Annotated in this window: 111 protein-coding genes (2 of these 111 cut by a window edge); 61 read left to right on the top strand and 50 right to left on the bottom strand. The window is 55.8% G+C overall.

Going from position 1 to position 113569, the window contains the following annotated elements; all coding sequences use genetic code 11:
* Positions 1 to 491 carry the start of an aldo/keto reductase gene (locus MY069_RS07060; RefSeq protein WP_482796688.1) on the bottom strand. 559 nt of this gene lie to the left of the window's left edge, so only the first 491 of its 1050 coding nucleotides appear in the window; it begins with the start codon at positions 489 to 491; its stop codon lies off the left edge, out of view.
* 153 nt (positions 492 to 644) lie between these two features.
* Between MY069_RS07060 and MY069_RS07055 the strand changes: the two genes are divergently transcribed.
* The 3 genes from MY069_RS07055 to MY069_RS07045 all read left to right on the top strand — a co-directional run bounded on the left by MY069_RS07055 (position 645) and on the right by MY069_RS07045 (position 2451).
* Positions 645 to 1409, top strand: a complete 765-nt coding sequence (locus MY069_RS07055; RefSeq protein ID WP_482796366.1) for a Bax inhibitor-1/YccA family protein — start codon at positions 645 to 647, stop codon at positions 1407 to 1409.
* 124 nt (positions 1410 to 1533) lie between these two features.
* Positions 1534 to 1968, top strand: coding sequence for an MmcB family DNA repair protein (locus tag MY069_RS07050; protein WP_482796687.1), 435 nt, complete (start codon positions 1534 to 1536; stop codon positions 1966 to 1968).
* Positions 1969 to 2013: 45 nt separating this feature from the next.
* A complete protein-coding gene (locus MY069_RS07045; RefSeq protein ID WP_482796365.1) occupies positions 2014 to 2451 on the top strand; it encodes a hypothetical protein in 438 nt (145 codons plus the stop codon).
* Here MY069_RS07045 and msrB read toward each other — a convergent pair.
* Positions 2448 to 2975 carry a peptide-methionine (R)-S-oxide reductase MsrB gene (gene msrB / locus MY069_RS07040; RefSeq protein WP_482796364.1) on the bottom strand — a complete coding sequence of 176 codons (528 nt, stop codon included), beginning with the start codon at positions 2973 to 2975 and terminating at the stop codon, positions 2448 to 2450. The two genes, MY069_RS07045 and msrB, sit on opposite strands and share 4 nt — an antisense overlap.
* 160 nt (positions 2976 to 3135) lie before the next feature.
* Here msrB and MY069_RS07035 point away from each other — a divergent pair, with 160 nt between their 5' ends.
* The 3 genes from MY069_RS07035 to MY069_RS07025 are packed head-to-tail and all read left to right on the top strand — an operon-like array spanning position 3136 to position 4846.
* Entirely contained in the window at positions 3136 to 3396 is a 261-nt protein-coding gene (locus MY069_RS07035) for a DUF2312 domain-containing protein (protein WP_482796363.1), read from the top strand.
* A gap of 28 nt (positions 3397 to 3424) precedes the next feature.
* Positions 3425 to 3934 carry a hypothetical protein gene (locus tag MY069_RS07030; protein ID WP_482796362.1) on the top strand — a complete coding sequence of 170 codons (510 nt, stop codon included), beginning with the start codon at positions 3425 to 3427 and terminating at the stop codon, positions 3932 to 3934.
* A 54-nt stretch (positions 3935 to 3988) separates the two neighbouring features.
* Positions 3989 to 4846: an SDR family oxidoreductase gene (locus MY069_RS07025; protein WP_482796361.1), complete on the top strand. Its 858-nt coding sequence runs from the start codon at positions 3989 to 3991 to the stop codon at positions 4844 to 4846.
* Here the strand turns inward: MY069_RS07025 and MY069_RS07020 are convergent.
* The 6 genes from MY069_RS07020 to MY069_RS06995 all read right to left on the bottom strand — a co-directional run bounded on the left by MY069_RS07020 (position 4843) and on the right by MY069_RS06995 (position 9740).
* Entirely contained in the window at positions 4843 to 5307 is a 465-nt protein-coding gene (locus tag MY069_RS07020) for a 23S rRNA (pseudouridine(1915)-N(3))-methyltransferase RlmH (protein WP_482796360.1), read from the bottom strand. The two genes, MY069_RS07025 and MY069_RS07020, sit on opposite strands and share 4 nt — an antisense overlap.
* A gap of 17 nt (positions 5308 to 5324) precedes the next feature.
* Positions 5325 to 5642 (bottom strand): ribosome silencing factor, encoded by a 318-nt coding sequence (gene rsfS, locus MY069_RS07015; protein WP_482796686.1) that lies wholly within the window; start codon positions 5640 to 5642, stop codon positions 5325 to 5327.
* A 178-nt stretch (positions 5643 to 5820) separates the two neighbouring features.
* Entirely contained in the window at positions 5821 to 6306 is a 486-nt protein-coding gene (locus tag MY069_RS07010; protein ID WP_482796359.1) for an asparaginase domain-containing protein, read from the bottom strand.
* A 3-nt stretch (positions 6307 to 6309) separates the two neighbouring features.
* Complete coding sequence (nadD, locus tag MY069_RS07005) at positions 6310 to 6912, bottom strand: nicotinate (nicotinamide) nucleotide adenylyltransferase (RefSeq protein WP_482796358.1); 603 nt, start codon at positions 6910 to 6912, stop codon at positions 6310 to 6312.
* A gap of 27 nt (positions 6913 to 6939) precedes the next feature.
* The gene (locus MY069_RS07000) at positions 6940 to 8226 is read right to left on the bottom strand and encodes a glutamate-5-semialdehyde dehydrogenase (RefSeq protein WP_482796357.1); all 1287 of its coding nucleotides are present in this window, start codon (positions 8224 to 8226) and stop codon (positions 6940 to 6942) included.
* Positions 8227 to 8285: 59 nt separating this feature from the next.
* Positions 8286 to 9740: a TrkH family potassium uptake protein gene (locus tag MY069_RS06995; RefSeq protein WP_482796356.1), complete on the bottom strand. Its 1455-nt coding sequence runs from the start codon at positions 9738 to 9740 to the stop codon at positions 8286 to 8288.
* Positions 9741 to 10105: 365 nt separating this feature from the next.
* Here MY069_RS06995 and MY069_RS06990 point away from each other — a divergent pair, with 365 nt between their 5' ends.
* The 9 genes from MY069_RS06990 to MY069_RS06950 all read left to right on the top strand — a co-directional run bounded on the left by MY069_RS06990 (position 10106) and on the right by MY069_RS06950 (position 20298).
* Positions 10106 to 10597 (top strand): division/cell wall cluster transcriptional repressor MraZ, encoded by a 492-nt coding sequence (locus MY069_RS06990; protein ID WP_482796355.1) that lies wholly within the window; start codon positions 10106 to 10108, stop codon positions 10595 to 10597.
* Positions 10597 to 11589 carry a 16S rRNA (cytosine(1402)-N(4))-methyltransferase RsmH gene (gene rsmH / locus MY069_RS06985; protein ID WP_482796354.1) on the top strand — a complete coding sequence of 331 codons (993 nt, stop codon included), beginning with the start codon at positions 10597 to 10599 and terminating at the stop codon, positions 11587 to 11589. The genes MY069_RS06990 and rsmH overlap by 1 nt, the downstream gene beginning before the upstream one ends.
* On the top strand, positions 11586 to 11927 hold the full coding sequence (ftsL, locus tag MY069_RS06980) for a cell division protein FtsL (RefSeq protein WP_482796353.1): 342 nt from the start codon (positions 11586 to 11588) through the stop codon (positions 11925 to 11927). The genes rsmH and ftsL overlap by 4 nt, the downstream gene beginning before the upstream one ends.
* A complete protein-coding gene (locus MY069_RS06975; RefSeq protein WP_482796352.1) occupies positions 11917 to 13575 on the top strand; it encodes a peptidoglycan D,D-transpeptidase FtsI family protein in 1659 nt (552 codons plus the stop codon). The genes ftsL and MY069_RS06975 overlap by 11 nt, the downstream gene beginning before the upstream one ends.
* Positions 13572 to 15014, top strand: coding sequence for a UDP-N-acetylmuramoyl-L-alanyl-D-glutamate--2,6-diaminopimelate ligase (locus MY069_RS06970; protein ID WP_482796351.1), 1443 nt, complete (start codon positions 13572 to 13574; stop codon positions 15012 to 15014). The genes MY069_RS06975 and MY069_RS06970 overlap by 4 nt, the downstream gene beginning before the upstream one ends.
* Positions 15015 to 15433: 419 nt before the next feature.
* On the top strand, positions 15434 to 16627 hold the full coding sequence (mraY, locus tag MY069_RS06965) for a phospho-N-acetylmuramoyl-pentapeptide-transferase (RefSeq protein WP_482796350.1): 1194 nt from the start codon (positions 15434 to 15436) through the stop codon (positions 16625 to 16627).
* A 10-nt stretch (positions 16628 to 16637) separates the two neighbouring features.
* Positions 16638 to 18059 (top strand): UDP-N-acetylmuramoyl-L-alanine--D-glutamate ligase, encoded by a 1422-nt coding sequence (murD, locus tag MY069_RS06960; RefSeq protein WP_482796349.1) that lies wholly within the window; start codon positions 16638 to 16640, stop codon positions 18057 to 18059.
* 9 nt (positions 18060 to 18068) lie between these two features.
* The gene (locus tag MY069_RS06955; RefSeq protein ID WP_482796348.1) at positions 18069 to 19193 is read left to right on the top strand and encodes an FtsW/RodA/SpoVE family cell cycle protein; all 1125 of its coding nucleotides are present in this window, start codon (positions 18069 to 18071) and stop codon (positions 19191 to 19193) included.
* A gap of 10 nt (positions 19194 to 19203) precedes the next feature.
* Positions 19204 to 20298 carry a UDP-N-acetylglucosamine--N-acetylmuramyl-(pentapeptide) pyrophosphoryl-undecaprenol N-acetylglucosamine transferase gene (locus MY069_RS06950; RefSeq protein ID WP_482796347.1) on the top strand — a complete coding sequence of 365 codons (1095 nt, stop codon included), beginning with the start codon at positions 19204 to 19206 and terminating at the stop codon, positions 20296 to 20298.
* A 112-nt stretch (positions 20299 to 20410) separates the two neighbouring features.
* On the opposite strand, the gene MY069_RS06945 is transcribed toward MY069_RS06950, so the two are convergent.
* Positions 20411 to 20893 (bottom strand): DUF3291 domain-containing protein, encoded by a 483-nt coding sequence (locus MY069_RS06945; RefSeq protein ID WP_482796346.1) that lies wholly within the window; start codon positions 20891 to 20893, stop codon positions 20411 to 20413.
* Between the two features lie 145 nt (positions 20894 to 21038).
* On the opposite strand from MY069_RS06945, the gene murC reads away from it, so the two are divergent.
* The 3 genes from murC to murB all read left to right on the top strand — a co-directional run bounded on the left by murC (position 21039) and on the right by murB (position 24111).
* On the top strand, positions 21039 to 22448 hold the full coding sequence (gene murC, locus MY069_RS06940; protein ID WP_482796345.1) for a UDP-N-acetylmuramate--L-alanine ligase: 1410 nt from the start codon (positions 21039 to 21041) through the stop codon (positions 22446 to 22448).
* Positions 22449 to 22552: 104 nt separating this feature from the next.
* Positions 22553 to 23122, top strand: a complete 570-nt coding sequence (locus MY069_RS06935) for a hypothetical protein (RefSeq protein WP_482796344.1) — start codon at positions 22553 to 22555, stop codon at positions 23120 to 23122.
* A gap of 56 nt (positions 23123 to 23178) precedes the next feature.
* Positions 23179 to 24111: a UDP-N-acetylmuramate dehydrogenase gene (gene murB / locus MY069_RS06930; RefSeq protein ID WP_482796343.1), complete on the top strand. Its 933-nt coding sequence runs from the start codon at positions 23179 to 23181 to the stop codon at positions 24109 to 24111.
* Here the strand turns inward: murB and MY069_RS06925 are convergent.
* Positions 24108 to 26180, bottom strand: a complete 2073-nt coding sequence (locus MY069_RS06925; RefSeq protein WP_482796342.1) for a TonB-dependent receptor plug domain-containing protein — start codon at positions 26178 to 26180, stop codon at positions 24108 to 24110. The two genes, murB and MY069_RS06925, sit on opposite strands and share 4 nt — an antisense overlap.
* Before the next feature lie 414 nt (positions 26181 to 26594).
* Between MY069_RS06925 and MY069_RS06920 the strand changes: the two genes are divergently transcribed.
* From MY069_RS06920 to lpxC, 4 genes are all read left to right on the top strand, one after another.
* Positions 26595 to 27416, top strand: a complete 822-nt coding sequence (locus MY069_RS06920; protein ID WP_482796341.1) for a cell division protein FtsQ/DivIB — start codon at positions 26595 to 26597, stop codon at positions 27414 to 27416.
* Positions 27416 to 28711 (top strand): cell division protein FtsA, encoded by a 1296-nt coding sequence (ftsA, locus tag MY069_RS06915; protein WP_482796340.1) that lies wholly within the window; start codon positions 27416 to 27418, stop codon positions 28709 to 28711. The genes MY069_RS06920 and ftsA overlap by 1 nt, the downstream gene beginning before the upstream one ends.
* A gap of 98 nt (positions 28712 to 28809) precedes the next feature.
* On the top strand, positions 28810 to 30165 hold the full coding sequence (ftsZ, locus tag MY069_RS06910) for a cell division protein FtsZ (protein WP_482796339.1): 1356 nt from the start codon (positions 28810 to 28812) through the stop codon (positions 30163 to 30165).
* Positions 30166 to 30305: 140 nt separating this feature from the next.
* Positions 30306 to 31223 carry a UDP-3-O-acyl-N-acetylglucosamine deacetylase gene (gene lpxC, locus MY069_RS06905; protein ID WP_482796338.1) on the top strand — a complete coding sequence of 306 codons (918 nt, stop codon included), beginning with the start codon at positions 30306 to 30308 and terminating at the stop codon, positions 31221 to 31223.
* Here lpxC and MY069_RS06900 read toward each other — a convergent pair.
* The 3 genes from MY069_RS06900 to carB form a co-directional block, all read right to left on the bottom strand.
* Entirely contained in the window at positions 31220 to 32302 is a 1083-nt protein-coding gene (locus MY069_RS06900; RefSeq protein ID WP_482796337.1) for a mitochondrial fission ELM1 family protein, read from the bottom strand. The two genes, lpxC and MY069_RS06900, sit on opposite strands and share 4 nt — an antisense overlap.
* A 45-nt stretch (positions 32303 to 32347) precedes the next feature.
* The gene (gene greA / locus MY069_RS06895) at positions 32348 to 32821 is read right to left on the bottom strand and encodes a transcription elongation factor GreA (protein WP_482796336.1); all 474 of its coding nucleotides are present in this window, start codon (positions 32819 to 32821) and stop codon (positions 32348 to 32350) included.
* 105 nt (positions 32822 to 32926) lie between these two features.
* The gene (gene carB, locus MY069_RS06890) at positions 32927 to 36190 is read right to left on the bottom strand and encodes a carbamoyl-phosphate synthase large subunit (protein WP_482796335.1); all 3264 of its coding nucleotides are present in this window, start codon (positions 36188 to 36190) and stop codon (positions 32927 to 32929) included.
* A 274-nt stretch (positions 36191 to 36464) separates the two neighbouring features.
* Between carB and MY069_RS06885 the strand changes: the two genes are divergently transcribed.
* Entirely contained in the window at positions 36465 to 39038 is a 2574-nt protein-coding gene (locus tag MY069_RS06885; protein ID WP_482796334.1) for a TonB-dependent receptor plug domain-containing protein, read from the top strand.
* Between the two features lie 77 nt (positions 39039 to 39115).
* On the opposite strand, the gene MY069_RS06880 is transcribed toward MY069_RS06885, so the two are convergent.
* From MY069_RS06880 to MY069_RS06870, 3 genes are all read right to left on the bottom strand, one after another.
* Complete coding sequence (locus tag MY069_RS06880) at positions 39116 to 40324, bottom strand: acyl-CoA dehydrogenase family protein (protein WP_482796333.1); 1209 nt, start codon at positions 40322 to 40324, stop codon at positions 39116 to 39118.
* 57 nt (positions 40325 to 40381) lie between these two features.
* Positions 40382 to 42007 carry a LuxR C-terminal-related transcriptional regulator gene (locus MY069_RS06875; protein ID WP_482796332.1) on the bottom strand — a complete coding sequence of 542 codons (1626 nt, stop codon included), beginning with the start codon at positions 42005 to 42007 and terminating at the stop codon, positions 40382 to 40384.
* Positions 42008 to 42268: 261 nt separating this feature from the next.
* Positions 42269 to 43450, bottom strand: coding sequence for a vWA domain-containing protein (locus MY069_RS06870; RefSeq protein WP_482796331.1), 1182 nt, complete (start codon positions 43448 to 43450; stop codon positions 42269 to 42271).
* 158 nt (positions 43451 to 43608) lie between these two features.
* Here MY069_RS06870 and MY069_RS06865 point away from each other — a divergent pair, with 158 nt between their 5' ends.
* Complete coding sequence (locus tag MY069_RS06865; RefSeq protein ID WP_482796330.1) at positions 43609 to 44673, top strand: NAD(P)H-dependent flavin oxidoreductase; 1065 nt, start codon at positions 43609 to 43611, stop codon at positions 44671 to 44673.
* A 1-nt stretch (position 44674) separates the two neighbouring features.
* On the opposite strand, the gene pspF is transcribed toward MY069_RS06865, so the two are convergent.
* Positions 44675 to 45754 carry a phage shock protein operon transcriptional activator gene (pspF, locus tag MY069_RS06860; protein ID WP_482796329.1) on the bottom strand — a complete coding sequence of 360 codons (1080 nt, stop codon included), beginning with the start codon at positions 45752 to 45754 and terminating at the stop codon, positions 44675 to 44677.
* Positions 45755 to 45957: 203 nt separating this feature from the next.
* On the opposite strand from pspF, the gene MY069_RS06855 reads away from it, so the two are divergent.
* The 10 genes from MY069_RS06855 (at position 45958) to MY069_RS06810 (ending at position 52893) form a co-directional block, all read left to right on the top strand.
* Positions 45958 to 46110, top strand: a complete 153-nt coding sequence (locus tag MY069_RS06855; protein WP_482796328.1) for a hypothetical protein — start codon at positions 45958 to 45960, stop codon at positions 46108 to 46110.
* Between the two features lie 79 nt (positions 46111 to 46189).
* The gene (gene pspA / locus MY069_RS06850) at positions 46190 to 46888 is read left to right on the top strand and encodes a phage shock protein PspA (RefSeq protein WP_482796327.1); all 699 of its coding nucleotides are present in this window, start codon (positions 46190 to 46192) and stop codon (positions 46886 to 46888) included.
* A 116-nt stretch (positions 46889 to 47004) separates the two neighbouring features.
* Positions 47005 to 47265, top strand: a complete 261-nt coding sequence (gene pspB, locus MY069_RS06845; RefSeq protein ID WP_482796326.1) for an envelope stress response membrane protein PspB — start codon at positions 47005 to 47007, stop codon at positions 47263 to 47265.
* 72 nt (positions 47266 to 47337) lie between these two features.
* Positions 47338 to 47733 (top strand): envelope stress response membrane protein PspC, encoded by a 396-nt coding sequence (pspC, locus tag MY069_RS06840; protein WP_482796325.1) that lies wholly within the window; start codon positions 47338 to 47340, stop codon positions 47731 to 47733.
* Between the two features lie 60 nt (positions 47734 to 47793).
* A complete protein-coding gene (locus MY069_RS06835) occupies positions 47794 to 47976 on the top strand; it encodes a DUF2158 domain-containing protein (RefSeq protein WP_482796324.1) in 183 nt (60 codons plus the stop codon).
* A 254-nt stretch (positions 47977 to 48230) separates the two neighbouring features.
* A complete protein-coding gene (locus MY069_RS06830; RefSeq protein WP_482796323.1) occupies positions 48231 to 50024 on the top strand; it encodes a tetratricopeptide repeat protein in 1794 nt (597 codons plus the stop codon).
* Positions 50025 to 50160: 136 nt separating this feature from the next.
* Entirely contained in the window at positions 50161 to 51411 is a 1251-nt protein-coding gene (gene coaBC / locus MY069_RS06825; protein ID WP_482796322.1) for a bifunctional phosphopantothenoylcysteine decarboxylase/phosphopantothenate--cysteine ligase CoaBC, read from the top strand.
* A 265-nt stretch (positions 51412 to 51676) separates the two neighbouring features.
* Entirely contained in the window at positions 51677 to 52087 is a 411-nt protein-coding gene (locus tag MY069_RS06820; protein WP_482796321.1) for a hypothetical protein, read from the top strand.
* A 46-nt stretch (positions 52088 to 52133) separates the two neighbouring features.
* Complete coding sequence (gene dut / locus MY069_RS06815; protein WP_482796320.1) at positions 52134 to 52589, top strand: dUTP diphosphatase; 456 nt, start codon at positions 52134 to 52136, stop codon at positions 52587 to 52589.
* 64 nt (positions 52590 to 52653) lie between these two features.
* A complete protein-coding gene (locus MY069_RS06810; protein WP_482796319.1) occupies positions 52654 to 52893 on the top strand; it encodes a hypothetical protein in 240 nt (79 codons plus the stop codon).
* Here MY069_RS06810 and MY069_RS06805 read toward each other — a convergent pair.
* Together MY069_RS06805 and MY069_RS06800 are read right to left on the bottom strand one after the other, a co-directional pair.
* Positions 52890 to 53135 (bottom strand): hypothetical protein, encoded by a 246-nt coding sequence (locus MY069_RS06805; RefSeq protein WP_482796318.1) that lies wholly within the window; start codon positions 53133 to 53135, stop codon positions 52890 to 52892. The two genes, MY069_RS06810 and MY069_RS06805, sit on opposite strands and share 4 nt — an antisense overlap.
* Positions 53136 to 53181: 46 nt before the next feature.
* Positions 53182 to 54081, bottom strand: coding sequence for a LysR family transcriptional regulator (locus MY069_RS06800; protein WP_482796317.1), 900 nt, complete (start codon positions 54079 to 54081; stop codon positions 53182 to 53184).
* Between the two features lie 127 nt (positions 54082 to 54208).
* On the opposite strand from MY069_RS06800, the gene MY069_RS06795 reads away from it, so the two are divergent.
* Together MY069_RS06795 and MY069_RS06790 are read left to right on the top strand one after the other, a co-directional pair.
* Positions 54209 to 54838 carry a class I SAM-dependent methyltransferase gene (locus MY069_RS06795; RefSeq protein WP_482796316.1) on the top strand — a complete coding sequence of 210 codons (630 nt, stop codon included), beginning with the start codon at positions 54209 to 54211 and terminating at the stop codon, positions 54836 to 54838.
* Between the two features lie 58 nt (positions 54839 to 54896).
* Entirely contained in the window at positions 54897 to 55241 is a 345-nt protein-coding gene (locus tag MY069_RS06790) for a hypothetical protein (RefSeq protein WP_482796315.1), read from the top strand.
* Here MY069_RS06790 and MY069_RS06785 read toward each other — a convergent pair.
* A complete protein-coding gene (locus MY069_RS06785) occupies positions 55238 to 56596 on the bottom strand; it encodes an ATP-dependent DNA helicase (protein WP_482796314.1) in 1359 nt (452 codons plus the stop codon). The genes MY069_RS06790 and MY069_RS06785 overlap by 4 nt on opposite strands.
* 30 nt (positions 56597 to 56626) lie before the next feature.
* Entirely contained in the window at positions 56627 to 57439 is an 813-nt protein-coding gene (locus tag MY069_RS06780) for a hypothetical protein (protein ID WP_482796313.1), read from the bottom strand.
* A 101-nt stretch (positions 57440 to 57540) separates the two neighbouring features.
* Between MY069_RS06780 and MY069_RS06775 the strand changes: the two genes are divergently transcribed.
* Positions 57541 to 58200, top strand: a complete 660-nt coding sequence (locus MY069_RS06775) for an O-methyltransferase (protein ID WP_482796312.1) — start codon at positions 57541 to 57543, stop codon at positions 58198 to 58200.
* 9 nt (positions 58201 to 58209) lie between these two features.
* Here MY069_RS06775 and MY069_RS06770 read toward each other — a convergent pair whose 3' ends face one another.
* Both MY069_RS06770 and MY069_RS06765 read right to left on the bottom strand, forming a co-directional pair.
* Positions 58210 to 59022 carry a hypothetical protein gene (locus tag MY069_RS06770; RefSeq protein ID WP_482796311.1) on the bottom strand — a complete coding sequence of 271 codons (813 nt, stop codon included), beginning with the start codon at positions 59020 to 59022 and terminating at the stop codon, positions 58210 to 58212.
* Entirely contained in the window at positions 59022 to 60203 is a 1182-nt protein-coding gene (locus MY069_RS06765; protein WP_482796310.1) for a hypothetical protein, read from the bottom strand. Before MY069_RS06765 ends, MY069_RS06770 begins: the two co-directional genes overlap by 1 nt.
* A 162-nt stretch (positions 60204 to 60365) precedes the next feature.
* On the opposite strand from MY069_RS06765, the gene MY069_RS06760 reads away from it, so the two are divergent.
* Complete coding sequence (locus tag MY069_RS06760) at positions 60366 to 61106, top strand: HesA/MoeB/ThiF family protein (RefSeq protein WP_482796309.1); 741 nt, start codon at positions 60366 to 60368, stop codon at positions 61104 to 61106.
* 68 nt (positions 61107 to 61174) lie between these two features.
* Entirely contained in the window at positions 61175 to 62191 is a 1017-nt protein-coding gene (locus tag MY069_RS06755; RefSeq protein ID WP_482796308.1) for an alpha/beta fold hydrolase, read from the top strand.
* A gap of 8 nt (positions 62192 to 62199) precedes the next feature.
* Here the strand turns inward: MY069_RS06755 and MY069_RS06750 are convergent, their stop codons facing one another.
* From MY069_RS06750 to rpmH, 12 genes are all read right to left on the bottom strand, one after another.
* Positions 62200 to 63141, bottom strand: a complete 942-nt coding sequence (locus MY069_RS06750) for an MBL fold metallo-hydrolase (RefSeq protein WP_482796307.1) — start codon at positions 63139 to 63141, stop codon at positions 62200 to 62202.
* A 67-nt stretch (positions 63142 to 63208) separates the two neighbouring features.
* The gene (locus MY069_RS06745; RefSeq protein ID WP_482796306.1) at positions 63209 to 63682 is read right to left on the bottom strand and encodes a PTS sugar transporter subunit IIA; all 474 of its coding nucleotides are present in this window, start codon (positions 63680 to 63682) and stop codon (positions 63209 to 63211) included.
* 19 nt (positions 63683 to 63701) lie between these two features.
* Positions 63702 to 64277, bottom strand: coding sequence for a ribosome hibernation-promoting factor, HPF/YfiA family (hpf, locus tag MY069_RS06740; protein ID WP_482796305.1), 576 nt, complete (start codon positions 64275 to 64277; stop codon positions 63702 to 63704).
* 132 nt (positions 64278 to 64409) lie between these two features.
* A complete protein-coding gene (gene dapD / locus MY069_RS06735; protein WP_482796304.1) occupies positions 64410 to 65240 on the bottom strand; it encodes a 2,3,4,5-tetrahydropyridine-2,6-dicarboxylate N-succinyltransferase in 831 nt (276 codons plus the stop codon).
* Between the two features lie 24 nt (positions 65241 to 65264).
* Positions 65265 to 65978 carry a pyrimidine 5'-nucleotidase gene (locus tag MY069_RS06730; protein ID WP_482796303.1) on the bottom strand — a complete coding sequence of 238 codons (714 nt, stop codon included), beginning with the start codon at positions 65976 to 65978 and terminating at the stop codon, positions 65265 to 65267.
* The gene (locus MY069_RS06725) at positions 65968 to 67014 is read right to left on the bottom strand and encodes a DUF1036 domain-containing protein (protein ID WP_482796302.1); all 1047 of its coding nucleotides are present in this window, start codon (positions 67012 to 67014) and stop codon (positions 65968 to 65970) included. The genes MY069_RS06730 and MY069_RS06725 overlap by 11 nt, the downstream gene beginning before the upstream one ends.
* Positions 66989 to 67888, bottom strand: coding sequence for an acetylglutamate kinase (gene argB / locus MY069_RS06720; RefSeq protein ID WP_482796301.1), 900 nt, complete (start codon positions 67886 to 67888; stop codon positions 66989 to 66991). The genes MY069_RS06725 and argB overlap by 26 nt, the downstream gene beginning before the upstream one ends.
* A gap of 43 nt (positions 67889 to 67931) precedes the next feature.
* Positions 67932 to 68393 carry a GNAT family N-acetyltransferase gene (locus MY069_RS06715; protein WP_482796300.1) on the bottom strand — a complete coding sequence of 154 codons (462 nt, stop codon included), beginning with the start codon at positions 68391 to 68393 and terminating at the stop codon, positions 67932 to 67934.
* Positions 68394 to 69038, bottom strand: coding sequence for a ribosome biogenesis GTP-binding protein YihA/YsxC (gene yihA / locus MY069_RS06710; protein ID WP_482796299.1), 645 nt, complete (start codon positions 69036 to 69038; stop codon positions 68394 to 68396).
* Positions 69039 to 69170: 132 nt separating this feature from the next.
* Positions 69171 to 71009 carry a membrane protein insertase YidC gene (gene yidC / locus MY069_RS06705; RefSeq protein ID WP_482796298.1) on the bottom strand — a complete coding sequence of 613 codons (1839 nt, stop codon included), beginning with the start codon at positions 71007 to 71009 and terminating at the stop codon, positions 69171 to 69173.
* 32 nt (positions 71010 to 71041) lie between these two features.
* Positions 71042 to 71422, bottom strand: coding sequence for a ribonuclease P protein component (gene rnpA / locus MY069_RS06700; protein WP_482796297.1), 381 nt, complete (start codon positions 71420 to 71422; stop codon positions 71042 to 71044).
* Between the two features lie 25 nt (positions 71423 to 71447).
* Entirely contained in the window at positions 71448 to 71582 is a 135-nt protein-coding gene (rpmH, locus tag MY069_RS06695) for a 50S ribosomal protein L34 (protein WP_070961344.1), read from the bottom strand.
* Between the two features lie 259 nt (positions 71583 to 71841).
* Between rpmH and MY069_RS06690 the strand changes: the two genes are divergently transcribed.
* From MY069_RS06690 to MY069_RS06675, 4 genes are all read left to right on the top strand, one after another.
* Positions 71842 to 72570: a DUF547 domain-containing protein gene (locus MY069_RS06690; protein ID WP_482796296.1), complete on the top strand. Its 729-nt coding sequence runs from the start codon at positions 71842 to 71844 to the stop codon at positions 72568 to 72570.
* Between the two features lie 33 nt (positions 72571 to 72603).
* Positions 72604 to 73341: a TVP38/TMEM64 family protein gene (locus MY069_RS06685; RefSeq protein WP_482796295.1), complete on the top strand. Its 738-nt coding sequence runs from the start codon at positions 72604 to 72606 to the stop codon at positions 73339 to 73341.
* 66 nt (positions 73342 to 73407) lie between these two features.
* The gene (locus MY069_RS06680; RefSeq protein WP_482796294.1) at positions 73408 to 74862 is read left to right on the top strand and encodes a dihydrolipoyl dehydrogenase family protein; all 1455 of its coding nucleotides are present in this window, start codon (positions 73408 to 73410) and stop codon (positions 74860 to 74862) included.
* Positions 74863 to 74885: 23 nt separating this feature from the next.
* Positions 74886 to 76277, top strand: a complete 1392-nt coding sequence (locus tag MY069_RS06675; protein WP_482796293.1) for a sensor histidine kinase — start codon at positions 74886 to 74888, stop codon at positions 76275 to 76277.
* Here MY069_RS06675 and MY069_RS06670 read toward each other — a convergent pair.
* Both MY069_RS06670 and MY069_RS06665 read right to left on the bottom strand, forming a co-directional pair.
* The gene (locus MY069_RS06670; protein WP_482796292.1) at positions 76274 to 77797 is read right to left on the bottom strand and encodes an AarF/UbiB family protein; all 1524 of its coding nucleotides are present in this window, start codon (positions 77795 to 77797) and stop codon (positions 76274 to 76276) included. The genes MY069_RS06675 and MY069_RS06670 overlap by 4 nt on opposite strands.
* Positions 77798 to 77800: 3 nt before the next feature.
* Entirely contained in the window at positions 77801 to 78577 is a 777-nt protein-coding gene (locus tag MY069_RS06665; protein ID WP_482796291.1) for a class I SAM-dependent methyltransferase, read from the bottom strand.
* Positions 78578 to 78777: 200 nt separating this feature from the next.
* On the opposite strand from MY069_RS06665, the gene MY069_RS06660 reads away from it, so the two are divergent.
* The 3 genes from MY069_RS06660 (at position 78778) to MY069_RS06650 (ending at position 81349) form a co-directional block, all read left to right on the top strand.
* On the top strand, positions 78778 to 79656 hold the full coding sequence (locus MY069_RS06660; protein WP_482796290.1) for an RnfABCDGE type electron transport complex subunit D: 879 nt from the start codon (positions 78778 to 78780) through the stop codon (positions 79654 to 79656).
* Positions 79598 to 80995 carry a DUF2330 domain-containing protein gene (locus tag MY069_RS06655; protein WP_482796289.1) on the top strand — a complete coding sequence of 466 codons (1398 nt, stop codon included), beginning with the start codon at positions 79598 to 79600 and terminating at the stop codon, positions 80993 to 80995. The genes MY069_RS06660 and MY069_RS06655 overlap by 59 nt, the downstream gene beginning before the upstream one ends.
* A 105-nt stretch (positions 80996 to 81100) precedes the next feature.
* A complete protein-coding gene (locus tag MY069_RS06650) occupies positions 81101 to 81349 on the top strand; it encodes a Flp family type IVb pilin (protein ID WP_482796288.1) in 249 nt (82 codons plus the stop codon).
* Here the strand turns inward: MY069_RS06650 and mutM are convergent.
* Positions 81346 to 82191 carry a bifunctional DNA-formamidopyrimidine glycosylase/DNA-(apurinic or apyrimidinic site) lyase gene (gene mutM / locus MY069_RS06645; protein ID WP_482796287.1) on the bottom strand — a complete coding sequence of 282 codons (846 nt, stop codon included), beginning with the start codon at positions 82189 to 82191 and terminating at the stop codon, positions 81346 to 81348. The two genes, MY069_RS06650 and mutM, sit on opposite strands and share 4 nt — an antisense overlap.
* A 166-nt stretch (positions 82192 to 82357) precedes the next feature.
* Between mutM and MY069_RS06640 the strand changes: the two genes are divergently transcribed.
* Positions 82358 to 83023 carry a plasmid mobilization protein gene (locus MY069_RS06640; RefSeq protein WP_482796286.1) on the top strand — a complete coding sequence of 222 codons (666 nt, stop codon included), beginning with the start codon at positions 82358 to 82360 and terminating at the stop codon, positions 83021 to 83023.
* Positions 83024 to 83026: 3 nt separating this feature from the next.
* Here the strand turns inward: MY069_RS06640 and MY069_RS06635 are convergent, their stop codons facing one another.
* Entirely contained in the window at positions 83027 to 83422 is a 396-nt protein-coding gene (locus tag MY069_RS06635) for a Dabb family protein (protein WP_482796285.1), read from the bottom strand.
* Between the two features lie 80 nt (positions 83423 to 83502).
* Entirely contained in the window at positions 83503 to 84495 is a 993-nt protein-coding gene (locus tag MY069_RS06630; RefSeq protein WP_482796284.1) for an NADPH:quinone oxidoreductase family protein, read from the bottom strand.
* 88 nt (positions 84496 to 84583) lie between these two features.
* Between MY069_RS06630 and MY069_RS06625 the strand changes: the two genes are divergently transcribed.
* Together MY069_RS06625 and MY069_RS06620 are read left to right on the top strand one after the other, a co-directional pair.
* Complete coding sequence (locus MY069_RS06625; RefSeq protein WP_482796283.1) at positions 84584 to 84934, top strand: hypothetical protein; 351 nt, start codon at positions 84584 to 84586, stop codon at positions 84932 to 84934.
* Positions 84934 to 85416 (top strand): RNA methyltransferase, encoded by a 483-nt coding sequence (locus MY069_RS06620; RefSeq protein WP_482796282.1) that lies wholly within the window; start codon positions 84934 to 84936, stop codon positions 85414 to 85416. Before MY069_RS06625 ends, MY069_RS06620 begins: the two co-directional genes overlap by 1 nt.
* A 14-nt stretch (positions 85417 to 85430) precedes the next feature.
* On the opposite strand, the gene MY069_RS06615 is transcribed toward MY069_RS06620, so the two are convergent.
* From MY069_RS06615 to MY069_RS06605, 3 genes are all read right to left on the bottom strand, one after another.
* Positions 85431 to 86153: a hypothetical protein gene (locus tag MY069_RS06615; protein WP_482796281.1), complete on the bottom strand. Its 723-nt coding sequence runs from the start codon at positions 86151 to 86153 to the stop codon at positions 85431 to 85433.
* A 91-nt stretch (positions 86154 to 86244) separates the two neighbouring features.
* The gene (locus MY069_RS06610) at positions 86245 to 87120 is read right to left on the bottom strand and encodes a hypothetical protein (RefSeq protein ID WP_482796280.1); all 876 of its coding nucleotides are present in this window, start codon (positions 87118 to 87120) and stop codon (positions 86245 to 86247) included.
* Positions 87121 to 87468: 348 nt separating this feature from the next.
* The gene (locus MY069_RS06605) at positions 87469 to 88203 is read right to left on the bottom strand and encodes a LytTR family DNA-binding domain-containing protein (protein WP_482796279.1); all 735 of its coding nucleotides are present in this window, start codon (positions 88201 to 88203) and stop codon (positions 87469 to 87471) included.
* Between the two features lie 164 nt (positions 88204 to 88367).
* Here MY069_RS06605 and MY069_RS06600 point away from each other — a divergent pair, with 164 nt between their 5' ends.
* The 9 genes from MY069_RS06600 to MY069_RS06560 all read left to right on the top strand — a co-directional run bounded on the left by MY069_RS06600 (position 88368) and on the right by MY069_RS06560 (position 101536).
* Complete coding sequence (locus MY069_RS06600) at positions 88368 to 88790, top strand: DUF2141 domain-containing protein (RefSeq protein ID WP_482796278.1); 423 nt, start codon at positions 88368 to 88370, stop codon at positions 88788 to 88790.
* A 33-nt stretch (positions 88791 to 88823) separates the two neighbouring features.
* Positions 88824 to 90302: a carotenoid oxygenase family protein gene (locus MY069_RS06595; RefSeq protein WP_482796277.1), complete on the top strand. Its 1479-nt coding sequence runs from the start codon at positions 88824 to 88826 to the stop codon at positions 90300 to 90302.
* An 11-nt stretch (positions 90303 to 90313) separates the two neighbouring features.
* Entirely contained in the window at positions 90314 to 90868 is a 555-nt protein-coding gene (locus MY069_RS06590) for a DUF2306 domain-containing protein (protein WP_482796276.1), read from the top strand.
* A gap of 77 nt (positions 90869 to 90945) precedes the next feature.
* Complete coding sequence (locus MY069_RS06585; RefSeq protein ID WP_482796275.1) at positions 90946 to 92130, top strand: alkaline phosphatase D family protein; 1185 nt, start codon at positions 90946 to 90948, stop codon at positions 92128 to 92130.
* 173 nt (positions 92131 to 92303) lie between these two features.
* A complete protein-coding gene (sucC, locus tag MY069_RS06580) occupies positions 92304 to 93500 on the top strand; it encodes an ADP-forming succinate--CoA ligase subunit beta (protein ID WP_482796274.1) in 1197 nt (398 codons plus the stop codon).
* Positions 93501 to 93505: 5 nt separating this feature from the next.
* The gene (gene sucD / locus MY069_RS06575; RefSeq protein WP_482796273.1) at positions 93506 to 94408 is read left to right on the top strand and encodes a succinate--CoA ligase subunit alpha; all 903 of its coding nucleotides are present in this window, start codon (positions 93506 to 93508) and stop codon (positions 94406 to 94408) included.
* Positions 94409 to 94495: 87 nt separating this feature from the next.
* On the top strand, positions 94496 to 97501 hold the full coding sequence (locus tag MY069_RS06570; RefSeq protein WP_482796272.1) for a 2-oxoglutarate dehydrogenase E1 component: 3006 nt from the start codon (positions 94496 to 94498) through the stop codon (positions 97499 to 97501).
* A 35-nt stretch (positions 97502 to 97536) separates the two neighbouring features.
* Positions 97537 to 99042, top strand: a complete 1506-nt coding sequence (odhB, locus tag MY069_RS06565) for a 2-oxoglutarate dehydrogenase complex dihydrolipoyllysine-residue succinyltransferase (protein WP_482796271.1) — start codon at positions 97537 to 97539, stop codon at positions 99040 to 99042.
* Positions 99043 to 99289: 247 nt separating this feature from the next.
* Positions 99290 to 101536, top strand: coding sequence for a putative bifunctional diguanylate cyclase/phosphodiesterase (locus MY069_RS06560; protein WP_482796270.1), 2247 nt, complete (start codon positions 99290 to 99292; stop codon positions 101534 to 101536).
* 28 nt (positions 101537 to 101564) lie between these two features.
* Here the strand turns inward: MY069_RS06560 and MY069_RS06555 are convergent, their stop codons facing one another.
* From MY069_RS06555 to MY069_RS06545, 3 genes are all read right to left on the bottom strand, one after another.
* Positions 101565 to 102017, bottom strand: a complete 453-nt coding sequence (locus MY069_RS06555) for a hypothetical protein (RefSeq protein WP_482796269.1) — start codon at positions 102015 to 102017, stop codon at positions 101565 to 101567.
* Positions 102018 to 102155: 138 nt separating this feature from the next.
* The gene (locus tag MY069_RS06550; protein ID WP_482796268.1) at positions 102156 to 103043 is read right to left on the bottom strand and encodes an alpha/beta fold hydrolase; all 888 of its coding nucleotides are present in this window, start codon (positions 103041 to 103043) and stop codon (positions 102156 to 102158) included.
* A 46-nt stretch (positions 103044 to 103089) separates the two neighbouring features.
* Entirely contained in the window at positions 103090 to 104775 is a 1686-nt protein-coding gene (locus MY069_RS06545) for an alpha/beta fold hydrolase (RefSeq protein ID WP_482796267.1), read from the bottom strand.
* A gap of 177 nt (positions 104776 to 104952) precedes the next feature.
* Between MY069_RS06545 and MY069_RS06540 the strand changes: the two genes are divergently transcribed.
* Positions 104953 to 105588 carry a TetR/AcrR family transcriptional regulator gene (locus MY069_RS06540; RefSeq protein WP_482796266.1) on the top strand — a complete coding sequence of 212 codons (636 nt, stop codon included), beginning with the start codon at positions 104953 to 104955 and terminating at the stop codon, positions 105586 to 105588.
* A gap of 3 nt (positions 105589 to 105591) precedes the next feature.
* On the opposite strand, the gene MY069_RS06535 is transcribed toward MY069_RS06540, so the two are convergent.
* Positions 105592 to 106545: a DMT family transporter gene (locus tag MY069_RS06535; protein WP_482796265.1), complete on the bottom strand. Its 954-nt coding sequence runs from the start codon at positions 106543 to 106545 to the stop codon at positions 105592 to 105594.
* Between the two features lie 22 nt (positions 106546 to 106567).
* Positions 106568 to 106981, bottom strand: a complete 414-nt coding sequence (locus tag MY069_RS06530) for a hypothetical protein (RefSeq protein WP_482796264.1) — start codon at positions 106979 to 106981, stop codon at positions 106568 to 106570.
* Between the two features lie 283 nt (positions 106982 to 107264).
* On the opposite strand from MY069_RS06530, the gene MY069_RS06525 reads away from it, so the two are divergent.
* Positions 107265 to 108644, top strand: a complete 1380-nt coding sequence (locus MY069_RS06525) for a cytochrome P450 (RefSeq protein WP_482796263.1) — start codon at positions 107265 to 107267, stop codon at positions 108642 to 108644.
* On the opposite strand, the gene gyrB is transcribed toward MY069_RS06525, so the two are convergent.
* Positions 108641 to 111064, bottom strand: a complete 2424-nt coding sequence (gene gyrB / locus MY069_RS06520) for a DNA topoisomerase (ATP-hydrolyzing) subunit B (protein WP_482796262.1) — start codon at positions 111062 to 111064, stop codon at positions 108641 to 108643. The genes MY069_RS06525 and gyrB overlap by 4 nt on opposite strands.
* 213 nt (positions 111065 to 111277) lie before the next feature.
* Here gyrB and MY069_RS06515 point away from each other — a divergent pair, with 213 nt between their 5' ends.
* On the top strand, positions 111278 to 112219 hold the full coding sequence (locus tag MY069_RS06515; protein ID WP_482796261.1) for an alpha/beta fold hydrolase: 942 nt from the start codon (positions 111278 to 111280) through the stop codon (positions 112217 to 112219).
* Here MY069_RS06515 and dacB read toward each other — a convergent pair.
* Positions 112213 to 113569: the 3' portion of a D-alanyl-D-alanine carboxypeptidase/D-alanyl-D-alanine endopeptidase gene (gene dacB, locus MY069_RS06510; protein WP_482796260.1), read on the bottom strand. 131 nt of this gene lie beyond the right edge of the window; 1357 of the gene's 1488 nt are visible here — the last part of the coding sequence; its start codon lies off the right edge, out of view; its stop codon occupies positions 112213 to 112215. The two genes, MY069_RS06515 and dacB, sit on opposite strands and share 7 nt — an antisense overlap.

Raw genomic sequence — 113569 nt, 5'->3', positions numbered from 1 at the left:
GACAGAATTTCCTCAAACGGCTCGTACGGGTAGCCATAGGCTTTCGCATCCATCTTTTCACCAAACAGGCCGACGGCGCGGTCGGGCCAGTGGAGTTGATAGAGGTCGATATAGTCGGTTTGCAGGCGTTTTAGGCTTTTCCCGACCGCTTCATCGACTTGTTCCTTGGTGTGGCGGGTCCAGCTCACGTCTTCGTCGCGCGTCCAGAGCATTTTGGAGAGACCGGCAATTTTTGTCGCCAAGATCACATCTTGGCGTTTGCCGGTTTTCTGAAACCAGGTGCCGATGATGCGTTCGGTCGAGCCCTGCGTCTCGGCCCGCGGCGGGACCGCGTACATTTCAGCGGTATCCCAAAAGTCGACGCCACGCTCGAGCGCATAGTCCATTTGGGCGTGGCCCTCAGCTTCAGTGTTCTGTTGTCCCCAAGTCATTGTCCCGAGACAGCAAGAGCTGACGGTCAAATCTGTTGTTCCGAGCTGTCGACGCTCAATTCCCATAGGTGTTTCCTCTAAATTTGATCTGCAAAAACGATAGAAGCCGAATCTTACCGTGACCAGCCCGGTTTTTCTTGAAAAGCGATAAAAATGACCACATACTATAGGCAATCCGCGCGCTCGTGCGCGGGCCTTTTAAACGAGGATAATATGAACGACTTTAATACATCCATGGCGCACGGCCGGACGATGGATGCCAGCGTCAACGAGGGTCTTCGCTCGTTTATGTTGGGCGTTTACAACAAACTCGCCCTTGGCATCGCTTTGTCGGGCATCATCGCCTATATCGCCGGCTCTGTCGCGCCGATCAGCGCTGCGGTCTATACCGCGCCGATGGTTTACATTGTGATGTTCGCACCTGTGGCCCTAATCCTGGGCTCAATGGTCATGATGCGCAATCCAAGCCCGACCGGCAGCGCCATCCTATATTGGGGCATCGTTGTCGCGCTTGGCCTTTCAATGGGCGTCTATTTCTTGATGGCGAACTTGAACATGGGTGGGATGACGCATTTCGTCATCACCAAAGCGTTCTTGGCGACATCGGCGACCTTTGCTGGCCTCTCTTTGTTTGGCTACACGACCAAGCGTGATCTCGGCCCAATCGGAACCTTCGCGATTATGGGCCTTTGGGGCGCCTTTATCATCGGCATGCTGTTTGTCATCCTGCCAATGATCTTCCCGAACGTGGCCTTCTTCCAAGTTGGTAGCGCGATGCAGCTGATCATTTCAGGCGCCTTCGCCCTGTTCTCAGCCATCCTGATCGCTTGGAACACACAGTCTTTGAAAGAAACCTATTTCGCCCTTGGTGGTGACCAACGCGGAATGGCCGTCGCAACCAATATCGGTGCGCTGAACTTCTTCATCTACTTTGTGAATATTTTCCAATTCTTCCTGTCGCTTATGTCCAACGACTAAGCGGTCGAAGATCCAAATTTGAAAGCCCTGGCCAGGAGCCAGGGCTTTTTTATTTGACCTCAGAAGCGGTCTGCGTATTCTGGAACATGTTGAGAACATTTGCGGGGAGGGCAAGGTGACAGAAATCGCAGAGGATCCAGGATTAAGCCCAGGCGCTGCAGAGATTGCTCGCGGAGTGTTACGACTGATGAGTGATCACGGCTATGCTGGCGTCACCGAAATGACCTTGGCCAATGGTCGCCGCGCGGATGTCGCAGCGATTGGGCCCGGCGGCGAGATCAGTATTGTTGAGATCAAATCCTCGGTGGCTGACTTTCGGAGCGATCAGAAATGGCCCGAATATCGCCCTTTCTGCGACCGGTTTTATTTCGCGGTCGGTCAAGACTTCCCGCATGACCTCATTCCCGCAGATACCGGTCTCATCATCGCCGATGCGTTTGGGGGTGCGGTGGTCCGAGAGGCTGATTGTGAGAAATTGGTGGCGGCGCGGCGCAAGGCTGTGACGCTTCGATTTGCCCGGTTGGCGGCGACCCGCCTGTGTCACCCTGTCATTGCGTGAGATCGCCTATGGACTCTTTGAGCTCGAAAACCTAGCTGCGCCTGTATGAGTCACGCTTATCCTCTCGGTAAAACAGCCCGCGACGCGCTAAAGAATGCGCAAGCTGCGGCGCGTACACGCTATGAGGCTGAAGACTTAGCCGGTGATGTTGCAATTGCCGCGCTGGAAACAGAATGGCTCACTCCAAGCGTGAAAGATCTGCCAAAGATGCTCGAACAGGCCGAGGCCAATCCTGGGCACGGTTTCGTTCAAAATTATGAGGATGCCGACGGTAACACGGTGCTGGCCGTGACCTATTGGAAGCTTGCGAAAGCGCCGAAAAAACCGAAGCCGAAACCGGTGCCGCCTCAGCAAACCGACACGCCAGAAGAAGATCATACAGACGATCTCTACTTTAAGTCAGGCCGCACAAAAAAGAGCCGACGAAAACCTTTCGTCGACCCCAATCAATTGGATCTGTTTGGCGCTAAGAAGCCGGACTAGGCGGCCTTAAAGGTCAACGCGACGCCATTATTGCAATAGCGCAAACCGGTCGGCGCCGGGCCATCTTTAAATACGTGACCATGATGGCCGCCGCAGCGCGCGCAATGATATTCGGTGCGCGTCGTCCAGAGTTTATTGTCCTCTTTGAAACCGAGTGTGCCGTCTCGATAATCCCAGAAGCTCGGCCAGCCGGTGCCGCTATCATATTTGGTGGCACTGTCAAAAATTGCCAGATCGCAGCCGGCGCAGTGGAACACGCCGTCGCGCTTCTCGTCATTGAGCGGCGAGGTGAAGGCCCGCTCGGTGGCTTCTTTGCGCAGCACGCGGAAGGCGAGTGGATCGAGACGGGCTTTCCAGTCCGCCTCAGTCAAGTCGCGCCACTCGCTGTCGGTAAAGGTTTGGGAGACGGTGTCGGCAAACGCTTTTGTGCTGCTTCCGCCACCAGAACAGGCGGCGAGAAGTCCGGCCGGGGCAGCAAGCAAGAAGCTGCGGCGAGCCATGGGAGGAAAAACGGGTTTTGTCATGGGCTTAAAATAGGCGGCCTAGCTGAAGCGTCCACTCACAGCTGTTTCAAATTCTCGTTAGAATCCGCTGCAAAACAGCGTGATTGGCTCTCGCAATCGGGCAGATTTCCGATTAGGGACCAGGGTTCTGTGATTCACCAAGACCGTAAGAGACTTTTCCATGACTGATGAAATGAGCGACAATCTCTCCGAAACCGCACGTGACAAGCTTCGCCTCACGGTCGAGCGAATTGAGCGTCTGGAAGAGGAAAAGAAGGAAGTCGCCGAACAGATCAAAGAGGTCTATGGCGAAGCCAAGGCGCTCGGCTATGACACCAAAGCCCTGCGCACGGTTGTGAAGCTTCGCAAACAGGATCGCCAAGAACGGCAAGAACAAGAAGCGATCCTGGAAGTCTATCTTGATGCGCTAGGTGAGCTGTAAGCTGTCCATTCTTGCCTGAGCGGGGCGGATGCCCTTAAACACGGGCATGCCGCGCGACGTCGATGAACGTAAAAAACGCAAAGCCCTGCGCAAGATTCGCAAGGCGGCGATGCTGGCTGAGCAGGGCCTAGGGCCGCCACTCTCGGACTGGGAAAAGCAGTTCCTGGAAGAGGTTGAAGAGCGGATCGAAAAATTCGGATCTGCTTTTCATGACCCAGAAAAAGGGGCTGCAGACGAAGCGCTCTCATCGCTGCAGCATGTGAAACTGCGCGAAATTGATAAAAAGGCGCGCGGAAAGGCCAAAGGCGGCTTCAAATCAAAGGGCGGGTTTAAGAAGAGGCCCGCACCGCGCGTGCGTCAGATCGACGAGGATGTGGACACTAAGCCACCTCCGCCGATGCCGCGTAAACCGTCAAAGCCTGAACTGGTGCGGGCCAGCGATCTCGAGCCTGATCCATCTCCACCGCCGAAACGGCCATCAAAGACCAGGCCGCGCCCGCAATTGAGAGTGATCAAAGGCGGTGCAGATGATGATTGATCTATTATGTATATTGTACCGTATAAGAAATATAGCGATTAGGATACAGGCCTTATGAAAACCGTCGTAATTACAGGCGCCTCCACCGGTATCGGTCGCAGCACGGCCGAATATCTAGCCAATCGGGGCTGGCAGGTGTTTGCGGGTGTGCGCAAAGAGAAAGACGGTGCTGCGCTGACCGAGGCCGATGACCGGATCGAACCGATCTTGCTCGACGTTACCAATCCTGAGCAAGTTGATGCCGCTGTCGAAACCGTCCGCGCAGCTCTTAACGGGCAAAAGCTTGCAGGCCTGATCAATAATGCGGGTATCGCGAATATGGGGCCTTTGGCGGTGCAGCCGCTCGACCAGTTTAAAGCCCATTTTGACGTAAACGTGTTCGGGCTATTGCGTGCCAGTCAAGCCTTTGCGCCGCTGCTCGGTATGGATGAGAGCTTGGCTGGTAAACCTGGCCGGATCGTCAATATTACCAGCGTTGGCGGGCGGCTCGCCTCGCCATTCTTGGGGGCTTACACCGCGACCAAGCATGCGGTGGAGAGCATGACCGATAGTTTGCGCCGGGAGCTTGTGATTTTCGGCATCGATGCGATCGCGGTTGGGCCGGGCGCGGTGAAAACCCCGATCTGGGACAAGGCCGAAGATGCGAACAGGTCTAACCCATACGCCAACTCGCCTTGGGCAAAGCCGATCGAACTATTCAGCGAGACGATGCTTGAAGGCGGCCGGACGGGGCTGGCGCCGGAGGTGATCGCAAAGACGATCGAAAGAGCGCTGACCGCTCGCAAACCCAAAGCGCGTTACGCGCCGGTGCCAAACAAGCTGACCAATTTCACGCTACCAATGCTGCTGCCAAAGCGCACAGTAGACGGGGTCTTCTGGAAACGCTTCGGGATGCAAGCGCGCGACGCTTAAGCCTTATGATAGGGCAGGCCTGCGAGCAGGCTCACCGCCCGATATAGCTGCTCTGTGATCATCACTTTGACCAGACGATGCGGCCAGGTTTGTGGGCCCAGCGCGAGTGTGTCTGGGTAAGCCGTGCGAACATCGCGACTATAGCCTTCGGCGCCGCCAATGAGAAAGCAAAGCTCTGCTGTCCCAGAATCGCGCAAATGTTCGATCCGTTTGGCGAACTTTACCGATGTCAGCGCAGGTCCAAATTCATCCAGCCGTAAGACAGGTGCGCTTTTTGGTAGGGCGGCCAAGATCCGCTCTCCTTCCACCTCAAGCCCGCCGCCGCTGGCCAAATCTACGAGCTTTAAGGATCGCAGTCCGATTTGCGGGCCAGCTTTGTTGAACCGGGCGACATAATCATCGACGAGGTCTTTTTCGGGCCCAGCTTTGAGCTTGCCGACGCTGATCAACGTGATGTGCATGCAAGGTTGCGCGAGACTTAAACGTCGTCAGGCCGGTGTCCGCTATCGCCCGCCCAGATCTTTTCGAGATTGTAGAAACTGCGAACCTCAGGCCGGAACAGGTGGACGATGACATCACCGAGATCAATGAGCACCCAGTCTGCATTCGGCAGGCCCTCAAGCTTAGGCGCCTGACCGGTTTTCTCTTTGACCTTCTTAGCAATATGATCGGCAATCGAGCTCACATGACGGGCCGAACGACCCGAAGCAATGATCATAATATCTGCGAGGGAAGATTTTTCCGTTAGATCGATAACGGTGAGGTCTTCGGCTTTGTCATCTTCTAAAGACGAGATGATGGTATCTGAGAACGCGCGGATATCATCAATCGTCGCCGCGCGGGCCGAATTCTTCTCAGTTTTAACTGCGGGCAGGGTGAAGCTCCATAAGGTTGTCTTAGAGGCTAACCTATCACGCGTTGCGAGCAGGGCCTAGAGCGAATTCGCAACAGTCCTCAGCCAAAGGCTGCATCGCTTATTTTGTGACGAATAGACCAGCATCGCGATCTTTACGGACCTGGCCGGCTTCAAACATTTGGCCATTCATCGCGATATAGACGCCAGGCGGCTGCATGCGCGCAGCGGCGACGGCAAAGCCGACATTGAAGATGGCATCGGTCGAGCGCAGACGTGCTGGCTGCATCGCGCCCGTTAAGACCACCGTTTTGTCAGTGATGTCTTGCAAAGCTTCTGCGGTTTTCGCCATTGTGTCGGTGCCGTGTGTGATCAGAATATGTTTCGCGGCGCAATTCATGACGGCATCGCGCACAATGATCCGATCGGCATCGGTCAGCTCCAGGCTGTCTTTTTTCATCAGTGAGGTTAGCGCGTATTCCAGGCTAACATTCGCCTCGCTGAGAATGGCATCGAGCGGCGAGGTGCCGACTTGAAACTCAGACAGGGCGTCAAAATAGACCTTGTCGATCGTGCCGCCCGTGGTGAAGATGTGCAGGTCTGTCATGGTCTATCCGGCGCGCAAGGCAGTTGATGAGATGGGGTTAAGCGGGGCGGTGATATAGACCCAGGCCGGGGCTTTCTGTTGCGGTAGAATGCGCGCCGCATGGTCTGCTAAACGATGCTGTCGGAACCGTTTCGCAAACGGGCTGATGCGTGCCGCAATCTCAAATCCAGGTCGTGCGATCACGGCAATCGGAACGCTCGCCGTGAGTTTTTCCCAGTCTCTCCAATAGTGAAAGCTCATCAAACTATCGCCGCCCATGATCCAAACCAAGTCCGCATGCGCGCAGTGGTTGCGCATCAGACCGACCAAATCAAACGTGTAACGCAGCTCGGCTTGTTGTTCGATATTGCTGACCCGAAAGGCGCGATTCTTCCGCGTGAGCGCCTGCACCGCTTGGAACCGAGCCTCATAATCGCTTGGCGCCTCTTTCAATGGGTTGCCGGGGGTAGGAAACCACCAAACTTGGTCTAGCTGGAGCTGTTTCAGCGCCGTTTCAGCCACGTGAACATGACCGCTATGAGGTGGGTCGAAGCTGCCGCCAAACATGCCGATACGCGCCCGCGTGCTCGAGGGCGGCAGTAAGGCGTCAGATCGCTTGCGCAGCATCAGAGAACCCCTTTGGCGGCGCCCGCCTTAAGGGCGAGTCTGACCGGCGCCCCGGACGACATATTTGAAGATGGTGAGCTGCTCCGCGCCCACTGGTCCGCGCGCATGGATGCGCCCGGTGGCGATCCCGATCTCGGCGCCCATGCCGAACTGGCCGCCATCTGCATACTGGGTCGAGGCGTTATGGATGACGATCCCTGCATCAATGTCGGACAGGAATTTCTCCGCCGTCGCTTGATTATCGGTGATGATGCACTCGGTATGGCTGGTGCCATAGGTTGTGATGTGATCGATCGCGCCATCAATGCCGTCGACGACGCGGACGGAGATGATCGGCGCGAGATATTCGGTGCGCCAGTCTTCTTCGGTCGCGGGCTCAATGTTTGAGACCAATGCTTGCGAAGTCTCGTCGCCTTTCATTGTACAGCCCGCATCAGTGAGCGCGCTCGCAATCAAAGGTAAAAGCGTGTCGGCCACAGCGCGATCGATGAGCAGCGTCTCTGTCGAGCCGCAAATTCCGGTCCGTCGCATTTTCGCATTCACGACGATATCAATCGCCATTTGCGGATCAGCCGCGCCATCAACATAGGTGTGGCAGAGTCCCTCTAAATGCCCGATCACCGGCACGCGGGCTTCGTCTTGGACGCGCGCAACTAGGCCTTTGCCGCCGCGCGGGACAATCACATCGATTGCGCCTTCGAGACCGGTCAGCATATGCCCGACTGCGGCCCGATCTTTGGTTTGGACGAGTTGGACCGCGTCTTCTGGCAGACCTACCGATTTCAATCCGGCGCGCAGGGCATTCGCAATAGCGATCGCAGATTGCAGGCTCTCGCTGCCCGCGCGCAGAATTGCGGCATTGCCAGAGCGAACACAGAGCGCTGCGGCATCTGCGGTCACATTGGGACGGGCTTCATAAATGATCCCGATCACACCAAGCGGCGTGCGAACGCGGGCAATGTCCAGACCAGATGGCACAGTCCAGCGGGCAATTTCGCTGCCGACAGGATCCGGCAGATCCGCAACCGCACGTAGTGCGTCAGCGATGCCTTGGACGCGCTCTGGTGTGAGCGCTAACCGATCCATCATCGCGTCCGAGAGACCTTTTTCGCGGCCACCTTCGAGATCGGTTTGATTGGCTTTCAGAATAACAGACTCAGCCGCAATCAGGGCCTCAGCCATTGCGTTAATCGCGCCTGTCCGTCCCGGGATTCCGGCCTTGGCGAGGTCAGCGGATGCACGGCGCGCGCGGCGCCCCATATCCAGCAAGGTGTCACGAAGGTTATCGGCGGGGAGGTGTACAGTATCGGCCATGGCGCGCTTTTGCCGGATTTATCCGGTTCGAGCAATGAGAGAATCTAAATCGCGCGCACTTATCCGCGCCAAAACCGGCGGGTCATAAGAACGAAAACGGCGGTGAATTCTAACCGGCCCAACAACATCGCGATGGCGCAAATCCATTTGCCGCGATCGGTAAGGCCTTGGAAGGTTCCCGCCGGACCGATTTCAGGCCCAAGGCCGGGTCCGACATTTGACACACTGGTCGCGGCGCCAGAGATCGCCGTCAGTGGGTCTTCGCCGGTCAGGCTGAGCAGGATCGCGGCGGTCATGAAGGTCGCGAGATACAAGAACACAAAGACCATGACCGATTGCAGCGTGTCATTATCAATCACTTTGCCGCCATAGCGGATACGCACAACGCGATGCGGGCTAACCATCTGTTGCGCATGGGCGAGCACGGCGCGGAAGCTGATTTCCAAGCGGAACATTTTGATGCCGCACGCGGCCGAGCCAGCGCAGCCGCCGAGGAAGATTGTGATCAAGAAAATCATCACAATCGGCTCGCCCCAACCATCATAAGGGGCGGTGGCATAGCCGGTCCCGGTCATCACCGAGACGACATTGAACAAGGTCTCGATGAAGCCATTAAACGGGTCGATAATGACATAATCCTGGTCAGCAATCACCCGCAGCGCAAAGACGGTGATGGCGATCGCGGCAATCAAACCCATAAACAGACGGGGCTGGGGATCATTGAGCAGCGGTTTGACCCGGCCATGGATCATTGCCAGTGCGAGCAGACTGAATGGCAGCCCGGCAACGACCATAAAGAAGATGGCAGCCGGGACGGCAGGGGTTTCATAAAATGCCCCGAACGAGGCGTCATAAGTCGAGTATCCGCCCGCTGAAACAGTGGTCATCGCATGGGCGATGGCCTCGAATGAGGTCATCCCGCAGAGCATATAAGTCGCGGCGCAAGCGATCGAAATGAAGAGGTAGATCATGCCAATCTGGGCTGAGACTTCACTGATCCGCGGCACGAATTTTCCGGACACATCCGAGCTTTCGAGCTGGAAGAGCTGCATCCCGCCAACGCGCAGGACCGGCAGAATAGCGATTGCCGTCACAATAATCCCGATCCCGCCAAACCATTGCAGAATGGCACGCCAGAGCAAGATCCCGCGCGGCTGATAGTCGAGGCCAGTCATGACTGTTGAGCCTGTGGTGGTCAGGCCGGAAATACTTTCGAACATCGCGTCGGTGACGCTCATCCCGATGCCCATGAACGGGATAGCCGCCATAGCGGGCAGAACGACCCAAACCAGTACGGTTAGCAAGAAGGCTTCGCGCGCGCCGGCCCGCTCATCGCGATTGCCGGCCATGATCACCAGTCCGCCACCAAACAGGAGGAGGACGGTGGCGCTGGCGGCAAAGACCGGCCACTCGTCGCGGCCATCTGCGACATCGAGCAGCCAGCACGGGATCATCGCCGCGCCGAGCAGCGCGGTCATGATGCCTAAAGCCAGGATGACGACTCGAAGTTGCATATTGAAAAGGGGCTTATGGGGAAAAAGCTGAAAAGGCGTGTACTTTTGGCAACGCGGGTGTCTTTGGTCCATTCAATTTGAGGGCCAATGTGAAATTTTTCCGGGATTATGTGAAATTTTTCTTCACATTCGTGAGATGGTTAACCGTCTGTAAACAAAGTGTTTTGTAAGAGTTAATGGTCAGACCCTTTGGTGCGTTCCGTTATCGTTCTGGTTTGTTCTTTATTGGTTTCGTCAATGCGACCTTGTGGACAGGGAAGAATCAGCAAGCGACCCATTTGAATCCAAGCTGTCCCATGTTATCCCAAGAAAAGACAAGCTAGATCCATGCGGATCCAGCCTGGGGCGAGTGATGGGAGATGCGCGTGTTTGTCTCAACTTTTGAGACATCGCTAGATAGTAAGGGGCGGGTCTCAGTGCCGGCCACCTTTCGGCATGCGCTTATCGGCGGTGCCCGAATTTTCCTGTATCCGGCGTTGGATGGATCGCCATGCCTTGAAGGCGGCGGCGAAGCCTTGATGCAGCAAAACCAAGCCACTTTGCTGCGCATGAGTCCAACTTCGACCGCACGCAAAGTCTTTCTGAACCGCACTGTCTCAAAAGCAGTTGAGTTGAAGCTCGATGATACCGGGCGGATCAAAATCCCAACACGGCATCTCGATATGGCCGGCATTGGCAAGGATCTCGTCTTTGTTGGCGCTATGGACCGTTTTTATGTCTGGGATCCGAAACGCTACGCCGCCTTTGATGCTGAGATGGAAGCGCAGCTTGATGATGTGCAGGGCGATTTTGAAGGCTCCTTCAATGCTGCGTTAGCCGTAGGCGGTATTCGCGGCGTGGTAGGGGAGGACGAATAATGGGTCACGTCCCCGTTCTCCTTCCTGAAGTGGTGGTCGCGCTCGCCCCGCGCGATGGCGAGACCTATGTCGACGGTACGTTTGGCGGCGGCGGTTACGCGCTCCGCGTGCTCGAGGCAGCCGATTGTACGCTTTATGGAATTGATCGCGATTTAAGCGCGATTGAGCGCGCTGAGACTTTAACGGAAGAGCAGCCGCGATTGCTGCCGCTGCTCGGCCGGTTCGGCGACATGGATGCATTGTTGCTGAAAGCCGGTGTTTCTGCAGTCGACGGCGTGATGCTGGATATCGGCGTGTCCTCTTTCCAGATTGATCAGGGTGATCGGGGCTTCTCATTCATGCGCGATGGGCCGCTCGATATGCGAATGGGCCAAACCGGTCCGAGCGCCAAAGATGTCGTCAATCATATGTCGGTCGGTGACTTGACCTCCATCATTCGTCAATTGGGCGAGGAGCGTCAGGCCAAACGGATCGCCACCGCGATCGTCAATCAGCGCACGTCAGGCGGGTTTGCGACAACGCTTGAGCTCGCTGAATGTGTTGAGCAAGCGGTTGGCGGACGGCGCGGTAAGAAAACCCATCCGGCGACCCTGACCTTTCAAGCGATCCGCATGTTTGTGAATGACGAGCTCGGTGAACTTGCACGTGGTCTCGCTGCGGCTGAGCGTCTATTGCGGGCCGGTGGGCGCTTGGTGGTGGTGACTTTCCACTCGCTGGAAGATCGTTTGGTGAAACAATTTATGCGCGTTCGATCCGGTCTGGTTGGCGGCGGATCTCGCTATATGCCCGAGCGCAGCAAAGGTCCGGATCCAACCTTTGAACTGCCTCATCGCAAAGCGATTGAGCCTAGTGAAGCGGAAACCGCCACCAATCCGAGAGCTCGGTCTGCACGCCTGCGCGTGGCGGTCCGCACCGAAGCAGAGATCTGGAAAGACCCGGTTGAGACCGGCATGCGCCTGCCATCGCTCGCTGCCTTGGAGGCTGCCTTATGAGTAAGCGTGCTTTCCTGTTCGGCTTGGCTGTGGTCGGGCTGCTCATCTTTAGCCTCTACCGGGCCAAATATGGCGCGCAGGAAACGGTGGCCGAAATCGAAGTGGTGGAGGCCCAGATCGCTGAAGCTGAAGCCGCGCAATTTGATTTGCAGGCTGAGTTTGCCCATCGCTCTCGCCCAGAATGGATCGAAGAGTTTGCCCGCCGCGAGCTCGGCATGGTGCCCGCGCGGGCGGAACAATTTGTTCGCACCGTAGATTTGGATGGCCGGATCGGGCCGCCGATGGAGCTGCGCGACGCTGACATTCCCGTAGATCGGGAGGCCAGCAATGCGAATTGATCAAGCGCCGGAGATTGAACTGAGTGGCGGTGGTATGCGGACTCGGATCGTATCCATGGCTTTGCTCGCCGTTTTTGCCGCGATCGCCATCAAAGGCCTAACCGTCGCCTTGAACGGGCCGGGCGAGGTCGTCGCCCGCATTGCGAGCACCGAAGCGCCAGCACGCCGGGCAGATATTGTCGACCGTAATGGCGGGCTGCTTGCAACCTCTGTGACCGCCTATTCCGTATTTGCCGATCCGCGCGCCATTGGCGACGCGTCTCTGATCGCGAATGAGCTCGCACAAGTGCTACCTGAGCTTGATGTCGAGCGAATCGAAGCACGCCTTTCCAACAAAGAGCGAGCTTTTGCGTGGATTGATCGCGGCATAACCCCGCGCCAGCGCCAGGCCGTATTTGAGCTTGGTCTTGAAGGAATTGGCTTTCGTGAAGAAACCCGCCGAGCCTATCCGCGCGGCACGCTGGCGGGGCATTTGCTCGGTTATGCCGGGGCAGATGGTCAAGGCTTGGGCGGGATTGAATATGCGATGGATGATCGACTAACGCGTGATCCAGAGCCATTGTTCCTGACCATCGATGCGAATGTGCAGTTCAGCCTTGAGGCCGAATTGTCAGCCGCCGTTGGTGAATATGAAGCCGAGGCGGGGGCTGGCATCGTTATGGCCGCTCAAACCGGCGAAGTGCTAGGCATGGCCAGCTGGCCGCCGCTTGATCCGCACCAGGCAACGACGCTTGATCGCGCGCACCCGGCGCTGCTCGATCGTTCAAGCAATGCGGTTTACGAGCTTGGCTCTGTGTTTAAGCCGCTGACCGTGGCGGGGGCTTTGGATGCCGGAGCCATTCGCCCGAACGACCGCTTTGATGTGCGGGAGCCTTTGCGCATTCGCGGGCGGCAAATTGAAGATGATCACCCGATCGTTGGGCGTCCGACCGCGTATGAGATTATCGCCGACAGTTCAAATATTGGAACCGTCAAAATCGCCTGGCAAATGGGCACGCGGCGGCAGCAAGAATTCTTCTCGTCTTTAGGTCTATTCTCGCGTTCGCCGATCGAGCTTGCAGGAAGCGCCAGTCCGCTCTTGCCCGAAACATTTGATGAGCTTTACAGCGCGACAGCGAGCTATGGGCACGGCATCGCTGTGACGCCGATTGCGTTTACGAGCGCGTTTGCCTCGCTCGCAAATGCTGGTGAGACTGTCACCCCAACCTTGTTGATGGCGCCGACGCGCCAGCGCAATCCGAAACGAGTTATGGCCGCACCGACGGCGGAACTGGTAGTTCGCATGCTGCGCAAAGCCGTAGTTGATGGTACCGGCTCACGCGCCGAAGTTGGCGGCTATCGCGTCGCCGGGAAGACAGGCACGGCCGAGAAGCCAATCGCGGGCGGATATTCCGAAACGGAGAACATTTGCAGCTTTGCCGCTTTATTCCCCGCCGATAGCCCTGAATATGTCGTATTGATCGTGCTGGACTCTCCTAAGGCCGGACAAGATCGCGGCCGGACGGCAGCTTGGAACGCAGCGCCGACCGCAGGACGAGTGATTGAGCGGATTGCGCCGATTTTGGGCGTTGAGCCGCAATTTGATGAGCCCGTAGGATCGAGCCCGCGTGTCCGCTCTGTCGCTGACAGAAGAGGTACGACATTATGATCCTGAAAGAGCTTGTTCCGTTCTATTCCGGGCCTGGTGCAGATGCTGAGGTGACCGGTATCACTGCCGATAGTCGCCGCGTCGAACCAGGCTTTGTCTTCGCCGCGATGCAAGGCGTGGTGACGGATGGCCGGAAATTTATCAAAAGCGCGCTCGAACAGGGTGCGGTTGCTGTGCTTGGCGAGGACTTGCCAGACACCGGCGCGGCAGCGCGCGTTGAAGTTGCCAATGCGCGCCTCGCACTGGCGGAAGCCTCGGCGCGCTTCTATCCCAAACAGCCCGAGCAAATCGTTGCCATCACGGGCACCAATGGCAAAAGCTCGACCGTCGATTTTCTGCGCCAGATCTGGCACGCAGCTGGTTTGAAATCAGCCAGCATGGGAACGCTCGGTGCGATTGGTCCAAGTGGCCATATCGATCTTGGCCATACCACCCCCGACCCGGTTGCCATCCATGCCACACTGCAAACGCTTGCTAAGGATGGTGTCACCCATGCCGCGATGGAAGCATCTTCGCACGGCTTGGCGCAATACCGGCTGGATGCGGTGGACCTGACGGCGGTCGCCTTCACAAATCTCACGCAAGATCATCTCGATTATCACAACACGATGGATGAATATCGCGCGGCGAAACTGCGCCTGTTCAGCGAGCTCGCGCCGAAAGGATGTCCGGCCGTGGTGAATGCTGACAGCGATCAGCGCCTGTTTTTCGAAGCGGCCGCGCAAGAGGCCGGGCTTGATATTGTCTCGGTCGGTTGGCGCGGCGCAGATCTGAAGATTGAAGAGCTGATGCCGAAAGCGACCGGCCAACGCCTATTCCTAGACTGGCGCGGCGAGAAAGCGGCGATTGATCTGCCGCTGATTGGCGAGTTTCAGGCCTTAAACGCGCTCACCGCAGCAGGATTGGCCCTGGCGGGCGGACTTGATTTACAAGCGGTCGCGACCGGCATGTCAAAACTGCAACCTGTCAAAGGGCGGCTCGAATATGTTGGCGAGACGGCCGACGGAGCCGGCGTCTTTGTCGATTACGCGCATACGCCTGCTGGGCTCGATGTCTTGATCCGCGCTGCGCGTCCGCATACGGCTGGACGCCTGGTTGTCGTGTTTGGCTGCGGCGGCGATCGTGATCGCGGCAAGCGCCCCTTAATGGGCGAAGTTGCTGCTAAACATGCCGACCATGTAATTGTCACCGACGATAATCCGCGCAGTGAAGCGCCCTCTGCGATCCGCGCGGACGTCTTGGCGGGTGTGCCCGATGGTGTCGAAATCGGTGATCGCGGCGCGGCCATTCATCATGCGGTGAAAAATCTCCGCAAAGGCGACACGCTACTGATTGCCGGAAAAGGTCATGAGACCGGTCAGATCATCGGCGACAAGATTATTCCGTTCAGCGATCAAGAGAGCGCAACCGAAGCGCTGAAGGAGGCGGCGAATGCATAGTCCCTCCATCTCTATTTTTAACTCGCTTTCGAAACGACCGGGCGAGGGGATTTCTTCCACAGGTTTCGGCGGACGTGCAGCCCGCTCTCGGCCGCTTTCGCGCGCGTTCAGGTGTCAGAAGTTGCGCATGGAACAAGAAGTTCCTTGTCTGACAGTGGGTTGCAGAGCCCGGGCGCGAGATGGGCTTTGCCAGCTTACTCAGAGTCAGCGAAGAGAACGAAAAGAGTCCGTCAAGTTTTTGCGGGACACGCCTTGCGATTCTAACCGAAAAGAAAGGCAATTCTCGGCGTTCGAACCCTTGTTTAATCGGGCGAATACATCCGGAATAAGACTATTCGCAGACCGAAAGCGACAAAGCAGCGCTTGGGCAGACGATGTGGTGATGGATAGCGGCGCAGAAGGTGCTGCAAGGGGTTGTGATGCTGTTTGACCTATTGGCGGCCGAAGAAGGGCCGCTGCGACTGTTAAACTATTTGACGTTCCGGACGGGACTGGCGCTGGTGACCGCATTTTTGGTGACGGTGATCTTTGGCGGCTGGATGATTGATGTCTTGCGCGCGCGCCAAGGCAAAGGCCAACCGATCCGCGATCTGTCGCTTGAAGCGCAAATGGCCAAGCAAGGCACCCCGACCATGGGCGGGATCTTGATTTGGATTGGTTTGATTCTTGGCACGGTCCTCTTCGCCGACCTGACAAATCCCTATATTTGGGTCGTCCTCGCCGTCTCACTGTCTTACGCGTTTCTCGGCTTCCTCGATGACTATGCCAAAGTCACCAAACAAAGCACCGATGGTGTATCTGCACGCTTGAGGCTTGGCACTGAATTCCTAGTGGCTGCGCTTGCGGGCGCGTTCATTATGGGTCTGCACGGCGCCCACACACCGATGGGGCATGCCGATTGGGGCGCGCTCAACCCATTGGCTGAATGGGTCGCGAGCTTCGCGCCTGAAACCTCTGTCGAGCGCAACGAAGCGAGCTTTTCTGGCGGCGTCGCGATCCCGTTTGTGAACGACTATTTCTTCCCGCTGGGCGGCCTGTTTGTCGTCTTCGCCTGTATTGTCATCGTGGGTTTTGCCAATGCCGTGAACTTTACCGATGGACTGGATGGGCTGGCGATTGTGCCAATCATGTTCACGGGCGCCGCTTTTGCGCTGATCGCTTACCTGACCGGTAACTTCGTTTTCGCGGGGTATCTCGGCATTCAATTCACGCCAGGCGCTGGTGAAATGGCCGTGCTGATGGGCGCGATGATGGGCGCCGGAATGGGCTTTCTTTGGTACAATGCCTATCCCGCCAAAGTCTTCATGGGCGATACCGGATCACTCGGCCTTGGCGGCCTGATTGGCGTCGTGGCGGTAGCAATTAAGCACGAGTTCGCGCTGGCCGTGATTGGCGGTCTGTTTGTGCTTGAAGTGCTGTCTGTCGTCATGCAGGTGAGCTGGTTCAAAATCACCCGAAAACTCACCGGCGAAGGTAAGCGCATCTTTTTGATGGCGCCGCTGCACCACCATTTTCAAAAGAAAAACTGGCCCGAGACCCGGGTCGTGGTTCGGTTCTGGATCTTATCGCTTTTATTCGCCCTTGCGGGCCTTGCCACACTGAAGCTGAGGTAGCGCCCACTCTATGATCCCGATCACCGAATATGCAGGGCGCGATGTCGCCGTCTATGGCCTAGGCCGCACCGGATTGTCCGCTGCGAAAGCCTTGGCTGCGGGCGGTGCACGTGTGCATGCCTGGGATGATGGGGACGCAGCACGGCTCAAGGCCGAAGCTGAAGGCGTTAATGTCAGCGACATTAATAAGCGCGATTGGCAGAAATTCGCCGCGCTTGTGCTGTCACCCGGTATTCCGTTCAAGTTCCCGCAGCCGCATCGCCTGGTGCGGATGGCGGAAATGATGAATGTGCCGGTTGTCGGCGACGTCGAACTGTTCGCGCGCGCCGTGCAAGCTTTGCCTGAAAAAGGCCGTCCGAAAGTGGTAGGCATCACCGGCACGAACGGAAAATCAACGACGACGGCTTTGATCGGGCATATCTTGAAAGAGGCGGGCCGCGATGTCCGCGTTGGCGGCAATATTGGCACCGGCGTCCTCGATATGGCGCCGCTAAATGCCAACTCGATTTATGTGCTCGAGCTGTCCTCTTATCAGCTCGACCTGGTCAGCAGCCTGCAATGTGATGTCTCGGTATTCTTGAACATATCGCCAGATCATCTCGATCGCCATGGCGGGATGGACGGTTATGTCGACGCCAAGAAACGCATCTTTGCCAATCAGACCATTCGCAATGTTGCGGTGATCGGCATCGACGATCCTTACGCCCAAGCCGTTGCGATGGGACGCCAACGTCCTGGCAATGCGCGGGTTATCCAAATCAGTTCTGAGTTTGGCTTGGCGCGCGGCGTCAGCGCGGTGGATGGTCATTTCTATGACAGTACAGGCGGTCAAGCGATCCGGGTTGGCAACTTGGCGGAAGCTGAAGCCTTGCCAGGACGTCATAATTATCAAAATGCTGCGGCTGCCTATGCGGCGTGCCAGGCCCTTGGCGTTGCGCCGGGCCGGATCATGGCGGCAATGCGTACCTTCCCAGGTCTGCCGCATCGGATGGAACGGGTCGGCGATGTCGAAGGCGTTCGCTTCGTCAATGATAGTAAAGCCACCAATGCTCAGGCCGCCGAACAGGCGCTTAAAACTTGGCCTAAGGTCCATTGGATCGCTGGCGGCGTGGCGAAAGCCGAAGGGATCACCCCGCTCAAGCCGTGGTTTGACCGTATTGAGCAGGCCTATCTGATCGGCGAGAGCGCGAATGATTTTGCCAAAACGCTCAAAGGCAAAGTGAAAATGGTCAATTGCGGCACCTTGGAAGCGGCGACGCAAGCCGCCTTCGATGCGGCCAAAGCGTCGGGTGACCCAAACCCAATTGTGCTCTTGTCTCCGGCCTGCGCGAGCTTTGATCAATACAAAGATTTTGAGGCCCGAGGGGACGCCTTCCGGACCATTGTTCAGCGCCTGGCCGCTGAGGTCGAGCCGCAAAAAGAAGCGGTTTAGGGGGCGGGTATGGTTGAGGTTGCGCTCCGACCAAGATCAGCCACAGGGCGGTTCTTAGAATGGCAGCGCGGCTTGGACTGGAGCATCCTGACCTCCGCCTTAATCCTGTTATGCATTGGATTGCTTATGTCGCTCGCGGCCGGGCCGCCTGCAGCTGAGCGGCTGGGCTATGCCAACGAGTTTCATTTTGTTCAGCGTCACGCCATGTTTGTGGGTGTTGGCGTGAGTGTCATGGTCGGGGTCAGTATCTTGGACCGCGTCTGGGCAAGACGCCTCGCCGCGCTGGTCTTTTTCGGATCGATTGTCTTGCTCGCCTTTATTCTGGTTGCCGGATATGAGGCAAAAGGCGCCCAGCGCTGGATCCGCATTGGCAGTTTTGGCCTGCAGCCGTCGGAATTTGTGAAACCCGCTCTGATCGTGCTGTCTGGTTGGTTATTGGCGCAGCGGCGGATCTATCCGAATGGGCCATGGGCGGCGATCACGCTGGTCTTTTTCTGCACCACGCTCGGGTTTCTTTTGTTGCAGCCCGATGTCGGCCAATCAGCGCTCCTGACGGCAGCCTTCATCGTAACCTTCTTTGTCTCTGGTCTGCCGTGGCGCTGGGCCGCGATCTTTGCAGGTGGCGGCACCGCGCTTGCGGGGCTTTTATATGCGACGCTGCCGCATGTGCGGTTTCGGATCAATTCTTTCCTCAACCCGACCGATTATGACACTTATCAGATCGACAAAGCCTCAGAGGCGATTGCGCGGGGTGGTTTGTTTGGGGTCGGGCCCGGCGAGGGGCGGATCAAGACCTCGCTTCCTGATGCGCATACCGATTTCATCTATGCGGTGATGGGTGAGGAGTTTGGTTATCTCGCTGCGGTTGGGTTGATCCTAATATTTGGCTACATTGTCTGGAAAGGGCTGCGCACCGCGGCCCGTTTGCATGATCCGTATCCACGCGCTGCGGCGACCGGATTGTTTGCGCTTTTCGGCCTTCAAGCTGCCACGAATATCGCCGTAAATGTCAGCCTAATCCCGCCAAAGGGGATGACGCTGCCTTTCATCTCTTCCGGAGGATCGTCGATGATTGGAACGGCTTTGACCCTAGGCTTGGCGCTGGCGCTCATTCGACGTGGGCAACGACAATAGAGAGCGAGATATGAGCGACAAACCTCTCGTAGTGATCGGGGCGGGCGGAACCGGCGGACATATGTTTCCTGCCGCAGCCTTTGCTGAAGAAATGGCCGCGCGCGGATGGGAAGTTGGCCTGATCAGCGATGATCGTGGTTTGCGCTATGCCGACAAATTCCCAGCCTCCTGGAAACAAGAAGTCAAAGCGGCGAGCCCGAATATGCGCAAACCGTGGACGCTGCCTGGTACCGCCTTGAAATTGCGCGCTGGCGTCAATGGCGCGGTGAAACGGTTCAAACAGAACCAGCGCCCGGCCCTGGTGGCAGGTTTTGGCGGCTACCCAGCTTATCCGGCTTTATCTGCAGGACGGCGCCTGAAAATCCCTTTGCTGATCCATGAACAGAATGCGGTTCTGGGCCGAGTTAATCGCGTGTTTGCGCAGAATGCAGCGGTGGTGGCGTCAGGCTTTGACCGGCTCGACCGCTTGCCGCGCGGGGCCAATCATCAATCAGTTGGCAACCCTGTGCGGGCGCCGATTGCAGCGGTGCGCGATGTACCCTTCCCGAGCATGGATGAGGAGCTGACCGTTTTCATCACTGGCGGCTCGCAAGGCGCCCGGATCTTGGGCCAAGCGATCCCGCTCGCGATTGCTAATCATATTCCAGCGCCATTACGCGCCCGGCTCCATGTCGTCCAGCAAGTGCGTGAAGAGCAATTGGATGAGGTGCGTGCGATCTATGACAAAGTGCAGGTCAAAGCGACGCTGCAATCCTTCTTTTCCGATATGCCAGACCGTTTGGCGGGGGCCCATTTGGTGATCGCGCGGTCAGGCGCAGGGACGGTGAGCGAGATTGCGGCGGTGGGACGCCCCTCGATCCTAATCCCGCTCAAAATCGCCATGGACAATCACCAAGAAGCCAATGCTGAAGGCCTGGTTGAAGCGGGCGCAGCGGACATGCTGCTTGAAGACAATGTCTATCCGAACCTGCTCGGAGAGCTGCTTGCGCTGCGCCTCAGCGATGCCAATGATCTTGCAGTGCGCGCCGCTGCGGCGAAAGCAATTGGCAATGTCAGAGCGGCGCAAGATTTGGCGGGTTTGGCGGAAGGGGTCGCCAAACCCTAAGTGTCACTTATTGTAGCCCTCATCCTGAGCGAAGTCGAAGGACGAGGGTGGGGTGCCACGTATTCATCCTTCGACTTCGCTCAGGATGAGGCCCAGATATTTGAGGCCATTCTCAAGCCGCTCGGCAGGTATGCGTGCGATGCATCTTGGCTTCCTTCAGCCAATCCCAGCCAAAGGCCTCATCGGTATCGCCATGGATTTGGCGGTGCTCGAGTTTGGAGAGGGCTTCTTCGAGCGTTGGTTCATGGCCTTCTGGCACCCACCACATGACGAAATGCATCTGGTCTAAAACTTCGAACCATTCCGCGCGGCGCTCATAAAATTTCTTATGCACCGTGCCCCAGACGAATTTTTCCAAGCTTTGAACGTCTTCCCAGATGCTGAGATTGGGCAGCAATTGCGGGTCACCATCCACCATTGCGTCCGGTACGCCGGGCTGTGGCGCGGCGGAGCTTTCCATCATCCAGACGAAACCCGGCATGCGCTTGCCCAAGCCATTTATGAGGTCGAGATTGTCCATGAAGTCTTTGACGCGCGGATCCTCCTTCGGCGCGACCAGCCGTCCAACATTCAGCTCCGCCAGGTGCATCTTCATGAAAAGCCTCCATCTTTTGGTCATGAACCCATGCACATTGAGGCATTGAGCGCCAGCGAGAAAGTCTCTGATCGATCATGAACTTGCCTCCAGTGCGCGGAACAGGCTAAGCGCCTTTGAGTGCCCATTCGGACAGAGAGATCTCATGAAACCTTCTCCCACGCCTTTCCCCCTCGGCCCCGCTCATTTGGTTGGGATAGGCGGTATTGGCATGTCGGGTATCGCCGAGATCATGATCAATCTCGGCTATCAGGTTCAGGGCTCTGACATGAAAGACAGCGCCAATGTCAAACGCCTGCGCGAGAAAGGCGCGGTCGTGCATGTTGGACACACGGCTGAGAATGTTGCGGGCACCAGCGCAGTAATCATCTCAAGCGCGATCAAAGACGATAATGTCGAAGTGCAAGCGGCCCGCGCGGCAGGCATCCCGGTGGTGCGCCGTGCCGACATGCTGGCAGAAATCATCCGCCTGAAATGGACCGTCGCCGTCGCTGGGACCCATGGCAAGACGACCACCACGACAATGGTCGCGGCTTTGCTTGATGGCGCGGGGATTGATCCAACCGTGATCAATGGCGGGATCATCAATGCCTATGGCTCGAACGCCAAAGCCGGTGATGGCGATTGGATCGTTCTGGAAGCCGATGAATCTGACGGCACGTTTATGAAAATCCGTCCGACGATCGCGATCGTGACGAATATGGATCCTGAACATATGGAGCATTATGGTTCCATGGATGCGCTTCGGGACGCGTTCGATACTTATGTCGGCAATATTCCGTTTTATGGCTTCGGGGTGCTGTGCACCGATCATCCAGAAGTCGCTGCAATGGTCGCGCGGGTCTCAGACCGCCGCATCATCACCTATGGCTATAATCGCCAAGCTGATGTGCGGGCGGTCAATCTGCAACCCTCCACTGAGGGCGTGACCTTTGATGTGATGATCCGGGCGCAATTGAATGCGGCGGAGCGGGTAATTGAGCAGGTCTTCCTGCCAATGGCCGGCGAGCATAATGTCTCGAACGCTTTGGCGGCGATTGCCGTCGCGGTTGAGCTGGGCGCCACCAATGAACAATTGCGCGACAGTCTGAAAGCCTTTGGCGGCGTGAAGCGTCGGTTCACAAAGGTTGGAGAGTGGAACGGGGTTAAAATCATCGATGATTATGCCCACCATCCGGTAGAAATCGAGGCGTGCCTGAAAGCTGCGCGCGCCATACAAGGGCAGGGGCGGGTGATCGCGATTTCGCAGCCGCATCGCTATTCGCGCCTCAAAGATCTGTTTGAAGAGTTCGCGCAATGCTACCGTGAGGCCGATATTGCTGTCATCACGCCAGTCTTTGCGGCCGGTGAAGATCCGATCGACGGGATCGATCATGCGTCTTTGGTCGCGAGTATGAAAGGTCACGGCCATAAAGAAGCGCACACGCTGGCCGATTTAGAAACCTTACCGCAACTGATCAAACAAATGGCCCAACCCGGCGATATGGTTGTGTGTATGGGCGCGGGCAGCATTTCTGCGCAAGCCAATCAGTTAATTGAGGCGCTCGAAGCGTAGCTGCTACGGTAAATGCGGCCCGGCCAATTGGGCCATTTTCCGTGAAATTTTGTCAAAGTCTCAGTGCCAAGTCTTAATCTGCGTAAGACGTGAGGGACGGCGTCGTGTGGACGAAATCACTTTGTATTTTGGCAATCAGCTGTGTCACCGCCGCTTCAGGCGTCGTTGCCGAGCGGGTCGTAGATGATGAGCCAGTTTTGCGATTGCGCTTGGTTGATCAAACGCCAATGCCGGTGCGCGCTGTAAAACTGCGCCCTCGCTTTGAGGTCAATGTCACTGCGAGATCTCAGCCAGTCCCCGTCCCAAAAGTGCAGATGCAACGCGCCGGACGCGTTGGGACCTTTGCTTATGTCAGCACCCCGCACCCAAACCTGGTTGTCGCCGTCGGCTCTACCGAGGACCGATCTGAACTGGGTCGGCAAATCGACCGGGCGATCATCGATATGGGTGGCGTGGGGCCGTTATTTGATCATGACCGGGACCGCGCGCCTTTCATCGGTATTGGCGTGCAGGCGCAAGTCGCCAAGACCGGATGGGCGATGGATGCCAGTGTAGGCGCGAACTTTGTCAATCGCGCCGAGCAGGCTCGGGTTTTCGGGGCATTTGATCTCCAGCAGACGGCCGCGCTTGAAACCGAAGCGCGCGCGAACTTCCGGCTTCGCTATAGGTTCTAAGCGATAATTGGCGGATCACCTCTTTTCGGCAGTGCCGACAAGCGGTAGGCGAGCTTATGAGCTTTGATTTAGACAGCTTGCCCGGGTTTCGCGGCAAAGTGATGAAGCGAGCGGCGCTCGCGCCCTATACTTGGTTTCGCGTTGGTGGGGCAGCTGATGCGCTCATCCTGCCGGCAGACATAGAAGACTTGCAGACCGTGCTAAAGGCGCTCCCGGAACAAGTCCCGGTCACTGTCTTAGGGGTTGGCTCAAATACGATTGTCAGGGACGGCGGGATAGAAGGCGTCGTCATTCGCTTGATGGGTAGATATTGGGGTGATGTCCGTCGCGATGACGAACATACGCTGATCGCAAGGGCGGGCGCACTTGATCTTTCGGTGGCAAAGGCCGCGGCGAAAGAAGGGTTGGGCGGCCTGTCTTTCTTATCCGGTATTCCAGGATCGATTGGCGGCGCGGTCCGGACCAATGCGGGGTGTTATGGCCGCGAACTTAGCGATGTGGTGGTGGCGGTGGAAGGGGTGACGCGTGCAGGCGAGCGGGTTCTCCTGAAGCGAGACGAGATTGGCTTTTCCTATCGCCACACAGACTTTCCATCCGACGTAATCGTGACCGAATTGCATCTTCGTGGCGAACCCGGCGGAGAGCCTGACACGCTCGCCGAAGAGATTGCTGCGCATCAAAAACGCCGCGCGGAAACCCAACCGATCAAAGACAAGACTGGCGGCTCAACCTTCGCCAACCCTGACCCGCCTGGAACGCCGGAGGCGCGCTCCAGCTGGAAGCTGATCGACGCGGCTGGCTGCCGCGGTTTGCGGGTCGGCGGGGCGCAAGTCAGCGAGAAGCATTGCAACTTCCTGATCAATACCGGCGACGCCACCGCTGCTGACATCGAAGCGCTGGGCGAGCTCGTTCGCGCCCGCGTTTTGGCGCAAACGGGCGTCGACCTCCGTTGGGAAATCCGCCGGATAGGGCGCTTACAAAGCGACTAGAAAGAGCCCTGCAATCTCAGCGTTAGGATACCGCCAAAGTTTCGCCTGCGATCCTCGATGCGATTGATGGTGCCGGTTCGATCTGGCGCGTACTCGATGCGCTGAAAATTGTCGTCGCTATCCAGCAAATTGCCATAGAAGACAGTCCCGGTCATACCGAATATGTCTTTGTGTTCGATAAAGCCCCAAGCAAATCCTTGCGGTTGTTCGAAATGGCGGCGGACGTCACGGCGAAAGACGGGGGCATCGGCAAAGGTTTCGTAATTCACACCCCACGCCCAATCTGTCTCGGGAATATCATGCCGGAAGTTCAGCTCGTAATAGTAAATCGTTCGGCCGTTAAAGTCGCGGGTTTCACCAGTAAGGGGATCGTCCAGGAATGTATCTTGAGCGAAAACTTCGTAATCGACCTGCGCGCCTTTCCAGCCCAAATTGTCGAACTTAATCGTGCCGTCGATTTCCAATCCCAAGCGTGAGGCTTCTTCGATATTGCCAGGCCCTTCGCCGATTGGCTGTGGAGGTGTCCCCTGATCAAAAATCGGCACTTGATCGATCAGGTCTTCAATTTCTTCGCCAAAGACCTCGACGGTCAATGCGCCCCAGCTGCCAAAATCCTTTTCCATTTCGAGTGCAAGCCGCCACCTTTGATCAGGCACGATGTTTCTATTGCCAGTGTCATTGTCGCCGACATTCAAATCGACATTGTCGACAAAATCGAAAAAGTTGAGCTGCCCAACTTCTCGCTGGAGCGAGAGATTTATGGTCGTGTCTTCATCTCGAACCCAAGATAAGGATGCCGAGCCCTTTGGCCGGGTGAAATCACGGGTCTGTCCACGTTCGCCGTCAGACATGATTTCAGATTGTTCAGCCCCAAGGGAGACTTGGAGCCTCAAATTCTGAGCCAGCTGACGCCCATGTGTGATGAACACTTCTGTGCGCTTTTCTTCCACCCGAACGCTCGGATTGGAGGCGACTTCGACAACGGTGTCGAATGTGTCTCCGCTAAATCTTTGCTGTTCGTTTTCCAGCGTGTTCAGCGCGCCTTCGACGGAGAATTGCCAGTCAGAATTGTTTGCGCCGGTTAGATTATATTCCCCGCGCAGAATGCTCTCGCTTTCATCGGTGGTGCTATCGAATATTTGGTTCCGCAGCCGAGATCCATCCAAGTTGGAGCCAAAGAATTTGGCTCTGGTCGGACTGTGCTCATTCCGTTGTAATCCGATAAGCTTGAGCCGGCCTGACCCTAGGCCAAACTCGTAGTCGCCGCTGATTTCGCTGTTCCACTCGTTCTCTTTAAACTGAAAAATGCTTTGCCCGAGCAAAGTGCCATCCGGTGAAAACTCACTACTTGTCTCGCGCTGATCGGGTTCCCACAAATTGTACTCAGCATTCAAATTGGCGATATGGCCATTTGCAGGTTTCCAGTTCAGAGAGCCATTTAAGCCGAATGAATCGGCGATGAAGGTGAATTCTTCTTCGCGATAGTTTACGAGTTCGCCAGTTCCACCATTAAAGTTTTCAAAGATGTTTTCACGGCCCGAAGCGGCGCCGCGATTGGGTTCCGTCTCTATACCTAGCGTCCAACCAAGCGTGCCGGATTGCCCATTCACTGAAACATCGAACCAATCTAAAGCCGGGGGCAGGTTCTCGCGGTAGCGTTGGCGATAGGTCCAGGTGCCGCTGATCCCATTCGCAGTGGCGATGACATTAGCGACCTGGCCACTCAGCCCGGGAATATCGAGGCTCGACCCTTCAACGAGTTCAATCCGTTCCACATTGGTCGCTGGAATACGGGATAGGACCTCGCCTGCGCCTGATGATTTTGATGAAATGCGCTGGCCATTGATCAGAACATTTTCTTGAGCCTGGCCGAAGCCGCGTTGGCCATCGCTTTGAGAAATGCTGAAACCAGGGATCTGTCTCACCATATCGAACGCGGTGCGCGGAGCGAATTGTTCAAAATCCGCCATGGTGAAGGTTCTGGCTTCCTCGCTGGTTTGATTGGCCTCTTGCGCGTGCACAGAAAGCGGTAGACTCACAAGAAGCCCAGCGAGAAAAGAATACTTCATTTAGGTTCTCCTGGAGAGAAAAACGATCCCGATAGGAGTGTGTTACATATGTAACTTATTCTCCGCAACCCTGTTTTTTGGAAAATTTCTACATTTGTAGATCGCGGCGTTGGGATCCAAAAATGTAGATCGCCAAGGGGTCTGATTTGTGTGTCGAAAATAGGGCAACCAGCCCTCAATATTAGAGGCAATCGAATAAAAAAATGAATCTTCAGCAACCTGGGGCGTCTTTAAGAGAGTTTTACGACTTTGGTGCAAAATTCATCAGGTTGGATCGTGATGTGATGTGGCCTTCGATCCGCTTGGTGGTGTTCAAATTCCTGCTCGGATGAGCAGAAGCGTTGGTCCTCAAGCGTTTCCAAGACCTGTCGGACGGATCCGCGATTGGAGATGATTGAGAGGAAGTCACGCGACATGCCACGGGCCAAAGGCAAAAAGTCAGCGCCTGAACCGGACATTGCTCTGGAGCGCACCCAGATTTCGTCTGTGATCTTTGGTTTGGTCATGGTCGTTGCCTTGATCGTCGCAGGTGCCGCCATGCTTGGCGGATCGCTCTCGCAAGTTGGTAAACGTTGGGGCAGCGCCATGGACGGCGCGTCTCGCTCCATTGGCCTCTCCGTCGAGACTGTTGAAGTGATTGGGCTCGAGCATGTCCCCGCGATGGCGCGACAAGTGAAAACAGCGGCAATGATCGAGCCGGGTGAGAATATGTTCCGCGCTGATCCGCATCTTATTCGCCGCCGCGTTGAGGACACGCGTTTGGTCACCAAGGTCCGGGTCTATCGCTTATGGCCAGACACGGTGATGATCTATGCCAGCGCTGCAGAGCCGACTGCCTTATGGAATGATGGCGAGCGGTGGACTGTCGTTGACAGTTTAGGGCGCCAAATGCCGAAAGCGCGTCCGAGCGATCATCTCGAGCTTGTGAAATCAATTGGGGCCGGCGGCCCAGAGGCGGTGCCGGCTCTGGAAAAGGCGCTAGCGCTCGCCCCAAGTCTGCGCGCGCACACAGATCATGCCCGCCGCGTAGCTGGCCGACGTTGGGACCTGGTCTTGAAGTCAGGCGCGATTGTAAAATTACCAGTCGATGAGAGCATTGAGCTGAACCTAGCTGGGTTCGCGCAAAAACATGAGGGCTCCGAGCTCGCCGCGCGGCCGCTGAGCATCATCGATCTGAGAATTGCCGGTCATGTCTATCTCACACCGGCAAAACAAAGTGCGGGAGGCGCAGCTTAATGGCGACGAATACGCAAAGACTGAAACCTAGACAGGTCGGAAAAGCCGGGACGGTTGTTGCGGCGCTGGATATTGGTTGTTCAAAGATTGCGTGTTTGATTGGCCGGGTGGATCCCGGCAGCCGAGCTGGATTTGCCTTCATGGGCGGCGGTCGCCAACAAAGCCGCGGTTTCAATGGCGGTTCGATTACCGATATCGAAGCGCTTGAGCGGTCTATTCGGTTGGCAGTCGAAGACGCGGAACGCGAAGCCAATGAGCGTATCGATCGCGTTATTCTCGGCATTACAGGGCCGAAAGTCGACAGCCAGCTGGCCGAAGCCGAAATTGAGCTCGGCCAACGCGAGATAAGCAGCAAAGACGTTCAAAAACTGTGGGCGAAGGCGCTCAATCAAACGGTGCCTAAGGATCGCGAGCTTTTGGGCGCGTATCCGGTTATGTATGGCGTTGATGACCAAGATGACATTCGCGATGCGGTTGGCATGATTGGCGAACGGCTCCGGGTTTTGCTGAATGTCGTCACCGCGCCGAAATCGCTGGTCAAGAATCTGAGAGAATGCGTCCAGCGTGCGCATCTCGGTGTGGAACGGATCGTTCCATCTGCTTTGGCGAGCGGATCTGGTACTCTGATCGAAGATGAAATCGACAATGGCGCGATCTGTATTGATTTTGGCGGCGGTGTGACCTCTGTCTCTGTCTTTATGAACGGCGCGCCGGCTTGGCTGGACCTCGTCAAAGTCGGCGGTTCGCGCGTCACTGGCGATATCGCGCAAGGCATTGGGACAACCTTTGCGGCCGCTGAACGCCTGAAAACACTGCACGGCACGGCTGATACGGCTGGTCCCGGCATGGCTGAACGCATTGAAGCCCCGCGGCTGGGGGATGATGGGCGTCTGAAAGCGGGACGGATGACCCGCGGCGACTTGGCCTCGATCATTGCGCCGCGAATCGAAGAACTGTTCGAAATGGTGCAAGCGCACCTTACAGCCAGTCCTTTGCGACCAATTCTACCGAGACGGACCGTTCTCACCGGCGGTGCAAGCCAATTGGCGGGCGTTCGAGAGCTCGCGACTTCCGTTCTAAAACAGCCAGTTAGAATGGGGCGTCCCATTGATGCTGACATTCTAGGTGAGAATTATGGGAATCCAGCCTTTTCGACAGCAGCAGGTCTGATAAGCTACGAACTTAAGGGATTTGCCGACGCATCACGGGCTGGGCATGCGGCGGCGCTAGCCGGAGGAGAATCCGGGCGTGGAGTGTTTGCCAAAGTCTTAATCTGGATCCGCGAAAATTTTTGAGCGAGATGACAGTCATTTAAGAGTCTTTTAGGCCAAACCAGGCATTCTGCCCCCAGACATCTTTTTGGCGCGTAGATTAAATAGATCGGGAACAGGGCATGACTCAAGAACTCAAACCACGGATTGTCGTCATTGGCGTTGGTGGTGCTGGCGGTAACGCTGTCGACAATATGATCGAAGCAAACCTGCAAGGCGTTGAGTTCTACGTTGCCAATACGGATGCGCAAGCGATGCGCCGGTCGAAGACTGAAAACCGTATTCAACTCGGACCTGAAACAACCGCAGGCCTTGGCGCGGGCGCCCGTCCTGAGGTCGGCGAAGCATCTGCCGAAGAATCGATGACAGAGATTATGGAAGCGCTTGAAGGCGCGCATATGGTCTTTGTTGCAGCTGGCATGGGCGGCGGAACCGGAACAGGCGCGGCCCCAGTCATCGCCAAAGCGGCCCATGATAAAGGCATTCTGACTATCGGCGTTGTGACCAAACCATTCGGGTTTGAAGGAACGCATCGTATGACGACCGCAAATCGCGGTTTGGAGAAGATCCAAGACACCGTCGATACACTAATCGTTGTTCCGAACCAAAACCTGTTCCGAATTGCCAATGAACGGACAACCTTCGCGGAAGCCTTCCGCATGGCCGATGATGTGCTCTATTCCGGCGTTCGTGGGATTACCGATCTGATGATCATGCCTGGCCTAATCAACCTCGATTTTGCTGATGTCCGTACGATCATGAAAGGTATGGGCACTGCGATGATGGGCATGGGCGAGGGCGAAGGCGAAGGCCGTGCGCTCGAAGCGGCTCGTTCTGCGATTGATAATCCGCTGCTAGATGATGTCTCTATGCGCGGCGCGCGCGGCGTTTTGATCAATATTACCGGCGGCTATGACATGACCTTGTTCGAACTGGACGAGGCGGCCAATGAAATTCGCCGCGAAGTCGACGAGGATGCGAACATTATTCTAGGATCGACTTTTGACCCTGAATTAGAAGGCCGGATTCGCGTTTCTGTAGTGGCTGCTGGCGTTGCTGCACAAGAAGCTGCGGTTGCAATTCCATCCACCATGGCACCGAGCGTTGCTCCAACAGCCCCGGCTGTTGATCCTGAGGCGCCTGTCGTCGTGAGCCAGCCGCCTGTTACGCCAACCGCGCCCGAAGTTGATCAGCGCCCAGACTTTAGCGGTCGTGCGCTGCCAGCCGCTCACGTCGAAGGCCAGCATGGTGCTGACACGGTCAGCGCCGATGCAGCGTTCACCAAGCCTGTTTCTGAGAGCCCTGCAGGCTTCTCAAACCTGTTCGGTTGGCGCCGCGAAGACACCGTTGGCGACAATGATACTGAAGAGGATCAGCCAAAGATCGTCTCGAGCCCAGAAGACCATCCAAAGGCCACGCCATTTGATGATGAAGACCTGGAAATTCCAGCGTTTTTGCGGCGCTCAGCCAACACCTGATCCTTAAATCTCTGTCACGTTAAGCCGCCAATTGCCAGGCGGCTTTGCGATTCCGGGAGACTGCAACAAAACGCAATAATGCTTGTGTTGAGATTAGGGCCCGAGCCGTCATCTATGCCGGTGCTACAGGGAGAGTAGGCTTGGGCAAAGTAGAGTATCAAACCACACTGAATACGGTCGTGATTTGCGCAGGGATTGGCGTCCATTCCGGTGCGCGCGCGAAAATGGTGATCAAACCTGCGGATGTGAATACCGGGATCCGGTTCCGTCGCACCGATTTGGCTACGCAGAGCGATATTCTTGCGCGCGGTGACCATGTCACCGAGGTTCAGCTTGGCACAACCCTGACCAATGCGGACGGTGCGAGCGTTGCCACTGTGGAACATTTCCTCGCTGCCTGTGCAGGCATGGGGCTGGACAATGTGCTGGTTGAAATCGATGGCCCGGAAGTTCCGATAATGGACGGGTCTTCGGCTGTGTTTTGTGAGCTGTTTCATTCCGCAGGTCTGAAACAACAAACGGCGCTACACCGCCGCATCCGTATTCTTGATACGGTCGAAGTGCGCGACGGGGTGAAATGGGCGCGGCTAAGCCCGTCTCAGGATCAAGTCCTGACCCTGAAAGCCAAAATCGAGTTTGAAACCAAAGCCATCGGCACGCAACAAATGGCGATGCGGTTGGTGCCTGGTCTGTTTGCGCGCGATATCGCGTTCGCCCGCACATTCGGCTTTGCCCGTGATGTCGAGACCTTAAAAGCCATGGGGCTTGCCCGCGGCGGCTCGCTCGACAATGCGGTGGTGATTGACGGCGATGAGATCATCAATCCCGAAGGCCTGCGCAGCGATGACGAGTTTATCCGACACAAATTGCTCGACGCGGTCGGCGATCTGATGCTCGCCGGAGCGCCAATTGCGGGGATTTATGAAGCTCGCCAACCTGGGCATGCGATGAATAATAAGCTTGTCCGGGCTTTGCTTGAGCATCCGGAATCCTGGTGCTGGGAAACCGATGTTGAAGCGCTAGAAACCGCGTCAGCGGCACACGGTCTTACTGCCTAGAGCCAATCTGGCGCTGCAGTTTTCGTGACATCCACCTGCCGCAATTCTGGCTGGGGGTGGCGTTCCAGCAATTTTTCAATGATTTGATCAGCAACGCGCGCGGCTTCGCGCAAGGGCTCATAGTCCCACAGGGCGAGTGTGCCGTCGAACCGGCGGGCGCATCCGCGCTCAATCAGACTGCTATGGAGTCGGTCGAATTTCGGCGCGCTGCCTTTCAGGGCTGCGATATGTACCGGGAGGCCATGCCAGGCGGCGTCTGACAGCATGTTGGAGCTATCCTCCGTCACGATGGCAGCCTTGGAATAGATCAGCCATGCGAGATAGGGGTTCGGTCCGTCCTGCTCATTCGCCCAGAACCTTGCGCCAACGCGATCCGCGAAACGGCGCATTTCAGCGACAATGCCAACTGGCGTGCGGCGCGAACACGTAATCCGCAAACGCCAACCCTGGCCAGCGATCGCTTCAAAGGATTGCATCAACTCTTCGGCGCGGGCGCGGGTGAATGTGTGCGCTTTGGAATTGCCGCCTAAGATGATGACGGCTGATTTGCCACTCTCGTCCGCCAAATCCGCGAAGGCTTGTCCCGCTTCTTCGATGGCTTCTTCTGAGAAGTGCGTCGGCGACCCGGTTGTGCGAATAACATTTTCGCCTTCCAGAGCATCGTGTTCGGGCACGATTACCAAATCAAACTTTGTTGGATCGGTCTTCGGATCCAGGATTTGCACCGCGAAAGTTTGCCCGCCGCTCCAGCCTCTGACCGCCGCTGTATAGGGCGCGCTTCGGCGACCGGCAGCGAGCCAAAGTGAGGGCCAGGGGGCTTTGAGTGTCTCGCGTTGCGCTTTTGGAAGCGCTAATCGGGGGGCAGGCCAGTTCACGCCTGGGAGCCAGGTCCAAGGCGGGCGCGGCTGTACCATGACCGGTTCAGAGCGGTGACCTTGGCCATAGATATGACCAATCTGCAGCCAGCGCTGCGTTTCTGCGAGCGCCGATATGATCGCGCGCACCTGCGCTGCATTGCCCGCGCGGCCATCGCTGACGGCCCAAATCGACGGTCCTAAAGAAGTGTCGGGCGAACTCATATCTTCGCCCTGCCACTGTTCGCGTTTAAGTTGAAGGACAAACTGCTAGAGGTATTTGACGTCGGCGATCTCATAGACGCGAGCGCCGCCAGGGGCCGCGACCTCGGCTTCATCACCTTCACCTTTGCCAATCAGGGCCCGGGCCATGGGTGAGGTGTTTGAAACCTTCCCTTCGGCGATGTCCGCCTCATCTTCACCAACGATCTGATAGGTCGACTCATCTTCGGTATCGACATCAATAATCGTCACGGTGGCGCCAAAGACGATTTTATCGCCTTTCACCTTGGTCAGATCGATAACGTCGGCACGAGACAGTTTGTCTTCCAGCTCGACGATCCGGCCTTCAATGAAAGACTGCTTCTCTTTCGCGGCGTGATATTCGGCATTCTCTGAAAGGTCGCCATGCTCACGAGCCTCTGCGATGGCCTGGATGATGGCCGGGCGTTCGACAGACTTCAGATTTTTCAATTCTTCATCGAGGGCTGCATAGCCCCCGGCGGTCATAGGTGTGCGTTGCATGAATAGTTACCGTTCTTGGGTTCTGACGCCATCTTGCTCTTGGAACAGGATGGTTCAATCAAAAAGCAGGCCGGTCAAGTAGTCTAAAATGTCCGGTTTCGCAAGTTATGCTTTCTGTAACGCGCGAACACTGAGCGGTTTTTCGCGCATCGCGCGAATCGCTTTCACCGCTGCACGACAGGCGGCCAGGGTGGTGAAATATGGAATCTTCTGCACCATCGCCGTGCGCCGGATCGATTTTGAGTCCTTACGAGATTGCGCGCCTTCGGTTGTGTTCAGCACGAGATCAATCTCACCATTCAAGATCGCATCCTCAATGTTCGGTTTGCCTTCCAGGACTTTCTTGACCAAGCGGGTCTCGATCCCATGGTCGGCGAGGAAGCTCGCTGTGCCGGTGGTGGCGACGATGTCAAAACCCATATCGATCAGGCTAGCGGCGGCTTCGACAATCTCTTTCTTGTCGGCTTCGCGCAGGGAGATGAAGGCGGTGCCGCTGGTGGGCAGGGTTTCGCCCGCGCCAATTTGAGCTTTCAAGAAAGCTGTGCCGAAATCATCATCCCAGCCCATGACTTCGCCGGTCGAGCGCATTTCAGGCCCCAAGATCGGATCAACATTCGCAAATCGGGCGAACGGGAACACCGCTTCTTTGACCGCAATCCGGCTCGCTTCGGCGTGGCGCAGGTCAAACTCGGTGAGCTGTTTGCCGCCCATAATCTTGGCAGCAATGCTGGCAATCGGTGCGCCGACCGCTTTGGCCACGAATGGGACGGTGCGGCTCGCCCGTGGATTGGCTTCAAGCACATAAATCTGGTCATCTTTAACCGCATATTGGATATTGATCAGCCCAGAAACATTCAGCGCTTTCGCCAGCGCAATCGTTTGTTCGCTGAGGCGCCCGACGATTGCGGGAGACAGCGTGTAAGGCGGCAAAGCGCAAGCGCTATCGCCAGAATGGACTCCGGCTTCTTCAATATGTTCCATCACGCCAGCAACATGTACATTCTCGCCATCACAGAGCGCGTCGACATCGACTTCAATCGCGTCGGAGAGGTAGCGGTCAATGAAGAGCGAGCCATCGCCAGCGACGGAAAGGGCATAGCCAGCATATTCGCGCACATCATCATCAGAATGGCAGATCCGCATCGCGGTGCCGGACAGCACGAAAGATGGACGCAACATCACCGGATAGCCGAGCTCTGCGGCCTTCTCGAGCGTCTCTTCGAGACTTCTTGCAGTCGCAGATGGCGGCTGCTGAATACCGAGATTTGAGAGCAGTTTCGACCATTGCTTCCGGTCTTCGGCCAGGTCGATGCTGTCCGGGCTGGTGCCGAGGATTGGCACGCCAGCTTGATTGAGCGGCTGAGCGAGCTTTAGCGGGGTTTGGCCGCCGAACTGGACGATGACGCCCGCAAGCTCGCCCGCGCTTTGCTCTTTATGGATGATCTCAGAGACGTGTTCATGTGTCAGCGGTTCGAAATAAAGGCGATCGGACGTGTCGTAATCGGTCGAGACAGTTTCGGGATTACAATTCACCATGACGCTTTCAATGCCGATCTCGGCCATCGCAAAAGCGGCATGACAGCAGCAATAATCAAACTCGATCCCTTGGCCGATCCGGTTCGGCCCGCCGCCCAAGATAATCGCTTTCTTCCGCGTCGAGGGCAGGGCCTCACAATCGGGGCCATCCGCGCCGAAAGCAGCGTGCTCGTAAGTCGAATAGAGATAGGGTGTCTTCGCCGCGAACTCGGCGGCGCACGTGTCGATCCGTTTATAGACCGGACGCACATTCAAAGCATGGCGCGCGGCGCGGGCGGCGGCTTCTGATTGGCTGGTCAGTTCGCCAAGACGCGCATCTGAGAAGCCCATGCCTTTGAGGTCTGTGAAGTCTCGAACCGTTGTCGGCAAACCATCGCGACGAACATCCTCTTCGCGCGCCACGATTTGGGCGATCTGGCGGAGGAACCAAAGATCGATACTGGTCGAGGCGTGGACGTCTTCGACAGATAGGCCTTCACGAAAGGCTTGCGCGACAATGCGCAGGCGATCTGGGGTTTGTTTGCTAAGCGCTTCGCGCAAAGCGCCTGGGCCAGAGAACTCGATTTCATTGAGGCCCGTGAGTCCGGTCTCAAGCGAACAGAGCGCTTTCTGGAGGCTCTCTTGGAAGTTACGGCCGATCGCCATGGCTTCGCCGACAGATTTCATTGCGGTGGTCAGAAGTGGTTCAGCGCCTTCAAACTTCTCAAACGCAAAGCGCGGGATTTTGGTGACCACATAGTCAATGGTTGGTTCGAAAGCGGCGGGCGTGACGCCGGTAATGTCATTGTCGAGTTCGTCGAGCGTATAGCCAACCGCCAGTTTGGCCGCGACTTTCGCGATCGGGAAACCGGTAGCTTTTGAGGCCAACGCTGATGACCGAGAAACTCGCGGGTTCATCTCAATCACGACCAGGCGCCCATCTTCTGGATTAACGGCGAATTGGACATTTGATCCGCCGGTCTCAACTCCAATCTCACGCAGCACGGCCAGCGAGGCATTCCGCATCACTTGATATTCACGGTCGGTGAGCGTCAGCGCGGGCGCCACAGTGATCGAGTCGCCAGTATGCACGCCCATCGGATCAATATTCTCAATCGCGCAGATGATGATAGCATTGTCGGCTTTGTCGCGGACAACTTCCATCTCATATTCTTTCCAGCCGAGTAGGCTCTCATCGACGAGGATTTGCGCAACTGGCGAGGCGGCAATCCCGGCGCGGCAGATCTCTTCATATTCAGCGCGATTGTAAGCGACGCCGCCGCCGGTGCCGCCAAGGGTGAAGGCTGGGCGAATAATTGCCGGTAGGCCGACATGATCGAGCGCATCGAGTGCGTTTTTCAGGCCAGTGATGCGGTCAAAAGACCCGTCTTCATTTTTCGGCGAAGAGACGATTTCCGCTTTCGGGTTTTCGAGCCCGATCCGGTCCATCGCTTCGCGAAACAGTTTGCGATCTTCAGCCATTTCAATCGCGTCGGCGCGGGCCCCGATCAGTTCCACGCCGTGCTTAGAAAGAACCCCCGCCTGTTCAAGGGCGAGGGCACAATTCAAAGCGGTTTGACCACCCATGGTCGGAAGCAGTGCGTCGGGTTTCTCGATCTCGATGATCTTCTCGACAAAATCCGGCGTGATCGGCTCAATATACGTGGCGTCCGCGAGCCCTGGATCAGTCATGATGGTGGCCGGGTTGGAGTTCACCAAAATGACCCGATAGCCTTCGCCTTTCAGCGCTTTGATCGCCTGCACACCGGAATAATCAAATTCGCATGCCTGGCCGATTATGATCGGACCAGCCCCGATAACAAGAATGGATTGGATATCGGTGCGTTTCGGCATCAGGGCGTCCTTCTTGTCTCGCTGCGTAGGCAAACGGGTGGCGTATAGCGGGGAGTCGGCAGGACGAGCAAGTAGAAAAGCGACTTCTGGTGAAAAATCGCGACAACCCGCGCCTAAAATAAAAATCCGGCGTCAAGCCGGCAGGATCGAGACGTCAATTGTGTCTTCAAAGTCACGATATTTCGCAGAATTCGGAAATTAACGATCCGCAACGACGCTGCCGTAGGGTCAAGTACCTATGTGGTGTGACAGTAGTAAAGGCAAGGAGAATAGAATGAAAAAATCACGCCTACTCGCTGGCAGTGCCCTTTCAGTGGCAATGCTGTCTATCGCCCTCCCAGGTCATGCACAGGATGCAGACGCCGCCGATGATGCAGATGAGCTGCGTCAGAGCCAAATCGTTGTAACGGGAACGCGTTCCGCGGACCGTACAGCATTGGAAACGTCGGTGCCGGTCGACGTGTTCCCCGTCGCAGAGCTTACTGAAACAGGTCGTACGGAGCTGAATCAGATCCTCGCTGCGACAGTGCCGTCATTCAACTTCAATCAGACCTCTATCAATGACGGTACAGACATTATTCGCCCGGCAACTTTACGGGGCCTGGCACCTGACCAGACATTGGTTTTGTTAAACTCTAAGCGCCGTCACTCTTCGTCGCTCGTGAACATTAACGGGTCTGTCGGACGTGGTTCGTCTGCGGTTGACCTCAACTCAATTCCTACGTCTGCGATTGGTAGCGTCCAGGTGCTGCGCGATGGCGCGTCTGCGCAATACGGTTCTGACGCGATTGCGGGCGTGATCAACGTGCTGCTGAAAGAAGAAGCTTCAGGCGGCGGCGCAAATGTTCGTTACGGCGCTTTTGTAACCGATATTAAAGGCCAAGGCCGCGACCGCGTTGACGGCGAGACTTTGCAAGTCAGCGGCTGGAAAGGTTTTGCGATCGGTGAGGACGGATTCCTAACCGTTTCAGGTGAATATAAAGACCGAAATCCATCTAACCGCGCCGGACTCGATCCGCGTCAGCAATATATTACGCCAGGTGGCGTTGCCGATCCGCGCGAGAGAACGATCAATCGCCTCAACCACAATTGGGGGAATGGAGAGGCTGAAGACTTCAGCTTGTTTGCGAATGCTGGATACGGCCTCAATGAAGACTGGGAACTTTACGGTTGGGCCGGTTATCAGGACCGCGAAGCTGAAAGTACAGGTTTCTACCGTCGTTCAAGCGACTCAGCGGCAGGTCCACTCGGAACGCGCGGCACGCCACGGAACCTGACAGAAATCTATCCTGACGGCTTCCTGCCAACGATTGTCGGTGACGTGACGGACATCAGCGGCGGCGCTGGTATTCGTGGCGACCTTGGCGGCTGGGATGCTGATTTCAGCGTTGTCTACGGCTCTAATGAGCTCGACTATTCTGTCGTCAATACGCTGAACGCGTCGCTTGGACCGACAAGTCAAACTGAGTTTGATGCCGGTGCGCTGGAATATGACCAAGTGGTTGTGAATGCCAACATTACCCGTTCATTCGACACATTGCTTCCAGGCGTGACAACCGTGTCTCTCGGCGCGGAATTCCGTGACGAAGGCTTTGAGATTACTCAAGGGGAACCAACCTCATTCGCTCAAGGCGGATATCGTGGTGTTCCAGGCGTGAACTATGAGCCAGTGGTTGGTGTCAATGTGCCGGTCGGCTTTGATATCAATGATCCATCAACTTACCCAGATCCGTTCGATGCGAATTTCGGTATTGGATTTGCGCCAAACAGCCAAGTTTTTGGCGGCTTCACCCCGCAGTCGGAAGTCGATGCAGGTCGTGATAATATTGGTCTCTATGCCGATGTGGAATGGGAGCCGAATGATCAAACTCTGATCTCAGCGGCTGTTCGCTATGAAGACTATTCTGACTTTGGCGACACGATTACCGGTAAAATCACTGGTCGTTATGACTTCAACGATGTTATCGCGATCCGCGGTGCTGCGAGCACCGGGTTCCGCGCGCCATCGCTGCAGCAGCAATTCTTCACAGCGACGTCAACCAACTTCATTGACGGCGTACCATTTGAAATCGGCACCTTCCCAGCTGAATCCAGTGCGGCTGTCGCGCTTGGTGCTCAGCCACTCGATGCGGAAGAATCGACCAGCTTCTCTGCAGGTCTGGTGATTACACCTGACAATAATTTCTTCATCACAATCGACGCGTTCAGCATCGATATTGAAGATCAGATCTTCTTGTCAGAGAACCTTGGCGGCGCCGAGGTCGATGCGGTTCTGGCAAATGCTGGAGTTGAAGGTGTTAGCCGCGTGCGCTTCTTCCAAAACGGAATCGAAACGGAGACACGTGGTGTTGACGTTGTCGCCCGTTACGATTGGGACTTGGGTGAACTCGGTGAAGTCGGTCTTTCTGGTGCGTTCAACTTCTCTGAGGTTGAAGTCACGGAAGTTCCGGTGAACTCTGTTGTCCCAGATCTCACCTTCTTCAGTCGCGACAACCGCCTAACGTTTGAAGAAAGTGCGCCAGAGACGAAGCTGATCTTGTCTGCGGACTATGGTTGGAAAGCCGCTGACTTCAATCTCCGGGCAACGCGCTACGGCGAAGTTGTGGATCCATCTAACAATCCAGACAATGACTTCACGCTTGAAGCGAAATGGATTGTTGATGCGTCCGTAGACTTTGAAATTGCTGAGAAATTCACCGTGGGGCTTGGGATGGACAATGTCTTTGACGTCTATCCAACCGAAACTCCGAGCAATCAGAACTTTAATGGGATCTTCCCATTCTCTACCCGCTCGCCATTCGGTTTTGCAGGTCGCTTCGTTTACGCCCGTGCTGGCGTGAGCTTCTAAGCTGAGCTCGTAAGCCAAACAAATTGCGCCGCTCTCATCTGAGGGCGGCGCTTTTTTGTGTTCTGAATATCTAAAGGCTATAAGCCGAGCACGCGTTTCGCGATGATGTTCTTTTGGATTTCATTCGTGCCGCCATAAATGCTCTGGGCGCGGGCACCGAAATAGGTCGAGACACCGGGTGCGGCATAGCCCGAATGTCCGGCCCAGTCCGGGCTGACACTGTCTTCAAACTGGCGTTGGCCGTGTGCTGCAGCGACATCCAAATAAAGCGTCGTGATTTGTTGCGCCGTCTCGGTGGCTAAGATCTTGATGATTGAGGCCTCTTTGCCGGGGCTCCCGCCATCTTTCACCGCTGAGAGCACACGCATCACGGTCATTTCCAAGCCATCAACCGCCATATCGGCATCTGTCAGCTTTCGCGCGAAGGCCTCATCATCGATGAGCTTTGTATTACCGCCTGTGGGCTCTGCGGTGGCAATGGCGCGAATATGGCTGAGTTGCTTTCGTTTCCCGCCAATGCGCGCATAAGAGGTTCGTTCGAACCCGAGCAGATATTGGCTATAGGTCCAGCCTTTGCCTTCTTCCCCGATTAGATAATCGGCCGGAACCCGAACATCTTCAAACGTCACCATGTTGAGGGCATGCTTGCCATCGATTGTGATGATCGGCGTGAGCGTGACCCCAGGGCGATCCATCTCACAACAAATGAAGCTGATGCCCATTTGTTTCTTTTCTTCTTTCGAGGTGCGCGCCAACAGAAAGATCCAATCGGCGTGCTGGGCTGCGCTGGTCCAGATCTTCGTGCCGTTCAGGACGTACTCATCTCCGTCCTTCTTGGCTGAGAATTGCAAGGATGCGAGATCAGATCCGCTATCGGGTTCGCTATAGCCCTGAGCCCAACCCAGAGATCCGTCGCGTGTGCCGGGCAACCATTTCTCTTTTTGCGCGTCAGAGCCGAATGTATAAATGATTGGACCGACATAGATCACCCCCATCGGGGTGACGGTTGGCACGCCAGCGCGTTCGAGCTCTTCATCGAAAATATATTGTTCTTCCAAGCTCCAACCGGGGCCACCATGTTCTTTCGGCCAAGCACTCGCCAACCAACCTTTGGCGCCAAGCGCCATTTCAGAATTGCGCACTTCTGCCGTGGTTAGGCTGGCGCCTGTCGCGACTTTCGCACGAATGTCTTGGGGATAATCGGTCTCGAAGAACGTGCGTACTTCGGCGCGAAACGGCTCTAGGGCGGGGTTCGATGAAAGATCCATAGGGGCAAGTTTATCCAAGCCCGGCCATCTGAGAAGGGGTGCCCGCGGGGGAGCGGGCGCTTCTCGTTTCAAACCCTATCGCAAAACCTCATTGAATAGCGTTTCCGGAAACTGATAGATCCAATTCCGGCCGGAATGGGCAACGGGGCGAAAATCGAGTCCGAGACGTTCCGCCGCAGCCTCCGCTGCTTCTGGTCCAACACCTTGCTGATCGGCACTGTTCATGACAACCAGAGGCCGAACGCTGGACAAGAGAGTCGCGGCCCGAGGATTGTCGAGAAATGCCGATTCTAGATCGAGTCGTGTTTGGGCAAGGTCGGCGCCATACAGATAGTCTGAGGTGATTTCGAACAGCTTGGTATTGGCCTCAAAATACGCTCGATCACTCGCCTGATTTCGATACATCATGCGGTAAAAGCGGGTCCCGCCAAAAGTCTCGCTGACGGACCTCAACGAGCGCGCACCGAACGCGAATCCGGCTTGCGAGCTAAGCCCCATGCGAAGCAAGCCGCTCAACCAGTTAGGCTGGATCGCGGACAATTTATCGGCGATATCGAGCCCATAGTTGATCAACACAGTTTTGCCGATCCGCGAACTCAGTGTTTGCACCTCGAGTGCCAATGGAGCTGACGTCGATTGGCCCACCAGCGTCATGTCTCGCCAATCGAGCACACGGATAAACTCGCTTAACAGCGTCGCCGACTCCTCGATTGAGCCAGTCACGGTAGTATCGCCAAATCCAGGCCTGAGCGGAAAGATCAGATTGATCCCCGCGCGCCGCGCGGCTGCAATCATGTCTTTGGAGGGTAAATATCCGTATTCTAGCGAATGTAAGATCATCACGGGATGGCCGTTCGCCGGGCCATATCGCCGATACTCTACGGATTGATCTTGGTTGGGTAGTGAAATCAGGCGAGATGCGTTTTCATCTTCGGTGATGAGCACATGCGGCTGTTCTGCACGTAAGCTGAGCGCCTGAGAGAGCTCGACGGTCATAGAAAGGGTTTCAGTCAGGCTGCGGCTGCCAAGCTTGCTGTTTAAACGCGCGACATGTGTCCGAACCGTGTTGAGCTTAATGCCGCGCAGATCTGCAATCTGCTCGAGGCGGTGGCGCCTGAGCAGAAGTTCCAAGATCTCAGTTTCGCTGCTGGTTAAGCCGAAATGGTTCACCAAGTGCGTGCGCACAGCACTCGACAGCCGGAACAAGAAGACCCGGCCCGTATATCCAACCGCGACGCCATCGGTCAGTTTGGGATAGAGCTTAATCTGGCGAGAAATGCCAAACCGGTCCGGGCGTTCCACAAGTAAATCAGAAGAAGTGGCGCCAGCTTTAGATGTCAGCTCGATCGAGGGGTGTAGAATGTCTCCAACTTGCAGTTCAAACTGGGTGGATACGTCTTTCGTAATGTTCGTGACGCAGCCTTTCTCATCGAGCGTAAAGGAGTCAGTTGTCGCGATGGCTTCGCTTTGCAGGCGGGACGACGGCGCTTCGGGTTCATTCAGGGCTGGCGTCAAAATGGACAGCACAGACTCAAACTCAGGCAGCGCTTCGACATTGTCTGATAGCTTTGCCCAATCGCGGCAGGCTTGTGCAAACTTTTCAGGATCTTCACCCGCGCGCGCAAGTGATTGCAGCAAAACCAGGGCAGCCTCAGCCCGAGACTCTTCAATCGATTCAGCGTGTGTTTCGCGATCCGCCACTTTACTCGATGCCGCCCTAGCTCTTCCAAAATACTCAACGATAAGTAGGAAACGGGTTCAAGGGCGCGCATGCGCAGAAATTTGTACTAAAATTTGACTATTCCTCCGGCGGCGGCATCAGCATATGGATGTTTCCGACGATTACGTCATATCGACATCAAGCGTACCCACACAACGCAGGTGTCTTTCGCCCGCCAGCCATTCCCCTTTATGCGCTGGCGGGCATTTTTTTGTTGCAATTTGCAAAAATTCGCGTGTGGCTTAGCGCCCGAGCTCTTTCATGGCGCCGTCGAGCCCTTCCAATGTCATTTCGAACATCCGGTCTGGCCCGATGAGTTCACGGATCAATTGGATCGAGCCTGTATATTCCCAAGCCCCAGACTTAACTGGGTTCAGCCAAGCAAAATTTGGGAACTGTTCGACAAATCTTTGGATCCAAAGACCGCCTGGCTCTTCATTCCAATGCTCAACTGACCCGCCTGCATAGGTGATTTCATATGGGCTCATAGTGGCGTCGCCAACGACGATCACTTTGTATTCGCTGGGATATTTATGCAAAACGTCCCAAGTCGGGATGACATCATTGCGGCGGCGGCGATTGTCCTTCCACAGGCCTTCATACGGGCAATTGTGGAAGTAATAATATTCGAGATTTTTGATTTCTGCGCGCGCGGCGGAAAACAGCTCTTCCATCACCTTCACATGCGGATCCATTGAGCCGCCAACATCCATCAGCAGCAGGACCGACACCGTGTTCCGGCGCTCTGGGCGCATCTCAATATCGAGATAGCCCTGGCGTGCGGTGTTTTTGATTGTTGCGTCTAGATCGAGCTCGTCAGGTGCGCCGTTGCGGGCCCATTTGCGCAAACGCTTGAGCGCGACTTTGATATTGCGGGTGCCCAGCTCGACGCTGTCATCGTAATTTTTGAACTCGCGCTTGTCCCAGACTTTGGTGGCGCGGCGATGGCGCGACTTATCCTGTCCGATCCGAATGCCTTCAGGATTGTAGCCATTCGCGCCAAAGGGCGATGTGCCGCCTGTGCCGATCCATTTGTTTCCGCCCTCATGGCGTTTTTTCTGTTCTTCGAGCCGCTTTTTCAGCGTCTCCATCAGCTTTTCAAATCCGCCCATGGCTTCGATCTCAGCCATCTCTTCAGGCGAGAGGAATTTCTCTGTCATCTTGCGCAGCCATTCTTCGGGCAAGTCCTGCGCTTCCACCGCGTCTCCTAGGCTGTCGAGGCCTTTGAAAACATGGCCAAACACTTTGTCGAACTTGTCGATATTGCGCTCGTCTTTGACCAAGGCCGCGCGGGCCAGATAGTAGAAGTCCTCGACGTCCCGATCGATCACGCCTTTATCCATCGCTTCCATCAGCGCGAGATATTCTTTCAAAGTCACCGGCACCTTGGCGGCGCGAAGCTCGTTGAAGAAATTGAGGAACATAGCGGCACTCCTGACGTTCACGTTAAAGGTAACCCTAGCGCCGCGAATTTCCAAGGGTGCCGTGGCGGGAGGCGCCTGCGTAGATCAAGCGCAATCGTGGATCATAGACAATATGACCGCACAACTTGATAAGGACGGGCGGCAGAAGGGGAACAAAAATGGGGTTCTTGAAAGATATCGGCGTCCAGCGGCCGATTGTGCAAGCGCCTATGGCGGGTATCTCAACCCCAGAGCTTGCAGCTGCTGTGTCGAATGCGAGTGGACTGGGCTCTATCGGGATTGGCGCAGCACAGACGAGCAGCGCGAGAGAGATGATTGAAGCGGTTCGCGCTCTGACCGACCGTCCTTTTAATGTGAACCTCTTTGTGCACGCGACCCCCGTGGTCGACGCCCTGCGCGAGCAGCAGTGGTTGAAGGCTCTAGCGCCCGTGTTTGAGGCCTTTGGTGCCCATCCGCCGGAAGCTCTAAACACGATCTATCGGAGCTTTGCGGACGACGATGAAATGTTCAAACTGCTTTTGGCGCTCCGGCCACCCGTGATCAGTTTTCACTTTGGGTTGCCGTCTCAAGACAAAATTGCGGCGCTGAAAGCGGCGGAATGCACGCTGCTCTCAACCGCGACAAATCTCGATGAGGCGAGGGCGGCCGAGCAGGCGGGAGTCGATGCGATCGTCGCTCAAGGCTATGAAGCGGGCGGGCATCGAGGGATGTTTGATCCTTCCCTGCCGGACCAGAAGCTCGGGACATTTGCGCTTACCCAATTGCTGGTTGCCAAGTGTTCCATCCCCGTGATTGCGGCAGGTGGCATCATGGACGGGAGGGGTATCGCATCCATGATCGCGCTCGGGGCCGAAGCCGCGCAATTGGGCACGGCTTTTGTTGCATGCCCTGAGAGTAAGGCTGATGCGGCTTATCGCGAAGCACTTAGAAGCGATGGAGCCTTTCACACGGTCATGACCACGGCGATTTCCGGTCGACCAGCCCGCTGTCTCGTAAATCGGTTTACGGCTTGGGCGTCCGAAGTCGATGCGTTTCCGCCGCCAGATTATCCGCGCGCCTATGATGCTGGAAAGGCGCTTCATGCGGCCGCCAAGGCGCAAGACGAGTTTGGATTTGGGGCGCAATGGGCGGGGCAGGGCGCGCCGCTCATCCGAGCCATGCCAGCAGCTGAGCTGGTTGAGACTCTGATGCGCGAATTGCAGGACGCCTTTCGGGCCCGATAGGTCACATGCTCCGGATTGGGCCCTGGATCTCGTCGATCGGCTTTCCGGCGCCTTTGCCGTAGCCGTATTTCTTTAGCAGGCCGCGGAATTGATGATAGGAGAGGCCGAGCGTTTTGGCGGCTTTGCCTTGGTGGCCTTCATGGGCGGAGAGGGCTGTGTCGATCAGGCTGGTTTCAAAGAGGCGGATTTGATCCTCGAAGGGGATATCGAGCACCGGCGGCGGGGGCGCGGCGGCGGTTTGTTGTGCCGGGTCTTGCGCCCGCTGCGGCGCCTTGAGGTCTGCCGCCGGGCGCCAAGGCGAGGCGAACGGGTCAAGCGCGCTGGGATCGAACTGGACCGGATCGGTCAAATGTTCAGAAATGGCGCGATAGGTGACTCGCTGCGCGAAATTGCGGAGCTCACGAACATTGCCGGGCCAAGCATGGGCTTCCATTGCGGCAATGGCGGAGGGCGCGAAGCCGGGGAAATCTTCAGCCATTTCGCGGGCCATGCGCCGGGCGAAGAAATCGGCAAGCAACGAGATGTCTGCGGGCCTCGCTCTTAGCGGCGGAAGCGTCACCACATCGAAGGCCAGGCGATCGAGCAAGTCGGCGCGGAAATCGCCGGTCGCTGCCTTGCTGGGAAGGTCAACATTGGTCGCGGCGACGACCCGAACATTGGTGCTCAGGACCTTTTCACCGCCCAGGCGTTGGAACTCGCCATACTCCACCACGCGCAAGAGCTTTTCTTGGACCTGCATCGAGGCGGTGGCGATCTCGTCTAGGAAGAGCGTTCCGCCATCGGCCAATTCAAACCGGCCGAGCCGGCGTTCGGTGGCGCCGGTAAACGCGCCGCGCTCGTGCCCAAACAGCTCACTGTCGAGCAATTGCTCTGAGAGGGCGGCGCAATTCACTTTCACAAACGGGCCTTCCCAGCGCCGAGACAGAAAGTGCATCCGCTCGCCAATCAATTCTTTACCGGTCCCGCGCTCGCCAATGATCAAGCAAGGTCGATCAAGTGGCGCCAATCGAGAGACATGTTCTTGGGCTTCGAGCCAGCTCGGATCTTCACCGATCAGTTGTGGAGTTTGATTGCCAATCATGAGGTCTATATAGCGAAAAGAATTGGTCAAAACAACCAGATTTATGAGTGTAATTCGCTAAATTCAATTAAGTCAGAACTGCGAAAATAAAAATATTTCCAATAAAAACAACGCAATATGAATTTAACTCAAAACTGGCACGGTCCTTGAAATCATTTTGGCATGGCGGCCAGTCGGGTCGCTCGCAAGAAGGAAAGAAAACAATGACTGAGCGCTCTTACGAAAATGGCTATGGCGACCGTTACGACCAGGCCCGCCGTGAGAGTGGCCGCTTTGGCCGCTACCTCTCCACTCGTTCACCAGAGACATGGATGTTCTTTGTCGCTGGTGTCTTTCTCGGCGGCTTCTTCTTCTAAGAGCTGAACACAGCCAAAAGAAACCGCGTTTCCTCCCACTCCCCCCGTTGAACCCCAAAAGATACAAGGAAAAAATATCATGGGAATGTTCTCTCGCCTCGGCGATATCATCAATTCCAACATCAATGCGATGCTGGACAATGCTGAAAACCCAGAAAAGATCGCGCGTCTGATGATCCAAGAAATGGAAGACACGCTGGTCGAAGTTCGCACCGCTGCTGCGCGTGCCATGGCCGACAAAAAAGAAATGGAGCGCGAGATTGCGCACTATTCTGAAATCCGCGCTGATTGGGAAGCCAAAGCTGGCCTCGCCATTGATAAAGGTCGCGAAGATCTCGCCCGCGGCGCGCTGATCGCCAAGAAGAAAGCCGAGCAAGAAATCACACGCCGCCAAGAAGCGATGGATCTTGCTGAAGAAGCTTTTCACAAGCGTCAGGATGATTTGTCTCGTCTGCAAGCCAAACTGGATGAAGCGAAAGCCAAGCACCGCGCGCTGATGATGCGCCGGGACGCCGCCGAGCAGCGTATTCGGGTTCGTGAGCAAACTTATGACACTCGCGTAGATGATGCCCTGGCGCGCTATTCTTCCGTCGAGCGCAAAGTCGATGAGCTCGAGGCTTATGCTGAAACCATTCGCGGTGTTGAGCCATCTTTGGAGCAAGAGTTTGCGGCTCTCGAGCGCAATGACGCGATCGAAGCGGAACTCACGGCTTTGAAAAAAGCCCGCTCGAAAACCACAACAAAAGCAGCAAAGCCTGCTGACAAAAAGGAGGGCTAGTCCATGTTATTACCGTTTGCGATCTTAGCTGGTTTTTTGACCGCGATTACCGCTCCGGGCTTGATTGCCCTCCACCTAGAAGACCGCCGCAAGGCAAAAACTGAGGCAACAAACTGATGGGAGAAGAATTCATCATCGCAATTGTGGCAATCGGATGCGTCTTCATCATCTTCCCAGCCATGGTGTTTCACTACATCACGCTGTGGCGGAAGCAGAAGACCCTGATGCCCGACGATGAGCGAATGCTCGAAGACCTTTGGCGCTCTGCGCGTTCAATCGAAAGACGGATCGATACGATCGAAGAGCTTTTGGACGCCCAAGAAGAAGAGCCACAAGGCCGCCGTCGTCCGCTCTCGCCGCGCCGGTTCGAGGATTAGACCATGACTTATAGAAGACGACATCACCGTCCCCTTAGAGACGATCACTATACAAGCAGAGAAGAAGACCAAATGTTCCGTTCCCCTAACCCAAAACGCTTTTACCGCTCGCGGACAGACCGCGTTTGGCTCGGAGTATGTGGCGGGATTGCTGAACGGTTCGGTTGGGAGCCAACATTGGTTAGGCTGCTGTTTGTCTTGAGTATTTTCGTCATGGCCGGGCCATTTTCGATCTTCGCCTATATCATTGCGGCGATGATCACACCCAAAGAACCGATGGGCCGCCGTAATTTGGCCCCAGAAGAGGAGCAGTTTTGGCGCAATGTGTCAGATCGGCCTCGGGTCACGGCATCTGGGCTGAAATACACATTCATGGACCTTGAAGAGCGTTTGCGAAATATCGAGCGCAGTGTCACCAGCGAAGAGTGGCGTCTAAAAAAAGCGTTCAAGGATCTAGAACAGAATTAAGGAATAGGTTACATCTGTAACCAGGGATCAGGCAAGTTTAGGATAGAGAGGGGAATTCCCATGACACGCAAGGCCATCAGAAGCGGGATCCAAACCGGATTGCTCGTCGCTGCTGCCCTATCACTCGCCGCGTTTGCAAGCGTCAAAGGCGATGTGGTGAAGCTCGAAACGGGCGGAGTTGAAATGACCGTCGCCGCCTCGTTTGAAAAAGGGCTAATGATTAGTTTTGTTGCGCCTGAGTGAGGCGCGACTCAAAAGAATTCTGAACCAGTTCATATTCTCTCTCCCTGAACGCACATCTGAGAGGACTGGATCGGAAAACCCCGCTCGGTTGGGGGGAAGTCTCGCAAAGCTTTGCGGGGCTTCCGGCATTGACGGACATTCGTTCAGCGCGCCTGGTTTAATCGACTGAATATAGACCCGCCCGACGATCTCCCAGACTCATTTCTTAACGACAATCCGAACTTGTGGCATAGTCCTCTGAGGGAGGACGTATCATGACAATTTCAAAGACTTTAATGTTCGGCGCCGCACTGAGTGTATTGGGGGTGGTGTCCTGTGTATCGGCTGATCAAACCAACCCGGATACTGCAGATGCAGAGACGCAGCCCTTCATTGACCCGGTCATACTTTCGCAAAGCATGTGTAGCGGCCGGTCTGAACAATCAGCGGCGGTCGCTGCAGAAACGGCTGCGCGCTTAAACCCTGGCTTTGACTATTCCGACCCATTTGAGCTTCCGCAATCAGTCATCGATCATTTCCAGTATCCTATTTCAAGCGCCAGCCGCGAGGCGATAAAATGGTTCAATACCGGGTTGGCACATATGGCGAATTTCAACCATGACGAAGCGATCGCCGCGTTCCGAAAAGCGCAAGCCAAAGATCCGGGTTGCGCCATGTGCTATTGGGCCGAGGGGCTGTCTTTTGGCAGCAATATCAACATACCCTATGCGCCTGATCGCGGCGCCGCAGGACGGGTCGCTGCCAGCAAAGCGCTTGAGCTAATTGAAGGCGTGACACCTCGCGAGGCGGCGCTAATCAAGGCGCTTGATACACGCTATGGCGTCTCTGAGGCGGCGGAAATTGAGGAACGTCCGGCGGCTTATGCCGATGCGATGGATGAAGTTGCGCGCGCGTTTCCAGATGACAAATTCATCCTATCGCTCGCCGCTGAAGCCAATATGGACACCCAACCTTGGGACTATTGGGAACCAGGCGCGCGCGATCCGAAAGGTCGGACCGCGCGGACGCTCGAGTTGATTGAAGCCGCCCTTGCGATCGATCCCGAATTTGCACCGGCCATTCATCTCTATATTCACATCACTGAATCTTCCGTCGATCCGTTCCGGGCGGAGTCCTATGCCGATGCCTTGCTCAGCCAGGACCTCGGTGTGGGCCACCTCGTGCATATGCCGTCACACATCTATTTGCGGTTGGGTGAATGGAAGAAGTCTCACGCGTCAAATATTGCTGCGATCGAGGCCGACGAAGCCTATATTGCAGCCAGTGAAAACGCCGCTGTCTATGGCAGTGTCTATTATCCGCACAATGTTCATTTCGTGGTCGCTAGCTCGCAGTTCGCGGGCGACGCCGAGACCGCGCTTGAAATGTCGGATAAGATTGAAAGCTTGGTGGTGATTGATCCCGCCGCGCCAGCGCCGTTGGCTGAGCATATTGCTGCCGCGCCGATCTTTACCGATTTGATTTTCTCAACCGATGAAACTGTGTTGGCGATGGAAGAGCCTGAACAGGCGCACCTCTATCTGCGGACCGCTTGGCACTATGCCCGCGGCACAGTTTTCGCGCGGCAAAACAAAATGGCCGAGGCGAAAACTGAACTTGCCAAACTCGAGGCGCTCACTGGAGAACCTGGCTTTAGCGATTATGATACCGCTTATTTCGCGCCACTTTCGGGCATCCAAACCGTCGCTCGCCTGACGCTAGACGGGCGTATTCTTGCGGCGAATGGTGACCTCAAAGGCGCCATTGCCAAGCTTGAAGCAGCCTCGGCAGCGGAAGCTAATCTCCCATATTTTGAACCCACGTGGTGGTATTATCCGACACGGCAAACACTTGGCCTGTTTTTACTTCAGGATGGGCAATATGACCGGGCTGAGCGCGAATTCTTCAAGACGCTGATTAAAGCGCCGAACAATGCCTATGCTTTGTACGGTTTGGCCGAGACGTTCAAGGCCAAGCGCGATGAACGCTCTGAGGCCTTTGCGCGGTCGCTGTTTGACGAGGCTTGGTTGGGCCGTGAGGGCACCGTTCCGAAGCTGAGTGAGCTTTAGAATTGGCGGTTTAGGCGCCGGAATCTGCGCTTCGGCGCCCGAACCATTAACCAAAAACGCAAATCTCACGCATCTGTGTGGTCGTTTTTTCATTTGTTTTGTGTCACATGGCCCAGAAGTGGCATAAAAGTGTGGCATGTCAGATAAGCGTATTCTTCTGATCATTGGTGGCGGGATTGCTGCCTATAAATCGCTCGAGCTCATTCGTGAGCTGGCGCGGCGCGGTATTGCGAGCCGTTGTATCGTCACCAAAGGCGGTCAGGAATTCGTGACGCCGCTTTCCGTTTCTGCCTTATCTGGCGAAAAAGTATTCACCGAACTGTTCGATCTCGATGATGAAGCCGATATGGGACATATCCAATTGTCACGGTCGGCGGACCTCGTTGTGGTTTGTCCAGCGACGGCCGATTTGATGGCGAAAGCCGCGAACGGCCTAGCCAATGATCTGGCCTCGACCACATTGCTTGCGACCGACAAGCCGGTGCTGATGGTGCCAGCAATGAATGTCCGGATGTGGGAGCATGCCGCAACCCAGCGCAATGTTGAGACGCTGCGCGGCGACGGCGTGAGTGTCATGGACCCCGATGAAGGCGCCATGGCGTGCGGCGAGTTTGGGCCTGGGCGTCTGCCAGAACCGCTTGAGATTGCCAATCGAATTGAAGCGCTGCTGAGCGATGGACCGGTGCTTTATGGATTGGACCCCAAACCGCTTGCCGGGCGCCATGCTTTGGTGACCGCCGGGCCGACGCGCGAGCCGCTGGATCCGGTTCGGTTCCTGTCCAATCACTCAAGCGGCAAGCAAGGCTATGCGATTGCCGGGGCACTCGCGAAAGCAGGCGCCCGTGTAACATTGGTGTCTGGCCCGGTGGCCTTACAGGTTCCAGATGGCGTTGATCATGTGCCGGTCGAGACTGCGCGCGAAATGCTAGACGCTTGCCAAGCCGCGCTGCCCGCAAATGTGTTTATCTCGGTCGCGGCTGTGGCGGATTGGCGCCCCAGCCGCGCAGCCGCGAAAAAGATGAAGCTCAAAGAAGGCGATGGCGATCCGCACCCCACACTGGAACTGTCTGAAAACCCAGACATCCTCGCGACGCTCTCTCGCAAGAAGAAAAATCGCCCAGACCTGGTGATTGGCTTCGCAGCGGAGACCCATGATGTCGATGCGCTCGCGATTGCCAAACTGAAACGCAAGAGATGCGATTGGATCGTCTCGAATGATGTCAGCGGTGATGTCATGGGCGGCGAAATGAACGAAGTTGCTCTGGTCACTCGGGACGGCATCGAAGTGCGTTGGCCGCGGATGACCAAACAGGATGTCGCCACTCGACTTGTGGCCCGCATTGCGGAAGAGTTTGGCGACGAAGCCGACAAAATCGCAGCGCAATAGAGCGCGAAAAGCTCTTAGAATGATCCTATCTTCCGCCGATACCTGCGAAGGCAGGTATCCATGGACAAGTAATTTCCGGCGGTCTTGATCACAGACATTCGTCCCTGGACCCCAGCCTGCGCTGGGGTCGGCGGAGAAAACAACTTCTTTCTAGACCCCACGAACGCGGTACGCGCGCCATGAGCAGCGCGTGCCACGGAAAGCCGGTTGCCTTCGAATCGCCCTCTGCTCGTGTTACGCAAGAGCCTCGTAAAGAGGACGCAATATGGCACGACCAATTCCGACAGACGAAACGCTGCTGACCAAGATCTATGAGCGCAATTTGAAAGCATTCTCTGACTGGTCTGAAGAGAATAAAAACCGCAGCGCCAAAATCTGGGTGCCGATCGATATTGATGCGCTTGGCAAGAAATTTCGCTGCGATCCTGACCTGATTTTTGGGCGTCTTTATTATCATATGAACGCCAAATACGGCTCGACCAATGGGAGCGGGCAAGAGGTCAATTTCTTTAACATGCGGCTCGGCAATGACCGCCATGTCGTCAATTTCCCTCTGCTGACTTCGGTGCTGGCCGATCTGCAAGACAACCGAAAACGGTTCATCATTTCGACTCGGCTGGCGGCGTTGTCTTTGGTGGTTTCTGCGATTTCCATAGGAATTGCGGTGCTGACTTAACTCCGGCGCTTGACTCATTTGGGCGACTCCGTCGGTGTGCGGGACCATGACTGAGATTACTGTTGCTGTGCGGCCTTTGCCGCATTTTGAAGGGCTCGATCTGCCCGCTTATGAAACCCTAGGCGCGGCAGGCATGGATGTGCGCGCCGCGGTGCCGCAAGATGATCCATTGGTGCTGAACCCTGGCGAGAAGACCATGGTTCCAACCGGGCTCAGCGTTGCCATCCCGCAAGGCTATGAAATCCAGATGCGGCCGCGCTCTGGCCTGGCGGCGAAACATGGGATCACCTGCTTGAACTCACCTGGGACGATCGACAGTGATTATCGCGGCGAGCTGAAAGTGATTTTGATCAATCATGGCCAAGAAAGCTTTATGATCGCGCGCGGGGAGCGCATCGGCCAGATGCTGCTGGCACCTGTGACGCGGTTGGTATGGAACCAAGTCGACACGCTCGATGATACTGATCGCGGCGCTGGCGGCTTTGGGTCAACCGGACGATAAAACCTTGCGTCTGACGCCTGACGTGCTATATATCGAATAACGATAAGAGTCAGGACAAAAAATTATGGATATCGACAGCCCCTTCACCATGGTCGTGTTGATTGTGTTGATCGCCGTCGGCGCCGGGGTCGTGAAGACCTGGATCGAAACCCGCGCCAATTCAGCGATGGATCAGGAAACCAAACTCCGCATGGAAGATCTCGAGCGCGAAGTTCTGCGGCTGCGCGACCGCGTGAAAGTGCTCGAAAAGATCACGACCGACGGGGATAAACGCCTCAGTGAAGAAATTTCTCGCCTCGCCTAGTCGCCGTCTTGCTGGCGCGCAAAACCTTTGGCGATTATGTGCGCCGCATATCCTGAGACAGCGAAGCCAACAATGCCGATGCCGGATGCGTACAGGGTCGCGACATTTGCATTGCAGGTTGGGCCCCCCTCGGTGCAGCTGCCAAAATTAAGCGTGTAATACATATAGATCGCGGTCAGTGCTGAAAACACTGCAAGCGCGAACATGGCACGCGCCATCCATTTCAAGGCCAAACTGATCATTTTAGGTTCCTTCTCTGGGGCACGCTGACATCCGTATGCAGATTGGTCAAACACATCTGTATTTGGGCAGTTCTGTCGCCAGCATGTCATATACAATTCGAATGCGTTTGCTGGTGTGAAGCTCTCGATGGGTCACCAGCCAAACCGGGATAGGAATGGACAACTGGTCGGGAAACAAGGGCCGTACATTGTCGGAATAGGTCTCGATATCATTGGCGAGAATGCTGACACCAAGGCCCTGAGCGACGAGTTCATACAGGACATGTCCGCTCGGGCTGTTAAACCGAAATTGCTCCTGTCTCAGATTGAGGCCGTAGGTTTTCATCGCCTCAATCATTTCAGGTGTGCGATCGAGCCCGATAAAAATCGCATTTTCGAGGTCGGTGATTTTGGCGATCGGTCCGAAACGCTTGAGATAATCATCGGAGGCGTAAAGATGAGCGCGGGTTTCAAACAGGAGTTTCGCGATTAAATCTGGCTGTTCGGGGCGCGCATGACGGATCGAGATATCGGCTTCGCGACGGGTCAGATCCTGCACCTCGTTTGAAGGTAGAATGTCGATTTGAATGTTCGGCGCGACCGCATGAATTTTCTTGACGATGCGCGGCAATTGATGGGTCGCCACATTCTCGGTTGCGGTGATGACAACCCTACCTTCAACGATCTGCGATTGCCCCGACGCAGAGAGCGAGATCCGTGTCGCGGCGTCCGCCATGACGCGAACATGGTCCAACAGACCGCGGCCGGCTTCGGTGAGGGACATGGCGCGACCCGCCCGCTCGAATAGGGTCACACCAAGCTCTTCTTCTAGCGCGGCAACTTGGCGGCTTAGCGTGGGTTGGGTTTGCCCCAGCGCGCGCGCAGCGGCGGAAAGCGAGCCTTCTTCCGCGGTTGCGAGAAACGCCCGGACCTGGTTCCAATCAAAAGAGATCGCCTGCCAATTCATCGATTTTCGTATAGGTCCATTCGAATATTCTGCAATTTCTATCCGATCTCCGAATAGATAAATAGGGAGGGTGCAATTTGATCAAACATGTATCCCGCGCCGCGCGGGACTAATCGAGGAGGCATCTATGCCTGACAAAGCCAAATTCTGGGACCGAACTGCCGAGAAATATTCGAAGCAACCGATATCCAATCAGAAAGCCTATGAGATCAAGCTCGATCTCACACGCGAGTATTTCACGCCCGAGTCGAAAGTTCTGGAGTTTGGCTGCGGAACCGGCTCTACCGCCATCCTTCATGCCCCTTATGTAAAACATATTGATGCAATCGATGTGTCGCCGGAAATGATCCGCATCGCCCGCGCAAAACTCGGACCTGAGAACATCACCAATGTCGCTTTTGATGTTGCGGATATGGATAGCTTCCAGCCGCGGCCGGGCTCTTATGATGCCGCTCTCGGGCTTAATATCCTTCACTTGCTAGACAATCGTATGGCAGCGATGGGCCGGGTCTATGAGACGCTGAAACCTGGTGGTCATTTCATTTCCAGCACGATGTGTTTGCGGGAAAAACTGATGTTTCGGCTGATGGAGCCCTTGTTCCCGCTCATGCATGCGCTTGGCCAATGGCCACAAGTCCACCGTTTCACCGCCAAGCGTTTGCAGAAGGATATGGAATCGATTGGCTTCAAAACCGTCCATATTTGGCAACCCGATAATGGGCCTGTTTTGTTCATTGTCGGTCAGAAACCAGAATAGACTTGAAATGTAGCGATCGCTACATTATTGGTCATGAGCATGTTCCAAGGAGAAGCTCATGACCATTTTGCGTATTTATACAGCCCTGTTCTTTGTCGGTCTGGCGATCTACACGGCCGTCATTATCGCCAATCATGGCATCGATTTTCTATCACCCTTTATCGACATTGTTGGCACGATGACGTGGCCGGGTCAGTTCACCCTCGACTTTGCGGGCTATTGGATTTTGTCCGCGCTATGGGTGGTGTGGCGGCACGAGTTTAGCCCAAAAGGCTGGCTGATGGCGGTGCTCGCATTGAGCGGCGGTATGCTGTTTTTCGCGCCTTATCTGTTGGTCACCAGCTTCCATGTTGGCGGTGATCTAAAAACCTTGTTGATCGGAAAATCCCGCGCAGCGGCTTAAATCAGGGCATCATCTTGTTTGGCAAATTTCGCCAAGAGATAAGCGTCATTGTCTTCAATCGGCTCCAGTTTTCCGAACGCAAACGCGTTGCGATCCATCACCAAATCTCGCGGGCGTAGGGCGCGCGAGATTTCAAGGCCTTCAAGGTTGCGGGCGCGGGAGAAGGCGACATAGGCCTGCCCATGGGCAAACATACCACGATCCAAGTCGATATATACCTTATCCAAAGTCAGGCCTTGGGCTTTATGGATGGTGACGGCATAGGCGAGCCGCACCGGGACTTGTTTGAATGTGCCAACCACTTCGCGGGAGACTTTTTTGGTCTCTGGATCGAGCGAGTATTTGTACTTTTCCCAAGCCGCCGGTTCGATCTCATATTCGAGGCCATCAAGCTCGACCACGACGTTTCGCCCTGACCAGCCCGCAACCACGGCCAGTGAGCCGTTCACCCACCGGCCTTCTGGATCATTCTTGATCAGCATCACCCGCGCGCCTTCTTTGAGTTCGAGGTCGGCTTCGGTGGGATAAGTTTTCTCGTCAAAATCACCCTGCACCCGGGCTTCGAACACTTTCTCTGGCCCCGGCAGATCCTCAAGCCGCGCCTGATTGATTCGATAGGCATTGGCATTATTCGGCGTGAGCACGATATGGGTTTCGCTTGCTTCGACAGCATCGCGGTCTGAGACGACGCTGCGCAAAACGCTCTGATCTGCAGGCGTCAGCCGGCCTTGGCGCATCGCCCCAAGCAAAGTCAGGAAGCGCGGGTCTTCTTGGCGGAACACATGTTTGAGCGCCAGAAGCGCGAACTCAGCCTCTTTAAAGGCGGGGGCATTGAAGAAATAATGCCCGCCATAACGCTCTTTGAGGATCGGGTCTTCATCACCGCGAACCACGGGCGGCAGTTGGTGCAGGTCGCCAGACAAGATCATCCGCACGCCGCCAAATGGCCGTTTAGAGCCGCGATTGAGCTTCAAACTGCGATCAATGGCATCGAGCATGTCGGCGCGGACCATGGAAATCTCATCGATGATGATCGTCTCAGCCGCTTTCATGAGACGTGCCGTCCGCAGCCGCTTCACATCTTGCGGTTCGATCAAGCGTGGCGGGAACTTGAAGAAGGAATGCAAGGTCTGGCCGCCAGCATTCATTGCGGCGACCCCAGTCGGGGCGAGCACAATCGCGCTTTCGCCGGCTTCGGCCATGAACTTTCGAAGTAGGGTGGTTTTGCCCGTCCCAGCGCGCCCGGTCAGAAACAAATTGCCTTGCGCGCCTGCGCCGCTGGCCACCCAAGCAGCCGGTTTCGCATAGATCGTTTCAGGCGGTGTAGCACCAGCGGGAACAGGCAAATCACTCATAGGCGCCATGCCATAGCGAGCTTTGCCCAGCTAGGGAATGTTCTCGCACTGAACCGCGGCGGTTATTCGGCAGATGGTGTCTGCTTGCTCGATTGAGACTTTTACTTTTGAAGCCAGAATCCCGCCACGATCGAAGCATTGCAGCTTGGCGCGATCCCGTATCTTGCTCTCGATTGTGCCATCGAGCTCAACGCAATCTGTTTCCGTTTCTAACTCGTCCGCCTCCGAAATTGGAAAAGCTCGCAATTGGCGTTGCAGGACTGGAACCGCATACGCTTCCGGCAGGCCTTGATGCTCAATCATAAAATTTCTAAGCAGCTGTGTCGGGTCGCCAAGCTCTCGCAGAACAGGGCGGACATAGCAGGTGCCTAGTGTCTGGAAGGCATAGGCTTCTTCGCCGCGGGCTAAGGCGACGCTAAAGGCCCGTTCCGCCGCCAGACGGCGCTGATGAAAATCCGCACTCAACACGCCTTGATTGGCAGCAAGGTCGGCGCTGAGCCAATGCTGCCAGTGGGCACTGGCCGTGGCTTCAGTGAAATCTGGATGAAGCTCGCTTAACGCTTCTGGGGATTCGATGGCGCGGCCTGCTAAATAGGACCAGGCGGTCATGCAACGCATCGGCGTCGCTAAATTCTCAACTGGAACGGAGACCGCTTGCACGTCATTGCTGTCAGCCGCATCGAAGGAGGCGAGCGGCAGAGTCACATCGCCTTGATTTTCTTCGTAAAGTTGTCCGGCATTGTTCGGGAACGAGGCGCGGGCGCCGCTGACGTCTTGCGCCAAAGCGCCCAACGGCAATACGAAACTTGCGAGCGCAAATAAACGCAATTGGGCTCCCAGCATGGCGACCTTTGTTGTGAAACTCTACACTCCGACCTAAGTGGTAGGCGTGATTGTGGCAGGGCTCAAGGCCCAAGCACCGTTAAGGGAAATTAACCTTCAGCATGACCGATATTCATACCGCTATAGACACCTATCTCGAGGAAAATTTGCTCCGAACAGACCCTGTTTTGGAGCAAATTGCCCAGAATAGTGAAGCGGCGGGACTGGTCCCGCACGCCGTCACGCCCCTTCAGGCCGCGTTTTTGGCCCTGTTGATCAAAATGAGTGGCGCGAAACGGGTCTTAGAGATCGGGTGTCTAGGCGGGTATTCCGCCGTTGCAATGGCGCGAGCGCTGCCCGAGGGCGGGGCATTGATCACCACCGAAATCGACACGCGAACCGCAGCGATTGCGCAAGAAAATATCGATGGGTCTGGCTTTGGCGACCGGATCGATCTCCGCACCGGCCCAGCCATGGAGGTCTTGGACGCGGAAATTGCGGCGGGGCGCCAGTTCGATTTCGTCTTCATTGATGCCGATAAGGTCAATCACAAGAACTATCTCGAACGGGCTTTGAATCTGACCGGCTCAGGCGCGGTCATTGTCGCTGACAATATCATCCGCGGCGGGGCGGTGATCGATGCCGAGAGCACAGAGAACAGTGTGCGCGGGGTTCGGGCGATGATGGCTTATGCCGGGACCTTAGACGGGGTCGACATGACCGCGCTGCAAACGGTTGGCGCCAAAGGCTATGATGGAATGGCGATTTTCCGCGTCTGCTAAGATCGCGCGCTAAAGATCGCGCCAAGTAACATCGACGCCAAGCTCAGCAAACACTCGGTTCCAATAATCTTTCAAAGCGCCGCGCTGCATGTCGACATAACGTTGACGCGGGATCAATCGGACCTCCAAGGCCACTCCGTCCAGACTGTCGCCGAACCGCCGCATCGTCATGTCCGCAACCTCCAGCGCGCTCGGCATATTGTCCGGAATAGATCCACCGCCGCCATAGGCGGTAAACACGTCTGAATTTTGCAGCATGTCGGAAATGATCACGATCCGCCGCTGGGGCACGCGATCAGAGAAGGCTTCGGTTTGTCCGAGCCGCGCCATGGCTTCTAGGACCGGACTGTTCGGCGCTTCTTTTGGGACGACTAAGTCTTCCAAAACGGTTTGCAGCGGGCGATCGAACTTCTCATTGAACCGTTCTTCGATCCGCTCTGGATTGCGGAAGAGGGCGTTGACTTGGTCGCCGCGCCCAGGATTGCACAGCGAGAACTCGCCGCGCGGATCGAATTGCCCGAACTGGTCCAATTCGAATAGCGTAAACCGTTCGCCAACTTCGAGACGGTCGCGCGAGCGGCGAATGATGGCGGCGATCAATCCAGCCTGCTGCTCGCTATATTCGTCGGTCTTGTCGATGATAATGGCTGTGTGGGGCGGCAGCTCATCAGACAGCTCGCAAAGCGTCATCTCATCATAGGGTTCGGGTTGAAGGGCAAAAAATGAGAAGCCGATAATCGCCACGGCGAGACCCGCGAGGACGAAATTCAGGATGGCCTGATTGCGTTGCTTCTTCTGCCTGGATCGCCGACGCCGCGCCATTAGTGTTCTGCCTTCACCCGAAACTGATCAATAATAGCATGCTCGAGACCAAACTCGTCTGACAAGCCATCATCGGTGGTTCTTAGCAGTTTCTGGTACGGCGCGACCATCTCTTGCATGGTGCGATGGATGATCATTTTCTCTTGAGCGCTGAGGTCTTTATCTTCCATCTCTTCTGGGCCGTATTTCACTTCCAGCACCAGCTCTTTGATATCTTCATAGCTCTCTTCGAAATCATAGAGCGCGTCTTGCAGGTCTGAGCGGGCCCGCTCAAGGCCGCGGGCGGAATCAGAGAAGCCCGGGAAAGGTGAATCGAGCCGTCGGCCTTCAAACGCAGCGAAGGCCGCGATCGCAAGCCCGAGGGCGAACAGGACCATCGCGTCTAATGAGTGTAGGGCAAATGGACGGCACATCGCATTTGTTGCAGCGCTGCCCAGCGTTTCCCCAAGCGGCGAGCTGAGGATCTTATCACACACCGCCGGGTCGACGATGAAATGCGGAAGCACGGTTGTTGGTAGGTCTGCTGGTAATCCCTGTCCCAAAGCCTGCATATCCAAAATATTTCGGTAGTGCGCGGCTGAGAGATTGACCAAGAAAACGAGAGAAAGCCCGACAATAATCGCGACCAGACCCATCACCACATAGAGGTTTCGGCGGCTGAAAATATTGTCGATATCGAACGGCATCGAGATATGGCGCATGCCCCAATAACCGACGATGAAGAAGGCCGTGGCCACGTTCGCAAGCGAGACAGCCGCCGCCTGGAAAATACCGCCCGCCAGGCCAAACTCGCTCTCCTTGGCGAAGAAATAGGCGTTTGCAGCGCTTTCAAAGATAATCATCAGTGCGATGATCGACATTTGCAGCATCGGTACTTTTGGGTGGCTGGATATATAATGGACGCCGCGACCGGTGGTCTGGCCGAGTTTCAGCTTCGCATGACGGGCATTTGCTTCGCCGCTTTGGCTGGATGTGTCGGCCTCATCTGCCTTCTTTTTGCGTTTTGCGGGGAGGTGATAATCACCGCCCAGCTGGCGAAAACGGTAAAAGCTGAGGGCTGCGCGGGTCGTGTAATCGGCTTGCAGGATGACTTGATTATAAGCATCACTCGGACGTTTCGTCAGATCGACAATGTCTTCTTTCGATAGTGCGCCCGCCATGTTTGGCGTGTTGTCACTCATCAGCCATCCTCCCAAAAGGAACCCTAGTCAGTTGTTAACCTTTTAGTAAGGACTTGTGGCAGGCGTTTGGTGAAAAATGATGAAATATGTCAGAGACATGACAATATCAGGCGGGTGGTGTTCTCACTCGCCACATTTTGTTCCGGCCTATAAAGAGATGTCATGGCTTTCACCGCAGATCAGCTCGAGCGTCATAAACGCCACATTCTCCTAAAGGAGATTGGCGGTCCTGGTGTGCAAAAGCTGCGCGATGCAAAAGTATCGATCATTGGCGCTGGTGCGCTTGGCGGGCCTTGCGCGCTGTATCTCGCCGCTGCGGGCATTGGTGAGATCGAGATCTGGGATGATGACGCGGTGGATCGCTCGAACCTGCAGAGACAGGTGCAGTTTTCCGAGGCTGATATCGGCCTATCGAAAGCGGTGCTTCTGCAAACGCGCCTTGTGGCGCTGAACCCAGATGTGTCGGTCAGTGTTAAACAGGAACGGTTCGGAGCAGACTCTGAGCCGCTTGGATCGATCCTGATCGATGCCACGGATAATTTCGAAACCCGCTTTGCCCTCAACCAGCTTGCGCATGAGACGGGGCGTCTGCTGGTCTCAGGCGCCGCCAGCCGGTGGAGCGGACAGGTTTCGGTCTATGCCTCGGGCGTGGAACCAGAAGCGCCTTGTTATTCATGCTTCGTCCCAGAACTGCCGCCTGCCGCCGAAGCGTGCGATGATGTTGGGGTGGTGGGCGCGCTCACCGGCATGGTCGGCACACGCATGGCGCTCGAGGCGATAAAACTTATCACCGGTGCGGGAAAACCACTGATTGGTCGATTGCTCATTATTGATGGGCTATCGGGGGAAAGCCGCCTCTTAAAACTTCGTCCGAACCCGGATTGTTCGGTCTGCGCATCATGAAACTTTTCTTTGACATCGTTAATTTTTGACGGTTTTACGACAGTGGGCCGTCGTGGAGTACTTGTTTGATGCGCAGAATGCTTGCCGTCAGTCTCACCATCATTGCGGTGCTTGCCGCCGGGTGGTTAGCGCTCAGAAGAGCCGATATCCCTTACGATACGCTTGAGACCGTATATTCGGTCCCTGACACGCAATTCATGACTTTAGATGATGGGCTGAAAGTCCATTATACTGATACCGGGCCGCAAGATCGTGCGGCACTGGTGCTCGTGCACGGGTTTTCGGCGTCTCTACACACATGGGAAGCGTGGAAAACGGCGCTTGAGCTTGATTACCGAGTGATCACGCTTGACTTGCCCGGTCATGGCCTGACCCGCGCGGAAGATCCGAGCCAAGCCAAGATTGAACGGTTTGCGGAGGTCGTTCACGAAGTCACCCAAGATTTGGGGGTTGAGCGGTTCACGCTGGCCGGGAATTCAATGGGCGGCAACACCGCCTGGTCCTATGCGCTGGCATATCCCGAAACGCTAGACGGACTGATTTTGGTCGCTGCCTCTGGCTGGCCGGAAGAGGAAGGGGAGGGCGACGGATCGCCATTCATATTCACGCTTCTGTCCAATCCCATTGCGCGGACTTTGCTGAAAGATCTGGATATGACTTCGCTGACGAGGTCAGGGCTTGAGGGGTCTTACACCAATCAGTCCTTTGTCACCGACGAGCTGGTCGAGCGCTATGTGGCGCTGTCTCGGGCGCCGGGGCACCGGGCGACTTTGTTGGCCATTATGGCTGGCGAACGGGTTGAAGCGACCGCTGCAGCGCTTTCTGCAATCTCGGTTCCGACGTTGGTCATGTGGGGCACGGACGACAATCTTGTTCCCGTCTCCGGCGCGCAGAAATTTGCAGATGCAATCCCAGGCGCGACTCTCGCCGTCTATGAGGGCGTTGGTCATTTGCCCCAAGAAGAAAACGCGGAGCAATCGATCTCCGATGTCCGCGCTTTCATGATGGATGTCGAGTGGAGCACCGTGGAGGATGAGGTCATCATCCCCGCCGGCGACCCTCGATTGACTGAGGATGGCAACTAAGCCTCGCTCTACTCGCTCTCAGGCGCTTCGGCACTTCCGAGATCGGCATAGATCAGACGGGTGAACCGTGCCTCATCGATGAAGCCCCAGGCCCAGTCTTCTACCCACGGGGTTAGCGGCGCGGCATCAAGAATGCCCTCAATGTCTTTTCCGGCATCGATCTCCGCTTGAACGGCCGCGGTTGTGCCTTCCAGCATATCAACAATCTCCGCGATGTCGGATTTGGTCGATAAAGGACCATGCCCTGGAATGATGCGCGTCTCATCGGTGATCAGGTCCGCCATCGCTTGTGACGCGGCCGTGAACCCGGCAAAAGTCCCGCCTGAAGTGACATCCACAAAAGGGAACATGCCGCTGAACATAAGGTCGCCCGTGTGCAAGACGTCGGCTTCTTCGAAATAGACGAATGTATCGCCATCTGTGTGCGCGGTTGGCGCGTGGATCAGCCGAACCGTCTGTCCGTTCAAATAGAGCGTCATCTCATCATTAAAGGTGATGACTGGCCAAGCCGCGTTTGGTAGCGCGGGCGTGGTTGATTCTTGGCCAAAGAAATCGCGCGTGACATCGACGGTGACGCGCTCCCGAACGCCTTCATGCGCAATGACGGTTGTCCCCGTCTCGCCAATAATCGCATTACCGCCTGTGTGATCGCCATGCCAGTGCGTGTTGACCAAATAGCGCGGCGCTTCGCCGGCAATCTCATCAATCGCGCTCAAAATGCCCGGCGCCATATCGGCATATTGGCTATCAATGACGAACACGCCGTCCTCGCCAGCCAGCACACCAATATTCCCGCCGCGGCCTTGCAGCATGTAGAGACCATCGCCGAGATCGGTGGTGGTGATCTGCACCGGTTGAGCTTGTTGGGTCAGTGGAACATGCGGTCCGTGGGCCAGAGCCAAGGGACTAGAAAGAAGCCCGAGCACGGTCAGGCTAGCAAAAGTTTTCATGATTGTGTCACTCCTCAAGTGAGAGGAGATATATATCTAGGCGCTGATTTCGCCAATCACGATCCGGTTAGACGGCGCTCGCTTCCATCGCTTGCGGGCAAAGGAAACCGGTCAGGCTGTCGAGATCCGTCGCACTTCTCAGCGCGGTGCGAAACGCTTCATTTCGAAATGCCCGGCTAACTTGCGCCAGGGCACGTAAATGGTCCGCGCCAGCAGCATTCGGTGCCAAGAGCATAAAGATCAGATCACATGGGCGGCCATCAATCGCGTCGAAATCAACGCCTTCGTGAAGCCGTACAAATGCGCCGACTGGCGCCTTTAATTGCGGGATACGCGCGTGCGGAATCGCAACGCCTTCGCCGACACTGGTCGATCCGAGGTTCTCGCGTTCAATTACGGCGTCGAAAATATCGCGGCCGTCGAGCCCATGTTTTGCACCAATCGCGTTCGCAAGTGTGCTGAGAATCTGTTTCCGACTCTCGCTTGATTGCGGACCAAGGATTACGCCCTCCGCAAGGAGGCTTGAAAGATCATTTGCCATTTTACTCAGACCTGTCGGTTCAACCGGTGGCGGAATGTCCAGCCGGGTCAACCCACCCAATATTGCCGTCTTCGCGCCGGTACACCATATTCAGGCCGCTGTGTTTCACATTTCGAAACAAAACGGCAGGGGTGTCTGACAGCTCAAGCTGCATAACAGCTTCGGAAACGGACATGGTTTTCACATCTGACGCTGACTCTGCCACGATGAGCGGGGCTTCGCCCTTATCTTCGGGCAATTCATCTTCCCCACCTTTAAGAATAAAGGCGGTTGCAGGTTCACTCGGCAGCGGCGTGCGTTTGTGGTGATCCTTTAGACGTCGATGGTAACGGCGAACCCGTTTCTCCATCTTCTCAAGCGACTCCTCCAAAGAGGCGTATGGATCACTTGCGGCTCCTGTCGATTGCAGCACAATCCCTGATGGGAGATGCACATTGCAATCGGTGATGATCTCATGCCCGCGTTTCTCAACGGTGACATTGCCATCAAAACTTCGGTCAAAATACTTGGTAACGGCGGCTTCTAGCCCATCAGAGATACGCTCGCTAAGCGCGTCTCCTACATCCATATGTCTTCCAGCGATTTTTATCGTCACGGAGAACTCCGTCTATTAAAAACCCACTATAGCGGGCAATTTCGTCAAAGCGAGCCCCATCCACAATAAAAGGGTGGATAAGTGTTTGAATGCAAGTCCTATTCCAATGACGTCTCTGTCACATCGGCGCGATTAATCGCGCAAAAGCTCGTTAATACCGGTCTTGGAGCGGGTGCGCTCGTCGACTGTTTTGATGATAATTGCCGCAGCTAAGGCTGGCCCGCCATTCTGACCAGGCAGGCTGCCAGGCACCACAACAGAGTAAGGCGGCACTTCACCATAGCGGATTTCGCCGGTTTGACGGTCAACGATTTTGGTGGATTGCGACAGGAACACCCCCATGGCGAGGACGGAGCCTTCGCGGACAATCACGCCTTCTGCAACTTCAGCGCGGGCGCCAATAAAGCAATTGTCTTCAATAATGACCGGGCTGGCTTGAAGTGGCTCGAGAACGCCGCCAATGCCGGCGCCGCCGGAAATGTGGACATTTTTGCCGATTTGCGCGCAGGAACCGACCGTCGCCCATGTATCGACCATAGTGCCACTATCCACATAAGCGCCAATATTCACGAAGGATGGCATCAGGACCGCGCCGGGCGCGATATAAGATCCGCGGCGGACGGCAGCGGGCGGAACCGCCCGAAATCCAGCCGCTTCGAACTCTGAAGCGCCCCAGCCTTCGAATTTGCTTGGAACTTTGTCCCACCACTTGCCGCGATGGCCGGGGCCACCGTCCATGATCACATTCGAGTTGAGACGGAAGGAGAGCAGAACCGCTTTTTTCAACCACTCATTGACGGTCCAGCCGCCTTGGCCATCGGGCGCAGCGACACGGACTTCGCCGCTATCGAGCAGAGACAGAGACGCATCTACGGCTTCGCGAATTTCGCCCTTGGTGTCGGTATTGAGGTCCGCGCGGTCTTCCCAGGCAGCATTGATCAAAGCGGCTAAGCGATCAGGCATCTTATTTTCTGTCTTTCTGCTATCTTATTGCATTATCGAACGGACAAACGCTGTCAGGTCGCGCGTCACATAGTCGATATGTAGGGGTAGGTCATCCCCTATTCCAGCGGGGCGCGCCGCCGCAGGTTCATGGCTCCAATCTTTGTCTGATTGAACCAAGACGGTAGCAAAACCCATCTCTTTGGCTGGGCTCAGGTTTCGCGTTAAATCTTCAAAGAAAACAGATGCTTGCGGGTCGACACCATACGCCTTGAGAAACGCGTCATAAGACTTTTGGTTGGGTTTGGGGATAAATTGGCTGTCTTCGATCGCAAACTGCCCGTCGAACACATCGCCCAAACCCATATACTCCGTCACCCGTTTCGCGTGTCCGCGGGATCCGTTTGTGTAGACAAATTTCTGGCCCGGAAGCGCCCGGATGGCGTCGGCAAGGTCTGGCGTTTTCGGCAGCGGCGAGAGATCGATTTCATGCACATGTGCCAAAAACTCGTCCGGCTCCATCCCATGCATCGACATCAACCCGTTCAGAGTGGTGCCATGTTCGGCATAATAGCGCTTCTGTGTGGCGCGGGCTTCATCTCGCGGCAGGCGCAGAAAACGGGCCACAAAATCAGTCATGCGCTGATCGATCTCGGCGAATAGGTCACATTCGGCTGGATAGAGCGTATTATCTAAGTCAAAGACCCACGCGCGGCGGTCTTGGAGGCGGGGTGTGCCCGCTTCTGTATCAGCTGGCATCCACGGGATCCCCAAAGTCGCGCTCAAAAAACTCAAATACGAGACGGCGATTGACCGGCGCTGGCGTCGCAACGAATTGGCCGGTGCGATAGGCCGCCTCCTCGCAAGCTTCATTCCCTGAAATCGCGAATTTTGCCTTCGAGACGCAAAAATCATCGCTGCCGCGGGTCAGAGTGCGGATACTGCCATCGCCTGTTTCCATTTCGGCATAGGCAAATAGACCAGCTTGTAAGAGCGGCTCATCGATCACGCGGGCGCAGCCGCCAGCCTCTAAGAGCCACCAGCCGCGGCTTTCCCAACCTTCACCGCGCCGCCGCGCCATGGCGCTCCAGATACGATTATTCGTGCGATTACAGAAGGTTAGGCCGACATTCCGAGCCCGATCGATGGCGGTTTGCTCCAGAATGTCCATCAGATCGGCATCAGATGTGTCGGACGCAAGCCCTTTTGACTTGAGGAAATCGCCAATCGCGGCGCGGGTTTTGCGGCCAAGATATCCGTCAATCTGTCCGGAATAGACGCCCGCATTATCCAGCAGACGTTGCACACCTGCGGCGCTGGCTTGATCCAGGTTGCGCTTTTCGGTTTCGGTAAAGCTGGTCCGCCAGCGTTTATCATCTTCAACCAGGACCGGACGGAACTCGCGTTCTTCGAGCCCCATCACCCCGCAATCTGGAATATTTTCAACGGCAAAACTGCCAGTAGGGTCGATACAAAGTTTGCTTTTTCCGGCCCAAACTTTGCGGCCGCCGCGATGCGCAGTGGACGAGCGCCCGAAGAGATAGTGGATGCCCGGCCGCAAATCTCCTTCGATCACGCGGGAGCAGGCGCCTGGGCGCAGTCTGGTCCAACCTTCGACAACCACGCCTTGGCCTTCATAGCGTCCGGTCGCAGCCTCGATAATACAGCTGGTCTCGTTGCAGACTTCCCAGCCATTCGAATTGCTTTGCGCCGCAGCGTTCATGGGTAAAGCCAAGGTAAACGCGATCGCGAAAAATCCAAGAATGAACTTAATAAACAAAGGTACCTGCGCCATGTTCGGTGAAGAGCTCCATTAACAGAGCGTGACGTTCACGCCCGTCTAGAATAACTGCCCCGCCAACTCCCATGTTGACGGCTTTCGCGGCGGTTTCAAGCTTTGGAATCATGCCGCCGCTGATCGTGCCATCTTGCATCAAGCCTTCGACCTGATCGCGGCGGATCTCTCGTAAGAGCGCGCCTTGCTTGTCGAGCACGCCCGCGACATCGGTGAGCAGTAAGAGGCGTTTGGCCTGAAGCGCCGTTGCCACGGCGCCTGCAGCGGTATCAGCGTTAACATTATAGCGCCGATCATCATCGCCGACGCCCACCGGCGCAATCACCGGAATGATGGCTTTTTCGCTTTCCATCAGGGCGTTGAGGACAGAGATGTCAATTTTGTCAGGTTCACCGACATAGCCGAGATCGACCACTTTCTCGATCTCGCTGGTCGCGTCTCTTTGGGTCCGGGTCGCTTTGGTGACGCGCATCAGGTCGCCATCAGAACCAGACAAGCCAACCGCTTTGCCGCCCGCCGCATTAATCGCCCGCACAATGGATTTATTGATCGGGCCGGAGAGGACCATTTCCACAGCTTCCATGGTCGCGTCATCGGTAACGCGCAGCCCATCGCGAAATTCTGATTGAATGCCGAGCCGCTCCAGCAATTTGGCGATTTGCGGCCCGCCGCCATGCACGATGACAGGATTGGCGCCGAGATGTTTCAGCAGGACGACATCGCGCGCAAAAGCATCGGACAAAGCCTCATCGACCATCGCATGCCCGCCAAATTTGATCACAATGGTGCGGCCAGCATAGCGCTGAATATAAGGCAGAGCCTCTGAAAGCGTTTCTGCGGTCAATTGGGCGGGCGGCAGGGGCGTATCGGTCATGGCGCTGGCTCTTAGCCGGATTTGGCCGCGATAGGAATGGTCCTTAGAGCAGCTTTGTCATGAACACGCTGTGCGGGTCTTCGACATAGTCGCCAAATGGCGGACAGATCTCAAAGCCGCTGCTCTGATAAAGGGTTCGCGAGGGCTTAAATCCATCCATGCTGCCAGTTTCCAGGCTGAGCTGGTGATAGCCGCGGGCCTTGGCTTCAGTCATCACATGATCAAGCATTTTACGACCAAGCCCAGCGCCGCGTTTGGAGGCTAGCGTGTGCATGGATTTGATCTCGCCATGCATTGCGGAGAGCTCTTTCAGGCCGCCGCAACCGACCAAGTCTTCGCCGTCGCGCATTTCCCACACCGTCACCGCAGGGTCTTTGAGCCCTTCCATGGGTAGAAAGTGACAACTGCCGGGTGGGGAGAGACTGAGCATCAGCTCAGCATGGGTGTCGATCAAAGCAATAAATTCTGGGGCCTTTAGATTGGCGCTTAGAATTCTGACCGACATTTAGATCTCCGTGATTTGCCCGATCTCTGCTCGCAATTCGGCAATTCCAAAGCCTTTTTCAGAAGATGTCACGCGCGGAATCGGATGCGCGGCTGGATTTTTTCTCAACACGTCCTGAATTTTCTTCGTAACGGCGTCGAGGTCCGATTTTTTGATCTTGTCGGCTTTGGTCAAGACAATCTGATAGGTCACAGCGGCGGTGTTGAGCATGGCCATAGTTTCGAGGTCGGTGTCCATCAAGCCGCGGCGGCTATCGACCAGCAGGAAGACGCGCCGCAGGTTCGCGCGACCGCGTAAATAGCGTTTGGTGAGCTGAACCCATTTGGCTTGCTGATCGCGGGAGACTTTTGCATAGCCAAAGCCTGGCAGGTCAACGAGCCAGAGCTTGCCATCGCCAAGGTCAAAATAGTTGAGTTCTCTTGTTTTGCCTGGCTCAGCAGACGAACGAGCGAGATTTTTACGGTTCAACACCGCATTGATCAAAGACGATTTGCCAACGTTTGACCGTCCCGCAAACGCGATTTCTGGGCGATTGCCATCAGGCAGCTGGCTCAAGCTCGCGGCGCCGAGTACAAACTCGACCGGCCCCATACAGAGCTTACGGCCTGTCTCGAGGGCTTCTTCTGAAAACGTCAGCTCTGTCATCTCTTGGCCTTCTCTGCGCCTCTGACGCCGCCTCCCCGCTGCAAAGCGGGGCCTATGGCGGTTGAGACCGGTCGTAATTCCTTGTCCCGGCCGCCATGGGTCCTGACATTCGTCAGGAACACGGCTTTTGGATTATTCTGCCGGGGTGGAAGAGCCCCGCCCGATTAATCGTTTGATGAGCTTGTCGAGCTGTGTCTCGACCCCGTTTCGGCGCATGATGAAATATTGCTGGCCAAGTGAGAGGATGTTTGACCAGACCCAGTACAGCACCAGGCCCGCTGCAAATCCGCCAAACACGAACATAAAGACAAAGGGCAGCGCCATCATAATCGTGCGCTGAGTTGGATCTGGTGGCGGCGGTGACAGCGACTGGATACCCGCCATGGTGACACCGTAAAGGATCGGAAGGATCCCGATGCCAATCACAAAGCCGAGGATTGGGATGGCTTTTACATCTGCCGCGGCCCAAGGCAGGAGGCCAAAAAGGTTGCCGATCGCGGTTGGATCTGGCGCCGACAGGTCATTGATGAACCAGAACGGCGTGTGCCGCATTTCGATCGTGACATAGAGCGTCTTATAAAGCGCGATAAAGATTGGAATGGTCAGCAGGATCGGCACACAGCCCGCCAATGGATTGGCTTTCTCGCGCTGATACAGCTTCATAACTTCTTGCTGCCGGCGCTGCGGATCCGCTTTGAACCGCTCCGAAATCTCTTTCATCGGCTCGGCCAGTTTTTTCATTTTGGCCATGGATTTGTAGCTCTGATTATAGAGCGGCACGAGCGGCAGCTTAACCAGGACCACAAGCGCCATAATCGCCCAGCCGAATGAGCCAACAATGCCCTGCAGCCAGTTCAGGACGAAGAACAAGCCTTTGGTCAGGTAATAGAGAATGTTGCCCCAATCGATGGCATCGCCAAAACGCGGAATGCCCGCGTCTTGATAGGTGTTCACGACATCGTATTCTTTTGCACCGGCGAAAATCTGATTGGTGACGGTCTCGGTGGCGCCGGGCGCAAGCTCTACGGGTGCGCCTTGCACTAAGACTTCGAGATGGCTGTCCAGATTACGGACGCGCGCTCTGAAACCTTCGCCTTGCTGGGGCACAAGCGCGGCCATCCAGTACATATCCGTTAGGCCAAGCCAGCCGCCTGTTTCAGCCACGCGAATGCCGTCTTCGGCTTTCTTGATGCCTTTGCCTTTGAACAGGTTGTTATAATTGCGCCAAGTCAGGGCGCTATCAAAGCTGCCCATCAGACCTTGGTGTGCAAAGCCGGTCTTGCGCGATGAACCGGGGTCTGTCGCGTCGACAAATTCTTTCCAAGGGCCATAGCGGCGCACGGTACCAATTGGCAGAAGCGTCCGGGTTTCTGTGCCGAGATTGGTGACAGAATCTTGGAACGTGAACATGTAATTTTCGTCGACGCTGATCGTGCGTTCGAACCGGATGCCGTCTTTTTCGAGGCTGAGCGTGGTCGCGTTGTCGCTGCCAAAGTTTTCTTCGCTCGCCGTCCAATTGTCGCGATATCCGGCGATCGCATCACGGCCATCAAACCAGTTCCATCCTGCGGTATAGCCACTAGGCGCATTTGCTGGGCGGAGCAGGCGCAATTCTTCGGTTCGTTCGACGGTGCGATAATGATCTTTCAAATTGAGATCATCAATGACCGCGCCGCTCAGATTGATCGACCCATCAACGCGATCAGCATCGAAACCGACGCGGGACGTTTCCGTGAGTGCTTCATCAACCGTTTTGATGACCTCTTCTAAAGGCTCGGGCGTGGCGGCTTCGACTGGCGTTTCAAGACCGGCTTCAGCTTGCGCGGCTTCCCGCGCCTCATTCGCGCGTTTGGCTTGGGGTTCGAGGACGAAGAACTGATAGCCAAACACAAAGACGATCATCAACGCCATTGCGATGATGAAATTGCGTTGGTCCTGAGGGTCCATACCGTTTTGTTGATTAGGCAACATAGGTGATGCGTATCCTAATATAAAAAGAGGGGTCAGGCCGGACCTGTCCCCGCTGAGAAATCTTTGGCGAGGCTTATCAGCGCGCTTTCCATATCGTCAAGCAGGCGCTGCCAGCCAATCGTCGCAGTGTCCATTCGGGCAATGAACACATAGTCAGCCCCGGGCACGCCGTGAAGGGGCAGAAGTTGACGGGCTGCTTCTTTGAGGCGCCGTTTGGCACGGTTGCGAACCACCGCGTTGCCGATCTTCTTCGTCGCGGTGAATCCGGCGCCAATGTTGGTCGACCCGCGCCGTGTACTGGCCTGCACGACCAAGCCTTTGCGGCGTTCAGATTTTCCGGTGCGGACAAAAAGAAACTGGGGCCGTGTCTTAAGACGGACGACCCCAGGTTCGGAAGCTTCAGATTTTGCCATGGGACCAGTCCCCGGCAGGCCTGTCTTAAGCAGACAGGACCTTACGGCCTTTCGCGCGGCGGCGGGCCAAAACCTTGCGGCCATTCTTGGTTGCCATGCGAGAGCGGAAACCGTGCGTACGGGCGCGCTTCAGGCGGCTTGGCTGGAATGTGCGTTTCATGGGCGTCTCGCCTCAATTGAAATGTGTTAAACTCGAAAGCGCGGCTATTACGGCTGCGAGGCGGTGAGGTCAAGAGAAATCCCGCAGGTTTTCTGGGTCAATTACAGCCGTCACATAGCGCTCACGCATCGGTGATGGTTTGGGACCTAACCGTTACGTGCATGTTTTCAAGCCCGCCCGTATATCGGCGTCGAACAAAGTTTCTAAAAGGGACGCGAAATCTATGCTACGCAAACTTCTGACGGTTGGAGCTATGGCCATGACACTTGCGACGGGATCTGCGGCGGCAGATGATACCGAGTTGCACCAGCCTTGGGATGAGATCCTCGGGACCTATGTCGTGCCAGGCGATGATGGCGTGAACCGGTTTGATTATGGCGCGCTGCAGGCCAATGACGCGGATTCAGCGAAACTTGATGCGTATCTGGCCGGGTTCGCAACGCTGGACTTCGACACGCTGGATGGTGATGAACAGTTTGCGGCCTATGCAAACATCTACAATGCTCTGACGGTGCAACACATTGTTAGCCGCTACCCAACCAAATCCATTCGCTCTGGCTATATTGTTGGCCCTTGGAAGCGCGTATTTACCAATGTTGAGGGTGAAGAGATCAGCCTCGATCATATTGAACACCAGATCTTGCGGGTCGAATGGGATGATCCGCGGGTCCATTATGCGGTAAACTGCGCCGCGTTTAGCTGCCCGAACCTGCAAACCGATGCTTGGTTTGGCGAAACGCTGGACGAAGATCTCGATCGTGCTGCGCATGCTTTTGTCAATGATCCGCGCGGGGTCACGATCCGCAAAAATGGCACATTACAAGTCTCAACCATCTATAAATGGTTCCGCGAAGACTTTGGCGGCTCCAATGATGGCGTCATCGATCACCTGCTTGAGCATGCTGAGCCGGGCTTAGCCGAAAAGATTCAAGCGAAGCGCAAAATCACCAAACACGAATATGACTGGTCTCTAAACGACGTCGAATAGGCGCGATTGAGACCGAGAAGAAGGACAAAACCCATGACGGACACTGTCGAAAAGAAACAGGGCTCGATTTTTATCAAGCTATGGCCGGTCTACTTGATTGCAGCCGTTATGGTCGGCGCCTGGCAGCTTGGGCTGTTCCAATATCTATCGCTCGACACGTTGCGGGAGCAACAAGAAGTCCTGCAGGGATTTGTTTCGAACAATCTCGTGCTCGCGGTCGCCATCTTTATTGCCGTCTACGCTGCGGCCACTCTCTTCATGATCCCGGGCGCTTTGTGGATTACGATAGCCGGCGGGTTCTTGTTTGGCTTGGTTGGCGGATCGATCGCGACAATTGCCGGCGCGACTCTGGGCGCGAGTATGCTGTTTTTTGCCGCGAAAACCTCAATTGGAAGCGCTCTGCGAGACCGCGCTGGACCGTTTATGGCGAAAATGGAAGCCGGGTTTAATGAAAACCCATTCTCCTACATGTTCGCGCTTCGCCTCTTGCCAGTGGTTCCGTTTCCCGTGGCCAATATCGCGCCAGCGCTTCTGGGAGCAAAATATCGCGAGTATGCGATCACCACAGCCGTCGGGATTATCCCAGGCGTCGTCGCCTATACTTGGGTGGGTTCTGGTCTCGGGGCGACCTTTGCGGCCGGCGAAGATCCGAACTTGGCGATCATCGCAAAGAATATGCTGCCAGCCCTCGCAGCCCTCGGACTGGTTGCATTGATCCCTGTTATTTATAAGAAAATCTCAGGCCGAAAGCCTGAAACCGTGGAGGCTTAATTGTCAGACGCGATTGCAAGTTCGACCGCCAGAGTCGCGGAAACAGATCCTTTGGAGACAAAAACAATGACACAAACTCCAGCGGAAACAGGCGCGAAACGTAAGCTGAAAGCTGATCTTATTGTGATTGGCGGCGGCTCTGGCGGTCTCTCAGCCGCGGCCGGTGCTGCGATGCTCGGCCTCAATGTCATCCTCTATGAAAAAGCGGAGATGGGCGGCGACTGTTTGAATTATGGGTGCGTGCCATCCAAAGCGCTGCTGACCACTGCGAAATATGCCCAAACCGCCCGCGAGAGCGCAAAATACGGCGTCGCAGTCTCAGAGCCGACGGTTGATTGGGAGCAAGTCAAAGCGCACGTCCGCAAAGCGATTGATACAATTGCCCCAGTCGATAGCCAGGAACGGTTTGAAGGTCTTGGCGTGACTGTAATCCGCGAGCATGCCAGCTTTGCCGATCCAAAAACGGTCGTGTCTGCAACGACAGAAGCGACGGCGCGGCGGATCATTGTCTCAACCGGCTCGACCGCTTTCATTCCGCCAATCCCAGGATTGGAGGAAACGCCTTACATCACCAATGAAACCGTCTTTTCTCTGCCCGAGCAGCCGAAACACCTAATCGTTCTGGGCGGTGGGCCGATCGGCATGGAGATGGCGCAAGCCTTCCATCGTCTCGGCACCGAAGTGACCGTGATCGAAATGGGCCGGGCAATGGCCCGCGCCGACGCCGATCATGCCAAGATTGCCGTCGATGCGATCCGCGAAGAAGGCGTCACCATTCTCGAAGGCCATAAAGCGGTGAAAGTCACCGGCACAACCGGCGCGATTACCGTCGACACTGAAAGTGAAGATGGCACAAAGGCTGTCACCGGAACGCATATCCTCGTTGCGGTTGGTCGGCGAGCCATGTTGGACGGGCTCAATCTTGAAGCGGGCAAAGTCAATTTCGATCGCCGCGGTATTCAAGTCGGCGATAAGCTCCGCTCGGTCTCGAACCCGCGCGTTTGGGCGCTTGGCGACATTGCTGGTCAAGGCCAATTCACTCACCTTGCCGGATGGCATGCCAGCGTATTCACGCGCCGCGCTTTGTTTAAACAAGGCAGCAAAGCCAGCGATCTTCCGCTTCCATCAGTCACCTATGTGGCGCCTGAGGTGGCCCAAGTTGGTCTCACAGAGGCCGAAGCTCGCGAGCAATATGGCGATAGCGTCACCACTTCATCCTTCCCTTTCCATGAGAATGATCGGGCGATCGCTGAAGGCAAAACGCTCGGCGAGGCCAAATTGGTGATCCGCAAGGGCAAAATTCTTGGCGCCTCGGTTGTTGGCGATGGCGCCGGCGATATCATTCAAATCGTCGGCTATGGCATGTCCAACAAATTGGGCGTTCAATCGCTGACCAATTTCATCTCGCCGTATCCAACGCGGGCTGAAGTCGTTAAAAGGGCGGCGAGTGCGCACTTCACGCCAACTGTATTTGGCAAGGCGTCTCGAACCTTGGTCGGGTTGCTGCAACGAATTCCATAGTCTAGGGCCGGGGGGTGATGGACGTGACAGATTCCAAAGCCGCCCCCAGCGGTCTGCGCTGGATGAACAGCCTGTCGTTCCGGCTGTTTTTGATCGCAATCACCACAGTATTGGTGGTTGAAGCCCTGATCTTTGTGCCGAGCGCGACCAATTATCGGAACAATTGGCTGAATGACCAAATCGAAGCCGGGCGGCTTGCCGCTTTGGCTTTAGAGGCAGCGCCTTCTCGCATGGTGTCCGAAGAGCTTGAGCAAGACTTGCTTAAAAGCGCGATGGTTTTGGCGGTCGCCGAGCTTTATGACGAACGCCGGGACATGATCCTCAATCCCGGCGAAGAGATTTGTTGTACGAGCAAAATCATCCTCTACGACGATAGCCCGGATATGTCGGAAATCATGGATACGCTGGCGACATTTTTTGCGCCGAGTGACCGATTTTTGATTATTCGTGCAGCGGGGTCGCGTCCCGGCCGCGTGATCGAGATCGTCGCTGATGAGTCCGCTCTGCGGTCTGGATTGAACCAGTATGGGCGAAACATTTTGGTTCTGTCCCTGATCATCTCAATTGCCACTGGCGGATTGATTTATTTGATGCTGCTGATGACGGTGGTTCGGCCGATCCGGCGCGTGACGCGGTCTGTGGTTCAGATCAAAGAAGATCCTGGCAGCTGGAAACGGCGGCTCTCCCCGACCCCGCGCTCGGATGAGATTGGGCGCGCCCAAAACGCCTTGTCAGATATGGAAGAGGCGGTCTCGAACGCCTTTCGTCAGCAGGAGCGTTTGGCCCAATTGGGTGAAGCGGTCGCCAAGATCAATCACGATCTGCGCAATTCGCTTGCGACCGCGCAGCTGGTTTCTGACTCGCTCTCGCGATCCGAAGACCCCCGCGTTGCCAAAAGCCTGCCGCGTCTGGAACGCGCTTTGGAACGCGCGATTAATCTCGCGAGTGACACTCTAAAATATGGCCGGTCGTCTACGCCAGACACCTCGATCCAATCCGTCCGTCTGTATGACATTGTCGAAGAAGCGTCTGCTGAAGCGCTGGCTGCGTTTGGCGACGTCGCGTTCACCAATGCCGTGGTCGAAGAGGCTGAAGCGCAAGCGGATCCGGATCATCTGCATCGCATTTGCGCCAATCTCATTCGCAATGCCGCTGAAGCGATGGAGGGCAAAGGCGCGATTTCAGTCGGTTTTGATGGCGCAGCGCTGAGCGTGCTCGACACCGGACCGGGCCTGCCAAAGCAAGCCAAAGCGAACTTGTTTAAACCGTTTGCAGGATCGACCCGGCGCGACGGCACGGGCCTCGGCCTGGCGCTCTCTCGCGACTTGGCGCGGGCGATGGGCGGTGATTTAGAGCTGGGTGAGACGAGTGAAAATGGAACCCGGTTTGTCGTTTTCCTGCCAGATGCCGCTTAAGGCGCATAGACCACCGCCACCAAGACAGCACCCAATCCAAGGATAAATCCGAGCCATCCCCACCATGGCGCAAAGCGCTCGCGCGGCAGCGGTTTCGGTTCGGGCGCGGCAAGCTTGGCCTCGAACTGATCCATCACTTCGGGCAGGCGTTTCAGGCGATCCGCGACGTCTTTGACATTTTGCGCGACGAGCTTGGCGGCACCCGCCGGGCCAAGATTTTGCGTGATCCAATCTTTGACGATGGGTTCAGCGGCTGCCCAAATGTCGTGATTTGGATCAATCGCGCGAGCGACGCCTTCAACTTGCACCATGGTTTTTTGTAAAAGCACCAATTCCGGCCGCAAATGCATGCCGAATGTATGGGTGAAGTCTAAGAGCTGAAGTAGCAAACGCCCCATAGAGACATCGCTGGCGGACTTGCCGTGGATCGGCTCTCCCACACTGCGCAGGGCTTGCGCGAAATCGCCGACGGATTTGTCTTTCGGGACATAGCCCGCTTCGAAATGCACCTCAGCAATGCGGTGATAGTCGCGGCGCAGGAAGCCCCAAAGGATCTCGGCGAGGAACCGGCGTTCGTTCAGGCCGATCCGTCCAATGATCCCGAAATCGACCAATGCCAGCCGCCCGTCCGGCGTGACGATCATATTGCCTTCATGCATGTCGGCGTGAAAGACGCCGTGATGAATGGCATGATCGAGAAAGCCGCGCGTCACAGTATTGGCGAGCGTGGCGCGGTCGATGCCTGGCGTGTTGGCGGCCTCGGGGTCAGTGAGCGGTTTGCCGTCAATCCATTCTGTGGTCAGCACGCGTTTGCCGGATCGGTGCCAATCGACCTCGGGCACGTGATAATAGCCAGCTTTGAAGGAGAGCGCGCGCATCTCATCGCCGCCGCCTGCTTCGAGGCGCAGGTCGAGTTCTTTTTCCATCGCAGCTGCGACGGTTTCGGTGAAGGCTACCGGTTCCAACCGGCGGCTTTCGGCATTCACCCGCTCGACCGTACGCGCCGCGCGCTTCATCGCGCGGAGCTCTTTTTGGATCAGCGTCTCAACGTTCGGGCGGAGGATTTTGACAGCTTTCGCCCCGTCTGAGGTTTGCAATCGATGCACTTGCGCCAAAGATGCAGCCGCGATTGGCTCGCCAAGCTCTGGGAACAGCGCAGCCGCCTCATCCTCACCAAACTCATCGGCGAGGGCTTTTTGCGCAGCTTTCATCGAGAAAGGTGGGAGCTTGTCTTTCAGCCGGGAGAGATCGGTCGTGGTTTCGACGCCGAACACATCTGGCCGGGTGGCGAGAAACTGGCCCAGTTTAATATAGGCCGGGCCAAGCTTTTCGAGCGCGGTCGCGAGCCGTTTGCCTGGACGCCCTTTTGCGCCGCCGCCAAAGATGCGCAGCGTTTTTCCGGCAAGCTTGGCGGGAAAGGGTAAACGCGAATGATACTCGCCTGGTAGGATCACATCATGGCGCGCCAGGGCTGTGCCTGCGCGCAAGAGCCGTGCATAATCTGCGAGCGCTTTGAACATGCCTTAGATCGCCCAACCGAAGTGAAGCGCCGCGATCCCGCCAGAGAAATTGGTCACCGAGACATTCGAAAAGCCAGCCGATTCAACCTCTGCTTTGAACGTGTCTTGATCGGGAAACTGGCGAATGCTCTCGATCAGATATTGGTAACTGTCGCGATCGCCTGTCAAGAGTTTCCCAACCTCAGGGATCACATTGAAACTGTAAGTGTCATAGGCCTTTTGCAGCATGGGCGCGGTCATTTGACTAAACTCGAGCACCGCCACGCGCCCGCCCGGCTTCAAAACGCGCCGAAACTCTTTCAGGCCCGCGACACGGTCGGCGAAATTGCGGATGCCGAAACTGATCGTCACCGCATCGAAATTGCGATCCGGATAGGGCAAGGCCGTGCCGTCCGCGCAGACCCAATTGAGGCGGTCGCCCCATTCTGCATTGTCGTTCCGTGCTTTGCCCGCTTCGAGCATTGCGTCATTGATATCGCAGACGATGGCGGTCGCTTCGCGTGTATCACCACGGCGTTTTCCGGCCGCATCTGCGAGCGTCAAAAACGCCCGAGCGAGCTCACCGGTGCCACCCGCAACATCTAGGTGTTTTTCGCCCGGCTGCGGGTTCACGCGGTTCATCGTGTCATGTTTCCAGAGCCGATGGACGCCGACGGACATGAAATCATTCATCACGTCATATTTCGACGCCACCGAGCGAAACACGCCTTTGACCCGGTCGACTTTCTCGTCCGGGGTGACGGTCTCAAACCCAAAAGAAACAGTATCTTGCTCGCTCATAATGCCCATCTAAGCCGACAAGGGTTAAAGCGCTATGGGCATGTGTGTCGCGGATTCGTAAATTCCGCGCCCTATTTCGCCCGCATTTTCTGTGTTTCTTAGCCTGTATGGGAGCGAGGACGCGTGCAACAGGCCTGTTTAAGGCCATAAATAAGGATGCCAGGCATTGGCAGATCCTTGCGCTTTCCGGCCTGTTCTTAATGTCCCTGACGACCAGCGATTTTGGCGCGCGCCCCTTAGCATTGCTAGCGGCGGTGATGGGCGCGATGTTTGCCCAAGCGGCTGGCACGGTCTGGATCAATGCCAGAAAAGAGTGGCGCCGAGCCGGATCAGGCTCGTATTGGCGCGGCTCTAGTCTTGTCGCCGGCTTTGTGGGCTGGTTTGCAGGCTTTCAGTGGAAATCGGCGCTGATCACGTCGCTGTCACTGTCTATCCTGTTGCGAGCAAACTCCCTCTGGTTCTGGCTTGCGGCTGGGTTTGTTGGCATTTCGCTGAAATTCCTGCTGCGGTATCGCGGAAAACACATTTTCAATCCCGCTTGTATTGGCATCGTCATTGTTAGTCTCATGAGCGGTAGCGCGGCCTGGGTATCCCCTGGCCAGTGGGGGCAGGCGCCCATCTTTGCTGCCTTTGCGATCGGCTTTGCGGCGCTAGTGCTCTCCAGCGCAAAACGGCTCGACATCGCCCTGGGCTTTTTGGTTGGGTTCGCGGCAATGCTCTTCGGGCGTGCGCTTTATCTCGGCGATCCAATGGCGATCCCGATCCATCAATTGCAATCAGGCGCTTTGCTCGTATTTGCATTCTTCATGATCACTGACCCGCGTTCGACCCCAGACTCGCGCCTCGGCCGGTTGATCTTCGCGTTCGCCGTTGCTGCTTTCGCGGCCTGGCTGAGCTGGGAATACCATATTCGCGGGGCGATGCTGTACGCGCTGGCGAGCCTGGCGCTTCTTTCACCGATTTTAGACCGTCTGCTTCCGGCACGGCGGTTTGAATGGACATCCACAAAGGGACCTCAAAATGAACCTCAAACACCTCGCGGGGGCGTGCGCCCTCGGCCTCACATCGTTCGCGCTTAGCGCGCCCAGCGCAGCAGCCTTTTGCGGGTTCTATGTCGCGAAAGCCGACACGGACCTGTTCAATGACGCTTCGAAAGTCGTGCTGGTGCGTGATGATGAGCGCACCGTGATCACGATGGCCTCAGATTACCGTGGCGAGGCCAGCGAATTCGCCATGGTTATTCCGGTAGTCGACGTGCCGGAGCGCGAGCAAATCAATGTTGCAAACCCCGGCTTGGTCGATCATCTTGATGAATATACGGCGCCTCGGCTGGTTGAGTATTATGACGAAAATCCCTGCGACATGGCGCGCTATCGCAAAGACATGGTCGCGATGTCTGCGCCGCCGCCGGTCGCCATGATGGAATCATCGGAACTGGCGGCCGAAGATCTCGGTGTGACCATCGAAGCGGAATATGAAGTCGGCGAGTATGACATTCTCATTCTCTCCGCCGAAGAAAGCGACGGCCTCATCACTTGGCTCAACCAAGAAAATTATCGCATTCCCGATGGCGCCGAAGAAGTGGTCGGGGCTTATTTGCGGCGCGGGATGAAATTCTTCGTCGCGAAGGTCAATCTCGAGCGCCATAGTGGCTCGTCTGTACTTCGTCCGATCCAAGTTGCGTATGAAGATGAGAATTTCATGCTGCCCATCCGGCTCGGGACGGTGAATGCGGAAGGCAAACAAGAATTATTCGTCTTTGCCATCACCCGCGAAGGCCGGGTTGAGACCACCAATTATAAGACGGTGAAATTGCCCTCAGACATGGACGTTCCAATCTTCGTCAAAGACGAGTTTGGCGAGTTTTACAAAGCCATGTTCGAGCACCAGACCGAAAAAGAAAACGGCAAAGCGGTGTTCATGGAATATGCCTGGGACATGTCCTGGTGCGACCCGTGCGCGGCAAATCCATTGTCAGCTTCTGAACTGCGTGAGCTGGGCGTGATGTGGCTCGATGAAGCGCCGCAAACAGGTATTCGGCCGATGCCGCGTCCTGGATTTGGCGGGCCGCAGCCGGTCGACGCCTTCGTGACCCGCTTGCACGTCCGTTATGACGGTCAAACCTTCCCGGAAGATTTGAACTTCCAAGTCACCGGCGATCGCGAGAATTATCAGGGACGTTACGTCCTCCGCCATCCTTGGCGTGGCGACTATGGTCAGTGTGAAGCAGCAGGCCAGTATGCCGAAACCCTGGTCGAGCGCTGGGATACGGAAGCCGATAGCCTGGCCAAATTGACCGGCTGGGAGCTCGATGAGATCAAGCAAAAAATGGCGGATGGCGGCTTTTCGGCGGCATCCGTCGGCATCACCACGCCAAAACCAAAACGCAAATGGTGGCAGCGCCTTTGGGGTAATTAATAACCGATTTTCAGCGTTTTAACTGGAATTCGCGACGTTTTGAGTGCTTATGGTAGGCATTTCGTAAAGTCTCTCATGTAAATCAATTTACAAAGGGACGTTGGAATGCTGACACGCCGCGCACTTCTGTTTGGAGCGCCGCGCTCGGAAACGGGCGAGGCGATCTCCGATTTGCGTTATTCAGAAGATGGCGCGGCGGCGATTGAATATGGTTTGATCGCCAGCTTAATCGCTGTGATCACAATTGGCGCGCTCAACCGTGTCGGTCGAAAATCCAAGCGAAACTTGAATTGCGTCAAACGTGCGGTGAAAGGGCGCGATGCCTCGAGGTTCTGCAAACGTCGCGGCGCTTAGCGCTGACAAGTGCTACAGAAAAAGCTTGATCGCCCTGATTGTACGATCCGTTTGATGGCGCTGCCGCACGTGTCGCAAGGCGCATTTTCGCGATCATAGACCGAAAAGTGTTTCTGAAAGTAGCCAAGCTCTCCGCTGGCACTGGCAAAATCCGATATTGACGATCCGCCGGCTGCGATCGCTTCGGCGATTACATCATTGATGGCAGGCGCTAGGCGCTCATTGCGTTTGCCAACCACACTCGCTGCTTTGCGCCTGGGGCTGATGCCTGATCGGAAGAGCGCCTCACAGACATAAATATTGCCGAGGCCTGCAACCACCGCCTGATCGAGCAAAGCCGCTTTGATCGGGGCGGCTTTGCCAGCCAGTGTGTCATCAAGATAAGCGGCATTGAAATGATTGGAGAGCGGCTCTGGCCCCAAATCTTTGATCCGCGGATAATTGGCGAGATCATCGGTCGGCCAAAGCTCCATAAACCCGAACCGTCTTGGGTCATTGTAGGTCACCGTTGCGCCGCCCAGCATGTGGAAGACGACATGGTCATGCGCCGGATTGGTACCGGGGTCGTGGTGGAACTCCGCCGTGGCATCGCTGTTCACCGTGTAGCGGCCCGACATGCCGAGATGCATGATGAGCGCTTCACCGGTCGACAATTCGGTAACCAAGAATTTCGCGCGGCGGCCCATGCGGGTGATCTTTGCGCCTTCAACCCGGTCTTTGAACCTGTCGGGAAACGGGAACCGCAAATTCGGGCGATTCACCTCGAGCCGCTCAATGATCTTTCCTTCCATGGCTGGCGAGAGACCACGGCGCACAGTTTCGACTTCGGGCAATTCAGGCATAGTTCGCAGGTACTCTCCGGAGACACTCAGAGCAAGAAAAGATGCTGACAACGGTTGTCATGACACGAAAGTTCCCGGGTCAGGCACCAATAAGTTTGACGCCGGATTGGTGCGAAGAATAATCTGACGGGAGGAATAATTTGAGAAAACGAAGTTCTATGAAGCCATGACCGCACCGAAACCGCAAAAGAGAAGCGAAAAGCTCGAAGTTCGTTTAACGCCCAATGAAAAACAGGCGCTTCAGTTAGAGGCCCGGGCGACGAAGACTTCGGTCAGCGACCTGGTTAGGCTGATCCTGAATGAGCATATTCGAACACAACCAACTTTGCGTCGGGCTGTTCAGTCTTTTCGAGGGCATCCGAGAAAATTTCTAAGTGGATCGGTCGCGATGATCTCCGCACTCGCAGCCTATTTGGTTGTGCTTCCTTTAGCACACACTGAGAAGCTAACTGTCGAAATGCTGGGAAAACTCGAGGGCGGAACAGCCCCGGAACCGCTCACGGTGCATCGATTTACGTCGCGATTGGAACTTGAAACTGACGGTACGGGCAAACTCGTCCTGTCTAATGATCATCGGCCATTAAAATTTCCAGGCCTCGGCACCGTGCCGACGAGTATAGAGATTCGAGTTTTAAAGCCCGCAGAATACCAAATGCCGAACGGGCCGCCTATGTACTATCTCTCGATGAAGCTCATCGAGCAAACAGGTGACGAATTCCAGGTCGCAGCGACACCATCGCTAGTCATGGCGGAAAACTCATTGGGGAATATCGAGTTCGGCGCCGAGTCTGGCATTCAATACACAATTTCCGCAAAAATCGACGCTGATTGAGGGTTAATCCCCGTGCAGCGCTGGCGCGAGGCTGTCAAAGACGCGGACGCTTTCCCAATTCTCGTTGAATTCTTCGATGAATTGGAGGTGCGGCTCGGTGACTTGATACGCATCCTGGGCCGCGGTGTTCTCAAACACAATGGTCAGAGCGACGTCGAAGTTGAGATCGTTGACCTCGCGCTGATAGTCGGTGTGGCGGGCGCCGGCTGAGAAATAGACGATGCCGTCATGTGGCGCGAGATATTCGTAACAGCCATCGACCAAGGCCTGCACAGAAGCGGCGTCATCATTCTTGAGGTCAAAGAAAACAGAATGCGTCAGCAAAGGCGCTTTGGTCTCGTCTGCCAAAGCTGGGCCGGCTGTCATCGCCATCAAGCCAAGTAACATTGCTACGCGCATTTCTGATCCTCCAAAAACCATGTCTGACCCGTCTACGCATCTGCGCGGAAAGGTCAAACCAGGTTTGAGAGGGGACGGCGTTAGACTGTCACTACGACTTTGCCGAGGGCTTTGCGGTCGATTAGGTATTGGATCGCTTCGCCGCCACGTTCGAGCGGGAAGGTCTCTGAAACATGCGGCTTGATTTTGCCCTCTTGGTACATCGCGAACATCTCTGCCAGGTTCTTCTGATTGGCGGCCGGATCGCGTGCTACGGCCGCGCCCCAGAAGACGCCGCGCACATCGCACGATTTTAGCAGGGTCAGATTGAGCGGCAGTTTTGGGATTCCAGCGGGGAAGCCAATCACCAGGAAGCGGCCTTCCCAATTCATCGCGCGGACGGCGGGCTCAGCATAATTGCCGCCAACGCCGTCATAAATGATATCGACGCCGCCGCCGCTGACTTCTTTGATTTGGTTTGAGAAGGCTTTCTGTTGGGCGCGGTCAAGGTCGCCCTTCTCATAGACCAGGCCTTTATCTGCGCCTTTGGAGAGGCAGAAATCGACTTTTTCTTGCGTCGAGCAGGCGGCAATCACTTCCAGGCCCATGGCTTTGCCAAGCTCAACCGCCGCGATGCCCACGCCGCCAGCCGCGCCGAGGACGAGTAATTTCTCGCCTGGCTTTGGATCAGCACGATCCTTCAGCGCGTAGTAAGAGGTGCCATAGGTCATGACGAAAGCCGCGGCCTCATCGAATGGAACACTGTCCGGGATTGGAATGCAGCGGCCCGCTTCGAGGGCCATTTCTTCGCGCATACCGCCCCAACCACATGATCCGATGACCCGCTGTCCAACTTGCAGATGTGTAACGCCTTCGCCGACGGATTTGACCACGCCTGAGACTTCACCGCCGGGGCTGAAGGGGCGTTCCGGTTTGAACTGATAGAGATCTTGAATGATCAGGGTGTCCGGGAAGTTCACGCCGATAGCTTTGACGTCGATGACGACCTCGCCCTTACCGGGGGTTGGGCTTTCAAACTCTTCCAGAACCAAAGTTTCTGTGCCGCCTGGGGCTTTCGAGAGCAGGGCTTTCATCAGGTGTTTCCTCATCTCTTTCGTTGACGTCAGCTTCGTAGCCATGGCAACCGGCGCTGTGAAGGTCTGACGTAGCGGAGATGTGCGCTTGGCAAAAATCGTGATGTTCTGGATTCTGGTCGGGGGGCTCGGTTTTGCTTTTGCCCTCGCCGTTCAGATGCGCATGATGATCGCGCTCGTCTTGCGGCGCGCCTTGAAAGCCTGGCGCCCGGTTTTTGAGGATCGCACCAAGGCCAATCGCGCTGTGATCCTAGCGGCGAGCCCCGCCCCGCTAGAAGATCACACGGATCCGGACATCAATGATGCGGCGGAGCATTTGCGGGCCACTTATCCCAACCCGCTCGCGCATCTTGGAACCGCGCGTCGGTATAGTCTGCTGACCCCGATCTTGCTGGTCGTGGTTTTAGGGCTCGGCCGTGCTGTCTTAGGAGTGATCTGATGAAAGGCTATTTCGCGATTGGCGCAGAAGGCATTTCGAAACCGATGAATCTCGGCGCACTGATGCGCACAGCCAACGCGTTTGGCGCGAGCTTTGTGTTTTCTGTTCAAGCAGCGGATCGAACCAAGATCGCCAATCTGTCAGACACGTCGCGCACCTTTAAGAATGTGCCTTATTATGCTTGGGACTCGATGGATGAGATGGTGTTTCCAAAGGGCTGCCAGCTGGTCGGCATTGAACTGACCGACGACGCCGTTGAGTTGCCAGAGTTTAAACATCCTCGCATGGCGGCCTATGTGCTTGGCCCTGAACGCGGCAGCCTGTCACCGGCAATGGTCGAAAAATGCGTTCATGTGGTGAAGATCCCGACCAAGTTTTGCATCAATGTCAGCCTGGCCGGAGCGTTAGTGATGTACGACCGGGTCCGCAGCATGGGCGCTTGGCGGGACCGTCCGATTATGCCGGGCGGACCTAAGGCTTAAAATTCCGAGCCGGTCTATGCCGAAAGCGCGGCCAGACTTGCTCCGAATCCTGCCATTGCCACCAAGGACAGGAACAGACTGAGCGCCGCGATGGCGATCGCAGAACGGGTTGAAGTTCCAAACCCGTGCTTGGAAAAACTGAATATCTGCCAAGGTAGGATGACAAAGAAGGCTAGCACGACGCTCGCAACGATGACGTTTGCCCGGTAGTCTTCATGCTGGAGATATTCCGAAGACATGCCGACCGGGATCACCAAAACGAACAGGGTAGAGAGGCTGTACAGACCAGCTGCAATGGTTTGCGCCAGGTCGGCTGGTTTTCGGGCGATCATATGCGCGAGCTTTATGATCACCCCTAGCAAGAGCGCGGCAAAATATAGCGGTAGCGACAGGATGATGGAGCGCCAGAGGTTTCCATCTGCCACTGCGGACCGAATGCCCGACCCGCCGGTGCTACTGGTCTCGGCGGTCGATATGGCGACAATGTCTCTGAACACGTAGCCGAACGCCAATAGAAGCAAGATCGAGAACACAAAAGTTATGCCAGGGCCGAGTTTTAACCCTGAGCGCGCGTCTGGTTCTTTTCCTTTTAATAGCGGGACCAGTTCTTTGGGCCGAAAGACCAAGTAGAAATAGGTTGGCACAATGGCGAGACAGACCAGGCCAAAGCTTATGATCGCGCGATCGATGTTGCCGACCAGGTTTTTCTCTTCAAGATCAATATCGCTGGGATCCACAACCGCCCTCCTTGCGCGCTTCTTCTGTCGCAACGGCTCGCAGAAGACAAGATGCGGTCAGGATAGCGGTCGCAACAGCCGAGCTGTTAGCTTAGATGCCGCTCTGGACGGTTCGCATGAGGCGCTTGAGGTCACCGCTTTTGACTTGATGCTGCATCTCGCCCAAGAGACGAGATTTGGTGTCTGCTGGAAGACCGTTCACCGCGGCCAGCAGGTCGACACCGAGACCGCAAAAGTTCATCGTCATGGCGGCGCGTTTTTGCTCTGCTTCCGACTTTCCTTGCAATTGCATCAGGCGCGTGACTTGAGGATTGCCCATCAATCGCATCATCGTGTTTTGCAGAGCCATTTGGTCGCCTGAGGTCAAACGGTCGTATTTTTGCGGATTATCGCGGCCGCTTTCAATCGCCTCCAGTGTCATGACATTGAAGCGTAACGCCCATTCATAAGCGGCAGTTTCATATTCGAACAGGCGGGTCATTTCAGTCGCGACGTCCTGCGGGTCCATATGTTCGAACTGGAGGTAATGGGCGGGCCGGCAATATTTCGGCGCTTTGCTAGACAGCGTGGAAAGCCCCTGTTGCGACATGCGCAGCATTTTGTCGAAATGTTTCACATCGGCGCGCAGCAGATATTTATAATCATCCTCGAGCTCAGTTCCGTAAGCTGCGAGCACCAAAGCGGCGAGTTGATTATTGTCTGCCCCAGATGAAATCGCATCTTCCGCTTTTGCTTGCAGGCGATCCGCGATTTTCGGCTTCACGCGATGCAAGGCGGCAAGATAATTCAAGGTGGCGGGATCATTGAGAGCTTGGGTCAGCGGCGTATCAGGCACGCTTGCGCCGTTGATCGGGCTTTTCGATCCGCTTGGCCACAGTACGATCGCGGTGAATAGCGCAATTGCAAGACCAGCGACCACAATCACATAAAGGTTGCCGGTTGAATTGCTCGAATTGTAGCGCAACATTGAAAAGCCCCATCTATTAGAGGCTTTCAAAATCGCAAACTTGTTTTGAGATCGGGTTATCGAACTCGCTTTAATTCTTAGCCCGACCCCAAGATTGGGTTTAGAATGACCTAGCTCGCAAAGAGCGGCGCGCTCGGCGAGAATACGACTAGGAATAGGGAAATTGCGGTCACACCTGTAAACAGGAGGGTGAGGCTGCGGGTGAAAAAGTGCTCGTTGTTCATCGTCTTGCTTTCATGGTTTGGCAATCTAGCCATTGTTTTTCGTTAACGAGCAGATGGGGAAGGGTGTCCGAGATAAACACTGTTTATCGCGAATAGGGGCTATGCGTGATTTGAATAGAGCAAATCAGCGGATCAGACCGGCGTCTTTCGCTTTGCCGCGATAACTGCGCGAAACCGGAACTTCGGTGCCCGAGGGCAGGACGAGCAGGCTGCGCCCATCAACGCGCTTTTCGTCTGTGATGCCTGCCTTCGCGACCCACCAAGACCGATGGACTTGCAGACCGTCTGCGCCGCTGAGTTCGCGAACCGCATCGGCCAAACGCATCAGGATCAGCTCTTCACCTAGGCTCGTATGGACACGCAAATAGTGATCTTCTGAAGAGATGGCGTGCAGATCGGCGGTCCGAAACTTAACCGGTAATCGTTCCAGAAAACTCGCAACCGGATCGCTCGAGGGTTCAACAGACGCGTTCTGTGCTTTCAATACATCCCAGACATAAGCGCCCGTCGTGACGATCAGAGAAATCACCAGAACGTACGCATATTGCATCAGATATTTCGATGGACTCCACGGATCGATGCTGAAGAAGATCAAAAGGGTCAGCGTCACAGGAATCGAGATCAGGGCCGAGGCGATGCCGATTTTAAAAATCGCCGGAACCTGCTCGAACCTTGACCCCCAAATGAAAGGCGCGATGAGGACTGACGTTCCCGCACCCACGGCCATAGTCGACGTCCAGAATATGAACCGCTGATAGAATGGCAGCCATCCGGTATTGTAGACGCCGAGCCAGGCGAAGATCAGCCCGAGCCCAATAACCACAGCGCAAAAGCGGATAATGTCATTCGCGATACGCAAACTGCCGGGCCCCTTTATTCACGTTTCGCGAATGACAATGGCTGCATTTCGCGAAGGATTCCAGTCCTCAGACGTAGAACGCGATGCCGGCATTTCCAATCCCTGTCATGTCTTCCCTCACAGCAGGCAAATCTGCTCGTCGAGACCCAAAACGGAGACACATTATGAACCGCACCGCTTCTATTGCTGCCCTGATTGCCACCAGCCTCATCGCAACCCCGCTCGCGATGGCTTCAGACTTAACGGTCAATGTTGAAGGCATTGCGCAGAGCCAAGGGTCGATCATGCTCGGCCTGTTTGATGAGGCGACCTATGATGGCGACGGCGCTGTAAATGGCGCCAATCTAAAAGTCGAAGGGGGCAGCGTCACCGTCACTTTTGAAGGCCTGGAGCCCGGCGAATATGCCGTGCGTCTTTATCATGACGTCAATGATGATGGCGAAATGAACACCAATCCGTTCGGCATGCCAACGGAGCCCTATGCGTTTTCGAACGATGCCAAAGGCCGGTTTGGTCCGGCCAAGTGGGAGGCCGCCAAGTTCACGGTCTCGGCAGACGGCACCGTCCACACAATCACAATGAACTAATCGCCAGCACAGCTCAAACTGGAGGATCTACGCATGCAACTTTCACGTCGTCATTTCTTAGAAGCCGGGATCGGCGCAGGTTTTGCCGGTGCCATTGGCGCAGGTGTGGGCTTCCAAGCTGCGGCTGAAACGAAAAACATGCCGGCTTGGCATTTGGGCTACCAAAACGCGCCTGCAAGCGGGTTTGAGCCATCCCCGATGAAGCTCGTCTTCGGCAAAGCACCGAGCGATCTCAAAGGCAGCCTCTATCGAAATGGTCCGGCGCAGCTAAGCTATGGCGACGAGTATGCGAGCCATTGGTTTGATGGCGATGGACTGATCCACCGGATTGCGATTGAAGATGGCCAAGCGGTCCACCAGGCGCGCTTTGTTGAGACGCGTAAGCGCCGCGAAGAACAAGCCGCGCAGGCTTTTCTGGCGCCTGGATTCGGCACGATCGGCGATGAAAGCTATTCGGTCCAAAGCCCCGACGATACCAATGCTGCGAACACATCTGTGCTGGTGGTGAATGGCGAGCTCTTGGCGCTTTGGGAAGCGGGCTCTGCCTTCTCGATGGATGCCGAAACGCTGGAAACAAACGGTCCCAAAACCTGGCGCGATGATCTGAAAGACATGCCTTTTCTGGCCCATCCAAAAGTTGAGCCAGATGGCCGAGTTTGGAACCTTGCGGTTGGCGGCCCTCGCGTTGGGATCTACCGCATCGGCTCGAATGGGGCGCTCGAAGATTTCGGGATGGTGGACATTGGCCGTGCGGCCTACATCCATGACTGGACGATGAGCGAGCGCCATTTGATCATCCTGGTGCAGCCATGGATTAATGAAAATTTACGCCCCCCAGTGGTCGCCGGGTTTGAATGGCAGCCTCAGCATGGCCTGCAAATGCTGATCGTCGACAAAGACGATTTCTCTAATCAACGCTGGGTCCAGGCGTCTCCGCGTATGTTCTACCATACCGGATCGGCTTGGGAGGAGAGCGACGGCACGATCAAATTTGATGCTGCCTTCTACAAAGAACCAGTGCTCGGCGTTGGTGGCGGCACCGCAGAGATTCGAGGTGAGTGGAGTGCAGAATACTTCGCTGAAGAAGGGATCCTCACCCTGGTTGAGATCCCGCCGCAAGGCGATGCGAAGCTCATTGAGACCGGAATTGTCGGCGAGTTTCCGCAAGTCGACCCGCGCTATCGCGGCAAGCATCGCAACTTGGTCGCCTTAGCGGGCGGCGCGTCGGCGAACCGTCCAGGGGCGACGGCCCTGACAGTCCACAATTGGACGAGTGGCGAGACCCAGTCCTTTGAGTTCGGTAACAACCGCATGGTCGAAGAGTTTCTGTTCGTCCCGAAACAGGGCGGACACTCCGACCTCGATGCTTGGCTGGTCGGTCCGGTCCTGAACATCAAGGCCGGCACGCGCGAGATCTGTGTGTTTGATGCGGCGAATGTCAGTAATGGACCCGTCTGTATCTGGCAGGCCGACTATGCCTGGCCGCTCGGCTTCCATGGCACTTGGGCGTGAGGAGAGAGAAAATGACTATAAAAACAGCGTTTCCTCCGACACTCTCTCCTCGCGCCCTTGTCAGCTCCATTCCAGGATGGGGCTGGCAACTGGGCGGAGCATTCGTGATCTATCTGGTCGTGAGCTATTTCATTCTCGCGGCCTATCCGGAGGCTGAACCGCATCTGCGCATCGATTTCACGCCGCTGCTTGAGGCGCCCTTGCAGATTCAAATCCACGTCGCTGGGGCATTGAGCGCGTTTTCCATCGGGCTCGTTTTACTCTTGGCGCCCAAAGGATTTGGGTTCCACAAGACCTTGGGTTGGTCTTGGATTGCCGCTATGGTGGTGACGGCGGTGTCGTCCTTTTTCATCACCGGCATTTTTGAGAATGCCGATAGCCCGATCCACGCGCTTTCGGCTTGGACTTTAATAGGGCTCCCTTTTGGGGTCGCAGCGATCCGAAAGCGCGATGTGCAAAAGCATCGCCACACCATGACCGGCATGTATGTCGGGGCGATGGCGATTGCGGGACTGTTCACCTTCCTGCCTGGGCGTTTGATGTGGAGCCTATTTGTCGGCACTTAATCGCCGGTCCGCCTGTTACAATCCTGTCGCGTTTGCTGCATAAGAAAACAAGACTGATTCTGGACAGGAGATGGGCAATGAAGCGAGTGTTTTTGGCAGGGGCGGCTCTGCTCGCGATCACAGCGTGTACAACACCAACCGGCGGCATCAGCCTGTTTACCCCAGACCCAGACACTGCAGAAGATGCGCTCGACCTGTATTACGATACGATCCCAGACAGCGCCTTGCCCAAAGCGCCCGCCGGGATGTCGCTGCCAGCGGATGATGCGGTGATCTCCAAAATCTTGCTCGCCTCTTGTTTGGATGAAGAAAAAGGGCCGTCCGCTGCGATGATGAGCCTCCCTGCCGAAGAGGCGGATCTATTCCTGATGGTCGGCGACAATGTCTATGGTGATCGCGATGGCCGGGCTTATGTCGCCAATCAGCCTGATCTCGATGAATTAAAAGAATCATTTGCCGATCTTGCGGCGCGGGAAGACTTCCAGAAGGTTCGGCAAAGCGTTCCGATGATGGTGTCTTGGGATGACCATGATTATGGCGCCAACGACGCGGGCAGTGAGTTTCCTTTCCGCCGCATGGCAGAGCGGGTCCATGAAGTGTTTTGGGGGCTCGAAGACGAAGATGTTGGGCAATGGCCCGGCACTTATTATGCGCGCTCGTTCGGTCCAGAAGGCCAGCGCACCCAAGTGATCATGCTCGATACACGTTTTTTCCGTTCAGCGCTGACGCCGACGGATGAGTGGGGCGCGAAAGGCAAAGAGCGCTACCTTCCGGCGCCAGATGGCAGCATGCAGGATATGCTTGGCGCGGCGCAATGGACGTGGCTCGAAAACCAGCTTCAGCAACCTGCCGATATTCGACTGATCGCGACGTCGATCCAAGTCATGCCCACGGTGCATGGCTGGGAGGCGTGGTCGACCATGCCAGAGGAGCGTCAGCGGTTGTTTGATCTGGTCAAAAAGACCGAAGCGGCTGGCGTGGTGTTCTTATCCGGCGATCGCCATACTGCCTTCATCTACGAAGAGGATGGGATCCTTCCTTATCAAGCCAATGAGTTGACCGCGTCTTCTTTGAACGTCGCGTTTGCGTCCGAGTCGAGCGAGATGGATGCGAGGCAAGTGGGCGCCGGATATGCGCCAGAAAACTATGGCACAGTCGAGATCGACTGGGAGTCGAAAGCGCTAACGCTCAAGGTCAAAGACAATTCTGGCGCAACCGTTCGAGAGAATGCCATCAGTTTTGCAGATATTGGTGTAAACTAAGCATCTAACACTCGCTATGCGAGTAAGCGGGGTGGCCTGGGTTTCTTGAGCATACCCAGGCTCGCGATTTCCAGTTGTAAGCGGTTGTCACAGCAAATGGCGATGCTATAAGGCGCGCGACTTTTGGGGATGCAATTGCGTGTCCCTGTCTGCTGCAAAAGGCTGAAACCCTCATGAATATTCACGAATACCAAGCCAAGGCCGTCCTGAAAGAATTCGGCGCGCCGGTGGCTGAAGGCGTCCCGATTCTCACCCTCGACGATGTGCAAACCGCCATCGACACTTTGCCGGGACCGCTTTGGGTTGTGAAAAGCCAAATCCACGCGGGTGGACGCGGTAAAGGGAAATTCATTGAAGCTGCTGCTGGCGAAAAAGGCGGCGTGCGTCTGGCTTTCTCTAAAGAAGAAGTGATGGAGCACGCCAAAGCGATGCTCGGCAATCACTTGGTGACGGCGCAAACCAGCGCTGAAGGCAAGCAGGTTAATCGCCTTTATGTTGAAGACGGCGCAGACATCGCGTCTGAGCTTTATCTTTCTTTGCTGGTTGATCGCGAAACCGGTCGTCCTGCATTCGTCGCCTCAACCGAAGGCGGCATGGACATTGAGGCGGTCGCGCACGACACGCCGGAAAAAATCCTGACGCTGCCGATTGATCCTGCGACAGGCGTTACCGAGGCCGCTGCGGCGCAGCTTTGCGATGCGCTTGCTCTGGATGGCGCCGCGCGCGAAGACGGCATGAAGTTGTTCCCGATCCTTTATAAAGCCTTCACCGACAAAGACATGTCGATGCTTGAGATCAATCCATTGATTGTCATGGAGAATGGCAACCTTCGCGTGCTCGACGCGAAAGTCAGCTTCGACGGCAACGCGCTGTTCCGCCACCCAGACATTATGGAACTCCGCGACACCACCGAAGAAGACGAAAAAGAAATCGAAGCGTCTGAATGGGATCTCGCTTATATCGCGCTCGATGGCACAATTGGCTGTATGGTCAACGGTGCCGGACTGGCGATGGCGACGATGGACATCATCAAATTGTACGGCGAAGAGCCGGCCAACTTCTGTGATGTCGGCGGCGGCGCGAATGCTGAGAAAGTCGCCGCGGCATTCAAGATCATTATGAAAGACCCAGCGGTTAAGGGCATTCTGGTCAATATCTTTGGCGGCATCATGAAATGTGACGTCATCGCCGAAGGCGTGATCCAGGCCGTGAAAGAGACATCTCTCGCTGTCCCGCTCGTGGTTCGCCTAGAGGGCACGAATGTTGAGAAAGGCAAAGAGATCCTGGCCAAGTCTGGCATGAACATCATCCCAGCTGACGATCTCGACGATGCCGCCCAGAAAATTGTTGCAGCCGTGAAAGGCGCGTAAGATCCATGTCCATTCTTATCGATTCAAACACAAAAGTTATCGTTCAGGGCCTTACAGGTAAAACCGGCTCTTTCCACACCAACCAAGCGCTCGACTATTTCGGCACGCAAATGGTGGCTGGCACGCATCCGCGCAAAGCGGGCGAGACTTGGACCGCTGACAATGGCGCCTCATTGCCGATCTATGCGAACGCCGCCGATGCAAAAGACGCCACCGGCGCTGACGCAACTGTGATCTATGTGCCGCCAGCCGGCGCGGCTGCTGCGATCGAAGAAGCGATTGATGCTGAGATCCCGCTGATCGTTTGTATCACGGAAGGTGTTCCAGTGCTCGACATGGTCGGCGTCAAAGCCAAGCTTGAAAAGTCGAATTCTCGCCTGATCGGACCAAACTGCCCGGGTCTGTTGACCCCAGAAGCCTGTAAGATCGGCATTATGCCCGGCAAGATCTTCAAGAAAGGCTCAGTCGGCGTTGTCTCACGCTCAGGTACGCTGACCTATGAAGCGGTTTACCAGACCTCTGTTGAAGGCCTTGGTCAGACCTCTGCTGTCGGGATTGGCGGCGACCCGGTCAAAGGCACCGAGTTTATCGACGTGCTAGAAATGTTCCTTGCAGATGACGAGACAGAAAGCATCGTCATGATTGGTGAAATTGGCGGTTCCGCAGAAGAAGAAGCCGCGCAATTCCTGATCGATGAGGCCAAGAAAGGCCGCAAGAAGCCGATGGTGGGCTTCATCGCGGGCCGGACAGCGCCAAAAGGCCGAACCATGGGACACGCTGGTGCGATTGTTTCGGGCGGAAAAGGCGACGCTGAGTCCAAAATCGCAGCTATGGAAGCGGCCGGAATCAAAGTATCTCCAAGTCCTGCCCGTTTGGGCACGACGATGGTCGAGGTATTAAAAGGTTAACACGCCGCACTATATAACAAGGCAAAGGGCGGCCAGACGAGGCCATTTTTGACCCCGCCGGGCCGTCCAGAATGAGGACGGTATTACATGGCAGACGACGGATCCCCGGTCGATGGCGGTCGCAGCGCGCAAAACGCTGCGATGCTAGATACTTTGTTTTTGTATGGGGGAAGCGCGGTCTGGATCGAACAGATGCAGGCCCAATATGCCGCGAACCCAAATTCGGTTCCTGAAAGCTGGCGCGCCTTTTTTGAAGAGGTCGGCGATGGCAGCGCAGACGCAGCCCGCAATGCCGACGGCGCGAGCTGGAAACGCACGCAGTGGCCAAAACCTGCATCGCCGGAAGAAACCGCAGCCTTTGACGGCAATTGGACATTGCTTGAGCCCAAGCTCGAGAAAAAAATAAAATCCTCTGCGCCTGCGGCCTCAGAAACCGATATCGCCCAAGCAGTGAAAGACTCTGTGCGGGCCTTGATGATGATCCGTGCCTATCGGATGCGTGGTCACTTGCAGGCGGTGCTCGATCCGCTGGGCCTCGAAAAGCCGGACTATCAGCCCGAGCTCGACCCAAAGAGCTATGGTTTTGAAGACGCAGACCTTGATCGCGATATCTTTATCGATGGGGTCTTGGGTCTAGAACACGCGACCGTACGCCAGATCCTGGACATTGTGCGGCGGACGTATTGCTCCACTATGGGCATCGAGTTCCAGCACATTTCTGACCCGGAAGAAAAAGGCTGGCTTCAGGAACGGATTGAAGGGCCCGACAAGGGCGTCGCGTTTACGCCGGAAGGCAAGAAAGCGATCCTGTCCAAACTGATTGAAGCTGAGACATTCGAACGCTTCCTCCACAAGCGCTACCCGGGCACTAAACGGTTTGGTCTTGATGGCGGTGAGGCAGCCGTCCCGGCGCTTGAGCAAATTATCAAGCGCGGCGGCGCGCTCGGCGTGGACGAGATCGTCGTCGGCATGCCCCACCGCGGGCGCCTCAACATGCTCGCTGCCGTTATGGGCAAAGATTACGAGAAAATCTTCCATGAATTTATGGGCGGTTCGACCCAAGGCGCGGGCGAGTTTGGCTCAGGCGATGTAAAATACCATCTCGGCGCGTCCTCTGATCGGGTGTTTGATGGCAATCAAGTGCACCTGACCATGAACGCGAACCCCTCCCACCTTGAGGCCGTCGATCCGGTTGTTCTGGGACGGACCCGGGCCAAGCAATTCATGCAATATGAGGATAGCGGAGACCTCGACCGGTCTAAAAAGCTACCGCTACTGCTGCATGGCGACGCGGCCTTTGCGGGGCAGGGCGTTGTGGCGGAGTGTTTTGCGCTATCTGGCCTGCAAGGCTACCGCACCGGCGGCACGATCCATTTTATCATCAACAATCAGATCGGCTTCACGACGAGCCCGATGTATTCACGCTCGTCACCTTACCCGTCTGATGTCGCACTTATGGTGCAGGCGCCAATTTTCCACGTGAACGGCGATGATCCAGAAGCAGTTGTGTATGCAGCGAAAGTTGCAACGGAGTATCGACAGAAATTTGGCAAGGACGTTGTCATCGACATGTTCTGTTATCGCCGATTTGGACACAATGAGGGCGACGAGCCCATGTTCACCCAGCCGGTCATGTACACGACCATCAAATCGCATAAATCAACCCGTGAGCTTTACGGTGAACGCCTCGTTTCCGAGGGCCTGCTGACGGCCGAAGCTGTCGATGCTGAAGTCAAAGCGTTCGAAGCCTTTTTGGACAAAGCGTTTGAAGAGGGCAAAACGGTCAAAACCAGCAAAGCCGATTGGCTTGAAGGCGAATGGGAAGGGCTTGGTCTGCCCGAAGATGATGACCGCCGCGGCAAAACCGGCGTATCCAAAGCAAAGCTTAAAGAGCTCGGTGAAAAAATCACCACGGTGCCGGATGGCATCAATATTCACCGCACGCTTGGCCGGGTCGTCAAAGGCCGCGCCGATGCGATCGCAGCCGGAAAAGGCCTAGACTGGGCGACGGCCGAACATTTGGCCTTTGCAACTTTGCTAGATGACGGCTTTCATGTCCGCCTGTCAGGCCAGGATTGTGGCCGCGGGACCTTCTCGCAACGCCACAGCCATATGGTCGACCAAAATACCGGTGAACGCTACACCGCGCTCAACCATTTGCGCGACGGCCAAGCCGAATATGAAGTGATCGATTCCCTGCTCTCAGAGGAAGCAGTGCTTGGCTATGAATATGGCTACTCGCTCGCCAATCCGAACGCCCTGGTCATGTGGGAAGCGCAGTTTGGCGACTTCTCCAACGGCGCCCAGGTCTTCTTTGATCAGTTTATCTCGTCTGCAGAGCGGAAATGGCTACGTATGTCGGGTCTGACCATGCTGTTACCACATGGCTATGAGGGCCAAGGGCCTGAGCACTCTTCAGCGCGGCTTGAGCGGTTCTTGCAAATGTGCGCCGAAGACAATTGGCAAATCTGTAATCTAACCACGCCTGCGAACTATTTCCATGCGCTGCGCCGGCAAATCCATCGCGATTTCCGTAAACCGCTGGTGATCATGACGCCAAAATCCCTGCTCCGCCATAAACTCGCGACCAGCAGCTTTGATGACATGAACACCAAGTCGTCTTTCCACCGCGTACTGTGGGATGATGCGGAGACGCCAGGCCGTCAAGGCAAGGTGAAACTCGTCGATGATGAGAAGATCCGTCGCGTCGTCGCCTGCTCTGGTAAAGTCTATTATGACTTGTTCGAAGCCCGCGAAGAAAGCGGTGCCGACGATATTTATTTGCTGCGCGTGGAACAATTCTACCCGGTTCCGCGTAAAGCTCTTATGGACGAATTAAAACGCTTCCCTCAGGCGGAACTGGTTTGGTGCCAGGAAGAGCCGCGGAATATGGGCGGCTGGACATTTATTCGTGACGAGCTGGAATGGGCTGCGAACCATATTGGAAGTCAGCATCCACGTCCTAAATATACAGGGCGCCCACCCGCTGCCGCAACGGCGACGGGCTTGCTTTCAACCCACAATCGAGAGAAAGATGCTTTCATCTCAGCCGCCCTCGGCGACAAGCCTGTAGAAGACAGTCTGGTCACTTAACCCAAACAAGAACAAGACGAAGACAGAGACCAAATATGACCGATATCGTAGTCCCAACATTGGGCGAAAGCGTTACCGAAGCGACGGTTGGAAAATGGCTGAAATCTGCCGGAGACGCGGTCGCGAAGGATGATGTCCTTGTCGAACTGGAAACCGACAAAGTGGCGGTAGAAGTGTCCGCTGAATCCGCCGGGACCTTGAGCGAAATTGTTGCCAGCGAAGGTGATACGGTTGAGATTGGCGCGCTCCTAGGACGCCTTGGTGGCGCCAATGGTGCGGCGGCTTCAGCCCCAGCGGCAGCGCCAGCCGCTGCCCCAGAGCCCGCTGCCGCGCCGGCGGCAAGCTCGGGCGGTGCGAGCGTTGATGTCACAGTGCCCAGCATGGGCGAGAGCGTTGCTGAAGGCACAATTGCAAGCTTCCTCAAACAAGTTGGCGAGGCCGTTTCGAAAGACGAAACCATCGCCGAGATCGAGACCGACAAAGTTGCCCTTGAAGTGCCAGCGAGCGCCGATGGTGTGATCGCCGAATGGCTGGTTGCTGAAGGTGATGGCGTAACGCCAGGTACTGTGATTGCCCGCATTTCAGCTGGCGCCAGTGCAAGTGCTGCCGCGCCTGCTGCTGCGGCGCCTGCGCCAGCGGCCCCCGCTGCCCCTGCTGCAACCGGCGATCGCCCTGTCGCGCCGTCTGTTCGCCGGATCTCCGCGGAAGCAGGCGTTAATCCGGCAGATATTCCTGGAACCGGCCGCGATGGCCGCGCCACAAAGGCCGATGCACTTGCTTATGTAAACACGCCGAAGGCGGCATCTGCGCCAGCAGAAGCGAAACCCCCGCGCGACATTGGTCCGCGGGAAGAGCGTGTCCGGATGACCCGACTTCGTCAGACGATCGCCCGCCGTTTGAAAGAGGCTCAAGATACAGCTGCGATGCTGACCACATTCAACGATGTGGACATGAGCGCGGTGATGGGACTGCGAAAAGCCTATAAAGACGCCTTCTTCGAAAAGCACGGCGTCAAGCTCGGCTTTATGGGCTTCTTCACGAAAGCGGTCGTCTCTGCGTTGAAAGAAATCCCTGCTGTGAACGCCGAGATTGATGGCACCGACATTATCTACAAGAACCACTATGATATCGGTATGGCGGTTGGCACCGAGCGCGGTCTCGTGGTTCCGGTTCTGCGGGATTGCGATGAGCTTTCATTGGCCGGGATCGAAGCCGAGCTTGGCAATGTTGCGAAGAAAGCTCGCGATGGCACGCTGTCGATTGCTGACATGCAAGGCGGTACGTTTACGATCACCAATGGCGGCGTCTACGGCTCGCTGATGTCGACTCCAATTTTGAACCCGCCGCAATCTGGCGTGCTTGGCATGCACCGGATTGAACAGCGCCCGGTCGTTGTTGATGGACAGGTTGTGATCCGGCCGATGATGTATCTTGCTCTGTCTTACGACCACCGTATCGTTGATGGCAAAGAGGCGGTGACTTTCTTGGTCCGCGTTAAAGAAGCGCTTGAAGATCCAGAGCGGTTATTGCTCGACGTCTAGCGCGCCTGATACCCAATTCCGCAAACGCCTCGCCTCATGTGCGGGGCGTTTTCGTTTCTGAGATGTAAACAAAGACGGTTCAATCCCGCCGCGGCTTTCAACGCTTCTGTTTCGAATATCCGTTAATCTGCCCGATATGCGTTGAGTGGGTGATTGGCATATGCGAACGGTACAGAAACCTTCACTAAGATATGTGAATCTATCGTCCGGAAAGAAAGACATTAGGGCAGCGCGGGAAATCGCGCTCGTGTCTTTGGTGTCGCCGGTTCTGTTCATGGCGAGCTTGGTCATGGCGGTGGTCCTGTTCATGAACCACATCACTGAGAATGTGTTGTTCGATTTTTGGTTGTCGGCTCATATCCTGCTTTGTGGCGCGCTGTTTCTTTTAAGCTCGCGGGAGCGGTCCGAGGTTTTTGAAGGGCATGGGAATCTTGCCGCTCTAACACGGAGCTTTCCGTTCGTAGCGCTATGTGTCGCTTGGGGTGTCGTTCCCGGTGGAATCGCTCTCATCAATCCGCCTGAAGGGTATCTCGTATTTGGGGCGATCTTGTCCGGCACAACGCTCTCGGCGGCAGTTCTGCTTCAATACATGCCGCAACTTGGACGGATCATTCTCGCCGCGACAGTGGGCGGGTTTCTCGCCAATACACTGATGCAGCCTGAACTAGCCTCTTCGATCGTGTCGCTGGTGATCCTGACCTATTTTAGCGGCCTAGCAATCTGCACGCGCTGGTATTACTCGCGTTACGATAAACAGCTGACTCAAATTGAAACGGCGGCTGAGCGCACGCGTGAAATCAATAGTGTTTTGCGCGATGTTGGGTTTGCCACGAACACATTTTTTTGGTCGATCAATACTGAAGGCGAGTTAACCGATATCAGCAATGATGAGATGCTCGGCGAGCAATTGCGGGAGCTTTTGAACGGAAAAGATTGGTTGTCTTTGTTCACGCCATCGCCCGAGCGCGAACTGTTGCGAGCCAGAATTGCCCGTGGCTCCGAAATTGTGGCGCTTGAGTTGGAGCTTGACGACCGGATTGAGGTGGACACACGCTTCTGGAAAGTTTCGGCGCGTCCGATCTTTGAGGATGGACAATATGCAGGGTATCGCGGCTCTGCGACCGACATTTCCCAATTACGCTTGAGTGAAAACCGAGCGGCCTTCCTGAATGAATACGATCCACTGACGGGCTTGCTCAACCGCAACTCGTTCAAAGAGGCGCTAAAAGCGCATTTGACGAGTTCGATCCGGCATTCCGCTGAAGCCGCCCTAGTCTGGATTGATCTCGATAATTTCAAATGGACGAATGACACGTTCGGACAAACGGGCGGCGACGAAATCTTGAAATTGGTCGCCAAACGCCTGGAAATGTTGAGCGAACCAATGGACTTGCTCTGCCGATTTGGTTGCGATGATTTTGCCTTACTCGTCTCTCGTAGCAAGACTGGCAATCGTTTGACCAAGTTTGTCGAAGAGCTCACAGAGGCGATGCAGCAACCTTTCCATTACGCCAACACTGATGTGCAATGCGCCGCGAGCATTGGCGTGCGCACCATCGATTTTGAAGCAAATGATGTCGATGTCCTGATGCATGAGGCCGATCTCGCCTTATTGGCAGCGAAATCGAGTGGCGGCGGGTGCTGGAAAGCATATTCTGAAGCGTTCAAGACGCGGCTACAAGGTCAGCGAGAGCTAGCGCAAGATCTTGTCAGCGCGATTGATGAGAACAAGCTAGATCTGCAGTTCCAGCCAATCGTTGACGCTCAATCAGGCGCGATTGTTGGAGTTGAATCGCTGTCGCGCTGGTATCATCCAGTGCGCGGTACCGTGTCGCCATCAGAGTTTATTCCGATTGCAGAGAATAATGGCATCATCATCGCGCTTGGCGATCGTGTTGTCGAAAATGCGATTGATGCGGCGCTAGAAATGCCAGCCAATACGAAAGTGGGCATCAATGTTTCGCCCTTGCAGCTGCATTCGAGCCGACTGATTTCACTGATCACGCGAAAGCTAGATGAGACGCGGATTGATCCAAGCCGAATTGAGCTTGAGATCACTGAGAGCGTGTTTCTGTCGGACAATGCGTTCATTCTGGAGCGTTTGCGTAAGCTGAAGCGGCTTGGGCTTCGCGTGGCGATGGATGATTTCGGCACGGGCTTTTCTTCATTGGCTTATTTGCAGCGTTTTCCGTTCGATAAACTCAAGCTCGATCAGGCTTTTGTGCGCGGGCTAGAGACGAGCGAACAGAGCAGGGCAATTGCCCGCGCAACGATATCGATGGCGCATGCCCTCAACCTGACCGTCACCGCGGAAGGCGTAGAAAGCGAAGCCCAAGCCCGCTTCTTGCGCGAGCAAGGCTGCGATGAGTTGCAAGGTTATCACTTTAGCCGGCCGCAGGACCGCGCCGCGCTAATCCCGTATTTGCGCAGCATGGAGCTGGTTCAAAACGCGAAAACCGGAACCTCTGGCAATGTCGTGAAGATGTCGCGCTGAAGCATCAAAACGCCTAGCGCCGGGGCGCCTATGTAAACGCGCGCGCCCCTGATATCCCGTCAACAATGCCCTTGGATTCGCTGCGATTGCTCTTCGAATAAGCGCGATGGAATTTTGCAAAAAAGGGCTTCTCAGCGTCGGCGATCCTCAGATTAGTGAAAATTGGTCCGATCGAGGTTTTCACATCCATACGCTTGAGATCGCCGAGATCAAAGTCTCGCATTTCTTTGACCTGTAAGCTTTTCATATCTTTGGTTTGGAGAATAATCAGGCGCTTGTCGGTGAGGCCCACGCGATAATGTTTCATGAGCGCGTAAACCGCGATTACACCGGGCAGAATTGCAAGTAGCATCAATCCGGCAATCAAGAGGATGTTGGGCTGTTTGATGCCATAGGCCGTGTGTTGCAGGGTCTCACCCGGTTTCAGATAGGGCTGAAACGCGTTCCGGGTCATTTCGTCTGTGGGTTTACCGCCAAGCATGGTCCGATCTCCTTTGTTGCGCTACTTTTAAAGGCGCGAAACAGAAGGAAATGGGGTCATCCGCCCCAATCGTCATTGGATCCGACACAGAATGCGGATGACCTATCCGGGGTGGCGTTCGTAAGCGATATAGCGCTTTCAGGCGGCGGAGTAGCCCTGTTCCCAAACCGATTTTGGCTGCATCGCTTCCATCGGCTCATCCAAGAAACTGGTAATCTCGCCCACTGTTTCTTCGGCCTGAGTGACCAAGAACAAGTGACCACCATCTTCCACTACGTGCAGCCGTGAATTTGGCAATGCGAAGTTCAGGATGTGCGCATTCGCCATCGGAACGATTGCATCGCGATCCCCGGCCATCACCAAAGTCGGCATGCGCAGGAAGCGAATGAATGGCAGAGACGACCAGCCGAGGAAGGCGGTCAGCTGATAGACATAGCCCATCGGCGCCGGCGGTCGCAGGTTTTCAATATGCTGACCCGCACCTTCGTCGGCGGCTTCGCCATACAGTTTTTGGAAATTCTCGCGCATATAATCTGGGTCGGTGTACCGCCGCGCATCAGCCATTTTGGAAATTGCGCTAATCTTGCCCGGCACCATGGTCATGCCCGCAGTCGTCGCACAAAGGATCAGTTTGCCGACTGTGTTGCGATACTGGAAAGCGAATTGTTGCGCCATAGCGCCGCCCCAAGAGACGCCCATCACGTCGACATCTTCCATCCCGAACTGGTCACAGAGCTTGCGGGCGAGCCGCGCCATCATCCAAGGGCGATAGGGGAAGCGCGCGGGTGGGCTTTCGCCAACGCCTGGCATGTCGAATGTGATAATTTCGCGGTCACGGATCCAGTCGCCGAGCCCGAATGCGAGCTCCATATTCGCACCGATGCCATTGAAGAAAAGCAGAGGCCGCTTGGTCGACCGCCGCTCGGCTTTCCAATATCCAACGCGCACGGTGTGCGCCCCGATGGTTTCCATGCTTATTTCAGGCAGGCGAGCGGACGCTTTGCCGGCAGATTTCCTGGTGGCCATTCGGGCCTCCTTTTCCTGTCAGTGCCGCGTGAAGGTCTTGTCGCCTTTAGTCGAACACATATTTCCCCGGCGAGTCATAGAGCGGTGGGAATTGCTCTGATCCGCCTTCTTTTGGCGCTGGCTTCATGTCGCCACCGCGTTCGTGGAGCCACTCTGCCCAACGAGTCCACCAAGAGCCAGCAACTTCTTCAGCTCCCGCAGCCCATTCATCAGCTGTCGCTTCAATACTCGTATTACGAAAGTATTTTGCCTTTGGATTAACGGGAGGGTTGAGAAGGGATTGGATATGCCCGGAATTTGAGAGAATGAACTCTCTGTTCTTGGAGCCCAGCAGGTGGAGCGTGCGGTAAGCGGCTTTCCAAGGGGTGATATGGTCGGTGACGCCGGCGACGATAAACGCATCGACATCAACTTTGGTGAGATCGGCCATATGGCCTGCAACTTCGACCGTTCCCGGATTGGTGAATGGTTTTTGCAAACCAAAGTCGAGATAGTCAGAATGCAGCTGTGCAGGCAGGTTCGTCGTGTCATCGTTCCAGAACAGGACATTATATGGCGGCGGATCTTCGCCCATCAGATAATTGTTGACGACATAGTTCCAAACCAAGTCATTCGGGCGCATCCAGGCAAACATCCGGGCCAGGTCATCGCCTTTCAGGATGCCTTTTTGGCGTGAATAGCGGCGCGCAATTTCGAGGCTGCGCTCAGACGCCATTTGGCCAAGCTCACTATCGTTTTGGTCTGGGTCAAGGACGCAAACTTGGAAAGTAAGCGAGTTGATCCGATCATCACCGGCGGCCGCCAGCAGGCTTGCAAAGGTTGCTGTGGTGATCCCGCCAGAACAAGCGCCAGAAACGTTGATCTTGTCGGAGTCCGTGATTTGCTTGATCACCTCGGTACATTGGATCAAGCTGTCCACGTATTCAGACATGCCCCAGTCGCGATGCTCTTTGGTCGGGTTGCGCCAGGAGATGATGAAGGTTTGGAAGCCTTCTTTCAGCAGGAATTGCACAATAGACGTGATCGGATCCAAGTCACTGGCATAGAATTTATTGATTTGTGGCGGGATGTTGAGGAATGGAATTTCGCGCACTTCTTCAGTGGTCGGCGTGTATTGAATGAGTTCCATCATCTCATTCTTCCAGACCACTTTGCCCGGCGTGATGGCAACATTCTCGCCCACGACAAATGGCTTCTTGTCGACCCGGCTTGGCATGCCGCCATTCTTGGTCAGGTCTTCATAAGCGTTTTGAAGGCCTTTCACCAGCGACAAGCCGCCACTATCGATCGCCCGCTTCTTCGCCGCGGGATTGGTTGCAAAAGCGTTGGTTGGCGCGATCGCATCGGTGATCATGTTCATCACGAAGGAGGCCCGCGCATGTTCCATTTCACCAAGCTTCAGGTCACCGACCCAATCCTCGAGATGTTCTTGCATCGCGAGATAAGTTTGCATGCCGCGCTTATAGAAGGGATTATTGGCCCAAGCCGGATCTTTAAATCGTTTGTCTTTGCGATCCGGCGCGCGATCTGACTTGCCCATGGCAATGTCATAGCTTTCCTTGGCCATCTTGCCCGCGAACTTAGCATTGGCCATCGGCGAGGTGCTGGTCCGTCGCAACATCATGGCGACCGATCCCAAAAGTTCCTGGCGGTTAATTCCGCCCAATAAAGGGTTGAGCGCTGTGGTGGAATCCGCCGCGGCTTCACCAATATAGTCTGCGGTCTTGCTCATAAATGCCTCCGATTACCTCCCAGAACGAGGGATCCCTCGTCCGGCACAAGGCTTGCTCTTATGGTTAAGAGTCTAAATTAGAATAACCTTGGCCGATCAAATTCGTTTCATATTGACCTTTTACTGTCAAATGTACTGGCGAAACAGCCAATTCAGCCATGACGCGAACTGCAAAAGATGAAGACACGTGATCGTATTCTTGATGTGAGCTTGGACCTCTTCAATTCTGAAGGGGAGGCCAAACAGACGGCTGTTGATATCGCCAACGCGCTCGATATGTCGCCAGGCAATCTGTACTATCACTTTAAGGGCAAAGAGCCGATTATTGAGGCGTTGTTCGATCGCTTTGAAGAAGAGATGCAAATCATCCTTGGCGGCTCGCATGGCGCGGTGACCTCGATCGAAGACAATTGGGTCTTCATCTATATCGTGCTCGAAGAGATTTATGATTTCCGCTTCTTCTATCGCAATGTCGGCGACATGATGGAGCGTTATCCCGGGCTTGCCAGTCGGTTCCGCAAGATCTTGGCCATGAAGCGCCAGGCGATTGAGAATGTGATCGGCCAGCTTGAAAAACGTAATCTCGTCGACCTCGACCGGCGCTTGCGTGCGCCTTTGGTGCAGCAAATGTTGTCCACGCTCACCTTTTGGCTAAGTCATGATTTGATCGAAGGTAGCGAGCGCGATGGTCCGGCTCTGATCCATGACACGGTGCTGCAATTTATGCTGCTCGTGGTCCCGTATATGGGGGAGGGCGGCACAGAAGCACTCGATGGTATGCTTGAACGCTATCGCGAGCTTAGCGACGCTTAGCAACTATTCAGGTAGATCGCTGACCGGTTGGCCAGTCTCTTTGCGAGTGGCAAACCGATCTTCAAAAGCGACGATCAAACATGCAGCGATAATCACAACAGCCCCCAGCCAGGTTTGCCATCCTGGATATTCCTGAAAGAACACAGACCCAAACAAGCCGCTCCAGATCAGGGCGGAATATTCGAGTGGTGCCAGTCTCTGCGCAGGCGCCCGCGCATAAGCAAGCGTCATCAAATACCAGGTTGCAAAACCCAACACACCGAACATCAGAAACAGCGGAATGTCGCTCCAGTCTGGTGGGCCCAACAGGCCGAACGTGATGGGGAGCAATGCAATGGCGGGCACGACATTGGTAAACATCGCAATCGTCGTGGCATCTTCATGCGTGGCGCGCATGCGCAGCAGCACGAGACCAAAAGCATACAAAAACGCAGCCAGGAAACAGCTGATCGCGCCTAGCAGCCAAAGCTCACTCGCTTCCCCGCTTTGGGGGCGCCCCATCACGGCGAGGACTGCGCCTGTAAACCCAATCAGGGTGGCGACGAGCGCCAATCGTGTCACCCGCTCGCCGAGCAGCGCGCGCGCAACGAAAGGCACCATCAGTGCAGCAGTGAAGCCAATAATCGTTGCGACGGCCAGCGGCAGGTGGATCAGCGCAAAGAAGAATGTATAGGCGCAGGCGAGCTGCACCAAGCCGCGCATCGTATGAAATCGAATGGACGACCAGCTCGGTGTTGGGCGCTTTTGGATGCGGAATACCGAAAGAGCGATGATGCCGCCAAACAGAAACCGCCACGCCAATAAATGGTGCAGGCCCGCATTCGGGGCAATGGCTTTGACCATTGCATCAATGCTTGACCCCATCGCGATGGCAAAGACCGCAATCAATATCGGCGCGAGAGAAGACCAAGATGACATCGCCGCGCTGTAGAATGTCTCGCGCGGAATGACCAGCATCGATTGTGGATATTGAAGGCGGCTATGCGGGTTTGTTTTTGGATGCGAGGTATTTTGAGACGGTCGCGTCTGCGGCGCTGCATGTCATTTCAAACGGACCGGACCATTCATGCGGCCAACCGAAATACCATTTTCCGACGACTCGCCGTCCATCGTCCGAAAGTTCGCCCTCAAAATAGACGGGCTCATGCTCGAAAGCGGTATAGGTTTTCAGGAAGGCAATTTCTTCATCCGCGACATGCCCACTCAAGGTCGCGTCGAGCTCTTCATTGTCGATCAAAGCCCATACATTCGGTTCAAGCGATGTACCGGTCAGTTTGCCATCAATGACGCGTATCCAGATCGAGAAAGGCACGCCTTCTCGGTTCCGGTCTTTCAGCCAATATCGGCCTGTCCAGACAGCGTGATCCTGATTATGGCTACTTACTATCCCCATGCCGCACATATGCCAGCAAAAAACGATTTTGGACAAGTCAAAAAACCGCTATTTCTAGCAGTTCAAGTGCATAAACATGTTGCTTCTGGAGTAAAACCAGCATCGCCCGCGAAATAAAATTTATGTGACCATAGTTCGCTTTTGGGTTTGATGTTCTGGCGTGTCCATCAATCGCGGGACGGGCTGTTTACAACCGGACCTTAGGTGATGGATCGACAAACCGGTTTCGATTCCTATTCTATCTTAAAGACGAAACACTGCGATCGCAGATGAGGAGCTCAAGATGCAATTGGTCAGCGACGATATTTTAACCGATGGCGGCCAAGTCGACCCGGCAAATGAAGCGGTCTATCCGTCGCTGGAATCAGATTTCGTATTGTGGAACCCGAATTCGTGGGTGCGGGGACATCCCTATGAATTGTATCGGCAGATGCGAGAAGAGGCGCCGGTCATGTGGTCTCAAATGGGGCGCGGCGGCGACAGATTTTGGTCGGTTTCTCGTTATGATGACATCAAAACCGTTGAGCTTAATCCCGACGTCTTTTCCTCACAGCGCGGCGGTATCAATCTCGCCGTCCCGCCACGTGACCATTGGAAGCCTGAAATCCTTGTCCGCGCGGCGATGGACAATCTGATCAGCATGGATGAGCCGCAACATATGCAGATGCGGATTCAGCAAAAGGATTTCTTCATCCCAGCCTATGTGAAAGTGTTACGTGAGCGGGTCAGTCAAAAAGTTGAAGACCTGCTCGACGATTTAGAAGCCAACGGGCCGGAAGTCGAATTCGTCAAACTGTTCTCAAATCAGTTGCCGCTCTTCACGCTCTGCGAAATGCTCGGCGTCGATGAAGAAGATCGCCAGAAAATCGTTTACTGGATGCATTATCTGGAAATGGCGTCGCAATTCATGGCGAATCCCTGGCGGACCTTCCTCGGCGAACCTCTATTCCCGTTCCGGTTCAAAAAAGTCGTTGAAGAAATGTTCGCCTATGGCGCTCGCGTAATGGCCGATCGGCGGAAAAATCCGCGCGAAGATCTCCTCACCGTCATCGCCCATTCCAAGCTGAATGATGAACTCTTGCCACAAGAATATCTCGACGGATCGTGGCTGTTGATCATTTTTGCTGGCAATGACACAACCCGCAACTCGCTGTCGGGCACGATCAAACTGATGACCGAATGGCCTGAACAGCGGGCGATGGTCTTAAACGATATGTCGCTCATCCCGCGCATGTCGGAAGAGGCGTTGCGGATGGTCTCTCCCGTCAAACACATGCGCCGCACAGCGCTGGATGAGTTCGAGCTCAACGGTCAACGCATCGCCAAAGACGAAAAAGTGGTGATGTGGTATGGCGCGGGCAATCGTGATCCGGACGTGTTTGAAAATCCGGATGTCTTCGACCTGACGCGTGATAATGTCGACAAACATATCGCGTTCGGTCATGGCGTGCATAAATGCCTCGGCTCAAGGGTCGCGCAAATGCAATTGCGCGTGGCCTATGAACAGATCTTTGATCGCTTCCCGAACATCGAGTTCACCGGCGACATCAAGTATGGTCCGAACGCTTTGGTTCATGCCATCTCGAAACTCAAAGTCGCGCTTTACGGCAAAGGCAATTCGCGCCCAACCGTTAGCCAAGTCAAAACTTTAGAGACGACTTAAACGTCGACTTCAGCTTCCAGCGCATTGTCTTGAATGAACTGGCGGCGAGGTTCGACCACGTCGCCCATCAGGCGCGAGAACATATCGCCCGCTTCCAGCGCATCATCGACTTCCACTTGCAGGAGCGTTCTTGCATTGGCGTCCAGCGTGGTTTCCCAGAGCTGATCGGCATTCATTTCGCCGAGGCCTTTATAGCGCTGAATTTTCAGTCCCTTCCGTCCCGATGTCAGCACCGCTTCAAGCAAGCTCACCGGCCCGGTCACAGCCACCTCGCCCGCTTTCTCATTTCTGAGAATAGACGGTTCAACATAGATAGGGCGAATATTCTGCGCGATGCCGTTCAAGCGGGCCGCATCGGCGCTGCTGAGCAATTGCGCGTCGAGCACGGCCTTTTCTTCAACGCTGCGCACTTCCCGTGACAGGATCAAATTGCCATCTTCAAACCGGCCGTCCCATGTGTCTTCGCCTTCTTCTGCGATGATGTTGAGGCGGGCCGCCGCCGCTTTGGCTTCTTCGTCAGACGCGCCAGGTGCTAACGCACCCGCCATCGCCGCCTGTTCAACAATATCGCCAGGTGCGCGCAATGATAGACGCCACAGAGCTTGTTTGAATTGGGAGGCTGCACGAACACGTTCCCGTAAGTCTTCAGACGCGATTTGTGTGCCATCGGCGAGGATCAGGACTTCGCCCTCTGTCCCGGCTTCGATGAGATAAGCGTTCAGTTCATCATCGTCTTTGAGATAGCGCTCAGACTTGCCGCGTGAAACCTTATAGAGCGGGGGCTGCGCGATATAGAGATAGCCGTTCTCGATCACTTCCGGCATTTGCCGATAGAAGAAGGTCAGCAACAGCGTCCGGATGTGGGCGCCATCAACGTCCGCATCCGTCATGATGACGATCTTATGATAGCGCAGTTTTTCAATATTGAACTCGTCTCGGCCAATCCCTGCGCCAAGTGCCATAATCAGCGTGCCGACTTGATCAGAAGACAGCATCTTGTCGAAACGCGCGCGCTCAACGTTTAGGATTTTACCCCGCAGCGGCAGGATAGCTTGGTTTGACCGATCGCGGCCCTGCTTGGCTGAACCGCCCGCGGAATCACCCTCCACGATGAAGATTTCAGACTTGGCAGGATCTTTTTCCTGACAATCGGCGAGCTTTCCCGGCAGGGAGGTGATATCGAGCGCCGTCTTGCGCCGGGTCAGCTCTCGCGCCTTACGGGCCGCTTCGCGAGCCGCTGCCGCTTCGACAATTTTCATCATCACTTGCTGGGCTTCTTTGGGATGCTCTTCAAACCATTCGGAGAGTTTTTCGCCAATCAGGCTTTCGACCACAGGGCGGACTTCTGAAGACACCAGCTTGTCTTTGGTTTGCGAACTAAATTTCGGGTCGGGAACCTTTACCGACAGCACGCAGGTCAAACCCTCGCGCGCATCATCGCCCGTAATGTCGACTTTTTCTTTTTTCGCCGCGCCGGTTTCAGTTGCGTACTTGTTGATAATCCGGGTCAGTGCGCCGCGGAAACCAGCCAAGTGGGTGCCGCCATCGCGTTGCGGGATATTATTGGTGAAGCAGAGCACATTCTCATGATAGGCGTCTGTCCATTCAAGCGCCGCTTCAACCGTGATGCCGTCTTTTTCGCCGGTGACGAAAATCGTTTCAGGGATCAAGGCGTTTTTGGTTTCGTTCAAATGCTGAACAAAGGCCGCAACCCCGCCCGCATATTCGAGCACAGTTTCGTACTGATCAGCTTCGCGCAGGTCTTTGAAGACAATCCGAACGCCTGAGTTCAAAAAAGCGAGCTCGCGCAGGCGGTGCTCTAACGTCTTGCGATTATAGACGGTCATCGTGAACGTCTCTGGGCTGGCCAGGAAGCGCACTGCGGTGCCGGTATAAGGCGAACCATCTTCTTTGGTTGGGCTGCTACCCACAACCTGCAAGGGCGCTTCTGTGCGCCCGCCATCGACGAAGCGAACTTTATGCTCGGAGCCATCACGGTGAATGGTCAGATCGAGCCAAACCGAAAGCGCGTTCACAACCGAGACGCCAACCCCGTGCAGGCCGCCAGAAACTTTGTAGGAATTGCTGTCAAACTTACCGCCCGCGTGCAATTCGGTCATGATCACTTCAGCCGCGGAGCGGCCTTCGGTGGCATGTTGGCCAACCGGAATGCCGCGGCCATTATCGGTGATCTCAGCCGAGCCGTCAGGGTGGAGCGTAACGGTGACCTCATCGGCGTGCCCGGCCAAGGCTTCGTCGATCGCATTGTCGACCACCTCGTAAATCATGTGGTGCAGACCCGAGCCATCATCGGTGTCACCAATATACATGCCCGGGCGTTTTCGGACGGCTTCAAGGCCCTTCAAGACCTTGATCGAGTCGGCGCCATATTCTTGATTATTATCGGCCGCATCTGTCATAGGAATGACCCTCGCAAGTGATTCGTCGAATTCCCTGAATTTATAAGGGATTTACACCCAAAAGGGAAATCCGAAGCTGGTATTTTTCGGGGATATAAACGCAATAATAACAATGCCTTATGGGCTTTGTTCTGGTCTTTGCCATTTGGCCTGGCCTTGCCCCTGCGAAAAGCCCCTAAAAAAGGTCAAAATTTGGGTGTTCAGGAGATCAAAATGAAGTGGCTCATCCGGGGTATCGGCCTCATTTTATTCGTCTTAATCTCGATCTATCTCATCGCAGATTTGCGGCTGAAGCCCCTGAATGATGAGGCGCGCGCAAAGGCGCCTGGAGAGTTCATTACGCTCACGGATGGCCAAATTCACTATCGATTGGAGGGGCCAGAATCTGGGCCACTAATTGTTCTGGTGCACGGCTTTTCGACACCAAACTTCATCTATCAGCAAAATGTCGAAGCGTTGAATGCGGCGGGATTCCGGACGCTACGCTTTGACCATTTTGGGCGTGGTTGGTCGGACCGTCCTTCCACTCGCTATGACGTTGATTTTTACGACCGTGCGCTGACCGAGCTGCTCGATGGTTTGGATATTGATCAGCCCTTTGGTCTCGCAGGCTTATCTATGGGCGGCCCGATCGTCGCAGAATTTACGGCGCGGCATCCTGAGCGCGTCGAGCGTTTGGTCCTTTTAGTCCCTGCGGGGCTCGACACGGCGGGCGCGGATGGAGCGACAGCTGTTTTGTTGCGAACGCCGCTGGTCGGCGACTGGATCTGGCGGATGATCGGGAAAGGCATTCTGCTTGGTGATCCTCAATATGATGAGCAAGCGCGGGCGCCGGAGAACCTCTTAAAAGGCGATGTCGCCGAACAGTTCGAGTATCGCGGCTATCTGCAAGCCTTGCTCTCCACTTTGCGCCATATGCCGATGACAGGACGCCAGGAGACGTTTGAACGGCTGGCAGCCACCGGGGTGCCGACGCTGGCGATTTACGGCGATGCCGATCCAACGGTGTTGGTCTCAAGCGCCGCGCAATTAGAGGCATTGATGCCAGAGGCGGATGTTCGGATCGTTGCGGGCGGCGAGCATGGATTGAACTATCAGATGCACAGCCTGATCAATCCTTGGCTGGTCGAATGGTTCGGGGCAGAGGCTCAATAACGTCCGGCGATTTCGACCAAAGCGGCATCCATTTCAGGGATGGCGGACCGGGCGGTTGTCGGCCGATCATTCGCGATAATTGAGAAGAGAAGCTTGCGGCCACTCTGAGCGATCATCATGCCCGACAGTGCATTCGCGCCATTCAGCGTTCCGGTTTTCGCAAAGATTCTCCCCTCAAGCGGCGTGCCGACAAAGCGGCGCTTCAGCGAGCCATCGACGCCGCTAATCGGTTGATCCTCGATCCAGTCATCGAACCAGGGCTGGGTGGCAGCGAAGGCGAGCAATTGCACCATGCTGCGCGGACTGATCCGATTATAGATCGACATGCCCGAGCCGCCCTGCAGCGCATATCCCGTCTCTGGTAGCCCAGCCTCTTCGAGAAATGCGTTTAAAACGGCCACGCCATAGTCGCGCGATCCCGTTCCCTCAAGCAGGCCCAGCCGGCGCACCGCCAGATCCGCATGAAGATTCTCGCTGTCCTTTGATATTCGTTTGAGGCTTTCTGTGAGCGGCGCGGGCGGAAGGATTGCAGCTGCTGAACGCGCAGCGGAGTGTATCGCCAAATCCGCTGGTGCGATCTCGTCGTCTGGGCCAGGCGCCTCATCGATCAGCGCGAGGGGCCGGTGCCGGGTCTCGATCGCGCCGACGGATATTCCTCTGGCGGTAAGCAAGTTCTTGAACCGCCAGGCGGTGTATTCCGCAGGATTATCAATCGCCAGCCGATACGTGCGCGCCGCGGCGCCTGCGGGTATTTCGCCATAGACCCGCACGGTATCGGCTCCGGGTAAGCGCTCGATCCGCATCGCCCAGGGACTGCCTACGGGCGCGGTCTGAAGCTGATTGTTGAGCGCAAAATAGTCATTGCCGTCTTGCCAAGTAACGCTGGCGAGCGTTCCCGGTGTGTCGCTTGGCGCGATGTCTATCCAAACCAAATTATCGTTCACGCTAAGCGCAGAAATCGCTGTGCCATAATAGAAGGTCAGGTCTTCTTGGCTCCAGCCCGGTCCCCAACGCTCGAATGGAAACAGCGTATCATCACCGACCACCGCGCTGATCTCTTCAAGTCCCCAGCCTGCGACCTGGTCTGCGAGGGCGGATAGGCAAGTGGTTTCGCAATCAGGGGCGTCCTTCAGCATGGCATCCCCGCCACCTTTGAGGATCAGGCGAGGGGCGGCATCTCCGTGGTCTTGTTCAACAAAAACTTGCGTGCCGGGATTATTGGCAGGTGCCTGAAGCGCCTCGAGATGATGATAGGCGGCCATGGTCGTGATGATTTTCGTGTTCGAGGCGGGCGTGAACCGATCATCGGCTTTGATGGCGAGCAATTCCTCTCCGCTGAGATCAGCGAGG

Source organism: Hyphomonas sp. ske169, assembly GCF_056850855.1.
Note: the sequence above shows the minus strand (reverse complement) of the source record. Positions and strands in the feature narration are given on the sequence as shown.

Bases quoted from the DNA above. Each gene is read 5' to 3' on its own strand.
- MY069_RS06525 (WP_482796263.1), top strand. From the start codon at position 107,265: ATGCAATTGGTCAGCGACGATATTTTAACCGATGGCGGCCAAGTCGAC.
- MY069_RS06775 (WP_482796312.1), top strand. From the start codon at position 57,541: ATGACCGATATTCATACCGCTATAGACACCTATCTCGAGGAAAATTTG.
- MY069_RS06830 (WP_482796323.1), top strand. From the start codon at position 48,231: ATGACAATTTCAAAGACTTTAATGTTCGGCGCCGCACTGAGTGTATTG.
- MY069_RS06995 (WP_482796356.1), bottom strand. From the start codon at position 9,740: ATGCAACTTCGAGTCGTCATCCTGGCTTTAGGCATCATGACCGCGCTG.
- greA (WP_482796336.1), bottom strand. From the start codon at position 32,821: ATGCAACGCACACCTATGACCGCCGGGGGCTATGCAGCCCTCGATGAA.
- MY069_RS06535 (WP_482796265.1), bottom strand. From the start codon at position 106,545: ATGCTGGTCATTCCGCGCGAGACATTCTACAGCGCGGCGATGTCATCT.
- carB (WP_482796335.1), bottom strand. From the start codon at position 36,190: ATGCCGAAACGCACCGATATCCAATCCATTCTTGTTATCGGGGCTGGT.
- MY069_RS06730 (WP_482796303.1), bottom strand. From the start codon at position 65,978: ATGCCAGCTGATACAGAAGCGGGCACACCCCGCCTCCAAGACCGCCGC.
- MY069_RS06765 (WP_482796310.1), bottom strand. From the start codon at position 60,203: ATGAGTGACAACACGCCAAACATGGCGGGCGCACTATCGAAAGAAGAC.
- sucC (WP_482796274.1), top strand. From the start codon at position 92,304: ATGAATATTCACGAATACCAAGCCAAGGCCGTCCTGAAAGAATTCGGC.
- yihA (WP_482796299.1), bottom strand. From the start codon at position 69,038: ATGACAGAGCTGACGTTTTCAGAAGAAGCCCTCGAGACAGGCCGTAAG.
- rpmH (WP_070961344.1), bottom strand. From the start codon at position 71,582: ATGAAACGCACATTCCAGCCAAGCCGCCTGAAGCGCGCCCGTACGCAC.
- odhB (WP_482796271.1), top strand. From the start codon at position 97,537: ATGACCGATATCGTAGTCCCAACATTGGGCGAAAGCGTTACCGAAGCG.
- MY069_RS06795 (WP_482796316.1), top strand. From the start codon at position 54,209: ATGCCTGACAAAGCCAAATTCTGGGACCGAACTGCCGAGAAATATTCG.
- MY069_RS06805 (WP_482796318.1), bottom strand. From the start codon at position 53,135: ATGATCAGTTTGGCCTTGAAATGGATGGCGCGTGCCATGTTCGCGCTT.
- MY069_RS06515 (WP_482796261.1), top strand. From the start codon at position 111,278: ATGAAGTGGCTCATCCGGGGTATCGGCCTCATTTTATTCGTCTTAATC.
- coaBC (WP_482796322.1), top strand. From the start codon at position 50,161: ATGTCAGATAAGCGTATTCTTCTGATCATTGGTGGCGGGATTGCTGCC.
- MY069_RS07035 (WP_482796363.1), top strand. From the start codon at position 3,136: ATGACTGATGAAATGAGCGACAATCTCTCCGAAACCGCACGTGACAAG.
- MY069_RS07025 (WP_482796361.1), top strand. From the start codon at position 3,989: ATGAAAACCGTCGTAATTACAGGCGCCTCCACCGGTATCGGTCGCAGC.
- MY069_RS06790 (WP_482796315.1), top strand. From the start codon at position 54,897: ATGACCATTTTGCGTATTTATACAGCCCTGTTCTTTGTCGGTCTGGCG.
- MY069_RS06620 (WP_482796282.1), top strand. From the start codon at position 84,934: ATGAAAGGCTATTTCGCGATTGGCGCAGAAGGCATTTCGAAACCGATG.
- MY069_RS06760 (WP_482796309.1), top strand. From the start codon at position 60,366: ATGGCTTTCACCGCAGATCAGCTCGAGCGTCATAAACGCCACATTCTC.
- MY069_RS06855 (WP_482796328.1), top strand. From the start codon at position 45,958: ATGACTGAGCGCTCTTACGAAAATGGCTATGGCGACCGTTACGACCAG.
- MY069_RS06685 (WP_482796295.1), top strand. From the start codon at position 72,604: ATGACGGACACTGTCGAAAAGAAACAGGGCTCGATTTTTATCAAGCTA.
- MY069_RS06755 (WP_482796308.1), top strand. From the start codon at position 61,175: ATGCGCAGAATGCTTGCCGTCAGTCTCACCATCATTGCGGTGCTTGCC.
- MY069_RS06715 (WP_482796300.1), bottom strand. From the start codon at position 68,393: ATGTCGGTCAGAATTCTAAGCGCCAATCTAAAGGCCCCAGAATTTATT.
- mraY (WP_482796350.1), top strand. From the start codon at position 15,434: ATGCTGTTTGACCTATTGGCGGCCGAAGAAGGGCCGCTGCGACTGTTA.
- MY069_RS06865 (WP_482796330.1), top strand. From the start codon at position 43,609: ATGGGGTTCTTGAAAGATATCGGCGTCCAGCGGCCGATTGTGCAAGCG.
- MY069_RS06835 (WP_482796324.1), top strand. From the start codon at position 47,794: ATGACACGCAAGGCCATCAGAAGCGGGATCCAAACCGGATTGCTCGTC.
- MY069_RS06595 (WP_482796277.1), top strand. From the start codon at position 88,824: ATGCAACTTTCACGTCGTCATTTCTTAGAAGCCGGGATCGGCGCAGGT.
- MY069_RS06555 (WP_482796269.1), bottom strand. From the start codon at position 102,017: ATGCTTGGCGGTAAACCCACAGACGAAATGACCCGGAACGCGTTTCAG.
- MY069_RS06640 (WP_482796286.1), top strand. From the start codon at position 82,358: ATGACCGCACCGAAACCGCAAAAGAGAAGCGAAAAGCTCGAAGTTCGT.
- MY069_RS06900 (WP_482796337.1), bottom strand. From the start codon at position 32,302: ATGAGTTCGCCCGACACTTCTTTAGGACCGTCGATTTGGGCCGTCAGC.
- MY069_RS06670 (WP_482796292.1), bottom strand. From the start codon at position 77,797: ATGTTCAAAGCGCTCGCAGATTATGCACGGCTCTTGCGCGCAGGCACA.
- MY069_RS06950 (WP_482796347.1), top strand. From the start codon at position 19,204: ATGAGCGACAAACCTCTCGTAGTGATCGGGGCGGGCGGAACCGGCGGA.
- ftsL (WP_482796353.1), top strand. From the start codon at position 11,586: ATGAGTAAGCGTGCTTTCCTGTTCGGCTTGGCTGTGGTCGGGCTGCTC.
- MY069_RS06945 (WP_482796346.1), bottom strand. From the start codon at position 20,893: ATGAAGATGCACCTGGCGGAGCTGAATGTTGGACGGCTGGTCGCGCCG.
- MY069_RS06545 (WP_482796267.1), bottom strand. From the start codon at position 104,775: ATGAGCAAGACCGCAGACTATATTGGTGAAGCCGCGGCGGATTCCACC.
- MY069_RS06975 (WP_482796352.1), top strand. From the start codon at position 11,917: ATGCGAATTGATCAAGCGCCGGAGATTGAACTGAGTGGCGGTGGTATG.
- MY069_RS07020 (WP_482796360.1), bottom strand. From the start codon at position 5,307: ATGCACATCACGTTGATCAGCGTCGGCAAGCTCAAAGCTGGGCCCGAA.
- mutM (WP_482796287.1), bottom strand. From the start codon at position 82,191: ATGCCTGAATTGCCCGAAGTCGAAACTGTGCGCCGTGGTCTCTCGCCA.
- MY069_RS06820 (WP_482796321.1), top strand. From the start codon at position 51,677: ATGGCACGACCAATTCCGACAGACGAAACGCTGCTGACCAAGATCTAT.
- MY069_RS07055 (WP_482796366.1), top strand. From the start codon at position 645: ATGAACGACTTTAATACATCCATGGCGCACGGCCGGACGATGGATGCC.
- pspB (WP_482796326.1), top strand. From the start codon at position 47,005: ATGGGAGAAGAATTCATCATCGCAATTGTGGCAATCGGATGCGTCTTC.
- MY069_RS06955 (WP_482796348.1), top strand. From the start codon at position 18,069: ATGGTTGAGGTTGCGCTCCGACCAAGATCAGCCACAGGGCGGTTCTTA.
- MY069_RS06810 (WP_482796319.1), top strand. From the start codon at position 52,654: ATGGATATCGACAGCCCCTTCACCATGGTCGTGTTGATTGTGTTGATC.
- MY069_RS06570 (WP_482796272.1), top strand. From the start codon at position 94,496: ATGGCAGACGACGGATCCCCGGTCGATGGCGGTCGCAGCGCGCAAAAC.
- pspA (WP_482796327.1), top strand. From the start codon at position 46,190: ATGGGAATGTTCTCTCGCCTCGGCGATATCATCAATTCCAACATCAAT.
- ftsZ (WP_482796339.1), top strand. From the start codon at position 28,810: ATGACTCAAGAACTCAAACCACGGATTGTCGTCATTGGCGTTGGTGGT.
- MY069_RS06630 (WP_482796284.1), bottom strand. From the start codon at position 84,495: ATGAAAGCCCTGCTCTCGAAAGCCCCAGGCGGCACAGAAACTTTGGTT.
- MY069_RS06610 (WP_482796280.1), bottom strand. From the start codon at position 87,120: ATGTTGCGCTACAATTCGAGCAATTCAACCGGCAACCTTTATGTGATT.
- rsmH (WP_482796354.1), top strand. From the start codon at position 10,597: ATGGGTCACGTCCCCGTTCTCCTTCCTGAAGTGGTGGTCGCGCTCGCC.
- sucD (WP_482796273.1), top strand. From the start codon at position 93,506: ATGTCCATTCTTATCGATTCAAACACAAAAGTTATCGTTCAGGGCCTT.
- MY069_RS06650 (WP_482796288.1), top strand. From the start codon at position 81,101: ATGCTGACACGCCGCGCACTTCTGTTTGGAGCGCCGCGCTCGGAAACG.
- rnpA (WP_482796297.1), bottom strand. From the start codon at position 71,422: ATGGCAAAATCTGAAGCTTCCGAACCTGGGGTCGTCCGTCTTAAGACA.
- dapD (WP_482796304.1), bottom strand. From the start codon at position 65,240: ATGCCTGATCGCTTAGCCGCTTTGATCAATGCTGCCTGGGAAGACCGC.
- MY069_RS07000 (WP_482796357.1), bottom strand. From the start codon at position 8,226: ATGGCCGATACTGTACACCTCCCCGCCGATAACCTTCGTGACACCTTG.
- MY069_RS06925 (WP_482796342.1), bottom strand. From the start codon at position 26,180: ATGAAGTATTCTTTTCTCGCTGGGCTTCTTGTGAGTCTACCGCTTTCT.
- MY069_RS06540 (WP_482796266.1), top strand. From the start codon at position 104,953: ATGAAGACACGTGATCGTATTCTTGATGTGAGCTTGGACCTCTTCAAT.
- murD (WP_482796349.1), top strand. From the start codon at position 16,638: ATGATCCCGATCACCGAATATGCAGGGCGCGATGTCGCCGTCTATGGC.
- MY069_RS07010 (WP_482796359.1), bottom strand. From the start codon at position 6,306: ATGACAGACCTGCACATCTTCACCACGGGCGGCACGATCGACAAGGTC.
- msrB (WP_482796364.1), bottom strand. From the start codon at position 2,975: ATGACAAAACCCGTTTTTCCTCCCATGGCTCGCCGCAGCTTCTTGCTT.
- pspC (WP_482796325.1), top strand. From the start codon at position 47,338: ATGTTCCGTTCCCCTAACCCAAAACGCTTTTACCGCTCGCGGACAGAC.
- MY069_RS06780 (WP_482796313.1), bottom strand. From the start codon at position 57,439: ATGCTGGGAGCCCAATTGCGTTTATTTGCGCTCGCAAGTTTCGTATTG.
- MY069_RS06970 (WP_482796351.1), top strand. From the start codon at position 13,572: ATGATCCTGAAAGAGCTTGTTCCGTTCTATTCCGGGCCTGGTGCAGAT.
- MY069_RS06530 (WP_482796264.1), bottom strand. From the start codon at position 106,981: ATGGGGATAGTAAGTAGCCATAATCAGGATCACGCTGTCTGGACAGGC.
- MY069_RS06680 (WP_482796294.1), top strand. From the start codon at position 73,408: ATGACACAAACTCCAGCGGAAACAGGCGCGAAACGTAAGCTGAAAGCT.
- murC (WP_482796345.1), top strand. From the start codon at position 21,039: ATGAAACCTTCTCCCACGCCTTTCCCCCTCGGCCCCGCTCATTTGGTT.
- MY069_RS06585 (WP_482796275.1), top strand. From the start codon at position 90,946: ATGAAGCGAGTGTTTTTGGCAGGGGCGGCTCTGCTCGCGATCACAGCG.
- MY069_RS06885 (WP_482796334.1), top strand. From the start codon at position 36,465: ATGAAAAAATCACGCCTACTCGCTGGCAGTGCCCTTTCAGTGGCAATG.
- MY069_RS06920 (WP_482796341.1), top strand. From the start codon at position 26,595: ATGCCACGGGCCAAAGGCAAAAAGTCAGCGCCTGAACCGGACATTGCT.
- MY069_RS06590 (WP_482796276.1), top strand. From the start codon at position 90,314: ATGACTATAAAAACAGCGTTTCCTCCGACACTCTCTCCTCGCGCCCTT.
- MY069_RS06870 (WP_482796331.1), bottom strand. From the start codon at position 43,450: ATGTTCCTCAATTTCTTCAACGAGCTTCGCGCCGCCAAGGTGCCGGTG.
- MY069_RS06725 (WP_482796302.1), bottom strand. From the start codon at position 67,014: ATGGCGCAGGTACCTTTGTTTATTAAGTTCATTCTTGGATTTTTCGCG.
- dut (WP_482796320.1), top strand. From the start codon at position 52,134: ATGACTGAGATTACTGTTGCTGTGCGGCCTTTGCCGCATTTTGAAGGG.
- MY069_RS06550 (WP_482796268.1), bottom strand. From the start codon at position 103,043: ATGGCCACCAGGAAATCTGCCGGCAAAGCGTCCGCTCGCCTGCCTGAA.
- gyrB (WP_482796262.1), bottom strand. From the start codon at position 111,064: ATGACAGATGCGGCCGATAATAATCAAGAATATGGCGCCGACTCGATC.
- yidC (WP_482796298.1), bottom strand. From the start codon at position 71,009: ATGTTGCCTAATCAACAAAACGGTATGGACCCTCAGGACCAACGCAAT.
- MY069_RS06745 (WP_482796306.1), bottom strand. From the start codon at position 63,682: ATGGCAAATGATCTTTCAAGCCTCCTTGCGGAGGGCGTAATCCTTGGT.
- murB (WP_482796343.1), top strand. From the start codon at position 23,179: ATGAGCTTTGATTTAGACAGCTTGCCCGGGTTTCGCGGCAAAGTGATG.
- MY069_RS06665 (WP_482796291.1), bottom strand. From the start codon at position 78,577: ATGAGCGAGCAAGATACTGTTTCTTTTGGGTTTGAGACCGTCACCCCG.
- MY069_RS06660 (WP_482796290.1), top strand. From the start codon at position 78,778: ATGTCCCTGACGACCAGCGATTTTGGCGCGCGCCCCTTAGCATTGCTA.
- MY069_RS06785 (WP_482796314.1), bottom strand. From the start codon at position 56,596: ATGAGTGATTTGCCTGTTCCCGCTGGTGCTACACCGCCTGAAACGATC.
- MY069_RS07045 (WP_482796365.1), top strand. From the start codon at position 2,014: ATGAGTCACGCTTATCCTCTCGGTAAAACAGCCCGCGACGCGCTAAAG.
- MY069_RS06690 (WP_482796296.1), top strand. From the start codon at position 71,842: ATGACACTTGCGACGGGATCTGCGGCGGCAGATGATACCGAGTTGCAC.
- MY069_RS06600 (WP_482796278.1), top strand. From the start codon at position 88,368: ATGAACCGCACCGCTTCTATTGCTGCCCTGATTGCCACCAGCCTCATC.
- argB (WP_482796301.1), bottom strand. From the start codon at position 67,888: ATGACCGATACGCCCCTGCCGCCCGCCCAATTGACCGCAGAAACGCTT.
- MY069_RS06635 (WP_482796285.1), bottom strand. From the start codon at position 83,422: ATGCGCGTAGCAATGTTACTTGGCTTGATGGCGATGACAGCCGGCCCA.
- pspF (WP_482796329.1), bottom strand. From the start codon at position 45,754: ATGATTGGCAATCAAACTCCACAACTGATCGGTGAAGATCCGAGCTGG.
- ftsA (WP_482796340.1), top strand. From the start codon at position 27,416: ATGGCGACGAATACGCAAAGACTGAAACCTAGACAGGTCGGAAAAGCC.
- MY069_RS06770 (WP_482796311.1), bottom strand. From the start codon at position 59,022: ATGGCGCGGCGTCGGCGATCCAGGCAGAAGAAGCAACGCAATCAGGCC.
- nadD (WP_482796358.1), bottom strand. From the start codon at position 6,912: ATGCTGCGCAAGCGATCTGACGCCTTACTGCCGCCCTCGAGCACGCGG.
- MY069_RS07030 (WP_482796362.1), top strand. From the start codon at position 3,425: ATGCCCTTAAACACGGGCATGCCGCGCGACGTCGATGAACGTAAAAAA.
- MY069_RS06655 (WP_482796289.1), top strand. From the start codon at position 79,598: ATGAACCTCAAACACCTCGCGGGGGCGTGCGCCCTCGGCCTCACATCG.
- MY069_RS06750 (WP_482796307.1), bottom strand. From the start codon at position 63,141: ATGAAAACTTTTGCTAGCCTGACCGTGCTCGGGCTTCTTTCTAGTCCC.
- MY069_RS06800 (WP_482796317.1), bottom strand. From the start codon at position 54,081: ATGAATTGGCAGGCGATCTCTTTTGATTGGAACCAGGTCCGGGCGTTT.